This window comes from Clostridium sp. LS3, assembly GCF_055330225.1.
Genome location: NZ_CM143921.1, coordinates 1,790,314 through 1,905,656, shown reverse-complemented (window position 1 = coordinate 1,905,656; position 115,343 = coordinate 1,790,314). Strand labels below are relative to the sequence as shown.

At 28.3% G+C, this 115,343-nt stretch carries 111 protein-coding genes, 1 pseudogene and 1 riboswitch (2 of these 113 only partly in view); of the genes and pseudogenes, 23 read left to right on the top strand and 89 right to left on the bottom strand.

Annotated features, from left to right (window positions below; genetic code table 11):
• The 3 genes from ACZJV1_RS08830 to ACZJV1_RS08820 all read right to left on the bottom strand — a co-directional run.
• On the bottom strand, positions 1-1,214 hold the 5' portion of the coding sequence (locus tag ACZJV1_RS08830) for a PTS transporter subunit EIIC (RefSeq protein ID WP_463652084.1). Its footprint begins 343 nt before the window's first position; only the first 1,214 of its 1,557 coding nucleotides appear in the window; the start codon lies at positions 1,212-1,214; its stop codon lies beyond the left edge, outside the window.
• A gap of 194 nt (positions 1,215-1,408) precedes the next feature.
• A complete protein-coding gene (locus ACZJV1_RS08825; protein ID WP_463652083.1) occupies positions 1,409-2,149 on the bottom strand; it encodes a MurR/RpiR family transcriptional regulator in 741 nt (246 codons plus the stop codon).
• A 9-nt stretch (positions 2,150-2,158) separates the two neighbouring features.
• The gene (locus ACZJV1_RS08820; protein ID WP_463652082.1) at positions 2,159-3,295 is read right to left on the bottom strand and encodes an NAD(P)-dependent malic enzyme; all 1,137 of its coding nucleotides are present in this window, start codon (positions 3,293-3,295) and stop codon (positions 2,159-2,161) included.
• A gap of 229 nt (positions 3,296-3,524) precedes the next feature.
• On the opposite strand from ACZJV1_RS08820, the gene ACZJV1_RS08815 reads away from it, so the two are divergent.
• Positions 3,525-3,923 carry a PTS sugar transporter subunit IIB gene (locus ACZJV1_RS08815; RefSeq protein WP_463652081.1) on the top strand — a complete coding sequence of 133 codons (399 nt, stop codon included), beginning with the start codon at positions 3,525-3,527 and terminating at the stop codon, positions 3,921-3,923.
• Between the two features lie 6 nt (positions 3,924-3,929).
• On the opposite strand, the gene ACZJV1_RS08810 is transcribed toward ACZJV1_RS08815, so the two are convergent.
• Positions 3,930-4,571 (bottom strand): hypothetical protein, encoded by a 642-nt coding sequence (locus ACZJV1_RS08810; RefSeq protein WP_463652080.1) that lies wholly within the window; start codon positions 4,569-4,571, stop codon positions 3,930-3,932.
• Positions 4,572-4,806: 235 nt separating this feature from the next.
• Between ACZJV1_RS08810 and ACZJV1_RS08805 the strand changes: the two genes are divergently transcribed.
• Complete coding sequence (locus ACZJV1_RS08805; RefSeq protein WP_463652079.1) at positions 4,807-5,106, top strand: hypothetical protein; 300 nt, start codon at positions 4,807-4,809, stop codon at positions 5,104-5,106.
• A gap of 278 nt (positions 5,107-5,384) precedes the next feature.
• On the opposite strand, the gene ACZJV1_RS08800 is transcribed toward ACZJV1_RS08805, so the two are convergent.
• The 7 genes from ACZJV1_RS08800 to ACZJV1_RS08770 all read right to left on the bottom strand — a co-directional run bounded on the left by ACZJV1_RS08800 (position 5,385) and on the right by ACZJV1_RS08770 (position 14,803).
• Positions 5,385-5,759, bottom strand: a complete 375-nt coding sequence (locus ACZJV1_RS08800) for a uridine kinase family protein (protein ID WP_463652153.1) — start codon at positions 5,757-5,759, stop codon at positions 5,385-5,387.
• Between the two features lie 9 nt (positions 5,760-5,768).
• Entirely contained in the window at positions 5,769-5,999 is a 231-nt protein-coding gene (locus ACZJV1_RS08795; protein ID WP_463652078.1) for a hypothetical protein, read from the bottom strand.
• A gap of 161 nt (positions 6,000-6,160) precedes the next feature.
• Complete coding sequence (locus ACZJV1_RS08790; RefSeq protein WP_460288744.1) at positions 6,161-6,508, bottom strand: hypothetical protein; 348 nt, start codon at positions 6,506-6,508, stop codon at positions 6,161-6,163.
• A gap of 173 nt (positions 6,509-6,681) precedes the next feature.
• On the bottom strand, positions 6,682-11,028 hold the full coding sequence (locus ACZJV1_RS08785) for a collagen binding domain-containing protein (protein ID WP_463652077.1): 4,347 nt from the start codon (positions 11,026-11,028) through the stop codon (positions 6,682-6,684).
• 231 nt (positions 11,029-11,259) lie between these two features.
• Positions 11,260-12,216, bottom strand: a complete 957-nt coding sequence (locus tag ACZJV1_RS08780; protein ID WP_463652076.1) for an AraC family transcriptional regulator — start codon at positions 12,214-12,216, stop codon at positions 11,260-11,262.
• A 272-nt stretch (positions 12,217-12,488) separates the two neighbouring features.
• Positions 12,489-13,994, bottom strand: a complete 1,506-nt coding sequence (locus ACZJV1_RS08775) for a carboxypeptidase M32 (protein ID WP_463652075.1) — start codon at positions 13,992-13,994, stop codon at positions 12,489-12,491.
• A gap of 197 nt (positions 13,995-14,191) precedes the next feature.
• The gene (locus ACZJV1_RS08770; RefSeq protein WP_463652074.1) at positions 14,192-14,803 is read right to left on the bottom strand and encodes a hypothetical protein; all 612 of its coding nucleotides are present in this window, start codon (positions 14,801-14,803) and stop codon (positions 14,192-14,194) included.
• A gap of 507 nt (positions 14,804-15,310) precedes the next feature.
• Here ACZJV1_RS08770 and hisS point away from each other — a divergent pair.
• Entirely contained in the window at positions 15,311-16,609 is a 1,299-nt protein-coding gene (hisS, locus tag ACZJV1_RS08765) for a histidine--tRNA ligase (protein ID WP_463652073.1), read from the top strand.
• Between the two features lie 44 nt (positions 16,610-16,653).
• On the opposite strand, the gene ACZJV1_RS08760 is transcribed toward hisS, so the two are convergent.
• Both ACZJV1_RS08760 and ACZJV1_RS08755 read right to left on the bottom strand, forming a co-directional pair.
• A complete protein-coding gene (locus tag ACZJV1_RS08760) occupies positions 16,654-17,535 on the bottom strand; it encodes a Cof-type HAD-IIB family hydrolase (RefSeq protein WP_463652072.1) in 882 nt (293 codons plus the stop codon).
• Positions 17,536-17,790: 255 nt separating this feature from the next.
• Positions 17,791-17,997 carry a DUF1657 domain-containing protein gene (locus tag ACZJV1_RS08755; protein WP_322388505.1) on the bottom strand — a complete coding sequence of 69 codons (207 nt, stop codon included), beginning with the start codon at positions 17,995-17,997 and terminating at the stop codon, positions 17,791-17,793.
• 237 nt (positions 17,998-18,234) lie between these two features.
• Here ACZJV1_RS08755 and ACZJV1_RS08750 point away from each other — a divergent pair, with 237 nt between their 5' ends.
• The 5 genes from ACZJV1_RS08750 to spoVAE are packed head-to-tail and all read left to right on the top strand — an operon-like array spanning position 18,235 to position 21,184.
• Positions 18,235-18,441: a DUF1657 domain-containing protein gene (locus ACZJV1_RS08750; RefSeq protein WP_411167557.1), complete on the top strand. Its 207-nt coding sequence runs from the start codon at positions 18,235-18,237 to the stop codon at positions 18,439-18,441.
• Positions 18,442-18,453: 12 nt separating this feature from the next.
• On the top strand, positions 18,454-19,314 hold the full coding sequence (locus tag ACZJV1_RS08745; protein ID WP_463652071.1) for a DUF421 domain-containing protein: 861 nt from the start codon (positions 18,454-18,456) through the stop codon (positions 19,312-19,314).
• 12 nt (positions 19,315-19,326) lie between these two features.
• Positions 19,327-19,806, top strand: a complete 480-nt coding sequence (spoVAC, locus tag ACZJV1_RS08740) for a stage V sporulation protein AC (RefSeq protein WP_411167555.1) — start codon at positions 19,327-19,329, stop codon at positions 19,804-19,806.
• Complete coding sequence (gene spoVAD, locus ACZJV1_RS08735) at positions 19,807-20,808, top strand: stage V sporulation protein AD (protein WP_460288756.1); 1,002 nt, start codon at positions 19,807-19,809, stop codon at positions 20,806-20,808.
• A 22-nt stretch (positions 20,809-20,830) separates the two neighbouring features.
• On the top strand, positions 20,831-21,184 hold the full coding sequence (spoVAE, locus tag ACZJV1_RS08730) for a stage V sporulation protein AE (RefSeq protein WP_463652070.1): 354 nt from the start codon (positions 20,831-20,833) through the stop codon (positions 21,182-21,184).
• A 267-nt stretch (positions 21,185-21,451) separates the two neighbouring features.
• Here the strand turns inward: spoVAE and ACZJV1_RS08725 are convergent, their stop codons facing one another.
• The 7 genes from ACZJV1_RS08725 to ACZJV1_RS08695 form a co-directional block, all read right to left on the bottom strand.
• On the bottom strand, positions 21,452-21,907 hold the full coding sequence (locus ACZJV1_RS08725; RefSeq protein ID WP_463652069.1) for a nucleoside deaminase: 456 nt from the start codon (positions 21,905-21,907) through the stop codon (positions 21,452-21,454).
• Positions 21,908-21,928: 21 nt separating this feature from the next.
• A complete protein-coding gene (locus tag ACZJV1_RS08720; protein ID WP_463652152.1) occupies positions 21,929-22,744 on the bottom strand; it encodes a purine-nucleoside phosphorylase in 816 nt (271 codons plus the stop codon).
• Positions 22,745-22,825: 81 nt separating this feature from the next.
• Positions 22,826-23,830 (bottom strand): LacI family DNA-binding transcriptional regulator, encoded by a 1,005-nt coding sequence (locus ACZJV1_RS08715; RefSeq protein ID WP_463652068.1) that lies wholly within the window; start codon positions 23,828-23,830, stop codon positions 22,826-22,828.
• 102 nt (positions 23,831-23,932) lie between these two features.
• Positions 23,933-25,066, bottom strand: a complete 1,134-nt coding sequence (locus tag ACZJV1_RS08710) for a deaminase domain-containing protein (protein WP_463652067.1) — start codon at positions 25,064-25,066, stop codon at positions 23,933-23,935.
• Positions 25,067-25,503: 437 nt separating this feature from the next.
• The gene (locus ACZJV1_RS08705; RefSeq protein WP_463652066.1) at positions 25,504-26,571 is read right to left on the bottom strand and encodes a PTS sugar transporter subunit IIC; all 1,068 of its coding nucleotides are present in this window, start codon (positions 26,569-26,571) and stop codon (positions 25,504-25,506) included.
• 20 nt (positions 26,572-26,591) lie between these two features.
• A complete protein-coding gene (locus ACZJV1_RS08700; RefSeq protein ID WP_463652064.1) occupies positions 26,592-27,533 on the bottom strand; it encodes a 2-dehydropantoate 2-reductase in 942 nt (313 codons plus the stop codon).
• 617 nt (positions 27,534-28,150) lie between these two features.
• Positions 28,151-28,525, bottom strand: a complete 375-nt coding sequence (locus tag ACZJV1_RS08695) for a hypothetical protein (RefSeq protein WP_463652063.1) — start codon at positions 28,523-28,525, stop codon at positions 28,151-28,153.
• Between the two features lie 46 nt (positions 28,526-28,571).
• Between ACZJV1_RS08695 and ACZJV1_RS08690 the strand changes: the two genes are divergently transcribed.
• Complete coding sequence (locus ACZJV1_RS08690; protein WP_463652062.1) at positions 28,572-28,814, top strand: DUF4386 family protein; 243 nt, start codon at positions 28,572-28,574, stop codon at positions 28,812-28,814.
• Between the two features lie 41 nt (positions 28,815-28,855).
• Here the strand turns inward: ACZJV1_RS08690 and ACZJV1_RS08685 are convergent, their stop codons facing one another.
• The 4 genes from ACZJV1_RS08685 to ACZJV1_RS08670 all read right to left on the bottom strand — a co-directional run bounded on the left by ACZJV1_RS08685 (position 28,856) and on the right by ACZJV1_RS08670 (position 33,865).
• The gene (locus ACZJV1_RS08685; RefSeq protein ID WP_463652061.1) at positions 28,856-30,007 is read right to left on the bottom strand and encodes a hypothetical protein; all 1,152 of its coding nucleotides are present in this window, start codon (positions 30,005-30,007) and stop codon (positions 28,856-28,858) included.
• Positions 30,008-30,086: 79 nt separating this feature from the next.
• A complete protein-coding gene (locus ACZJV1_RS08680) occupies positions 30,087-30,674 on the bottom strand; it encodes a TetR/AcrR family transcriptional regulator (RefSeq protein WP_463652060.1) in 588 nt (195 codons plus the stop codon).
• Positions 30,675-31,105: 431 nt separating this feature from the next.
• The gene (locus ACZJV1_RS08675; RefSeq protein ID WP_463652059.1) at positions 31,106-32,062 is read right to left on the bottom strand and encodes a serine hydrolase; all 957 of its coding nucleotides are present in this window, start codon (positions 32,060-32,062) and stop codon (positions 31,106-31,108) included.
• Positions 32,063-32,398: 336 nt separating this feature from the next.
• Positions 32,399-33,865, bottom strand: coding sequence for a methyl-accepting chemotaxis protein (locus tag ACZJV1_RS08670; protein ID WP_463652058.1), 1,467 nt, complete (start codon positions 33,863-33,865; stop codon positions 32,399-32,401).
• Positions 33,866-34,146: 281 nt separating this feature from the next.
• Here ACZJV1_RS08670 and ACZJV1_RS08665 point away from each other — a divergent pair, with 281 nt between their 5' ends.
• Positions 34,147-35,145, top strand: coding sequence for a 3-oxoacyl-[acyl-carrier-protein] synthase III C-terminal domain-containing protein (locus ACZJV1_RS08665; RefSeq protein ID WP_463652057.1), 999 nt, complete (start codon positions 34,147-34,149; stop codon positions 35,143-35,145).
• 155 nt (positions 35,146-35,300) lie between these two features.
• Here ACZJV1_RS08665 and ACZJV1_RS08660 read toward each other — a convergent pair whose 3' ends face one another.
• Positions 35,301-36,938: a peptide ABC transporter substrate-binding protein gene (locus tag ACZJV1_RS08660; protein ID WP_463652056.1), complete on the bottom strand. Its 1,638-nt coding sequence runs from the start codon at positions 36,936-36,938 to the stop codon at positions 35,301-35,303.
• A gap of 521 nt (positions 36,939-37,459) precedes the next feature.
• Here ACZJV1_RS08660 and ACZJV1_RS08655 point away from each other — a divergent pair.
• Positions 37,460-37,621 (top strand): annotated as a pseudogene (locus ACZJV1_RS08655) (3-oxoacyl-[acyl-carrier-protein] synthase III C-terminal domain-containing protein); the annotation flags it as partial.
• A gap of 153 nt (positions 37,622-37,774) precedes the next feature.
• Here ACZJV1_RS08655 and ACZJV1_RS08650 read toward each other — a convergent pair.
• The 4 genes from ACZJV1_RS08650 to ACZJV1_RS08635 all read right to left on the bottom strand — a co-directional run bounded on the left by ACZJV1_RS08650 (position 37,775) and on the right by ACZJV1_RS08635 (position 42,948).
• Entirely contained in the window at positions 37,775-39,424 is a 1,650-nt protein-coding gene (locus ACZJV1_RS08650) for a peptide ABC transporter substrate-binding protein (RefSeq protein WP_463652055.1), read from the bottom strand.
• 433 nt (positions 39,425-39,857) lie between these two features.
• Positions 39,858-40,193: a DUF3267 domain-containing protein gene (locus tag ACZJV1_RS08645; protein ID WP_463652151.1), complete on the bottom strand. Its 336-nt coding sequence runs from the start codon at positions 40,191-40,193 to the stop codon at positions 39,858-39,860.
• A 171-nt stretch (positions 40,194-40,364) separates the two neighbouring features.
• Positions 40,365-42,014 carry a peptide ABC transporter substrate-binding protein gene (locus ACZJV1_RS08640; protein WP_463652054.1) on the bottom strand — a complete coding sequence of 550 codons (1,650 nt, stop codon included), beginning with the start codon at positions 42,012-42,014 and terminating at the stop codon, positions 40,365-40,367.
• Positions 42,015-42,519: 505 nt separating this feature from the next.
• Positions 42,520-42,948, bottom strand: a complete 429-nt coding sequence (locus tag ACZJV1_RS08635) for a GNAT family N-acetyltransferase (RefSeq protein WP_463652053.1) — start codon at positions 42,946-42,948, stop codon at positions 42,520-42,522.
• A gap of 496 nt (positions 42,949-43,444) precedes the next feature.
• Here ACZJV1_RS08635 and ACZJV1_RS08630 point away from each other — a divergent pair, with 496 nt between their 5' ends.
• Both ACZJV1_RS08630 and ACZJV1_RS08625 read left to right on the top strand, forming a co-directional pair.
• The gene (locus tag ACZJV1_RS08630; RefSeq protein WP_460288770.1) at positions 43,445-43,738 is read left to right on the top strand and encodes a zinc-ribbon domain-containing protein; all 294 of its coding nucleotides are present in this window, start codon (positions 43,445-43,447) and stop codon (positions 43,736-43,738) included.
• Between the two features lie 3 nt (positions 43,739-43,741).
• Entirely contained in the window at positions 43,742-44,104 is a 363-nt protein-coding gene (locus ACZJV1_RS08625; protein WP_463652052.1) for a DUF2085 domain-containing protein, read from the top strand.
• A 98-nt stretch (positions 44,105-44,202) separates the two neighbouring features.
• Here the strand turns inward: ACZJV1_RS08625 and ACZJV1_RS08620 are convergent, their stop codons facing one another.
• The 6 genes from ACZJV1_RS08620 to ACZJV1_RS08595 all read right to left on the bottom strand — a co-directional run bounded on the left by ACZJV1_RS08620 (position 44,203) and on the right by ACZJV1_RS08595 (position 54,041).
• Positions 44,203-44,871: a DUF4272 domain-containing protein gene (locus ACZJV1_RS08620; RefSeq protein WP_463652051.1), complete on the bottom strand. Its 669-nt coding sequence runs from the start codon at positions 44,869-44,871 to the stop codon at positions 44,203-44,205.
• Positions 44,822-45,088, bottom strand: coding sequence for a hypothetical protein (locus ACZJV1_RS08615; protein ID WP_463652050.1), 267 nt, complete (start codon positions 45,086-45,088; stop codon positions 44,822-44,824). The genes ACZJV1_RS08620 and ACZJV1_RS08615 overlap by 50 nt, the downstream gene beginning before the upstream one ends.
• 79 nt (positions 45,089-45,167) lie before the next feature.
• Entirely contained in the window at positions 45,168-46,085 is a 918-nt protein-coding gene (locus tag ACZJV1_RS08610) for a cell division protein ZipA C-terminal FtsZ-binding domain-containing protein (RefSeq protein WP_463652049.1), read from the bottom strand.
• 50 nt (positions 46,086-46,135) lie between these two features.
• On the bottom strand, positions 46,136-47,368 hold the full coding sequence (locus ACZJV1_RS08605) for a cytoplasmic protein (RefSeq protein WP_463652048.1): 1,233 nt from the start codon (positions 47,366-47,368) through the stop codon (positions 46,136-46,138).
• Between the two features lie 1,151 nt (positions 47,369-48,519).
• Positions 48,520-48,732, bottom strand: a complete 213-nt coding sequence (locus tag ACZJV1_RS08600) for a lysozyme inhibitor LprI family protein (RefSeq protein ID WP_463652150.1) — start codon at positions 48,730-48,732, stop codon at positions 48,520-48,522.
• A 350-nt stretch (positions 48,733-49,082) separates the two neighbouring features.
• Positions 49,083-54,041: a polysaccharide lyase family 8 super-sandwich domain-containing protein gene (locus tag ACZJV1_RS08595; RefSeq protein ID WP_463652047.1), complete on the bottom strand. Its 4,959-nt coding sequence runs from the start codon at positions 54,039-54,041 to the stop codon at positions 49,083-49,085.
• 787 nt (positions 54,042-54,828) lie between these two features.
• Between ACZJV1_RS08595 and asrA the strand changes: the two genes are divergently transcribed.
• The 4 genes from asrA (at position 54,829) to ACZJV1_RS08575 (ending at position 58,610) form a co-directional block, all read left to right on the top strand.
• On the top strand, positions 54,829-55,860 hold the full coding sequence (gene asrA / locus ACZJV1_RS08590) for an anaerobic sulfite reductase subunit AsrA (RefSeq protein ID WP_463652046.1): 1,032 nt from the start codon (positions 54,829-54,831) through the stop codon (positions 55,858-55,860).
• Between the two features lies 1 nt (position 55,861).
• Complete coding sequence (asrB, locus tag ACZJV1_RS08585; RefSeq protein ID WP_463652045.1) at positions 55,862-56,656, top strand: anaerobic sulfite reductase subunit AsrB; 795 nt, start codon at positions 55,862-55,864, stop codon at positions 56,654-56,656.
• A gap of 12 nt (positions 56,657-56,668) precedes the next feature.
• Positions 56,669-57,718 carry a sulfite reductase subunit C gene (asrC, locus tag ACZJV1_RS08580; protein ID WP_463652044.1) on the top strand — a complete coding sequence of 350 codons (1,050 nt, stop codon included), beginning with the start codon at positions 56,669-56,671 and terminating at the stop codon, positions 57,716-57,718.
• Between the two features lie 79 nt (positions 57,719-57,797).
• Positions 57,798-58,610 carry an alpha/beta fold hydrolase gene (locus ACZJV1_RS08575; RefSeq protein WP_463652043.1) on the top strand — a complete coding sequence of 271 codons (813 nt, stop codon included), beginning with the start codon at positions 57,798-57,800 and terminating at the stop codon, positions 58,608-58,610.
• Between the two features lie 294 nt (positions 58,611-58,904).
• Here the strand turns inward: ACZJV1_RS08575 and ACZJV1_RS08570 are convergent, their stop codons facing one another.
• The 3 genes from ACZJV1_RS08570 to ACZJV1_RS08560 are packed head-to-tail and all read right to left on the bottom strand — an operon-like array spanning position 58,905 to position 60,834.
• Positions 58,905-59,921: a DUF4097 family beta strand repeat-containing protein gene (locus tag ACZJV1_RS08570; protein WP_463652042.1), complete on the bottom strand. Its 1,017-nt coding sequence runs from the start codon at positions 59,919-59,921 to the stop codon at positions 58,905-58,907.
• Positions 59,922-59,933: 12 nt separating this feature from the next.
• Positions 59,934-60,518: a DUF1700 domain-containing protein gene (locus ACZJV1_RS08565; RefSeq protein ID WP_463652041.1), complete on the bottom strand. Its 585-nt coding sequence runs from the start codon at positions 60,516-60,518 to the stop codon at positions 59,934-59,936.
• Positions 60,511-60,834 carry a PadR family transcriptional regulator gene (locus tag ACZJV1_RS08560; RefSeq protein WP_322413089.1) on the bottom strand — a complete coding sequence of 108 codons (324 nt, stop codon included), beginning with the start codon at positions 60,832-60,834 and terminating at the stop codon, positions 60,511-60,513. The genes ACZJV1_RS08565 and ACZJV1_RS08560 overlap by 8 nt, the downstream gene beginning before the upstream one ends.
• 204 nt (positions 60,835-61,038) lie before the next feature.
• Between ACZJV1_RS08560 and ACZJV1_RS08555 the strand changes: the two genes are divergently transcribed.
• Entirely contained in the window at positions 61,039-61,356 is a 318-nt protein-coding gene (locus ACZJV1_RS08555) for a hypothetical protein (RefSeq protein ID WP_463652040.1), read from the top strand.
• 171 nt (positions 61,357-61,527) lie between these two features.
• Here the strand turns inward: ACZJV1_RS08555 and ACZJV1_RS08550 are convergent, their stop codons facing one another.
• The 4 genes from ACZJV1_RS08550 to ACZJV1_RS08535 all read right to left on the bottom strand — a co-directional run bounded on the left by ACZJV1_RS08550 (position 61,528) and on the right by ACZJV1_RS08535 (position 65,200).
• On the bottom strand, positions 61,528-62,748 hold the full coding sequence (locus ACZJV1_RS08550) for a radical SAM/SPASM domain-containing protein (RefSeq protein ID WP_463652039.1): 1,221 nt from the start codon (positions 62,746-62,748) through the stop codon (positions 61,528-61,530).
• Positions 62,738-63,610 (bottom strand): class I SAM-dependent methyltransferase, encoded by an 873-nt coding sequence (locus ACZJV1_RS08545; RefSeq protein WP_463652038.1) that lies wholly within the window; start codon positions 63,608-63,610, stop codon positions 62,738-62,740. Before ACZJV1_RS08545 ends, ACZJV1_RS08550 begins: the two co-directional genes overlap by 11 nt.
• A 12-nt stretch (positions 63,611-63,622) precedes the next feature.
• On the bottom strand, positions 63,623-64,201 hold the full coding sequence (locus ACZJV1_RS08540) for a class I SAM-dependent methyltransferase (RefSeq protein ID WP_463652037.1): 579 nt from the start codon (positions 64,199-64,201) through the stop codon (positions 63,623-63,625).
• Positions 64,202-64,375: 174 nt separating this feature from the next.
• On the bottom strand, positions 64,376-65,200 hold the full coding sequence (locus tag ACZJV1_RS08535; protein WP_463652036.1) for a Cof-type HAD-IIB family hydrolase: 825 nt from the start codon (positions 65,198-65,200) through the stop codon (positions 64,376-64,378).
• Positions 65,201-65,504: 304 nt separating this feature from the next.
• On the opposite strand from ACZJV1_RS08535, the gene ACZJV1_RS08530 reads away from it, so the two are divergent.
• A complete protein-coding gene (locus ACZJV1_RS08530) occupies positions 65,505-65,819 on the top strand; it encodes a hypothetical protein (protein WP_463652035.1) in 315 nt (104 codons plus the stop codon).
• Positions 65,820-66,222: 403 nt separating this feature from the next.
• On the opposite strand, the gene ACZJV1_RS08525 is transcribed toward ACZJV1_RS08530, so the two are convergent.
• The 9 genes from ACZJV1_RS08525 to ACZJV1_RS08485 all read right to left on the bottom strand — a co-directional run bounded on the left by ACZJV1_RS08525 (position 66,223) and on the right by ACZJV1_RS08485 (position 76,020).
• Positions 66,223-66,405, bottom strand: coding sequence for a hypothetical protein (locus tag ACZJV1_RS08525; RefSeq protein ID WP_463652034.1), 183 nt, complete (start codon positions 66,403-66,405; stop codon positions 66,223-66,225).
• Between the two features lie 64 nt (positions 66,406-66,469).
• Positions 66,470-67,540, bottom strand: a complete 1,071-nt coding sequence (locus ACZJV1_RS08520; protein ID WP_463652033.1) for an ABC transporter permease — start codon at positions 67,538-67,540, stop codon at positions 66,470-66,472.
• On the bottom strand, positions 67,531-68,625 hold the full coding sequence (locus ACZJV1_RS08515; protein ID WP_463652032.1) for an ABC transporter permease: 1,095 nt from the start codon (positions 68,623-68,625) through the stop codon (positions 67,531-67,533). Before ACZJV1_RS08515 ends, ACZJV1_RS08520 begins: the two co-directional genes overlap by 10 nt.
• Positions 68,626-68,636: 11 nt before the next feature.
• Positions 68,637-69,572, bottom strand: coding sequence for an ABC transporter ATP-binding protein (locus tag ACZJV1_RS08510; protein WP_463652031.1), 936 nt, complete (start codon positions 69,570-69,572; stop codon positions 68,637-68,639).
• A gap of 86 nt (positions 69,573-69,658) precedes the next feature.
• Positions 69,659-70,303, bottom strand: coding sequence for a response regulator transcription factor (locus ACZJV1_RS08505; protein WP_463652030.1), 645 nt, complete (start codon positions 70,301-70,303; stop codon positions 69,659-69,661).
• A gap of 1 nt (position 70,304) precedes the next feature.
• Positions 70,305-71,456, bottom strand: coding sequence for a sensor histidine kinase (locus ACZJV1_RS08500; RefSeq protein ID WP_463652029.1), 1,152 nt, complete (start codon positions 71,454-71,456; stop codon positions 70,305-70,307).
• A gap of 212 nt (positions 71,457-71,668) precedes the next feature.
• Positions 71,669-71,863 (bottom strand): hypothetical protein, encoded by a 195-nt coding sequence (locus tag ACZJV1_RS08495; RefSeq protein ID WP_460288938.1) that lies wholly within the window; start codon positions 71,861-71,863, stop codon positions 71,669-71,671.
• Between the two features lie 160 nt (positions 71,864-72,023).
• On the bottom strand, positions 72,024-74,777 hold the full coding sequence (locus ACZJV1_RS08490; RefSeq protein WP_463652028.1) for a glycoside hydrolase family 3 N-terminal domain-containing protein: 2,754 nt from the start codon (positions 74,775-74,777) through the stop codon (positions 72,024-72,026).
• A gap of 310 nt (positions 74,778-75,087) precedes the next feature.
• Complete coding sequence (locus tag ACZJV1_RS08485; protein ID WP_463652027.1) at positions 75,088-76,020, bottom strand: DMT family transporter; 933 nt, start codon at positions 76,018-76,020, stop codon at positions 75,088-75,090.
• Between the two features lie 289 nt (positions 76,021-76,309).
• Between ACZJV1_RS08485 and ACZJV1_RS08480 the strand changes: the two genes are divergently transcribed.
• Positions 76,310-76,924: a nitroreductase family protein gene (locus ACZJV1_RS08480; protein WP_463652026.1), complete on the top strand. Its 615-nt coding sequence runs from the start codon at positions 76,310-76,312 to the stop codon at positions 76,922-76,924.
• A gap of 39 nt (positions 76,925-76,963) precedes the next feature.
• On the opposite strand, the gene ACZJV1_RS08475 is transcribed toward ACZJV1_RS08480, so the two are convergent.
• Together ACZJV1_RS08475 and ACZJV1_RS08470 are read right to left on the bottom strand one after the other, a co-directional pair.
• A complete protein-coding gene (locus ACZJV1_RS08475; RefSeq protein WP_463652025.1) occupies positions 76,964-78,595 on the bottom strand; it encodes a SulP family inorganic anion transporter in 1,632 nt (543 codons plus the stop codon).
• Positions 78,596-78,742: 147 nt separating this feature from the next.
• Positions 78,743-80,509, bottom strand: a complete 1,767-nt coding sequence (locus ACZJV1_RS08470) for a methyl-accepting chemotaxis protein (protein WP_463652024.1) — start codon at positions 80,507-80,509, stop codon at positions 78,743-78,745.
• Positions 80,510-81,082: 573 nt separating this feature from the next.
• On the opposite strand from ACZJV1_RS08470, the gene ACZJV1_RS08465 reads away from it, so the two are divergent.
• Positions 81,083-81,343 (top strand): hypothetical protein, encoded by a 261-nt coding sequence (locus ACZJV1_RS08465; protein WP_463652023.1) that lies wholly within the window; start codon positions 81,083-81,085, stop codon positions 81,341-81,343.
• A gap of 35 nt (positions 81,344-81,378) precedes the next feature.
• Here the strand turns inward: ACZJV1_RS08465 and uvsE are convergent, their stop codons facing one another.
• The 8 genes from uvsE to ACZJV1_RS08425 form a co-directional block, all read right to left on the bottom strand.
• On the bottom strand, positions 81,379-82,356 hold the full coding sequence (gene uvsE, locus ACZJV1_RS08460) for a UV DNA damage repair endonuclease UvsE (RefSeq protein WP_463652022.1): 978 nt from the start codon (positions 82,354-82,356) through the stop codon (positions 81,379-81,381).
• A gap of 297 nt (positions 82,357-82,653) precedes the next feature.
• Positions 82,654-83,196 (bottom strand): DUF6512 family protein, encoded by a 543-nt coding sequence (locus tag ACZJV1_RS08455; RefSeq protein ID WP_463652021.1) that lies wholly within the window; start codon positions 83,194-83,196, stop codon positions 82,654-82,656.
• Between the two features lie 159 nt (positions 83,197-83,355).
• Positions 83,356-84,351, bottom strand: coding sequence for an adenosine deaminase (add, locus tag ACZJV1_RS08450; protein ID WP_463652020.1), 996 nt, complete (start codon positions 84,349-84,351; stop codon positions 83,356-83,358).
• A 134-nt stretch (positions 84,352-84,485) separates the two neighbouring features.
• Positions 84,486-84,585: riboswitch (purine riboswitch) on the bottom strand.
• Positions 84,586-84,696: 111 nt separating this feature from the next.
• Positions 84,697-85,593, bottom strand: a complete 897-nt coding sequence (locus tag ACZJV1_RS08445) for an N-acetylmuramoyl-L-alanine amidase (RefSeq protein WP_463652019.1) — start codon at positions 85,591-85,593, stop codon at positions 84,697-84,699.
• 246 nt (positions 85,594-85,839) lie between these two features.
• Positions 85,840-86,973, bottom strand: coding sequence for a DEAD/DEAH box helicase (locus ACZJV1_RS08440; RefSeq protein ID WP_463652018.1), 1,134 nt, complete (start codon positions 86,971-86,973; stop codon positions 85,840-85,842).
• Between the two features lie 78 nt (positions 86,974-87,051).
• Positions 87,052-87,753, bottom strand: a complete 702-nt coding sequence (locus ACZJV1_RS08435) for a transglutaminase-like domain-containing protein (protein WP_463652017.1) — start codon at positions 87,751-87,753, stop codon at positions 87,052-87,054.
• Positions 87,754-87,788: 35 nt separating this feature from the next.
• The gene (locus ACZJV1_RS08430; protein ID WP_463652016.1) at positions 87,789-88,559 is read right to left on the bottom strand and encodes a helix-turn-helix transcriptional regulator; all 771 of its coding nucleotides are present in this window, start codon (positions 88,557-88,559) and stop codon (positions 87,789-87,791) included.
• Positions 88,560-88,686: 127 nt separating this feature from the next.
• The gene (locus ACZJV1_RS08425) at positions 88,687-89,352 is read right to left on the bottom strand and encodes a DUF2691 family protein (protein WP_463652015.1); all 666 of its coding nucleotides are present in this window, start codon (positions 89,350-89,352) and stop codon (positions 88,687-88,689) included.
• 253 nt (positions 89,353-89,605) lie between these two features.
• Between ACZJV1_RS08425 and ACZJV1_RS08420 the strand changes: the two genes are divergently transcribed.
• Positions 89,606-90,145, top strand: a complete 540-nt coding sequence (locus ACZJV1_RS08420; RefSeq protein WP_463652014.1) for an RNA polymerase sigma factor — start codon at positions 89,606-89,608, stop codon at positions 90,143-90,145.
• Positions 90,120-91,118, top strand: coding sequence for a hypothetical protein (locus ACZJV1_RS08415; RefSeq protein WP_463652013.1), 999 nt, complete (start codon positions 90,120-90,122; stop codon positions 91,116-91,118). Before ACZJV1_RS08420 ends, ACZJV1_RS08415 begins: the two co-directional genes overlap by 26 nt.
• An 86-nt stretch (positions 91,119-91,204) precedes the next feature.
• Here ACZJV1_RS08415 and eutM read toward each other — a convergent pair whose 3' ends face one another.
• From eutM to ACZJV1_RS08275, 28 genes are all read right to left on the bottom strand, one after another.
• Positions 91,205-91,495, bottom strand: coding sequence for an ethanolamine utilization microcompartment protein EutM (gene eutM, locus ACZJV1_RS08410; RefSeq protein ID WP_460288921.1), 291 nt, complete (start codon positions 91,493-91,495; stop codon positions 91,205-91,207).
• 125 nt (positions 91,496-91,620) lie between these two features.
• Positions 91,621-92,271 carry a phosphate propanoyltransferase gene (locus ACZJV1_RS08405; protein ID WP_411167495.1) on the bottom strand — a complete coding sequence of 217 codons (651 nt, stop codon included), beginning with the start codon at positions 92,269-92,271 and terminating at the stop codon, positions 91,621-91,623.
• Positions 92,272-93,831, bottom strand: coding sequence for an acetaldehyde dehydrogenase (acetylating) (locus ACZJV1_RS08400; protein WP_463652012.1), 1,560 nt, complete (start codon positions 93,829-93,831; stop codon positions 92,272-92,274).
• A gap of 38 nt (positions 93,832-93,869) precedes the next feature.
• Positions 93,870-94,643, bottom strand: coding sequence for a BMC domain-containing protein (locus ACZJV1_RS08395; RefSeq protein ID WP_463652011.1), 774 nt, complete (start codon positions 94,641-94,643; stop codon positions 93,870-93,872).
• Between the two features lie 22 nt (positions 94,644-94,665).
• On the bottom strand, positions 94,666-95,340 hold the full coding sequence (locus ACZJV1_RS08390; RefSeq protein ID WP_411167492.1) for a cupin domain-containing protein: 675 nt from the start codon (positions 95,338-95,340) through the stop codon (positions 94,666-94,668).
• Between the two features lie 54 nt (positions 95,341-95,394).
• On the bottom strand, positions 95,395-95,943 hold the full coding sequence (locus ACZJV1_RS08385) for a BMC domain-containing protein (protein ID WP_460288916.1): 549 nt from the start codon (positions 95,941-95,943) through the stop codon (positions 95,395-95,397).
• Between the two features lies 1 nt (position 95,944).
• Entirely contained in the window at positions 95,945-97,273 is a 1,329-nt protein-coding gene (locus ACZJV1_RS08380) for a 4Fe-4S dicluster domain-containing protein (RefSeq protein WP_463652010.1), read from the bottom strand.
• A 17-nt stretch (positions 97,274-97,290) separates the two neighbouring features.
• Complete coding sequence (locus ACZJV1_RS08375) at positions 97,291-97,554, bottom strand: EutN/CcmL family microcompartment protein (RefSeq protein ID WP_460288914.1); 264 nt, start codon at positions 97,552-97,554, stop codon at positions 97,291-97,293.
• Positions 97,551-97,853: a BMC domain-containing protein gene (locus ACZJV1_RS08370; RefSeq protein WP_460288913.1), complete on the bottom strand. Its 303-nt coding sequence runs from the start codon at positions 97,851-97,853 to the stop codon at positions 97,551-97,553. The genes ACZJV1_RS08375 and ACZJV1_RS08370 overlap by 4 nt, the downstream gene beginning before the upstream one ends.
• Positions 97,854-97,868: 15 nt before the next feature.
• Complete coding sequence (gene eutJ, locus ACZJV1_RS08365; RefSeq protein ID WP_463652009.1) at positions 97,869-98,714, bottom strand: ethanolamine utilization protein EutJ; 846 nt, start codon at positions 98,712-98,714, stop codon at positions 97,869-97,871.
• A complete protein-coding gene (locus ACZJV1_RS08360; RefSeq protein ID WP_463652008.1) occupies positions 98,696-99,364 on the bottom strand; it encodes a cobalamin adenosyltransferase in 669 nt (222 codons plus the stop codon). Before ACZJV1_RS08360 ends, eutJ begins: the two co-directional genes overlap by 19 nt.
• 13 nt (positions 99,365-99,377) lie before the next feature.
• Complete coding sequence (locus ACZJV1_RS08355; RefSeq protein ID WP_460288910.1) at positions 99,378-99,818, bottom strand: EutP/PduV family microcompartment system protein; 441 nt, start codon at positions 99,816-99,818, stop codon at positions 99,378-99,380.
• Positions 99,815-100,168, bottom strand: coding sequence for a BMC domain-containing protein (locus ACZJV1_RS08350; RefSeq protein WP_460288909.1), 354 nt, complete (start codon positions 100,166-100,168; stop codon positions 99,815-99,817). The genes ACZJV1_RS08355 and ACZJV1_RS08350 overlap by 4 nt, the downstream gene beginning before the upstream one ends.
• Positions 100,169-100,195: 27 nt before the next feature.
• Entirely contained in the window at positions 100,196-101,149 is a 954-nt protein-coding gene (gene cutD / locus ACZJV1_RS08345) for a choline TMA-lyase-activating enzyme (RefSeq protein ID WP_463652007.1), read from the bottom strand.
• A 164-nt stretch (positions 101,150-101,313) separates the two neighbouring features.
• Entirely contained in the window at positions 101,314-103,854 is a 2,541-nt protein-coding gene (gene cutC, locus ACZJV1_RS08340) for a choline trimethylamine-lyase (protein WP_460288907.1), read from the bottom strand.
• Positions 103,855-103,904: 50 nt separating this feature from the next.
• Positions 103,905-105,395: an aldehyde dehydrogenase family protein gene (locus ACZJV1_RS08335; protein ID WP_463652006.1), complete on the bottom strand. Its 1,491-nt coding sequence runs from the start codon at positions 105,393-105,395 to the stop codon at positions 103,905-103,907.
• A 47-nt stretch (positions 105,396-105,442) separates the two neighbouring features.
• Positions 105,443-105,748: a BMC domain-containing protein gene (locus ACZJV1_RS08330; RefSeq protein WP_411167481.1), complete on the bottom strand. Its 306-nt coding sequence runs from the start codon at positions 105,746-105,748 to the stop codon at positions 105,443-105,445.
• Positions 105,749-105,773: 25 nt separating this feature from the next.
• On the bottom strand, positions 105,774-106,070 hold the full coding sequence (locus ACZJV1_RS08325; RefSeq protein ID WP_411167480.1) for a BMC domain-containing protein: 297 nt from the start codon (positions 106,068-106,070) through the stop codon (positions 105,774-105,776).
• Positions 106,071-106,104: 34 nt separating this feature from the next.
• On the bottom strand, positions 106,105-106,371 hold the full coding sequence (locus ACZJV1_RS08320; RefSeq protein WP_411167479.1) for a hypothetical protein: 267 nt from the start codon (positions 106,369-106,371) through the stop codon (positions 106,105-106,107).
• Positions 106,358-107,485: a hypothetical protein gene (locus tag ACZJV1_RS08315; protein ID WP_460288905.1), complete on the bottom strand. Its 1,128-nt coding sequence runs from the start codon at positions 107,483-107,485 to the stop codon at positions 106,358-106,360. The genes ACZJV1_RS08320 and ACZJV1_RS08315 overlap by 14 nt, the downstream gene beginning before the upstream one ends.
• Before the next feature lie 553 nt (positions 107,486-108,038).
• The gene (locus ACZJV1_RS08310) at positions 108,039-108,875 is read right to left on the bottom strand and encodes a MerR family transcriptional regulator (protein ID WP_460288904.1); all 837 of its coding nucleotides are present in this window, start codon (positions 108,873-108,875) and stop codon (positions 108,039-108,041) included.
• A 362-nt stretch (positions 108,876-109,237) separates the two neighbouring features.
• Positions 109,238-110,386 (bottom strand): 1-propanol dehydrogenase PduQ, encoded by a 1,149-nt coding sequence (locus ACZJV1_RS08305; RefSeq protein ID WP_463652005.1) that lies wholly within the window; start codon positions 110,384-110,386, stop codon positions 109,238-109,240.
• 237 nt (positions 110,387-110,623) lie between these two features.
• Entirely contained in the window at positions 110,624-111,118 is a 495-nt protein-coding gene (locus tag ACZJV1_RS08300) for an NAD(+) diphosphatase (protein ID WP_463652004.1), read from the bottom strand.
• Between the two features lie 243 nt (positions 111,119-111,361).
• Positions 111,362-111,907: a cyclase family protein gene (locus tag ACZJV1_RS08295; protein ID WP_463652003.1), complete on the bottom strand. Its 546-nt coding sequence runs from the start codon at positions 111,905-111,907 to the stop codon at positions 111,362-111,364.
• Between the two features lies 1 nt (position 111,908).
• Positions 111,909-112,349 carry a MarR family transcriptional regulator gene (locus ACZJV1_RS08290; protein ID WP_460288959.1) on the bottom strand — a complete coding sequence of 147 codons (441 nt, stop codon included), beginning with the start codon at positions 112,347-112,349 and terminating at the stop codon, positions 111,909-111,911.
• A 264-nt stretch (positions 112,350-112,613) separates the two neighbouring features.
• A complete protein-coding gene (locus ACZJV1_RS08285) occupies positions 112,614-113,681 on the bottom strand; it encodes a DUF4179 domain-containing protein (protein ID WP_463652002.1) in 1,068 nt (355 codons plus the stop codon).
• 1 nt (position 113,682) lies between these two features.
• Positions 113,683-114,243 (bottom strand): sigma-70 family RNA polymerase sigma factor, encoded by a 561-nt coding sequence (locus tag ACZJV1_RS08280; RefSeq protein WP_463652001.1) that lies wholly within the window; start codon positions 114,241-114,243, stop codon positions 113,683-113,685.
• Between the two features lie 310 nt (positions 114,244-114,553).
• Positions 114,554-115,343, bottom strand: the 3' portion of a protein-coding gene (locus ACZJV1_RS08275) for a hypothetical protein (protein ID WP_463652000.1). The gene runs 326 nt beyond the window's last position; the window shows 790 of its 1,116 coding nt (coding positions 327-1,116); the start codon falls outside the window, past its right edge; the stop codon is at positions 114,554-114,556.

The window sequence follows — 115,343 nt, the reverse complement described above, 5'->3', positions numbered from 1 at the left end:
TAAGTTACAACTGCTAGTATCAAACCTATTATCACAAAGCTAACCCAATGAGTATTTTCATAAAGTAATCCAAATATTGCAAAGTCGAAAATAGTACCTCTTATATATCCTATTGCTACACCAGAAAAAGATAATGCTACTGCTCCTATTCCTATTATGCATGCATAAGCTACATACAATAATGGTGCAATAAATACAAATGAAAATTCTAATGGTTCTGTAACATTACCTAAAAGAGCTGTTACAATACAAGTTATCATTAAAGACTTAACTAACTTTTTATTTTCTTTATAAGCTGTTTTATACATTGCTAGTCCTATAGCTGGGAAAGCAAATAATGTACATAGCATTTGTTGTTGTGCCATAAATCTTGTTAATGAAGGCATCATGCTCCAATATTCACTAGTAGGTCCTTGTTTGAATAATACTTCATTTAAAGTAGGAACAACACCAACAAAGGTTTCTCCATTTATAACATAAGAACCTCCCGCCTCTGTAAATCTAAATAAAGCATTCCATAGATGGTGAAGTCCAAAAGGAATAAATAATCTTTCACCTGCTGCTGTAAAGAATGGTCCTACTGGGCTTAAGAAAACTACAGATAACTTAGTTAATAAAGCTACAAATATTTCCCATATAAATGGTATTGTTAAACCAATTGCAACCATTATTCCCATTGTTATTATAGGAACTGATTTTTTACCTGAAAAGAATGCAAATGCAATTGGTAATTCAAGTTTATAGAATTTATCTGTTGCCCATGCTGCAACTAAACCTGTTATAATTCCTCCTAAAGCGTTTACATTCATGGTTTGTATTCCTAATACTTTTATTTGACCAAATTGACTCATAACTTCTGGTGCTGCTAACTTTCCAGTTACATTTAACCATACATTCATTGATACAATTAAAATTATATACCCTATTGTTGCTGCAAATACTGAGATTCCCTTATCTTTTTTTGACATTCCATATGCAACACCCATTGCAAACATTAATGGAATATTGTCAAAAACAGCACCTGCTATAGTTCTTATGTTAACTAATATAGTATTAAGAACTTGATTACCTAGGAATGGGAATCTTGCAATCATATAAGATTGAACAAGGGCTCCCGTTATACCTAGAATCATTCCTACTGGCGCCATAACTGCAATTGGTAGTAATAATGTTCTACCAAATTGTTGAATCTTTTGACTAAACTCTTTTGACATTTCGCCTTCCTCCATTTATTAAATTAAATATATTTTATGAATACCTTTACTTAAAAGAGCGCTCTTCTCAATAAACATTTTACTTTCTGTTAGAAAATGTTGCAATAACTATGAGTGATACTCTTTTCCTTTATAAAGTCTCAGATCACAAGAAGTGAACTAGGTCACAAAAAAATAGCCCGCATACATACGAGCTATTTTTTATTAAACTCTTTAATTGAATTTACTAGCATTTCAATTACAATAAACATTCCTATTCTAGATATACTATCGTTAAATTTAGTTTCTGTCTCACTAGCTACACAATGTAAGGTATAATCACTAATTCTTGATAGTTCGTTATTTCCAAATGATGTTATAGCTATAGTTCTACACCCTTTAACTTTAGCTATGTTAGCTACCTCTAATATCTTTTGAGTACTACCTGATAAGGATATTAAAATAACTAATTCATCACTTTCTAATGTACTTCCAACTAAGGTTAATAAATTATAATCCTTAACAAAAATACACTTAATTCCCAAAGTTAATAGTATATGATTTAAATAGTAACCAGCAGCTTTGCTTGTCCCCCTTGCAAAAACATATACAGTTTTAGCTTCTATAACTTCTCTAGAAATTTTTTTATATAAATCTGCTTCTATGATTACAAAGGTTTTCTCGATATTTTGTCTTAGTCCATATTGTAAGTCTTCTAAAACCTTTATATCATCTTCGGCATTATTATTTGACTTTAAATAATATTTCAAATCAGAGAAGCCCTCAAAGCCTAGTTTTTGTGATAAATTAATAATTACAGTTTTGGAAGTAAATGTCTCCTTAGCTAAATCACTTATTTTCATTTTTATTACTTTTTGTTGATTAGTATAAATATATGTAAATACCTTCTGCTCACTATTAGTTAATTTATTAAATAATTTAGCTAACTTCTCCATAAAAACTCCTTACTTTTTAAAACTACAAATTACATCACAAACCAAATCTACAATCTTCTTATCAAACACACTTGGAATTATATTATCAGCATTTAGTTCATTTTCATTTATACAGTTAGAAATTTCTTTAGCAACTTCTAATTGCATTTTTGTAGTAATTCTATTAACACGTGCTTTTAAAGCTCCTTTAATTATTCCTGGGAACACTAATAAGTTATTTATTTGATTAGGATAATCACTTCTTCCAGTCGCTATAACCTTTACATTAGCTTCCTTAGCTACTTCAGGCATTATCTCTGGAGTTGGATTTGCTAAAGCAAATATTATAGCATCTTTATTCATTGATTCTGCTATTTCTTTTGTTAGTATATTTCCAGCACTAACCCCTATAAATACATCTGCTCCAACTAATACTTCTTTAAGTGTACCAGTTTCATTTTTGTTAAATTTAATAGCACATTCTTTTTGATATTTATTACTTGAATTATCACTTGTGATTATACCATATCTGTCACAAATTACAACATTATGAAATCCAGCTTCAAATATTAAATTAGCTATAGCTATTCCTGCAGCTCCAGCTCCATTAACTACAATTTTAATATCAAAGCCTTTTTTTACAACTTTAATAGCATTTAAAAGTGCTGCTAAAACTGCAATGGCTGTACCATGTTGATCATCATGAAAAACTGGAATATCACAAATTTCATTTAATCTTTCTTCAATTTCAAAACAACGTGGTGCACTTATATCCTCTAAATTTATTGCACCAAAACTACCTTCTATAAGCTTTATTGTATTTACTAACACATCTACATCATTATCATTTATACATATAGGAAATGCATCAACTCCTGCAAATTCTTTAAATAAAAGACATTTACCCTCCATAACAGGCATTGCAGCTAAAGGCCCAATATTCCCAAGTCCTAACACAGCACTTCCATCAGTAATTACACCAACTAAGTTTCCTCGTCTAGTGTATTTATATGAAGCTTCACTATCCTTTTCGATTTCTAAGCAAGGATAAGATACACCAGGAGTATATGCAACTGCTAAATCTTCATTGCTATTTACAGGGCACCTACTTACAACTTCTATTTTTCCTTTCCAATTTTCATGAGCTTTCAAACTTTTTTCTTTCATAAAATCACCTTCCTTCCTATGTATAATAGGATTTTTTTTGTTATCATTCAATAAAATTTGCAGATTTAAGACCTAGGTAATTTTTATAAGTGCTACATATTTTATTAAGATTAAAGATATTTTTAATAAAAAGTTATTATATTTGATTTTATAACTTTGCATCTTTATATATAATAGAATTATATATTAGTAAATATTTATATAATTAAAATATAGGGGGTATTTCAAATTGTTAGTTTATATATGTTGTGCTGGAGGGCTTACTTCTAGTTTGTTTTGTTCAAAAATAAAAAATGCTTCCACTGAAGACAATATTCTTATTGAAGATATTATGAATGTTATATTAAATTATAAAGAATATAACGAGAAGTATAATCTTATCCTTGCTTATGGTCCTGCTGAATTTATAAAAGAATCCTCAGTAAATGATTATAGTTTAAATAATCTTATTGATTTAATTTTAATATGCCCTCAAGTTAGATTTTTGTTACCTTCAATAAAGAAAATCATGGAACCTTATTCAATTAAATATGATGTTTTAGATATGAAAACCTTTGGAACTATGAATGGAGAAAAAGCATTAAAGGATATAATTGAATATGCTAATAATTTAAAAAGTCAAGGATAGCAAATGCTATCCTTGACTAATATTATATAATTCACGCAACTTATCTTTATAATCTATTGGATAAATTATATTAGACCTTATTAAAACAGTATCAATTTTATTTACCTTTAATTTATATATTTTATCTACAGGTTTATATATAAGGTTAAGCTTGTCTTTTTCTAAGTGATATTCTTTAGTTTTAAAAGCAATTGCTTCTAACTTAATTAAATTATTTCTATAATCATAAATAAAATTAGAAGTATGGAATGGAAGTATAGCAGTTACAATAATTGATAAAACTATAACCCAAAATAACGGCTCAAAAATAATATTAGATCTAATCATATTTCCTATAGTGATAGAAATATATATAATCCAGAACCATTTTGGATACACATAATGTACATTTGTTGAAAAAAGTATTTTTTCTTTATTTAATTCTTCTATTAATACATTTAATAAAGTCTTTTCATCATTTTTTATATTAGCTATTTTATAAGTTTTAATTCTTTTTCCATATAATATTCTTAAAATATAATCATCATCTATATAAGCAGCTCTAACTTTATTTAAATTTAAAGTACTTTTATATAAAAATCTATAAAAGATTATTTTATCATTTTTTATTTCAATATATTTTTTATTGTGATAGTCATGTATTATCATGTTTTTCTCCTAATTTATAAATTAAAAATACGTATTATTTTATAATTATTTTAAAATAACATTACAATTTTGTAAAGTTTTTGAATAAACACTTTATTATTCCATATTCCTCAAATGACATATCATAAATTGCTTTTTATACTTTGAGTATATAATAAAAAATGGTATGATACCAATATATAATTTACAGTTCTTTCATTTATTACAATTAAATTGATTTGGGGAGAGAATAAAAATGAAGTTAAAATCAAAAATAATAATTACTATATCTTGTTTTATAGTGTTATTTGTTGGATTGCATATTACGCCTAAAATTGCATTAAGAACTCATGTATTTATTATGGGTCATCCTAAGGTTTCATTAACTTCTAATATAAAAGAGGACATGGTTCATAAAGACTTAGAAAGCGATACAACAAGATTTTATATTTTTGATAAAGCACCAATAGATAGGGCTACCGGAAATAAATTAAGAAGTTACAAAGTGGAAAAACTAGGATTTTTGTATTTCTCAAGATATTATGGAGAAGCATAATATCGATAGATTAGTTTTTGATAACTATATACTAGTTCAAGTGACCACAATGTATTATTGTTGATATTCTTATTCCATTATTTCCCAGAAAATACATTTAATTATCTAGACCTAAACTATAAAAAGCTTTGTTTTAACAATACTTTAGGAAGTTATATATTTGTATGTTATGTAAATAAATATAAAAGTAGAGCCAATAAAAAATATTTATTGGCTCTACTTTTTAAAGTTAGTTTCTCTGTATTAATTATTTTATAAGAATATTAGGACAATATCTTCTAATTATCTCCATAGCCATTTACTACTAAATCTGCTCCTTCAGATGGTCTATGTTCTATCATGTATTTATCTTCTTCTACCATCCATACTTTTTCCCATATATCCTTTACTGATTCTCCATCACGTGCAATTCCTCTTCTCAGTCTCAATTCTCTTGGACAATCAACGAAAATTTTAAAATCATAAAAATCTGCTAATTCTTTTCTCGTTGAATATACACCTTCTATAATTACAATTCCACCAACAGATACTCTATGCCAATCGCTTAATGAATCGGAACACCAATCATATCTTTGATAATTTCCTTCTTCATTATTTGCTAATGGTACCAGCACTTGTTTTCTTAATCTTTGCCAGTCAAAATCTGCACCAATAGGCTTTTCCTATAGGGTATCATTTATTCTTGAATTTGACGGCAAATAAAAATCGTCCATATGTATAATTGTTATTTCATTACTTAATTCTGCAATTTCTTTTGCAAATGTACTTTTTCCAGATCCTCCACATCCATCTACTCCTACTAAAAGGGTTGACTGCTTTCTTTGTAAATTTTCCATAGTAATTAATAATTGTTGAAATGATTTAAATGTTCCTCTAATACTCTTAAAATTCATATCTTATTAATCCCTCCATTAAGATACATCCTTAACCGTGGCTCTGTTAAATATTTTTGTTGATATGATAGTTCCGTAATCACATACAAACAAATTTTTAGAATTTCATTCTTTCTGTAGTAAATATCCTAATATAAAATTTATTATAATTCTAATAATATTTAGTTAAGTGTTTTTACTATTTCTAATTCATATTTATTTAATATCTCTAAATCAGGTTCACTATAAAACTCTAATAGCTGACTTAATATAATATTAGTTTCAGTCTTATAGCTTAACACCCTAGCTTTAGCTTCTCTTCTAAAATCACTCCAAGTCCAAAGGTGTGCCGTTCCTTCAATTGCTTTAACTTCACATATGTAATTATTAGATTTTAAAATATACTGTGCTATTGATAATTTTCTATTATCTTTATCAATTATAAATTCTTGAGAGTAAGATTTTATAACTTCTTTAGTTTCTTTATCTAAATTATAATATTTAATATATAAATCTTTAAACTTTCCCATTGAAATACTCCATCTTTTTAATTTATGTCTCTGTTAGGTATTTTTGTTTATATTATATAAAGTGACTTTCATATCGATACTTTCCTCTAACACAGCCTAATTTATATACATTATATCATTTCAATTAATAAAATAGGCTTAATAATATTTTTTAATACTATTAAGCCTGTATATTATTTATTTTTTCTTAAATATAATCCTAATGATATTGTTGCTAAAGCCAAAACATATAATCCTGCAGTACTTCTGCCTCCAGTTTTAGGCAAACCCTTATTGTTTTTTGGGGTTATTGTAATATCTTTATTAGGTTTACTTGGTTCTTCAGTTTTTATAGAATCTTTTGAGTTTTTAATTTCTAATTTTATCTCTTTATTTTCTTCATTTATGATAATCTTTTCTTCATTATTATCTAAGACATATCCCTTTGGAGCTTCTATTTCTACCAGTTTATATTCTCCATATGGTATATTTATAAATTTAGCCTCACCATTTTCCCCTGTTACTACTGTTGCAATTACCTCTTCCTTTAAATTTCTAAGTTCAAATTTAGCACCTTGTAATAATTTTTCTTTATTATTACTATCTACCTTCTTTATAGAAATTGATCCTAGTAATAATTCAGGTTCCACTGGAATTATTGGTATTTCTTCATTTTCAATACTTAAATTAATATCCTTAGCTTCTTTATCTATTTTAATTTCTCTTTCATTATTGTTTAATAAATATCCCTTTGGAGCTTCTATTTCTACTAGTTTATATTCTCCGTATGGTATATTTGTAAATTTAGCTTCACCATTTTCCCCTGTTACTACTGTTTCAATTGCCTCATTGTCTAAATTTCTAAGTTCAAATTTAGCACCTTGTAATAACTTTTCTTTACTTTTGCTATCTACCTTCTTTATAGAAATCGATCCTAGTAATAATTCAGGTTCCACTGGAATTGATGGTATTTCTTCGTTCTCAAAATTTAAGTTAATATCCTTAACTTCTTTATCTATTTTAATTTCTCTTTCATTATTGTCTAAAACATATCCCTTTGGAGCTTCTATTTCTACTAGTTTATATTCTCCGTATGGTATATTTGTAAATTTAGTTTCACCTTTTTCTCCTGTTACTACTGTTTCAATTACCTCATTATCTAAATTTCTAAGTTCAAACTTAGCACCCTGTAGTAATTTTTCTTTATTTTTGCTATCTGTTTTTATTATTGAAATACTACCTAATTTATAGTTTTTAACTACAAGATCTAATTTTTCCTTTGAGGTTATAGATACTTCTATATTTTTCTCTTCATCCAAGAGCTGATATCCTACTGGAGCCTTTACTTCCTGAAGTGTGTATCTTCCAAATTTTAATTTAGGAACTTCTATAACACCATTTTCATCAGTAACTGCCTTTCCTATAAATCTTTCTTTTGAATCATATAAGTCAAACTCTGCTCCTGCTAGCTTCATTTCTTCATTATCAGCATCAATTTTCACTATTCTTAGACTACCTACTTCTCCACTTCCAGTACCTGATCCATCTGTAATTCTAACTACTATTTCTTTTTCAAATGGTTGGTTTTCAGTTGTAAATCCATCACCTTCGAAATAAACACTATTTGATATTTTAGAATAATCTACATCTGTTATTATCTTAGTTTCATATTCTACGTAATACATAGTATCAATTGGTTTTAAAAATTCAAATTTAAATATTTGTTTACCACTTGTGAAATCTGCTGGGCTAACTGTAACCTTATAGTCAGTATATAAACTATTATCTGAAGCTTTATAAACTTTAAAACTATCTTCTATAACTTGATGCCCTTCACTTAATGTATCAACTAAAGTTGCATTTTCTATTTCTGATAAACTCTTATTTACAGCTATTTTCCATTTGATGTTTTTTCCTATTTGTTGCCCTTCTTTTTCTACAAACTTATCATGATCTGTATAAATTACCTTTCCTGAATAATCAACATCACCTACAGTTGTGGTGTTTAGGTATTCTGATTGAGATTTACCTATTATTTTTGTTTTAAAAATAATCCTATACGCACTAGTTACGCTATTTATTTCTATTTTAAAGCTTTTTTCATTTATTTCTTTTATTGTGTATTTACTATTATCTACCTTTTTCCCAACCTTCATATTACCATTTGCTTCAACCGAATACTCATAAACTTCTATAGAATCCTTATCTATTACTTGATTATCTTTTATAATATCTAAGACTTCTATATTTTCTATATTTTTAGATAAATAATTTAAATTGATTGTCCAAGTAATTTCTTTTTTGTCTCTATCTAAAACCCCTGATTTATTACCATTATCACTTGCTATATTGCTTATTGTTTGAGTTGCTGATTTAGTTATCGGCGTTTTTATATTGCTTCCTGTAAATACAGCTTCATTTACATACTTTGTTTTATTAGCTATATTCAAATGTATTTCAGGATCAAAATTTGTTCTATAAGTTATTGTATATAAAGCATCCTTAACATCTTCTAAAAATATAACCTTAAATCCTTTAGTTAAATTATTAGCTTCTATAAGTTCTAGCTTATAATTAATATCCTTTTTTAAAGTGGTATTACCTTTCTTTACTATAAAAGTATCACTAATTAATGATAATCCTCCATTTGGAAATGTATCTGTTACCACTAAATCTTTAATAGGCTCTTTTAATGGATTTATAGTTATTTTCCATCCCATTGTCTTTTTAGAATAATCTATACTACCATCTGATGATTTTGTAAAACTATTTATAATTGTAGGTCTTTTAATAATGTTTCCTGTTCCAACTCCATTAAGAAAAGCTTCATTGCTAAAACTTACTTCATCAATGTTTGTAATATCAGTTCTATAGACTAATCTATAGGCACTATTTATACTTCCTAAATTAACCTTAAAACTTGTATTTCCATTTTCATTTTTTATATCTTCTGCTATATATCCTGATAAAGCATCTCCATCTATAGTAGCATTTCCATTGTTATCTAACTTTAATTTATAAACCTTAAGTGAGCTTTTATCAAAGCTCAAACCTGGTTTAATAGTATCCTCTACTATAGTTTGATCTATTGATTCTTCCCCAGTATTTACATCAATTGTCCATATAATATACTTTTCATTATAACCTATGGTTTCTTTACCACTTTTACTTATTAAACTTCCTCTTCTTATATTTACTGTGTAGAATACATTTTGACCTGAAAAACTAGCATTATTTGAAAAACTAGTTTTAGTTTTATCTGTAATATTTGTATCATATTCTATTTGATATGAATCAGATATATTTCCTAAATTCACCTTAAATAAAGATGGATTTTCATAAGGATCAAAACTTAAAGTATATTCTGATGGATTTACTATAGTCTTATTTAAAATACTTCCATCATCTTTTAGAGTTAATTTATATACCTTTATGGAACTTTTATCTAAAGATAATCCTGCTTGCATTGTATCTTCAACAATAGCTTCATTTATATTGGACATTGATTTATTTACATCAATAGTCCATTTAATTTTACTACTATTAAATGTCTTATCTGCTTCTCCTTTTTTACTTAAATCGCTTCCTTTATTTATAGTAACTTTCCCAGTAGATTCTTCTCCATTGAAATTTGCTTTATTAGAAAATAAAGTTTTACTTCTATCAATTATTTTTGTGCTATAAGATATTCTATATGCACTATTTATACTTCCTAAATTTAGTTTAAAACCATTTTTTGTCTTATCAAATGTATATTTACTTGAATCTACTATATCCCCTAAAGTTGTACTTCCATCTAAATTTACATTTAATTTATATACCTTTAGAGAGGCTTCCTCAAAACTTAAGGACTCATCAAAAACATCCTCAATTAATGCATTATCTACTTTTGATAGTGTTTTATTTACATCTATTGTCCATGCTATTTTATCTGAATTTACTGGTTTATTAGCTATACCACTCTTTTCTACTGAAGATGCTATATTTTCTGGCTTAAATCTTATTACTATTGTTTTTTCTTCTTTATTAGAAATTGGGAAGGTAATTTTGACTGGATTTTCTCCTTTAATAACTTCTTTATTAAACTCACTATTAAATTGTACTGTTCCTTTTACATTTGAATGAGTATTTGCATAATCATTAAAAACAAGTCTTAGTTTACCATCCATGTTTAGATAAAATTTTCCTACTGATTCTCCATCTCCTATATAAAGATCACCTTCAACAGTATTATATATACTAAATACTTTAGGTACTTGTATTTCTGTATAATCTCCAGCCTTAACCTCTTCTCCATTGCTTATTTCCCAGTTATAAAATAAGGATACTTTAGCTCCTTGGTCCATTGGATATTCAGTATTCTCATCAATTATATTGCTCTTTGAATCTTTCAAGACTACAGATTTGATAGTATCTATTGCCTTATTTTCATCTTTAGTTAAATTATCATTAGCATATGCAGGAAAAGACATTTGAATAAGAAAAAATATGGTAACAATAATCGATATTATCTTAGGTTTAATTTTTTTGTTAGAAATCATTACAAAATCCTTTCATATTTTATCACGCATATGAATTGTAATTTATTCCCACAAATTCATCTATATTGTTTTTGCTATTATATATACACTTTTTTGCTATAGGATAATTATTTTTAAAAGAAACTAATTATTTTTATATAATATATTTAAAGTATTTAAAATTTGGGATTTGTCAGATATTTTTGTTGATATGATAGTTGCGTGATCACATATGAGCAGGTCTTTAGAATTTTATATATCACTATTACATAGACTTAAATATGAAAATATATTTCTTAAGATCTCTGTTTTATATTCATTTTTATATTCTTCTATATTAGAGTTGCTACTTAGATATTTATTATCTTTTCTATATTCTCTAGGAGAGCATTTATAAATATTTTTGAAAAGCTCATTAAAGGTTCTTGTACTTGAAAATCCACTTTCATATGCAATTTCTGTTATAGAATTCTTTGTCCTTAATAGTAAGTTTAATGCTTTGTCTATTCTTGCATTATTTATATATTCTTGAAATGATATTCCTATATTCTTTTTAATAAAATGAGATAAATAATAAATACTTAAATTCTCTCTATTGGCTATTTCAAGTAAAGTTATTTTTCTATCTAAATTATCATTAATATACTTTAAAATATTTTGAATTCTAGCTAAGTCTTTAGTTATACTTTCCTTATCTTCAATATCATAAGTAAAATTATTTATTAAATGTGCTCCAAGTAAATTTATATCACTTCCAACTATAAACTGATAACCCCTTCTTTTTTCAGTTAATTCCCATACTATTTTAGCTAAATAATACCTTATAGCATCAAATTTTTTTTGCTCATCATCACTATAAATAAAAGATTTACAATCGAACTTAGTATTATTAAATAGAGTATATATTAAAGCATAATAATCACTATCTATATTAGCTTCTAATATAATATTATCTTCCTTAGTTTTTATTAAATTATGAACTTCATTACTATTTAATAAGATAAGGTCTCTTTCTTTAAGAAAATATATATTGTTACCAACTCTAATATTAAGGCTCCCTTTTAAAACTAATATAATTTCTATTTCTTTATGACATTGAAGTTTACTTTCGTAAATGCTATATATATAAACTTTAATAGGTAATCCATCTTCTATTTTTATTAGCTCATTGCTATAGCTCATATTTACCTCTCTTTTTTCATTGTTCATACATTATGTATCTTCTTATTTAGCTAAACATAGAGTTTAATTTAAAAAATATATCTTTTATTAATTCATTACCTATGTTACATATTTCATATATATTATTTACTTAAATTTATATGTTAAAATAAGTATTATTTATATCTTTTATTTTCTAGTACTTTAAATTTTCAATATATATTTTTTATTGGATTTTAATATTTATATAATTAAAATATTTTATATAAAAAGGTGCTGTATCAAAAGTTGTTTTGATACAGCACCTTAAAATTCTTGTACTATTTTATATCATATATTTTATAATACTTATTTTTTAAATAATCTATAAAGTATTTAGGATTAAGTTCTTCTCCAGTTATATTTTTTATAATTTCTCCTGGAGTATATAAAGAACCATGAATATGAACTTTTTCTTTTAACCAGTTTGTTATTTCAATAAAGTTACCCTCTTTAACAGCTTCCATTACATTTGGCTTTTCTTCTAATAGTTTATAGAACATTTGAGCTCCATATAAATTACCTAAAGCATAACTTGGGAAGTATCCAAAAGAACCATCTGACCAATGCATGTCTTGAAGTATTCCCTCACTATCAGTTTTAGGCTCAACTCCTAAATATTCTTTGTATTTTTTATTCCATAAATCTTTAAGCTCAGCTACTGTTATTCTGCCATTAATTAATTCTTTTTCTATTTCATATCTTATTATAATATGAAGTCCATATGTTAATTCATCTGCTTCTGTTCTAATTAAAGATGTTTCAACATAATTCATAGCTTCATAAAATTCATCTAAAGTAACATTTTTAAAGTCTTCAAAATACTCTTTAGCTATAGGCAATAGATAAGAACAGAATTCTTTGCTTCTTCCTAATATATTTTCATAAAATCTTGATTGTGATTCATGTATTGCCATAGAAGCTCCAGTTTGAAGTCCTGTATTTTCTAAATCATCACTTATGTTTTGTTCATAAATACCATGTCCACCTTCATGAATTGTACTAAATAAAGCTGAGGTAAATTCATCTTCATGATAATTAGTAGTTAATCTTACATCTTTGTTTCCAAAGTTTGTTGTAAAAGGATGAATACTTTCATCTAATCTACCAGCTTCTAAATCAAAACCTATTTTTTCTAAAATATATAATGATAAATCCTTTTGCTTTTTAGTATCAAAACTTCCAAATAAGAAATCATTATTAATCTTTTTATTGCTAGCTTTAATATTATTTAATACTTCTATTATTCCATCTCTTAACTCTGCAAATACCTTATCTAATTTTTCAATTGTAAGTCCTAACTCATATTTATCTAAAAGGGTATCATATTTATCATTTTTATATCCCCAATAATTAATGAATTCCTTTTGAAATTCAACTACCTTTTCTAGATGAGGCTTGAATATCTCAAAATCATTTGCATCCTTAGCTTTTTCCCAAGCTAATTCTGAATTGCTACAAACACCGACAAAAGCTATATATCTATCTTGTGGTATTTTTTTTGTTTCATTATAGTTTCTTTCAAGCTCTTCTAGCATTCTAAGTTCAGTAAGATTCATTTCATTCTTATATTGTGATAAATCCTTTATAAAATCTCCTACCTTAGAGCTAGTAATCATCTTAAAGCTTTCTCCTGATAGATATTCTAAAACTTTAGATCTTGATTCTCCTGCTTTAGGTGGCATATTTGTTCTCATATCCCAATAAATTAAGTTTATTGCTTCATTTAACTTTTCATATTGTCCTAAATACTCTTTTAGTTCTGTAATTTTATCTTGCAATGTCATTTTCAAAGCCTCCCATTATATAGTTATATTTATTATAAATATACCACAAATTAACTTTTTCCATAAGTAAATTTTAATAACTTGTATGCTATAAATAATTTATTCACATATTTTAAAAATATAATTTCCTATAGATCAAAAAAAGAATATGACCTTAAGCCATATTCCTTTCCTATTTAAATAAGTATTTGTAAAATTTATTCATTTAAATAATTAGATAAACTCTCTTCATTAATATACTTCTCCATATTATCATAATCAATTGAAGACGGATCAAAATTTAAAAGTAACTTACTTAACTCATTTTCATCAGCTAACTTCCATTTTTTATTTTCTTTTATTAAAGTTAACTTTCCTGTCCTATCAGTGAACTCACTGTCTTTAATACACTCTAATATAATATCACTAACCATTTTATTTTGCTCTTCTTCTGTCATCTCAACACCTGAAAAAGATTGTTCAATAGCATTCTTAACTATTTTGGTCATTGCTTTATTAATAATAACTTCAAAGTCAGGTCCATTTATATCAATATAAACAGTTGCCTCATCTTTGTTAACTTCTTCAGAAGTTATTTTATAAGTAATTTTCTGTACTTGTTTAATAAGCTCTTCATTAATCTTTGCTTCTTCCTCATCAGATATAACCATGTTTTTTGCTACTAAAGATACAAGCTTATCATTAGCACCCTTCATTTCATCTAAATTTGTTTTTACAAAATCTGATGGTGAAGTGCTTTTACAACCGTAAAAAACACCAATAGTTAATATTAATGTCATGCATAGTGATATTTTTTTTAGTAATTTCATATATTTACCCCCTTGATAAATTTCATCAATATTTTACTATAAATACTAAATTAAATCAAATTTTCCCATATTTTGTTAAATTTATCTTTTATTGAAGTCTTAGTAACTAATTTATCTTTTAATTATCTATAAAAGCCTATTGATATTTTTCATACTCTATATTGATACTATTTATTATTAAAAAATGTGAATACTTTTTATTTTTAAATACTTATTTCATAATATAAATAAGTATAGCTGTTAAATATCCTTGAAGAAGGTTATTGATTGTTATATAATGTATTTATTAAAATTTAGGAGGAAAAATTATGAAAGCACTAAATAACTTATTTAAATCAATACATCATCATCGCTAGAGTGACTTCATCTTTTTAAAGGATGCAAGTCTATTTCCTTAGGCTTGTATCTCTAGGCTATGATGTGTTTAGTGCAATCATATTTAGTAAGCCATGTGGGATATTTGCCTACATGGCTTTTTGTTATTTTAAAATAAAGGAGAAATGTGATATGAAAAACAATAAAGTTAAACCAAGTATTTTACCAGGATTTATGGAGCTAATGCCTACAGATCAAAGAAAATTTAATGATATAGTAGAGAAAATCACAAAAATATACGAGGAAAATGGATGTCTTCCAATAGATACACCAATTATTGAAAAAGCTGAAGTCTTACTTGCTAAAAGTGCTGGTGAAACAGAAAAGCAAGTTTATGCATTTCAAAAGGGATCTAATAATTTAGCATTAAGATTTGACTTAACAGTTCCTTTTGCTAGATATACTTCTCAATACTATAATGATTTGCTTTTCCCTTTTAAAAGATATCAAATAGGAAAAGTATATAGAGGAGAAAGAAATCAAAAAGGACGATATAGAGAATTTTATCAATGTGATGTTGATATTATAGGAAAAGACACTTTAAGTATTAAAAATGATGCTTTAGTCATAAGTTTAGCATCAAAAGCCTTTAAAGCTATAGGATTAAAAGATTATAAGTTCCAAATAAGTAATAGAAAAATATTATCTGCATTGTTAAGTTCACTAGATATAGAGAATCTAGTTGAAGTTATGATTTTAATAGATAAGTACGATAAAATAGGCAAAGAAACATTTGAATCTGAATTAACTAAATTAGTTAGTGATGAAAAAGCAAAAATAATAAATAAAGTTATAAATATAAATGGGTCTAAAAATGAAGTTTTAAATGAATTAAATTCATTAAATATAAAAAATGAAAAATTTATATTAGGATTAAATGAGCTTAAGGAAGTTACTACTACTCTAGAAATACTTGGAGTAGATGATAGTGAATATATAATAAACTTAAAAATTATAAGAGGGTTAGATTATTACACAGGTACAGTATTTGAAACTTTATTAACTGGCAATGAGGAGTATGGTTCAATTTGTTCTGGTGGTAGATATGATAACTTAGCAGAAAATTATACTAATAATATATTGCCTGGAGTTGGAATATCCATTGGATTAACTAGACTATTCTTTGTTTTAAAAGAAATAGGTTTTATTGAAAACTATACTGTTTCTTCTAAAGTTGAGTATTTAATAATACCAATTGGAGATACTTTAAGTTATTGTGGTGAAGTATATAAAAAACTAAATTCCTTTGGAAGATCTGTAGAAATATATTTTGAAGATGATAAATTAAAGAAAAAAATGAATTATGCTAATAAACTTGCTATACCCAAGGTTATTCTTTTAGGTGAAGAAGAAGAGACAAATAGGACTATTAATATAAAAAATATGAATACTGGAATACAAGAAACAATAAAATTTGAAGATATCATTTAAAATAAAGGGATGTAGTTATATTTAACTACACCCCTTTACTAGTATTACTTTATCATTTTATTCATTTCATCATTAATTACATTATAGATAGCCTTAGCAACTCCTAAATTATCATTACTATCTGTTATGTACTTAGCTATAACCTTAATTTCTGGTATAGCATTCTTCATTGCGACAGTTTCATCAAATATTTCAAACATTGAGTAGTCATTAAAGCTGTCTCCCATAATCATAACATCCTCTATTGCTATTGACATTTTCTTAGCTACTTTTTCTAAAATAATTCCTTTTTGAGCATCTATATCGGTTATTTCTATATTACCTCTAAATGATGAGGATATTTCTAATCCTTTAATTTCTGCCATAGCTTTTTTTATCTTATCTATAAGTTCTATATCTTTATTAAAGGCTACAACCTTTTTAACTGCTATTCCACTTTCAAAGAATTTAGCTATATCATCAATGTACTGTAAGCATGTTAAAAAGCCTTGCTTTTGAACCATTTCTCTTGCCTCATCTTCTGTTAACGCTGGATTTAATATCATAGTTCTAAATACAATTTCTTGAAAAGCCTCTTCTTTTGTAGATGTAGTAAACACTCCCTTATCTGTAAATATACGAGCTGGTAGTTTATTTTTCTTTAATATCTCTACTATCTTCTTTGCATTCTCTTCTCTTATATTGATAGCATCTAATATATTTCCATTCTCATCTCTATACTCTGCTCCATTTAAAAGAACACACTGAGCTTTTATATTATGCTTATCTAATAGTTCCTTAACACTTTCATATTCTCTACCAGTAGATATTGCAAAAATTATACCAGCATCTTCAGCTTTTCTAATTGCTTTAACTGTTTCCTTATCTATATCATGATTATTATTTAATAAAGTTCCATCCATATCTGATGCTATAAGTTTTATCATTAAAATTCCCCCGTTACAAATCTATGTTATTGTCTATTATATAATATCACATACTTATGATTGTGTATAAAATTCCTAATAAATATGTCTAATTTTTCTTTTAATAGATTAAGCAACAAAAATTTTAACAAATAAAAAACCCTATTTATTTAATTTTTTATAGAGCTAAAAATTATAGTATATATAAATATACTCCCATATCTATAAAATATAAATTTACTAGACATGAGAGTATATTAAATAATTAATTATTTATTATTGTTTATTATATTGAGGTTCTTCTTGTTTTACAAAATCAAGTCTTGATTGAAGGCTTTGCTGCACACTCTCCATTGTAGTTGCAAGTTGATTAAACATTTGTTTTGCATCTTGATTATCTGTGTCTAAAGAAAATGTCTTCATATCAGCAGCCAATCCTTTTGCACTAGCTAATGCTGTTTCAAGTTTAGTTCCCGTTGGCATAAAAATTCCTCCTTTATAATTTTTTATTGCAAATATATTTTGTTCATAATCAATTTAAATATTCAGTTTATTTATGATGAAATATATTCCTTTTAAAATCTAATTTATAATTATTGAACTTTATCAATTAGCTTTTAACAATTGAATAAATATTTATATTAAGAAATGAATTAAAATTAGGCTTATTGGTTAAAGTAAGTTAAGAAGTAATTTAATAAATATAAAGGAGACTTTTATATGACTGCTATTTCAAAGGTAAAACAAACATTAGCTACATTAAAGGGAGCTGAATCAACTTTAAGAATTTACTCATTACAAGAGCGTGATAAAGAGTCTAGAGCTATTTATGATGAGACATATAAAGAAATAAGCAAAATTAAAACAGATTTAGAAAAAAGAATAGGATCTATGGAGTTTGAAGAACCCCAATACAAAGGCAACTAAGTGAGGTGGCATATGAGTTCTTGGTTAATAATATTATTTAATTCAATAGTTTTATTTTTTTTAGCAATAGTTATAACAAAATATATGAAAAAGAAAACTTTATCTAGGGCTACTCCCTTTGACTTTATTTCTTATGCCGTAATCGCTATTATAATTACTTTAATTTCTTTAAATATAATTGATAATATTTACTTTGGACTAGTTGCACTAGCTGTTTGGGCACTGATGCCTATTGTCTTAGATTTTGCTTCTATGAGAAGTAAATCAATTTATAACCTAATACATGGTAAAGAAAGAGTATTAGTTAAAAACGGCAAAGTAATGGAAGATAACTTATCTAAAGAGAGAATTACAGGGCAAGAGTTCCTACAAGAAATGCGTTCGAAAAAAGCATTTAGCTTAGCGGATGTTGAATTTGCTGTAATGGAAACAAATGGAGACATAAATGTTAGCTTAAAAGCTGATAAGAAACCTGTTACTCCATATGATTTAGGAAAACAAGTATCGTCTAAAGCTGAGCCACAAACAGTTATTTTAGATGGAAATATATTAAATGAAGGGCTTACTAATGCTGGATTAAATAAAAGCTGGCTTACAACTCAGCTAGAAATGAAAGGTGTTTCCATTGAAAATGTTTTTCTTGGGCAAGTAGACTCTTCTGGAGACTTATATTTAGATATTTTCGATGATATGATACAAATCCCTAAAGCGCAAGTTAAAGAAATGCTATATGCTAGTATTCAAAAAAGTCAAGCAGATCTTATGTCATTTTCTTTAGATTGCGACAATGAAGGTGCAAAAACTATGTACTTACAAAATGCTGAAAAATTAGAAAAAGTAATGCAAAAATTAGAACCATATTTATTACGTTAGAGGGTGAGATAAATGTCAAATATGAAAAAGAAAAAAATGACCACAACTCAGCAGCAATATGATGCATTAGTAAATAATATAGAGCCTAAAAGACCTATTGTAACTAATTGTATTAGAGCTTTTCTAGTAGGTGGTGCAATATGTACAATTGGTCAAGGATTACAGTGGATGTTTATTAATTATTTTAATTTTGATGAAAAGACATCAGTAGGGCCTACTTCTGTAGTTTTAATATTTTTTGCAGCTTTATTTACTGGTCTTGGGATTTATGATCATCTTAGTCAATGGGCCGGATGTGGATCTGCTGTTCCTATTACAGGCTTTGCTAACTCTATAGCATCTGCTTCAATTGAGCATAAAAGTGAAGGATTTGTACTTGGAGTAGCTGGAAATATGTTTAGGCTTGCAGGTGCAATTATAGTTTATGGAGTTTTTTCTGCCTTTGTAGTTGCTACGATAAAAATGACAATAAAATGGTTGGGGGCGATGTAAATGCTTAAAGGACATCAATCTTGGATTTTTAACTCTAAACCTACAATACTATCCTCTTCCGCTGTTGTTGGTCCCTTTGAAGGTAATGGTGCTTTAGCTAATGACTTTGATATAATTTATGAAGACTTGTGGCTTGGGCAAGATAGTTATGAAAAAGCGGAAAGAGCTTTACTTGAACATTCTTGCCAAAGAGCAATACAAAAAGCAAATTTACAAAAAGAAGATATTAACTTTTTTTTAAGCGGAGACTTAATGAATCAAATTATATCTAGTAGCTTTGCTGCAAGAACTTTAGAAATACCTTTTTTAGGGATTTTCGGAGCTTGTTCTAGCTCCATGGAAGGCTTATCATTGGCAGCTCAATTAATAGAAAGTAAAGCAGCTAAATATGTTATAGCAGCTGCAAGTAGTCATAATGCAGCTGCTGAAAAACAATTTAGATATCCTACAGAATACGGAGTACAAAGACCACCTACTGCTCAATGGACAGTAACTGGAGCTGGAGCTGTTGTTCTTGGCCAAAAAGGTAATGGCCCAAAGATAACCTCTGCTACCATAGGAAGAGTGGTAGATATGGGAATTTCAGATCCTTATAACGTTGGTGCAGCTATGGCGCCAGCAGCCGTAGATACCATTGAAGCTCATTTTAGAGATTTAAATATTGATGCTTATCATTATGATCTTATTGCTACTGGTGATTTGGGGAAAGTTGGTCATGAGCTTGCTAATGCTTTATTAGAGAAACATGGTATAAATATGCCAAAACATATATTTACAGATTGCGGACTTTTAATATATACCAAAGAACAACCAAGTTTCTCTGGTGGCAGTGGCTGTGGTTGTTCTGCTGTTGTAACTTATGGACATTTACTTAATCGTATGCGTAAAGGAGAATTAAAGAAAATACTAATTGTTGCAACAGGTGCCTTAATGTCTCCTGTCTCCTTTCAACAAAAGGAAAGCATACCTAGTGTTGCCCATGCTGTTTCTATAGAAATGTAAAAAAGAAGGTGTGATTTAAACTATGGAAAAATTTATTTTTGCATTTATAATAGGTGGCTTAATTTGTGTTATTGGGCAACTTATAATGGATATTTTAGAAGTTACTCCTGCACATACAACTTGTACGCTGGTTGTAGTTGGTGCAATATTAGGTGGTTTTGGTTTATATGATCCTTTAGTTAAATTTGCAGGTGCAGGAGCATTTGTACCTATAAGTAGTTTTGGAAATACCCTTGTAACAGCGGCTATAACTGAAGCTGAGCAAACCGGCTTTATAGGAATATTTACTGGTGTTTTAAAGACAGTAAGTGCAGGAGTTTCTGCAGCAATAATATTTGGATTTATTTCTGCTATGGTATTTAAGCCAAAAGGTTGAAAACATGAAGAAATACTTTATAATTTACATTTCTTTCATATACTACATATATTGAATTGATATATAAATATCTATATAGTGATTATAAATATAAGGTATTTTTCTAAATTACTACAGACTAACTAACCCACGATAACACAATTCTGTATTTTCGTGGGTTTTATAGTGTATACTAAGTATTATAAAAAATCTTCTCTTTTTAGTATATATACTGAAAGAATAAGATACACAAAGTGTTAGAATCTACATAAATTCATGTTATAAATTCTAAAATTTATATTCATCGAATACTTTTAATCCTTCTTCATTTAGTACATTTTCAACAACTATAGGTTTATTTGGGCTTTTTTGAAAAACTTCTTTACAAGATATCATAATATTGCTTCCAGCTATCTGTGCAAGTTGATCATGTGACACACTGTACACTACCTTATGTAGATTCGCCCATACCAGAGCACCAGAGCACATTACGCAAGGTTCACAACTAGTGTATAAAGTATATTCTTTTAAATCAAATATATTATTTTCCATGCAAAACCTTCTTATAAGTCCAATTTCTGCATGATGAGTCGGATCACATAAAGTATTAATTTGATTTTCTCCACTCATTACTATTTCATCATCTTTTACTAAAATTGCTCCGAAAGGCTCATTGCCTTCATTTCTTGACTTAATAGCAAGATCTATAGCTTTTTTCATAAAATATTCATCGTTTTTTATCATAATAGAATCCTCTTTTTTTATTTAACCCATATTCTCTATTATTTTAGCTATCCATTTACAAAAATCTGTAGATGCCTTTTGAGCTATGGCTACAACATTCTCATGTGAATGTTTTTGCTTTTGTATTCCTGTAGCCATGTTTGTAATACAAGATATTCCAAGTACATCTATACCTAAATAATTAGCAGCTATAGTTTCAGGAACTGTTGACATTCCAACAGCATCTGCCCCTTGATTTCTAATTGATCTTATCTCTGCTGCTGTTTCATAATAAGGTCCCATAAATCCCGCATAAACTCCCTCTTTATATTCAATTCCAATTTCATCTGCCACTTTCTTTGCTTTATCTATTAACTCAAGCTTAAAAGGTTCAGACATATCAGGGAATCTTGTCCCAAATCTCTCATCATTTATACCAATCAATGGATTATCTGAAACCAAGTTAATAAAGTCATTAATAATCATTAAAGTTCCAGGCTTAAAGCTTGTATTTATACCGCCACAAGCATTAGTTATTATAACTTTTTCAATTCCTAATTGTTTCATAACAAATATTGGATATGCAACTTCTTTCATTGTATATCCCTCAAAATAATGAAATCTTCCTTGCATTGCTAAAACATCTATACCTTTTATTTTTCCAAATACTAATCTACCGTTATGTCCCTTAACTGTTGATGTTGGAAAATTAGGTATATCTTTATAATCAATATATTTTTTATCTTCTATTGCCTCAACTAAATCCCCTAATCCTGAACCTAAAACAACACCAACCTTAGGCATTAACTCAATTCTATTTTTTATATATTCTGCTGATTCTAAAACTTTTTCATACATATTATCCATCTTTTTTACCTCCAGAAATTTTATATTGGAAACCGGTTTCTAATTATGTAAAAAAATAAAATCCCATTAATTCTATTTTATTTTTTTCGTACTATTTCTAGTTATAAGTTCGTATCCCATAACTATAGTTCTATTTTCCATATCATCATTATTAATTTTTTCTAGTATCAATATTGCTGCATTTTTACCTGAGTCATAATAATCATAATTTATTGTAGTTAATGTTGGCTCAAACATAGATGACATATCCATATCATCTATACCAGCTATTGATATATCCTCTGGAACCTTATAAGAAAATTCTCTTAAACACTTAAGTGCTCCAAATGCTAAACGATCTATTGCGGTAAATACAGCTGTAGGCATTTCTTTAGAATTATTTATTATATGTTTCATGGAATCATATCCTGAATTTATATTAAAATTTCCTACTGCCATATATTCTTCTTTAGTATTAATTTTACTTTCTTTTAATGCACATAAATATCCATTTTTTCTTAAACTAGCAAATACAGCTCTAGATTCATCCAATCCAATGTAGGCAATTTTTTTATGACCTTCGCTAATTAAATACGAAACCATATCTTTAGCTGCATTAAAATCATCATATATTACACAAGATGCAGCTATTTTGCTATTTTCTTGCCCCATCATTACTATAGGTGTATTAATATCATCTAATACTTTTATATGTTCCTCTGTAATGTTAGTTGGGAAAAAAACAATCCCATCTACATGCTTCTTTTTAAAAATATCAAAATATTTCAATTCTTCCTCTATTTTTCCTCTTGAATTAGCCAATATTACGTTATATCCATTTTCATTTAATTTATCAATAATGCCCTCTGTTATATTTGAAAATGTATCAATTCCAATTCTAGGAATCATTATTCCTATTACTTTTGTTTTCTTAGTAACTAACTCTTGAGCTAACAAATTAGGGGTGTATCCTGTTTCATTTAATACTTTTTCTACTCTTTCTCTTAGTTCTAAACTTACATTCTGTGAATTATTAATTACTCTTGATACTGTAGATTTAGAAACTCCTGCTAAATTGGCAATATATTTTATGTTCATATTTTTTCTCCAAAATCCTTGCGGTGTTAGAAACCGGTTTCAACTTAATTATATAAATTTTATTTTTAAAAGTCAAGTTTTTTGAATAAATATATGGCTCTGTTATTCACCATATTTTTTAATATATTTTACCTGTACTTTTATATTGGGATGCTCTTTACAAAACTCACTAATTACAAAACAGCAGCTTGGGCAAGGTTCCCATTTACTATATAAAATAAGATTCCCTTCATTCCTCAACACTTTTGCTTCTATTTGTTTATGTATTTCTTCAAATATCTTTTTTTCACTATCATTAACCCTGTTATATCCTACACCTAATTTACCTAATTTATTAACTTTAATACTTTTAAAAATTGCTGTTTCTAGTGGTGGTGCGGTGCAATAATTTGTTATATTGTTACTACCACTTATTGCTTTAAACTCCTTATTGTCATATATTGCTAATGCTATATTTATAGAGTCCTGTAATGCCTTGCTTTGATCTATTTTAAATATTGTTTTTTCTTTTTCATCAACTTTCATATACTTATCCATATTTCTTATTAAACGTTGCATTCTTGGTATATTATTGCTTAAATGTTGATGATACTCTACAGTCCCCTTCTTGGGTTTAATATATTGATAATTTATTTCCTTCGGTATTTCTATGGATATTGTTTTAGTTTTAGTTTTGGCATTATATTTTTCTTTTACGCCTTCTTTTCTAATAAGAACCATTTTTTTCAATAGTTCAATATCCTTTGCATAAAGATAATCATTATCTAATTCTTTTTCTAAGTCTTCTAATTTTATTTTCTCTTCTTCACTTTTTATTCTATATATATGGCTTTTTATCTCTTCTATGGCTTTTATGATATGTTCAACACTATCTTTAGAACTTGTTTCTCGTTCATATTCAATTCTATCTATATTTAGTTTTTTTATTTCACTTATTTTTTTACATAGTTTGTTATGTTCATTTTCAAATAACATCATTTTTTCTATATAGTCTATAAAATCCCTAATATCATTTGCTTTATAGGTAGTCTCAGTATCCTTAATAGATATGTGCAATCTTTCTGTTACACTTTTATCTACTTCAAAAGTTTTTGTAATTTCTTCTTTAAATTTTTCTTCATCAAATTCATTTACTTTATATCCTTCTCTTTTTAATTCATCCTTAAACTCTTTTAGATTATTAATTTTTATTCGGTCTTTTTTCTTTCTCTTTAAGGTCAGATTTTCTTGCGCCATATTCACCTCTTATCTTTGGATTTCATATAAAAAAATAATACTATAATTATTATTAAAGTGACTCATTAATATAACCGTTTTTTTGCTGTCCACTGATACTTCTATTATATCCAAAAGGTTAAATAAGTTAAATATTTTTAATCTTTTTCACATCCAGGATCCTAATTCTAGGAACTTTGTTTTCAGAATTTACTGCATAAAAAAGTGGACATATGTAAGTTTACTTATTCCGTCGCTTCGCTCCAAGTCAACGCAAACTTACATATGTCCACATACAAACTGAAGGTAAGTAAAGTATAAAATAAATCTACTTTTCCACATTTAATTACTAAAAGTCTTATATAATCACATTTTCAAAACTTTAAACTTTTATACTTTCCTATAAAGTAAAAAAATAACCAGATCAAATAACTTTGATCTGGTTATTTTTGATTATTTTATCCAAGATAAGCAAAAGCTTCTTCTTTTTTATATAATTTAAGTACTTGTTCAAATATTACTAATGATATTATTGCTAATGCTGTAGGAATAACAAACCACACGCATATTGCTACAAATATATTTAATCCTGCATCAATAGATGCTAATGGTCCAACTAATCCAACTAATCCAAAACCTGCTGATGAAGCTGTTCCCATAACGTTAAATAATGCAACAGGTATTGCTGATAACGCTGAAGTAAATAAAATAGGTATTAAAATAATAGGATAGCGGAATAAGTTTGGCATCATCATCTTCATTGCACCTAATCCAATAGCTGCAGTAACACCTGATTTATTAACCTTCCAAGAGTGAACAACTAATACTATTGTTGTTGCTGCAACTCCCATAGCTGCCGCACCTGCTGATAAACCATTTAATTGAATAGCCATACCAATAGCAACTGTTGATATTGGTGAAATAATCAACACTGCAAATGAACATGCTATTAAAATACTCATTACTACAGGTTGTAAATTAGTAAATGAATTAATCCCATTACCAATTAGAGCTGTGAAACTCTTAACATATGGAAGAGTTATCAACCCTATTAATCCTGCTCCAGAACCTATTAAAATAGGTGATAGTATTATATTTACTGAACCAAATTTTTCTCCAATTAATAATATTAAAATAACCGCTACTGATGCAGTAATCATAGTGTTAATAATGTCACCTGTTCCTGCACTTACATATGCTCCCATAGCTTGAGTTGCCATATTTTGCATTTGAGGATTAAATACAGTAACACCTGAACCAACATAAGCTGCTCCTGCAACAACAGCCATTTTCATTGGATTAAATCCAAATTGTAAGGCAATAAGTGCTCCAATTAATAACGGTGTAGTTAATTGGAACATAACAACTGTCTGAGTCAATAAAACTATAAAGTGTGTTTGATCAAATAATTTTAATACAGCTGCTAATACAGCATTTGGAATAAGACCTACAATAATTGCTAATGCTGTACCTGCTAGAACTTTATTAAGAAAGTCCTTAGGGGTAATTCTTTTACTCTCTGACATATTTAAAGTCTCCTCTGTTATTATTTTGCGCCTAAAATTTCTTCCTTAGCATGAACTAATTCTGTTAAGAACTGACAATAAGGTGTTGAAACATTATATTTTGCACCTTTTTTACATACTGCTCCATTAATATAATCAATTTCTGTTAAACGATTATTTTGAATTAAGTCTTGATGCATTGATGGATAGTGTTTACCTACTCCATTTGGATCAAAAGTAGATTTAACGTGACCTACTATTTCTTCACGATCAAGGATAACACCTTCTTTTTCAGCTACATCTGCAAACTCATTAATGATTGTACGAATCATTTTATCAGTTACACTTGCTGCTCCAAAGCTTGCAATATTAGCATCTAAAACAGTACATGTACCATTTAATGTACCATTAACACAAGCTTTTCTCCATATAGAATACATTACATTTTCACTATATTTTCCATTTAACCCAGCTTCCTTAAGTGTTTCTACAACTTCTAAAGCAGCTTCTTTACCATTTGGGTGTACATTTTGAAGTTCTACTTCTCCATTACCAAAAAGTTTTGCTTCACCAGGTCCTGTTAACCCAGCTGTCCACATAGTATTTCCAAGTAAAATATTTTCTTTAGCCACATACTTTTCAACAGTATCTTCATGACCTAATCCATTTAATAAACATAATACTTTAGTATCTTTTGATAATATTGATTTTATTGATTGTAACATATCATCTAATTGCATAGCTTTTGTAAATAATATTACAGTATCAATAGTATCTTTATATCCTTCCATTTCACTTGGGAAAAATGCTGGTATTTTTTCAACAACATTCTCACCATTATAATTTGCTTTTAAACCGAATTCCTTAATTGCATTAACATGGTCAGCCCATTTATCAATTAATACAACCTCATTACCAGCTTTATGTAACATAAGTCCAAATCTACTTCCCATAGCTCCAGCTCCAGCGATTGCTATTTTCATTTGTAACACTTCCTTCTTGTTATTTAATTATCATTCCATAAAGATATTATCATAAAAATATTTAGAAATCTCTATGAATAATGACAGTTTAGATGTAATTATCTCAATTTTCACTTGTTTTTCTATATTTTTCTTTGTATTTCTACAAATATCGATTTTTATTTTTGTTAAAAAACTAACCTTTACATTGAATTATAATAACCATTCTTGGAATGGCCCATAACTTACTTAGAATTAGAATAATTTATGATATTCACTTATTCTCTTAATGCTTTTTCGGCACATTTCACATATAAAAAATCCTTCTTGTAATAATTTGTTGTTTAAATTATTCCCAAAAAGAAGTACATTTTATTCATTCTACAAAAAGTTTTTTATTTAGACAAAATCTATGCTTATGAAATTAGAAACTTATAGTCAATTTTCTCGATTTTCTACTATTGCAAATCTACCATTTATCATGATCCTGTTTTATAATTTGTACTATCATAAAATTATATAATAAATATGTTATACACATGCTCCTTTTATTATAAAGTTATCCAAAAAGATAATTCTATAATAAAAGGAAGCATTATATTTTCTTATAATGTTAATTTATAAGTATTTTAATATCCTTAGAAAAGCAATATAAGATCTATAAGTCCATTTGTATATATAATCAATTCATCATATTTAAAAGGATTGCTTGACTCTATAATCCCAACTAAATTATTATTAACATCTTTTAAATATTTCAATAAATAATTTTTACTATTAGTATAACCTACAACAAATGAATCATTTTCCAAACCATCAATTATTTCACTAACAATACTTTTTGACTTTGAAGCTTTTATATTAACTTTATTTATAAGCTCATCTGTAAAAGCTAAGTTATTCTGAATATTTTGTCTCATAATATTTGTAATTTCTCTTAATATATATATTTCATCATTTAGATTAACGTAATTCTTTTTACCTATTATCTTTTCTATTAGCTTCCTATCCAAAACTTCCTCCTTAAAACAATTTTAAATTAACTCTAATATAATTCTAATGTTATTGAGGATAATTTTCAATAAGATTTTTAATAGACAATCCCAAATAATAACTATAATTAAATTAAGTATTAATAAAAGTCTTTCACTACTTAGTGCATGGTTTCGACTTACTTATGCCACTATATTTGGAATTGCTATACTGAATTTAATCTTTGTATTGCTTCTTTCTAAAGATACAGATTATTTATCATTAATTAAAATAAATAAAACACTAATCTATTTGCTTAATTTAAAGTAGATATTAGGACTTCCTTAAGCCTAAGCCTTTCCTTTTTGTATTTACATATTTATACGACTCCACTTTGATTTTACTTGTAATGTATCATTTACAATTTTTATATCACAGTTCCATAAGTACGATTTCATCCATAGTTTACCTGGCATTGGTTGCCAACCTTTTTGTGGGTTAATTTGAAGTTTAATTGAATCATTATTTTTCTTTACTAAATAAGTTCCTCCCATAACCCCTTTAACCTCGTCAACAGATAGTGAAAAATGTCCTAGTATTTCTGTATTATCCTTTATTAAAACAATGTCTGGTATAGGTGGAGAAAAAGTTATTTTCATTTCACTATTGCTGCCGACCCTTCTTACACACTTTATTTCAGGATGTGTATTGTTTGTATTAATTGAATAAATGCAATTGTCTATTTTTATTTCATCTTCATCTTTATTAAATTCTATTGGTTCTATAATACCTGTATAATTATTATTTAATTCTTTAATATTATTAAAATAAGAATACCTAGCTAAATAAACTCTCTTAAAATTACACAATGGAAAAAGTTTAATAGGCTTTAGTTCTTTTCCATCTATCTTTACAAATATATCTGTGTGTTTTTGCTCCACCATATTAAATTTTTTTAAATATATAATAGGAAATTTATCTGGGCTATCACTCATAATACCTACAGGTGCTATAAGACCAAAACTATCTAGTTTATTCTTATTTTCTTTTATTTTAAACTCTATAATTCTATTTTCCTTATCTCTTAAAGATAGATATACATCTATACCTTTTTCAGTTACATCAAACTGTACCTTAATAAAATCAACTTTATATAAAGTTACTTTATTCAGCAATGATTTGTACTTATCTTCATCAATTGTTAGTCCCTTTGTATAGTAAATATCTGATTCGCCATCATGTCTTCCCATAAGTATGATGTAATAGATGAAATTTTCTTGTTTCACTTGTTGTAATTCTATAGCTTTATAAGTGGTGTCTCCCTGAAAATCAATTAAGCAAAGCTTCTCAATTATCACTTGTTCATCTTTAAATTTAATTATTGGATAAATGTATTTCTTCTTTCCTGCCTCATAAATTGAAAGATTATTCTTTTTATTACCTAAGTACTTTTCTTCATTAACTGGATTATTTTCAGGAACCATAAAGATTGGACAAATTTTTGAAATTAACCTTCCTATCACTTCTATACATCTCCTTTAAATTTTTAAAATGTATTAGGATTATTTTTATTATTTGATTTTTTAAATCTAATATTTTATATTATTGAGTTAGTAATTTATATAGATATTTTAGGTTTGATAAAATTATTGCTTTGGTTTCCTCTCTTGTGTTTATAAAACTTCGATTATTAATCCATTTACATAATTCACCATGCAAATAACTATGCAGTATATTTCCAATATAATTTGCTTTTTCATTTGAAATGTTTTTATTACTTATTTTTATAAGTTCTGAAAATCCCTCTCCTGGTTTATTCAATATTTTAGTAACTTCAGGAGAGGGTTTTCCACCTATAGACTCAAACCATATAAATCTATACCATCCGGGATGCTCCATAGAAAAATCAATTAAATTAGATAAAATTAAGAAGAACTTTTCTTCATCATCTTTTTCATTACTCAAAGAATCACTTGAATAATCCATCATTATAAGAAGTACCTTGCCAAGCGCTTCCCAAAATATTTCATCTAAACTACTAAAATAGTTATATAAGTTTGTATGTGCACATCCAACTTTTTTAGCAATATCTCTTAAAGTTACATCCTTTACTCCTTCATTTTTATCAATTAAACTTAATGTAGTTTCTAAAATAACTTCCTTACTTACATGTTTTTTATCACTTTTCAATTTAGTCTCTCCTTTCATTACCTAAGGTAATTACCATTGGTAATATTATACTATTATTCTCCTTATTTGTTAATAAATTTAAATACAATTTTATTTATATGTTTTCTAAAGTTTTACTTGAAAGTAGTTAATCTCATATTAAATTTACTTTATTATTTAAAGTAATATATTGTTTCAAAAAATAATGAGACTATCTCATTATAAAAATCACTTTTTATTTTGAGATAATCTCATTACATATCTATATACATAGTATTTATTAACTTTATTGTTTATTATTAATAACAAGTTTTTATTAAAATTTAAAAAAGTTATAGTTTTCAGCATATTTAAACAGTAGATAGAATTTTTTGACTAATGTCCTCTTAGACCTAGTAAATTCAAGAGGGTACAAAGGAGGTAACGAAACGCGACACCCTTTTTTAGTTTTACTAATTCTCAATTAAATTGTAGATTTCTCTAGATATACTTGCCATTATTTCTGATGCTAATTCTCCACCATCTAGTATTAATCTTTCGTCTTCATCTATATAATTCCCCTCATCTAGTTCTCCAATATCTTTTGTCATTATAACCAGAACATACTCTTCTTTAGCATATATTATCCCTATATCGTGATAGTATCTATAATAATTTCCTATTTTATGAGCTACATTATAGTATGGAAGATATTTATCTATTCTATCATGGAATACAGTTTCAGTCATATACTCTAAAATATTATCATAATAAGGATTTTTTTCTTCATTAAGATATAATTTTTTTAAAACCTCTCCTAATTGATTTGCTGTATATTTATTTTCACCATTAATTAATGATACATTGCCTGTAATATTTGAAATATAATCATATATACTTATTGTAGATATTCTTCTAAGCATATTTTTTGCTATATTATCTGAATAAACTATTGATAAGTAAATAGCATCATCTACTGTTATTGGTGCTATATAATCTTCTTGCCAAAGAACCCCTGCCCCTTCTTCGTAATCAGCATAACTATATTCTATTTCTGTATCCATTGAGTATTCTCCATTATAAACATCATCTGCAACAGACATAGCTAAAGGAATTTTAGTGGTACTTGCTGCTACGTAATATTCATCCCCATTATAAGAATACTCATCTTTTGTTTCAAAGTTATAGTAGTATAAAGATAAATTATCCTCGTAACCTTCAGCATATCTTTTTATAATTGACTCAATTTCTCTATCATAACTTGTTGTTTCAACTACTTCTATATAATCTTCATCCTTATAATTAATCTCTGAATAAACCTCATTTTCAATTAAAGACTCACTACTTTCTTTATTAAAAAAATTCATTCCAATTACACCAAGTAAGAATATTCCAATTAAAGATACAATTAAAATATAATTTTTCTTCATACTTATCCCCTTCATTAATAATATTTTCTTCATAAGTAATGTTTAATAAATTTAATATCTATCTTAACTAATATTATTACGAATAAAGCTTAAAATAATCTTAAAACAACATACTTTAAACTATCATTTTATCTCTATAATCTTGATTTAAATTTAGAGTTAACTGAAATTTAAGTTCTTTATTTCCATTAATAAAGTCACCTCTTAATAAATATACTCTATTATAATTTAAAATAATTATCAATTATCTTTTTAATATTATTCTTTATAACTATTGCTATGAAAAAAAGATGGTCACTGCTAATTTGCAATAACCATTCTTTTATATTATCTATTCTACTCATTTATAGAGTTTAATTCATCACATATATTATCTATTTCGTCATAACTACTTGTTATACCCATTATGCTATTATTAAGCTCATCAATAGCCGCAAAAATTTCTTCCATAGCAGTTGCAGTGGCTTCTACATTTTCGCTAATATTATTTACTGAACTTAATGTATTTTTCATTGTATTTTCAAGCACTGTAGATTGTGATCCAACACTTCTTGAATAACTTAATACATTAGAAGTATTCTTATTAACATCTTTAAACAACTCTTTAACATCATTTGTATGCTCATTACATAATTCGATTGACTTTTCTTCTTTTAATATTTCTTCTGCAACTACCTTGGTCTTATTAGATATATTATTCAATATTGATTCTACTTGATCTGTAGATATTTTTGAATCCTCAGCAAGTTTTCTTACTTCTTCTGCAACCACAGCAAAACCTCTTCCATGCTCTCCAGCTCTAGCTGCTTCTATTGATGCATTAAGAGCTAATAGATTCGTTTGCTCTGATATTTTTGTAATACTGTTAATAATATGAACTATTTTTGTATTTTCATCACTTAATTCATTTATCATAGACACTACATTCAAAATATTTGTATTTACCTTATTCATTTCAGAAGATAATATATCTACCTTATTATTACCTTCTAACACAACATTTTCAGTTGACTTAGATAATTCCTCCATAGTTTTAATGGCATTCGTAACTTCTTCTACTTTTTCTACTCCATCACCTATTGAAGCTTTCATTTCAATCATTACATCTACTTCTTTGGCTGCACTATTAGCAACATCGCTTGTAGAGCTAGTTATTTCTTCTGCTATTTGTCCTGTTGCAGAAATTCCACTTTTTATTTTCTCATTAGTTACTGTTAAAATTTTTATAGTACTATATATTTTTTCAAGTAGTAACTCTGCTCTATATTTAGCTTCTTCAGTAGCCTTATGAGTTTCTTCTAAATCTTTATAAATACGTTTGCTAGTAATAGCATTAATTGATAATATAACTGATCCTGCTATTATATATAATATATAAAATGCTAATTCATAGTATTCTACAGAAGCAAACAGAGTTGTTTTATAGCCTAAGAAGAAATACACTACAAGTAATACAGCCAAAACTGCTTCAATAATTAATATCCTTAAATCTTGATATACACTCATTACCAAAACACCATAATATACCAAAATAAAATTAGCCCAATTTGGGTCTGATATAAACATTATACATATAACAACAGTGTACATCATTACCGTATAATACATTGTTTGAATAATACATTTCTTTTTTATTAATATAAAATCAATTATAGCTAAAGGTATGGAAAGTCCAGCTAATATTAATATGGCGTTTCTATCTACCTTTAAAATTATATCAAAAATTATCCTTAATCCTACCGATAGTATAAATCCTGCCAACATTATTTTATTCTTCAATTCCGCATTTTTTTTATAATCCATTACTGCTCCCCCTTACTTCATTCCACATTATTATTATTCGTAGTATTATTATATAACTTTACCATATCCTATATTTTTTTCTTTTTAATCCTTATATTCTATTAATATACATTTTATTACATCAAAAATATACAAATAACGCCTTATTATGGTATAGTTATGTATAAATGTATTTTTCCATATAATTATGTTAATTTATTGAAATATTTTTCGATAATTATAAATATGGATATATTTAATATTAATAATATATTTAATAATAAAGATAAGGCGGAGATGAAATGAGCATAAAAATTAAAAACATCGAGTATTATACTCCTAAAACAAATTATTCTAATGAATATTTTTTGAAGCATTTTTCAGAGCAAGGATTAGATATTTCCGGGTTATTGAATGTTACTGGAAGAGACCAGAGATATATTTCTGAAGATTTTCATGAAAATTCTTTAACTATGGCTATAGAAGCTTGTGAAAAAGTAATAAGAACTGCAAATATAGATATACAAGATATAAATTTAGTCGTATTTGTATCCAGTACCCCAGAATATCTATCTCCTACAAATGCTGTTAAAATTCATAATGCTTTAGGTTTAGCTAAAAATGCAAATGCATATGATATGAATGGTAACTGTGCAGGAATGATAATTGCAATGGATCAAGTTTGTAGAACAATGAAAAGCAATAAAAGAATTAAATATAGTTTACTTGTAGGTTCAGATTTAGTAGTTAGATATTCAAGAAAATCAGAAGCTATTACTTATGCTAATTTTGGAGAATCTGCATGTGCTGTTTTATTAGAAAACACTGATGATAATATATCAGATTTCATAGATAGTTCATCTTACGTAGATAGTTCATTAAGCTGCTATATAAAATTTCCTCCTGAAGGATTTTCTAAGGTATTACCAATAGATGAAGATACACCGAAAGATAATAGAATAATAGAGTGGATAGATTTTAATACAGATGAGGCATTCGCAAGTTCTGTTGATTCAATAAATGAAATACTAGGTAGAAATAATCTAACTAAAGATGATGTTAAATTATATTGTTTATCTCAATTTGCAAAGAAAAATATTGATATGATAAGAGAAGCTTTAGAAGAACCAGATCATAAATTTCCATTTGTAGGTGACAGATTTGGATATACAGGTGTTACAAGCCCATTTATGGCCTTAGCCGATTCTGTTTCAAATGGCACCATTAAGCATGGAGATTATGTTATTTTATGGACAGTTGGAGCTGGTGTGGTTGCTTCATGTATACTACTTAGATATTAATATCAAATCACAAAGTCAAATATGACCTTTTTGATACAAATTGTGTACTAGCCTTCTATAGACTAGAATAAATATAAAAGTTGTATAAGATTAATTTTAATATTTAATCTTATACAACTTTCTTAACTAATTATCATTTATTTTAATATTATTTTTTATTTTGATTCTTCTATGTATGCTTTATCAAAGTACACATGTCCAAGCATTGAAACTCTAACACCTTTAACTTCTGGCTTAGCAGCAGTAGCTTTATTATAGAAGTAAAGTGGAATTATTGGCATATCTTCCATTAAAACATCTTCTGCTTGCTTCATAATATCCCATCTCTTATCTGCATCAGCTTCAGCCTTAGCAGCATTAACTAGCTCATCATATTTTGGATTTGAATAACCAGCATCATTGTTTCCTCCACCTGTTACCCATAAATCTAAGAATGTCATTGGATCAACATAATCTCCAAGCCAACCATGTCTTGCTATTTGATATCCACCTTCTTGTCTAGTGTTTAAGAATACCTTCCATTCTTGGTTAGTTAGTTCTACCTTTACTCCAATTTGAGCCCAGTTTTGTTGTATTACTTGTGCAACTAATTTGTGACATCCTTCTGAATTATACATAAATTCTAAAGTTGGAATCCCTTCTCCATTTGGATATCCAGCTTCTGCTAGTAATTTTTTTGCTTCTTCTATATTAGGGTTTGCTGCATCATAGTATTTTCTATCAGCAAAATCTTCCCCTTTAGCATTTAAAATTCCTTCTGGAACAAAAGCATATGCTGGAGTTTGCTTTGATTTTGTAACTTCATTAACTATACCCTCTCTATCAACTGCAAGAGATAAAGCTTTTCTTACTTTTGCATTACTTAAAACTTTTTTAACATCCTCAGATAAACTTGATTGCTTACCAACATTAAATGCTAGCATGTATATCCCAAGGTTTGGATGTATTGTAACTAATCCTTCAGCTTGGCCACCTTCTATTTCTGCTGGTGGAACTGTATCTACCATATCAAGTTCTCCAGATTTTAATGAAGCATAAGCAGTATTTATATCTGTAACTAATTTATAAACTACTCCTGGAAGCTTTATTTTATCTTTATTCCAGTAGTTTTCATTTTTTTCAAATATTAATTGATCTTTCATATCCCATTGAACTAACTTAAAAGGTCCATTTGAAACATAAGTTTCTGGATTTAATGACCATCCTTCTGGATCCTTACTAACTATATCTTCTCTTAATGGCATATAAGTTGTAAATGAAGTCAGTTCTAAGAAATAAGCTGTTGGAGATTCTAAAGTTACTTTCAAAGTATTATCATCTACAACTTCAATTCCAACGTCTTCTCTAGTTGCTGTACCTTCATTAAATTTTTGTGCATTTTTTATATAAAATAATTGATAGTTATATTCTGCTGCTGTATCCTTAGATATGGCCCTTATCCAAGAATATTCAAAATCCTTTGCGGTTACAGGTTTCCCATCTGACCACTTAGCATCTTTTCTTAATTTAAAAGTATAAACTAAATTATCATTTGAAACTTCATAACTTTCAGCAACCCCCGGAATTGCTTTTTCGTTTTCATCAAGTCTCATTAAGCCTTCAAAAGCATTATCTATTATTGATCCTGATCCTGATGAAGTATTTAAAGTTGGATCGATTGTTTCTGGATCCTCTCCTAAATTATAGATTAATTTTCTTTCTTCTGCTTGATTTTTACATCCTGCAAAAACAGACATTCCAAGAGCAAGTGTTAGTGCTATCGCACAAATTTTTCTTAATTTTTTACCATTCATAAGTTTATTTCCCCCTTAATATTTATAATTTTAAATTTAATAATGAAATTAAACCCCAATAAAAATCTTTTTATAAAACAAAAAGATTTTATATACAATTTTCATGTATATTTATTCTTATAATTTAAATAAATAATACACTTCAACACATTGAATGTCAATATATATTTTTTAATAATTTTAATATTTCATATAAAACTTTTTAATTTAAAAGAGCTTTTATAATTAATCTATTAAATAAATGTGTATTTTACTATTCATTTTATCAATTCATCTTAATGTAAATTCAGTTGAATTCCTAAAAATAATTTATGCACATAAAAATTCAATAATCTTTTATAATTTTATAGATAATATTAAAATAACCCAGAAAGACAATTTAAAATTTGTCTTTCCGGGTTATTAATTCCTATAACAACTATTTGGAATAAATAAAGCATGAATGAATTCATGTATAAACAAGAAAATAATAATAGAAATTAAATATATTACTTAGAGTTAATTCAAATTTAAATTCCTTATTTCCATTTGTAGGTGACAGATTTGAATATACAGGTGTTACAAGCCCATTTATGGCCTTAGCCAATTCTGTTTCAAATGGTACCATTAAGCATGGAGATTATGTTATTTTATGGACAGTTGTAGCTGGTATGTTTGCTTTATGTATACTACTTAGATATTAATATCAAATCACACAGTCAGATATGACCTTTTACCCAAATTATGTACTAGCTCTCTGTAGACTAGAATAAATATAAAAGTTGTATAAGATTAATTTTAATAGTTAATCTTATACAACTTTCTTAATTAATTATCATTCATTTTAATATTATTTTTTATTTTGATTCTTCTATATATGCTTTATCAAAGAATACATGTCCTAAAGTTGAAACTCTAACACCTTTAACTTCTGGCTTAGCTCCCTTAACTTTAGTGTAGTAGTATAATGGTATGATTGGAGTTTCATCCATAAGGATATCTTCAGCTTTTCTCATAAGTTCCCATCTCTTATCTGTATCTGTTTCTTTTCTAGCATCTGCAAGTAACTTATCGTATTCTGCATTTGAGAATCCAGCATCATTATTTCCTCCGCCAGTTTCCCACATATCTAGGAATGTCATTGGATCAACATAGTCTCCATTCCAACCATGTCTAGCAATTTGATATCCACCTTGTTGTCTTGTATTTAAAAATACCTTCCATTCTTGGTTAGTTAATTCAGCTTTTACACCAATTTTAGCCCAATCTTGTTGAATAACTTGAGCTATATCCTTGTGAGATCCTTCTGAATTATACATAAACTCAAATGTTGGAAGTCCTTCACCATTTGGATATCCAGCTTCAGCTAATAACTTCTTAGCTTCTTCTGTATTAGCTTGATTTGGATTAAAGTATTCTTTGCTTGCAAACTCTTCACCTTTACTATTTAAAATTCCCTTTGGAACATAGCTATATGCTGGAACTTGTCCTGCTTTAGTAACTTTTTCAACTATACCTTTTCTATCAATTGCAAGTGATAAAGCTTGTCTTACTTTTTTATTGCTTAAAGCTTTTTTAACTTCTGGTGATGATATAGTATCTTGCTTACCAACATTAAATGCTAACATGTATGTTGCAAGATTTGGATAAATTGTAACTAAACCTTCATTTTTACCAGATTCAATTTCTGCTGGAGGAACTGTATCAACCATGTCAAATTCACCTGATTTTAGTGAAGCATATGCAGTATTTTGATCAGTAACTAGTTTGTAAACTATTCCTGGAAGTTTGATTTCCTTCTTATTCCAATAGTTATCATTCTTTTCAAAAATTAATTGATCTTTCATATCCCATTGAACTAATTTGAAAGGTCCATTTGAAACATAAGTTTCTGGATTAGTTGCCCATGTATCTGGATTAGCTGAAACCATATCTTCTCTTAATGGCATATAAGTTGGGAAAGCTGTTAATTCTGGGAAATATGCTGTTGGTGACTCTAAAGTTACCTTTAAAGTATGATCATCAACAACTTCTATTCCTAAGTCCTCTCTCTTAGCTTCTCCCTTATTGAATTTTAAACCATTCTTAATATAGAAAAATTGGTAATTATATTCTGCTGCTGTTTCTTTAGTTAAAGCTCTAACCCATGAATATTCAAAGTCTTTAGCTGTAACATTTTTTCCATCTGACCATTTAGCATCCTTTCTTAATTTGAAAGTGTATACTAATTTATCGTCAGATACATCCATCTTTTCAGCTACACCTAGCTTAGCCTTTTCATTTTCATCTAGTCTCATTAGCCCTTCAAAAGCATTATCAATAATAGTTCCTGATTCTGCTGCAGTATTTAAAGTTGGGTCTATTGTTTCTGGATCTGAACCTAAATTATAAATTAGTTTCCTTCCGCTATCTACTGAATTATCTTTTCCACAACCTGCGAAAACAGACATTCCAAGAGCAAGTGTTAGTGCTATTGCACAAATTTTTCTTAGCTTATTGCTTTTCATAAATTTATTTCCCCCTTGATATTTATAATTTTTAATTTATTATTTAATAATAAAATTAAACCCCAATGATTTTCTTTTTATAAAGTAGAAAGAACTTATATACAATTTTTATATATTTATTCTTACAATTTAAACAAATAATACACTTTAATACACAAAATGTCAATATGTATTTATCAGTAAATTTAATGTTTTTTATAAAAATTAAAAATCAAAAAGAGTTTTTATAATTAATTTATTAAACAAATGCATATTTTGTTACACATTTTATTAATTTACCTTTATTTTACTTTAACTATATTTTATTGTATTACTAAAAATAATTATATGCACAAAAATTTAATCATCTTTTATAATTTTATAGATAATATTAAAATATCCCAGAAAGACAATTTATAATTTGTCTTTCTGGGATTATTAATTCCTATAACAACTATTTGAAATATATATTATGACCATTGCTAAGAATATACGAATTTTTAGTAACTTGTATATTAATCAAAATAACCCCCAATAAATTAACAGAAGATCCATCATCATTTATTAGGCACAGTAAACAAACAAATCCATTTAACAGCCCAAAAAAGCTTAAAATTATTGGGAAAACAAAAGATAATATTATATATGGCATTAAATAAATAATTAGAAATCTATGCTTTTTTATCTTTTCTTCAGTATAAACAAAGGCAAATATACCATTAAATCCACAATATGTTTTATTTGATCTTAAACTATTTGTAATAAATAAATCATGAATGAATTCATGTATACTACTTAGATATTAATATCAAATCACAAAATAATATATGACCTTTCTGGCTCAAATTGTGTACTAGCCTTCTATATGCTAGAGTAAATATAAAAGTTGTATAAGATTAATTTTAATAGTTAATCTTATACAACTTTCTTAATTAATTATCATTGATTTTAATATTATTTTTTATTTTGATTCTTCTATATACGCTTTATCAAAGTATACATGTCCAAGCATTGAAACTCTAACACCTTTAACTTCTGGCTTAGCTCCCTTAACTTTAGTGTAGTAGTATAATGGGATGATTGGAGCTTCATCCATAAGGATATCTTCAGCTTTTCTCATAATTTCCCATCTCTTATCTGGATCTGTTTCTTTTCTAGCATCTGCAAGTAACTTATCGTATTCTGCATTTGAGAATCCAGTATCATTATTTCCTCCGCCAGTTTCCCACATGTCTAAGAATGTCATTGGATCAACATAGTCTCCATTCCAACCATGTCTAGCAATTTGATATCCACCTTGTTGTCTTGTATTTAAGAATACCTTCCATTCTTGGTTAGTTAATTCAGCTTTTACACCAATTTTAGCCCAATCTTGTTGAATAACTTGAGCTATGTCCTTGTGAGACCCTTCAGTATTATACATAAACTCAAATGTTGGAAGTCCTTCTCCATTTGGGTATCCAGCTTCAGCTAATAACTTCTTAGCTTCTTCTGTATTAGCTTGATTTGGATTAAAGTATTCTTTGCTTGCAAACTCTTCACCTTTATCATTTAAGATTCCCTTTGCAACATAGCTATATGCTGGAACTTGTCCTGCTTTAGTAACTTTTTCAACTATACCTTTTCTATCAATTGCAAGTGATAAAGCTTGTCTTACTTTTTTATTGTTTAAAGCTTTTTTAACTTCTGGTGATGATATAGTATCTTGCTTACCAACATTAAATGCTAACATATATGTCCCAAGGTTTGGATAAATTATAACTAAACCTTCATTCTTGCCAGCTTCAATTTCTGCTGGTGGAACTGTATCAACCATGTCAAATTCGCCTGATTTCAATGAAGCGTATGCAGTGTTTTGGTCAGTAACTAATTTATAAACTATTCCTGGAAGCTTAATTTCTTTCTTCCTCCAATAATTATCATTCTTTTCAAAAATTAATTGATCTTTAATATCCCATTGAACTAATTTGAAAGGTCCATTTGAAACATAAGTTTCTGGATTAGTTGCCCATGTATCTGGATTAGCAGAAACTATATCTTCTCTTAATGGTACATAATTTGCAAATGCTGTTAATTCTGGGAAATACTCTGTTGTTGACTCTAAAGTTACCTTTAAAGTATGATCATCAACAACTTCTATTCCTAAATCTTCTCTTTTAGCTTTTCCATCATAGAAATTTTTTGCATTCTTAATATAGAAAAATTGGTATGCATACTCTGCTGCTGTTTCTTTAGTTAAAGCTCTAACCCATGAATATTCAAAGTCTTTAGCTGTAACGTCTTTTCCATCTGACCATTTAGCATCCTTTCTTAACTTGAAAGTGTATACTAATTTATCGTCAGAAACATCCATTTTTTCAGCAACTCCTGGAATTGCCTTTTCATTCTCATCCAACTTCATTAGCCCTTCAAAAGCATTATCAATAACAGTTCCTGCTTCTGCTGCAGTATTTAGAGTTGGGTCTATTGTTTCTGGATCTGAACCTAAATTGTAAATTAATTTCCTTCCATTATCTACTGAATTATCTTTTCCGCAACCTGCGAAAACAGACATTCCAAGCGCAAGTGTTAGTGCTATTGCACAAATTTTTCTAAACTTTTTACCTTTCATAAATTTATTTCCCCCTTGATATTTATAATTTTCAATTTATTATTTAATAATAAAATTAAACCCCAATGATTTTCTTTTTATAAAGTAAAAAGAACTTATATACAATTTTTATATATATTTATTCTTATAATTTAAACAAATAATACACCTAATTCCATAAAATGTAAATATATATTTATCAATAAATTTAATATTTTTTATAAAAATTAAAAATCAAAAAGAGTTTTCATAATTAATTTATTAAATAAATGCATATTTTGTTACACACTTTATCAATTTATCTCCATTTTACTTTAACTATATTTTATTGTATTACTAAAAATAAATATACGCACAAAAATTTAATCATCTTTTATAATTTTATAGATAATATTAAAATATCCCAGAAAGACAATTTATAATTTGTCTTTCTGGGATTATTAATTTCTATTTCTAAATAAAAAGTTATATTAAACTAAGATTGTTTAATATTGTAGCATTTAGAAACTATACTGTAATTTTTAAATTACTTATTTCCAAAATACATAGCATATTCACTTTCTTTTATATCTTCATTAATAAGCTCCTCTAAAATTACGAAATCATTTTTATGATAGAAGTTTATTGCATTTTTATTCTTTGTAAAAACATGTAATGTAAGATAAGGATATTTATCCTTACAAAAATCTATTAATTTTTGCCCTATACCCTCTCTTTGATATTCTTTTTTCACAAAAATTCCACCTATATAATTATCTTCAACAATACCTACGAAGCCCTTTATAATATCCTTTTCTTCAAATGTATAAACATCAACTTCTTTAAGCATTTCCTTAACTAAATCGTAATTTTTAATCCAATATTCTTTAGATATGAAGTCATGGGCATCTATATTTGTATCTAACCAGACTTTCATTACCTCATCTAATTTATTTAAATTCAATTTTTTTATCATACTCTTCTCCTCAATTTCTATAAATTTTAAAAGTAAGAGTTGAATACACTCATCAAGTTCACCCTTTCTAAAAATATATTTATGAAATGCCATTATAATTTTTATCTTACGTTCTCTTAACCTAGTAAATTTAATTGATTATCAAATATAATTTTTTTCTCAGCTTCTGTTAATTCTTCTTCTATCCCACACTTGTCTAAAAATTCCTTAAAAAACAATTTCCTTTTTATATTTTCATAATTATACCAGAAATCTATCTACTATTATAAATTATTTAGAAATAAATAATATAAAATTATTAAATATTTTCTTAAATAATTGAATTTTATTGCCATCTGCATAATAAAATATACTACATATATTATTTACTATTTTTTAATTTTCAACAAGATATAATATAATATATTCAAAAATCATATAATTTTACAATAACCCTATTATATTGACAATCAACCAATATTTACATATAATTTTTAATGAAAGGGGTGGAATTATAATGTTTTGTAAAAATTGTGGAAAAGAAATCGATGATAAAGCATCTATATGTGTACATTGCGGAGTTTCAACAAACTCAAACCCAGCAGTTGTAGATAATGGTGGATTTGGATGGGGATTATTAGGATGTTGTATTCCGATTGTTGGTCTAGTTTTATTTTTAGTTTGGAAAGATACTAAACCAAAATCAGCAAAAGCAGCTGGTATTGGAGCTTTAGTTTCAGTTCTCCTTATAGTGCTATTATACGTATTTATTTTTGTTATTGGAGCTGCTGGAGCCTTGGCTGGTTATTAAAAAATGGTAAAAAGTTTTTTTTATAAGTGGCTACCAATTATTTTCGGATGCCATTGTAGAGCAGATAGATCTTTCTATTTTAAAAATAAGAAATTTCCTATATGTGCTAGATGTACTGGCGAACTAATCGGAATGATTTGTTCGCCATTTCTATTCTCTTCATATAATCCTAATATAATATACAATTTACTTTTAATGATTCCGATGATTTTAGATGGTTTTATACAATTGTCAACTAATTATGAAAGTAATAATTCTAAAAGATTTTTTACAGGTCTTCTTTTTGGCTATGCTTTATGTAATATCTTTATAATATCAATTATTTTTATATGGCAATGTGGATATAACTTTGGTAGAAATCTTTAAATCTTCTACTTAATAAGTAAAAAAGCTATATGAGACTGAAATTAAGTCAGTCTCATATAGCTTTTTGTACTTTAATTTCTAATAGATCCTCTAATTTATTAAGTATCCGTTGAAACACTGTCCCAGTTATAATTATATGTACCTTTTCCAATAAGCCAGTTTAACCCCCAATGACGTTCGAAGACTACACCTGAATCTAAATCTGCTGGTGGATTTTTCCCATGTATTCTGGCATCTACACAAGCCCAATTATAACGATAAATTAAATCCGCCTCATCTAATATCTCGTCTATACTTTTTAATCTAACTGTTTTCATAAAATCATTAAAATCTTCACAGTCTGCTACTGCATGAATTGCAAAGTTACAATCACATATTTGCGAAGGATATTCTAGTTTATCTACAATTCCTAGTGCCCAAATAAGTGTCCAATAAGCTTCATATTTCCATGCCATATTAATTACATCTTGCTTTTCTGGATTACCAAATATAATTTTCATCTCAGCTTCTGTTAATTCTTCTTTTACTTCATACTTATCTAAAAAGCCTTTAAAAAACTCTCTAGATTCTTCGATATTATCTCCACTATTAATATCACAGGCTACTTGAATAGAAATTAAACTTGTAATAGCACGCTTGGCTATTTCTTCTGCACTTCGCATCTCTATTCCATTTGCCTCCTCAATAACTGGAAGTTCCTCCATATATGGAACTTTATTAGCTTTTAATATTTCTATAGATTTTTGTTTTCTTTCTAATTGGTTCACGCTCTTTCCTCCTCCATTCATATTCATCACCAAAATCACTTGGGGCAAATTCTTGAGATGGTGTCTGAATACTTAATTGCAGTTCATAACCATTACTTGTCCCAAGTCTAATGTATTTTATTTTCTTTAAGTCTTCTTCTCTTAATATGTTATCTTTCTTATTTAAAAATTTACATAAGCATTCTTGTAGCCATCTTGATTTCAATTTTATTTCCATATCATAATCTCCATTATTTTAACATTCTTTATAATTGCAAGATATCGTCTTATATTTTACAAGTAGAAAATTAAATAATTTAAAATAAAAATAAAGCAGCATCCTCTCCAGGCTCTTGTCCATATTTATTAAATCTCTTTACTGTTTCCTTAATTTCTTTAATATAAAATTCCTTACTTATCTCTTCATTTTTCTCATTCACGATTGTTCCACCTATTTTCTCTTGTATGTAAAGAATCCCATTCCACATAATTTCAAAAACTTCTATCGGTTTATATGTTCTTGAAATATTCATTACAAACACTAAATCTTTATACTTAAATTCATTCATTTGATTTGGCATAAAATATCCTGGATTTGTATTTGTAGCTACTGAGAATAATACATCATCTCCATTTGTACAAGTATTGGGTAAATGGTACAAGTCCATATCTCTCCATTCTAAATTTAATTCTTTCATTAGAGTTTCTATTTCTTTTCCTAAAACTCCTTGGCTTTCTCTTGACTTCCAAGTTACAACTATATCATGCTCATACCCTTCTTCTAATTCATAAAATTCTTCCAATTTTTGTGCTTTCAAAATAACATTTTCAATACTTTCTCTTGGCTCAATGCTTATTTTATATTTCCCTTTAAATTCATTTGTAATATAATTCAACTCTTCCTTTAAATTTTCTTTAGTTGCAGTTGCTACACAATCACAATTATCAAATATATCTACCATAATTGTTACAATATCGTAATCTAATTCCTCTCTATATCCTGTTCCAACTGCTAAAAACTTATCATATTTTACTGAATGACCATACTTTATATAGCCTTTTAACATAGCCACACATTCAGAATTACTAATAGTACCAGATATTAATTTTACATCTACTAACCAAGATGTTTTATCATCAGGAATGCGAAATATAATATTATTTATTGTATCAAAACTAACTGTATGTTTATTAAAATACATTGCTCTAGCTTGCCTATATTTAATTATTTCCATGAATAATACCACCTCTTAATAAGTATAATCTATTATAATTCTACAATTTATTATAATTTAAAATAATCATCAATTATCTTTTTAATTTCACCATAAGCAATACAATTATATTCATCATATTCAACTAGAATATTAATAAATAAATCTTCTACTTCCGTATCCCTATACTTAGATAAGAAATCAACACAAATATCCCATATCCCTTGAAATTCATTTAAAGAAAGAATCTTAAAAGATAATTCCTTAGCTTTAGTTTTATTATTAACCTTAAAATTGTAAAATATATACTCCAATTCTTCTAGAGGATCCTCTCCAATATAATTTAGTAATTCTACAATCTTTTCATCTGAGGTATCTTCTGCTAAAGATGATATAGCTATATCTCTATAATCTGGAAAATCTTCATTAGGTTTACTTATATTAATTGGTTTAGTTTGTTTTTCTTCTAAAATTATTTGTTTATATTTGTTCCTATTCCTTGTACTCTTATTTTTATTATTATAATAATTCTTTATCGCTTTTGCATTACTCAACTTATTAAAAGGAACATTATTACCTAAATAATTAATACCTTTTTCACCAGTATTGTAATTTTTATATAAATAAGGTTTTATTATTGTAATACAGCTAAGGGGTTTCCCTTCTAAATAAGAAGCTGTTGCTTTATGATGACCATCTATTAATAAAGCCATAAACCCTCTTAATTCAGTAGCAATACCAAATAATTTTTCACCATGCCTAATTTTTTCTCTATAATATTCTACTCTTTCATTGTTATAGCAATTAGTTCCTTGAGATGGCAGCATAAATTTAGGTGATCCACAAATTGTTCCATAATTAGGACAATAATAGTATCCACTTGCATTATAATTTTTGCTTTGCATGTCTAAATTCCAAAAATAATTTCCTTCACCATCTGTAGGAATTAAATCTATTTCTTTTAATACATAATAATCACTCTCAAGCAAGGCTAGTATAGACTTAATTTTATCAAATCCATCTTCTATCTCTTTTATTGTATTAATATTATTTAAAATATTAATTACTTTGCTATCCACTTCCTCCCTACCTTCTGCTAACTGAATCATAGCAGAACAAGTTGGACAGTATTCTGTATTGCCCATAATCAAAGGTGTATCTCCCAAAAAATAAGTCATTTTTATTTCACCATTTTTATCCTTAGCAAAGCTACTATTTAATTTCCCACGTCCATTTTTTACTCTAAATAGAATATCTGAGTTATTTAACATTTGAATTCGTTCTACTTTCGTTTTTATTAACATGAAATCCCCCTTAGTGTTGTTATGGAAATGCCTTCATATTTTTTATTAATAGTGTATATCCTAAGGCTATCATAACTATTGCAGTTAATTATTTCTAATTAAATTATATCATTTCCATAAAAGTGTACAAATTTATTATTTAGCTGTGTTCTAGATGTTTATATAAAAGTTATTTCACTACTAATAACACATTTTTAGTAAAATCTTTAAAAGTTATAGTTTTCTGCATATTTAAACAGTATATAGATATTTTTTTATCTAATAAAAGAACTAATAAAGCTAGGAAAATCAAAGGTTTACAAAGGGGGTCACGAAACGCGACCCCCTTTGAATATATAAAAAATAATTTATAAAGAGAGGTTTATATTATGAATAAACTAGAAATTTTTAAAAATGATACCTTTGGAGAAATTAGCTTCCCCTTTCATTACCTAATGTGATTACCATTGGTAATATCATACTAACATTTCCCTATTTTGTAAATAAATCAAATATAATTTTGTTTATATGTTTTCTAAAGTTTTACTTGAAAGTACTTAATCTCATATTAAATTTACTTTATTATTTACACTAATATATTGTTTTAAAAATAATGAGATAGTCTCATTATATATCTATATCCATAATGTTTATTAATTTTATTGTATTTATTATTAATAACAAGTTTTTATTAGAAATTTTAAAAAGTTATAGCTTTCTGCATATTTAAATAGTGTATAGAAATTTTTTATCAACTTAAATTCTTGATAAACCTAGTAAAATCAATGGTTAACAAGGGGCTAACGTTTCGTGAGGTCCTTTAAAAATAAAAAAATCAATTTAAAAAGTGGAGTTTATATTATGGAATGTCATGTATGCAAATGAATAAAATTCTTAACTAATTAAAAGTACAATACAAATTTTCTGATAAATGGACTTTGTATCAAGATTATGCATCTGAATGATATACACACTCTAAAACAATTAATACACCTATAGGAAATATACTGTCAACATATTGGACTGAAAGAGGACGATCTTTTATCTATAGACTATTGAAAGAGAAACTAGGGATACTCCCTTGATGGAGAATAATTAAATGAGCTATATCAGATTGAGTATTAATTCAGCCTGATATAGCTTCTTTATTATTAAATGATTATTTTTCTATTTTATTTCATATATTTATTAACTAGTTCATAACATCTTTCTTTTGTAGTTTCACCTAAACTATCAGTATAAACTAATGGTTGCATGGTACCATCTTCAAACTTTTTCCCATTTTTCTCAGCAATAGAATCTCTAATATTTATCCATTGTATTTGCTTTTCCCTAACTTTATCCATTTTTTCTTGAGGTAATTGCTCTATTAAAACATTATATATTTAATTAAGCATATCATCCCATTTGTTATATTTAATACCTGCAGATTCTCTCATATGAATAGTAGTTCCATCCTTATATTTATCATTAGACAAAATAACTTTTATTTCTAATTCTAAGTTATCTAATTTGTTTAAATATATTTGTTTTTTACTATCAGTATATTGAAGAATATTACTGCTTGTATTTTTTTATTAATATCTTCATTTAATTAGTCTTTTTATACGTCGTTTAAAAATTAAGATTAAGTATCTTGGTCTTGACATAGAAGTTAAAAGTAAAGAATTTTGTTTAATTATGCAAAATAAACTTTAATAGGACTGTAACATCTCGTTACAGTCCCTCACATACTTTATTGTTCTCTTTTTCTTGGTCTAACCATTAAAGCAACTCCCAATGCTAAAATAATTAAACTTGTTGTAGTTAAAACATCTGTGCTTACTCTTGAACCTGTTTTAGGAAGATCTTTGCTTGCTTTAACATCATTTAATTCTTTATCACTTGTTTCTTTGATAATATCATTGTTGTTATTTACATCGTCAGTGTTTGTATTATTATTTCCATTAGTACTTGTATTGGAGTCATTTTTAGCAATAATACTTTCAACATCAACTTGAGTAATAAAATAATCACTACAATGTGTCAACTCAACATCAATATAGTATTTTCCATCTTTTTCGTAAGGTAATATCTTGGATTGTATTTCTTCAGCCTTCTTAGTTGTTGGATTATACCAGAAAAAGTTAACAGGCTTAGTTGCATCAATTTTACTAATATCCACTGGTATTGTTACAGTCATTGGTGCCGGTAAATTACCATGATACTTAAATGATATAACTTGTGAACTACTATCATATTTTAATATTTCATTTTTATATGGTGCAACTTCATTTAAATTAAAATCCATATCTTTTTCTATGACTTTAATATTTTTAGGGTTGAATTTCCATACTAATTCCATACCTTGAGAATTCACTATAAATCCCATATTTTTATCTATTGTTTTGATCATCTCAAAAGCCTTTAGTGGTATTTCCTTATTATCATTTAATTCAATTTTAACTTCCCCTGTAAGCTTTTGTAGTATTTCTTTTAAAGTTTGTCCAATATCCTTACTTCCCTCTAATGATCCTTTAATTTCGAAAACCAATTTCACATTAGATTCATTGCCAGCCTTATCCACTGCAGTTATTTCTAAATAATGTTTTCCTATAGCATCAATTTCACCAAGTAGTTCTACTACTTTACCATCAAGTTCATAGGTAATTTTTGCACTCTCATTAACTACTACTTCTGGCTTAATTGTAGTATTTTTATATACTTCTCCATCCTTTACACCTGCTATGATAATTTGTGGAGCTATAGTATCTACTGTAAAAGTTAATGTTGTTTTGTTTCCTGCTTCATCTGTTACTACTAAAGTATGTTGTCCTTCTGCACTTACTTCACTTTCATTAGTGAATTCTGCTTCATCTAATGTTGCTGTTCCTTCGTCAAAGCTTACTTTTACAGCCTTATCATATACTTTTCCATCTTCTACTCCTACTACTTTTGGCGCTGTAGTATCTATTTTCTTAAATTTTACTTTAAAAGTATCACCATTAGAATTATTTACATTTACACTTAATTTTATTGTAGGTCCAAGTTGTGTAACTGTAACTTCTGAATCCGCTGAAACTACAGATTCTATCTGCTTATTTAATTCCACTTCTATTGTTCCATTATTTTTCATAGTAGGATCAGAAATAGAAATTTCTAAATAATCAGCTGATTCTTTAGTCATAATAGAAGATTTCTTATTTGCTGTTATAAAATCTATATTTTGTACTGTATCAGTAAAGAAGTTAGCACCAATCATATTAAGTTTATTTTCTTTAACAGCTTGTACACTTGATGTATTACTCAAAACAGTAATACTAGGATTCTTAGCATACTCTTCAACTTGCTGTTTTGTTTGGTTTGGTAGCATAACATATTCATATGATGCATCTGTAGGATTTACACCATGATCAAACCACATTTCAAGATAGTTATTTGTTATATTTAATGGTTGATCATTTGAGTCTACAGGGCCACTAGATCCAATTGCTTGCCATGTTCCTGTATTTTCAACATTTCTAACTTTAAGGTTTGTTTTATTAGGGAAGTAGTAACCTACATCTGCTCCACTAACATTTCCACTTATATAAGCCCAATTTGCACTCATAATATCTTGAGAATCACTATTTGGTTTTGGATCATTAGTTATATTTTGCTGAGTTAATGTTAAATTTTGATTTATGCCATTAACTGAGAATTCATTTGAATTATCTGACTTTAGCTTTCTATTATCAACTATAGTTTCTATATTTCTGCCATCAGTACTATTTATTCCAGCACCAAGAGCAACTATTTCATCCTCAAACATAAACCATGATTTTTTAGCTTCTAAAGATAATCTGTCCATCTCTTTTGTTTGAGTGTTAATTAATCCCTTTGGACCAATAGCATGATAATCCATTCCATTAATTCCATAATTACCTAGAACAGTTCCACCAACCCAGTCCCTATCAGAATTACATTTATTACCTTTACCATCAGTCATAGTTACTGTATCTACAGTAGTACCTGGAATTCTATATGGATTAATTGTTGGCCAATAATTCTTATAATAATTTAAATCATCATTATATAAATAAGTCATTCCAGCATTAGTGTACCAACCTCTTTTATTTTCATTATTCATGCTTTCAAAATTTGTAATTCTTGTTGAAAACATTGCTACACCAAATAGATAGTTATCTCCAACATGAACAGCTCTATCTGACATTGGTAGGTTTTTTTGATACTCTTGTTTTGCTGATGGAACAATATTTGGATCATTTAATATTCTGTCTAAATCATTCATAAGAGAAATTGGATATTGATTTAAATTAACTCCTCTCATATTATACATATGATCATATGATGTATCACTTTGTATCATTTGTTTTACAAATGAATACATTTCTGACTTTTGAACAGGATCTGTGATAATTCTAGCTATAAGCATCATTGCATTTAATGATGTATGTCCAACTGCATCCTCGGCACTTCTTGATATTCCTCTACCTCTCATCATATCAAGCATAATGCCATTGTATATGAAAGGTTTTAATGCATTGTCTACAAATTCTTTTAATATCTGTAGCTTTGAGCTAGAAATCTCCCATGGAGAACCTTGTAATAAACTTGCTATAGTTGGAACACCTGCAAAAAATACATTACCATAGCCTCCAACATATGATGTGGCACCTAAACCATATTGATCCTTATGTTGAATGAATGAACCATCAGTATAGAACCCATCTCCTTCAGTAGAATAAACAAGAACACTTTCAGTTGCATCTTTAGCCATTAATAACTGTTCATAATCCTTCGTTAATACACCCATTAGAGCTGAAATTCTAGCGCAATCTACTCTATTAGCACCCGTAGTTAACTTATAGGTTGGATTTGTTGGATTTAATTCAGTATAACAATTATTAAATGGATCTGGCATATAGAAATAAATTGCTTTCATATACCTTGTTAAATTATCTTTTGGAATGTCATTATATAATAGAACGCAAGCATTTTCTAATACCTGTGGAATCCCAATCTCCCAATTCCACCAGTTACCATATTCAACATTTAAATTTTCATTGTATCTATTTTGATACATCCACTCAAGAGCATCTAATAAATCTGCTAGTAGATTAGCATCTCCCTTTAATGGGCTGTTATTCATTTGATAAGCCCTTGCCATTGCCTCAATTCTTTTATATGCAGTTGTTATGTACTCTGATTTTTTAAGATCTTTATTAGCTTGTGTTAGAGTAGGATCTATACTACTATCATCTAAATCAGCCCATAAATGAGTTCTTGACGAAGATTTATCCATTGAAGTCCAATAATTTTGAGCATCAGTAACTACCTTATCTACAAGTGCTTTTACATTAGGGTCGTTGTAATTATAATTACCTCCTGTAAGGTCATTAAACCATTTTAATCTTAAATTATCATAAACTGCATCATCTACAACTGGTGCGTTTACGATATGTTTAATATCTAATGTTGTTGATGCTGTTTTTCCGCCATCTTGAGTTTCTGCAGTTATTGTCACTACACCCTTATTTATACCTGTAACTACACCATTACTGTCTACCGTAGCTTTTCTTGGATCAGAACTTTTCCATATAAGTGTCTTATTAGTTGCATCAATAGGATTAAACTCTACTTGTCCACTTAATTCAAGAGTTTCCCCCTTTTGAACCTCCGTTCTTGTAGGTAATTTTATATCCACTACCTTGTTAAAACTTGATAGCACATTTAGTTCACATTTAGTACTTATGGATCCATCTAATGAACTTATGCTTATTTCAGCTGTACCAATGCTGTTAGCACTTACCTTTCCATTGTAGTCTACTGAAGCCACTGAAGGATTATTACTTGTATATCTTAACCCCTGATTTGATGCCTCTACTGGCCCTATTATAGGATTAAGTTTTATTTGAGTTCCAACACCAAGTGTTAATGATTTATCAATTGATATATCTTTAACATCATAATACTTATAAATATTTAGATTATCTATAAGCATTTCTCCACCAACAGCATTACCAAATTGAACTATCCTAGCTTCATTAAATACATCCCATGTATCAGTTACGCTTACACCCGCTGTATTGTTATAAGTTGCTGATGGTAGTGGATGATTACTTTTCTTTAATTCATTATTTATGTATATATCTGCAGTATGTGTTGTTGTATCTACAACCAACTTAACATTGTACCATTCATTTATATCATAGTTTGATAATAATTGAGCTCCGCCTACCCCTAATGTAACGGTGCCGTTAGTGTTAAATACAACTAATTCAGAAAATGTATTTGATGGAGCCTTTGCTGCATCACTAAGTTTTTGTCTTATCATTACTCTACGTTGAAGCTTTTTATCCTTTAAGAATACGTCTACATCAACGACAGACTTACTAGAAATATTAAGACCTGATTTTGAAATTTGTAAATGTGGAGAAGCAGCTGTAGTTTTAAATAAAATACTATTATTATGATCATTATCAACTGATTCATTGGTAAAATAGTTATTATTATTTACATTGCCCAAACTTAAAGATACTCCATTTTGAACTATATTTGCAGCAGCATAACTTGGTCCTATATAGTTTTCAAAATCTGCTTGTAAATACATAGGTATAGTAGCAGCAAATGCGTTGATGTTTTTTCCAATACCAGGCATTAAATTTACTGCTAATACAACTGAAAGTATTGATGCTATTCTTTTTTTATTCATCGTTTTCCCCCTAAATAATTTTAAATTTAACTATGTACATTTTTACTTATATTAAGAAATAAAAATTTTAATATTACTTAAGTACCTATAAGACTTTAACCTAAAAATTTAATTTATAAATAACAAAAAATCTATATATGCAAAATCTCAATAAAATATATAGATTAAAATCTTGTTAAACCGTTTTACTAAACTCGCTCATGTTCTATACTTTTCTACACAATTGTATACCTTTACTCAAACTTAGTCAATATTTATTTTCACAATAACTATATCGTTTACATGATTATCTATTAAATAAATTTAAAGTTAATATATTAGCTATAATAGTGCAAAACACTTGAATAATTTTTCAACTGAATAAAATAAAAAACATTTATGATAAATCCTTGCTCTAATAGAGTTCTCACACAAAATGGCAGCAAGGAGCTATACATAAATGTTTTAGAACGCAATTATATCAGATGAACTATCAATAAACAAATTTTTTACACAATTAAATTTTGATTTATATCTAACGATTTAAGATTTCAATTTATTTAATAGTTATTTATGATGTTAGTATCAATCTTCTTTATTTATTTCAGATTTAGACATATCTTCAGCCATCAGAGTGTCTGCAAAGGCTCCCCCCTCATAAACTCCTATAAAAACCTCATTTTTTATTTCTATATAGGCTTTTACTTATCATTAACACATATTTTAAGTATTTCATTTATCTATAAAACTAAAGTATAATAAAATTACATATATTGTTAAAAATAAAACAAAATTCGGAGGTATTCATATGGGATATAACCTTTCATTAAAGGAAGTAAATACTTTATTTGAAGAATTAAAAAAGGAATACAAAATTTATGCACCTAAAAGATTTAAAAAACAAGGAAGATACTCAGATACTGATATAATCAGGTATGATGAGGTTTATACTGTTGAAGAAATCGAATTCAAAGAAAAATCTGATTATCCAGCAAAAGAAGTTATTACTCCTATTTCTCAAACACTTTACTTCTTTACAGAAGATGAATTTAGAGAAAGCTCTGTAGGTCATAATAAAAAGATATTAATCTTTGCTAGACCTTGTGATATTAATGCTCAAAGAAGACAGGATATGATCTATCTTCATAATGGTAACTTTGAAGATACCTTCTACAAAAGAATAAGAGATAGAGTTAAATTTGTATGTATTGAATGTGTTGAAGGATTTGATACTTGCTTCTGCACATCCATGAACAGTAATAAAACAGATGACTACTCATTAGCTGTAAGATTTAACGGTTCTTCTCTACTTTTCAATGTAAAAGATGAAGAATTTAGTAATTATTTTAACAACAAACCAGAGGAAGAATTTGAACTAAAGTTTATTGAAAACAATGAAGCTAATGTAACAATTCCAGAAATAAAGGATAAAGAAACTTTGATAGAACTTAAAAACCATCCAATGTGGGAAGAATATAATAAGAGATGTATCGAATGTGGAAGTTGTTCAATAGCTTGTAGTACTTGCTCATGCTACACTACTCGTGATATTGTATATGATCCTGCTGGAAAAATTGGTGAAAGAAAAAGAGTACAAGCTTCTTGCCATGTAAATGGATTTGATGAAATGGCTGGAGGACATAAATTTAGAACTACTAAAGCTAATAAGATTAGATATAAAGTTCTTCATAAGATACATGATTATAAAGCACAATTTGGAACTGAACATATGTGTGTTGGATGTGGTAGATGTACTGATAGATGTCCAGAACATATTTCAATTACAGCTACCTTTAATAAGGTAAACAATGCAGTAAATGAAATAATGGAGGGAAAATAATATGCAAAATAATATATTAACACCTAAAGCATATGAAATAATTAGTATTACTCATGAAACTGATTTAGAGTACACCTTTAGAGTTGCTACAGATATAGTTCCTGAACACGGACAATTCCTACAATTATCAATACCTAAAATCGGAGAAGCTCCTATTTCTGTTAGTGGCTTTGGTCTTGGATATATGGACTTTACTATAAGAGCTGTTGGGAAAGTAACAGATGAACTTTTTAAGCTTAAATCTGGAGATAAAATCTTCTTAAGAGGTGCTTATGGTAAAGGATGGCCAGTTGAAAAGTTTAAAGATAAAAATTTAATTATAATAGCTGGGGGTACAGGAGTTGCACCAGTAAGAAGTATCATTAATAAATGCTACTTTCAAGAGAATTACGTAAAATCATTAAATTTAGTATTTGGTTTCAAAAATGAAAATGGAATATTGTTTAAAAATGATTTAGAAAAATGGAGAGATAAGTTCACCACTATCTACACTTTAGATAATGGTGAAAAAGAAGGTTGGGAACAAGGACTTGTTACTAAACACTTATCAAAATTACCTCTAGAGTCATTTAAGGATAACTATGAAGTTGTTATAGTTGGTCCACCAATAATGATGCACTTTACTGCTCTTGAAATGCTAAAACTTGGTGTTCCTGAAGAAAAGATTTGGGTATCCTTTGAAAGAAAGATGTCTTGTGCAGTTGGCAAATGCGGCCACTGTAGAATTGATGAAACTTATGTATGTTTAGAAGGTCCAGTATTTAACTATACTAAGGCTAAAACATTATTAGATTAGGAGGATTTCATTATGAATCATGATATAAATGTTAAAAAGACTAGATTAAACTGTTTCCGTCAATCAAAGGTTCCTGGAGAATTTATGCTTCAAATGCGTGTTCCAGGAGGTACTGTTAATGCTAAATATCTAGGTGATGTTCAATATATTGCTGAAACCTATGGTAATGGTACTTTCCATATTGGAATGAGACAAACATTTAGTATACCTGGTATTAAATATGAAAATATTCCTTCTGTTAATGAATATATAGCTAACTACCTAAAAGAAGTTGAAATTGACGAATGTAACTGTGACATGACAATTGACGAGAATGGTTACCCAACAATTGGTGCTAGAAATATTATGGCTTGTATAGGTAATACTCATTGTATTAAAGCTAATGTTAACACTAAAGAATTAGCTAATAAAATAGAAAATTTAGTCTTCCCTTCTCACTACCACATTAAAGTTTCAGTAGCTGGATGTCCAAATGACTGTGCTAAAGCTCACTTCCAAGACTTTGGTGTTATTGGTCAAGCTAGAATGGAATATAATCCAGAAAGATGTATAGGCTGTGGAGCTTGTGAAAGAGCATGTCAGCATCATGCAACTAGAGTTTTAAGTTTAAATGATAAAGGACTTATAGATAAAGATCCTTGCTGCTGTGTTGGTTGTGGTGAATGTGTAATCGCCTGCCCTACAAGTGCATGGACAAGAAGTCCTAAGAAGTTTTATAGAGTTGTCCTAGGAGGAAGAACAGGAAAACAAACTCCTAGAATGGGTAAAACTTTCCTAAACTTCGTTACTGAAGATGTTGTACTAGCTATGTTTGGAAATTGGCAAAAGTTCTCTGCTTGGGCATTAGATTATAAGCCAGAATACTTACATGGTGGACATCTAATAGATAGAGCTGGATACCATAAATTTAAGGAAATAATATTAGATGGTGTAGAATTAAACCCTGAAGCATTAGTTGCTGATAATATCTTCTGGGCAGAAACAGAATATAGATCAAACTTTAATGTTAAGCCAATAGGACAACATAAAACAATAGAATCAAATAGAGAAATTAGAAATTAAAAATATGCTATATCATTCACAAATTATTGCTCAAGTAAGTAATATATTTATATAATTACTTATTTAGTGGAGGTAATAATTGGGTTACTATATTGGTGTAGAACCAAATGTAAAACTCTATGTAGAGGATCTTAATCCAGAAGGATATAAAACAATATTATTTTTACATGGTTGGCCTGGTAGTCATAATTTATTTGAATATCAGTTTGATGAACTTCCAAAGATGGGATATAGATGCATCGGGATAGATATGAGAGGGTTTGGAAACTCAGATAGACCTTACTCCGGTTATGATTACGATCGATTATCAGATGATGTTAGATGTGTTGTTAATGCGCTAAAATTAAATAATTTCACACTAGCAGGACACTCAACTGGTGGAGCTATAGCTATTCGATACATGGCTCGCCATAAAGGACATGGAATATCTAAGCTTGCTCTTTTTTCAGCAGCAGCCCCTAGTCTTATAAAACGTCCTAATTTTAATTATGGATTAGATAAAGAAACAGTTCTGCAACTAATTGAAGGGACATATACAGACCGACCTAAAATGCTTAGAGATTTCGGAGACATATTTTTCTTTCAGCATATAACTCAGGCATTCTCGGATTGGTTCTTTCAATTAGGATTACAGGCATCCGGATGGGCAACTGCATCTATTGCAAATACTTGGATAAATGAAGTGCTATTTTCTGATCTAGAAACTATAGATGTTCCAACATTAATTATTCATGGTATTCATGATAAGGTTGTTCCATTTGAACTTGGTGAAATACAACACAAAATGATTAAAAATTCAAAGTTCCTGCCATTTAATTTTAGCGGTCATGGAGTGTTTTATGATCAGAAAGACAAATTTAACGAAGAGTTAGTGAGATTTATTGAGGAGTAAAGTTTTTCAATTTAGAATATCAAAATAAAAATACCGTATTATTCATTTTACGGTATTTTTTCTTTCATTTTATACCTCTTTTATATCATAATTTCGAAATCCAAATTTCAGCATCTTCAATACTTTTAAATGTTCTGAATTGATTTCCTTTATTAGCTTCAATAATCATTTCTTTAAATCTTTACCTATTAAATTGAAAACTCCACTGTGGAGTGTACTTCATTACTAATGCCTTTTCAAGTTCTTTTACATGCTCCACATTTTTATACTTTCTCCTAAACAGCTTACAATTTCTTATTTTACAAAATCAATTTTCAAATCTCCACTTTTACAATTAATATTAAAGTTATTTGAAGCTCCAGTATTTATTTCCTCTACATCCCCTTCAACTTCTTTGTCATCTATTTTATTAGTACCAAAATCCATATCTACTTTATATGAATATTCATTTTTGGGTAAACTAGTTTTTATGGTTATATCTCCAAAGTCACAATCTAAAGTATTATCACCCTTTAACTCACCATCTATATTAATTTCTCCTGATTTTGCTCTTACTAACAATCCATTAGTAACTAATTGAATTCCTTTAACATCACCAAAATCACTATTAATTTTAGCATTATTAGCAGTAAGTGTTTTTATATCTAACGTTCCTGATTTTAAATTGCTTTCAAAAGTAGTTGTATTAATATTTTCTGATATGACATCTCCAAAATCAACATATAAAACTAACTCTTCTAACTTAAGATTTTTAGTATAAACCTTCCCACTTTTTCCCGTTAAATTAATTTTATCTCCAGTAATATTATTAATTGTTGCATTTCCAAAATCACAATTAATATTTGAATTTTTAACCTCAATGTTATCAACTATTAAATTTCCGCTTTTATTTTGTATATCTAAATTATTTAAAGCTACATTTTCGGGAATGTACACTTTTACTAAAGTATTATTATCGATGAAACCCATACTGAAGGACATTTTTCCCCATCTTTTGTTACTTACAGTTAGTTTTTCATTTTCAACCTTGTAAGTTAGCTCTTCAACTTCTTCATTGTATTCAACTTCAATAGCATATTTATCTGATTTAATCACTTCAATATCTCCAAAATCAACATCTATATTAACATCATTAAATTTTTCTAATTCCTTATTTTCTTTTATTATATTTGCCCTGTCATATATTTCAAATCCATCTTTTCCCCATACAATACTACCGCGACCTCCATTTAATAATCCTATAATTGCCATTATTACGCCAAGTACTATTAAGCATATTGATAATAGCATTATTTTCTTTGTTTTTCTCATTATTACGCCCCCTTATTTTTTCTTTGATCTATTAACTTTACTTAAAAAGCTTTTAGTAATATTTCTAAATAATATAGCTACCTTTGGTACTATAGTTTTAACGCCAAGTGCCACTAAAATTCCAACTCCAATTACTATTAGTCCTGTTCCTATATATAAACTCCCTGTTGCTGGTCCCTGAAAGATCACTAGAAATCCTACAATAAACGCTACTACACCAGCTAATAAAAGTGATAGTGCTACTGTAGCAAAAGTAAAAATAAGTGCTCCTACAACTATTATCATTGCAAATACAATTGCTATTAATGCAATAGCTAATGGTAATGCTATTGGTGCAGCAAATATTGAAAGAATAATTAATAGTACCCTATTTATGCCACTCTTACTCTTTTCTTTTGTATTTGTATTAAATGCATAATCAGATAATATTTGTGATGCAATTGTTGAAGGTGACCCTAATTCTTTAATTACCTCTGCTTCATCTTTTTCAGCATCATCGAAATATTCTAAGTAATATGCCACTACATTATCAACTTCTTCTTTTGATAATCTCTTTAACTTTATTCTCAATTCATCAATGAAATTTTCCTTACTCATTATTTGTACCCCTTTCCAATAAAACTTTATCAACATTTTTTTTATACTCTTCCCATTGTCCTAAATATTCACTCAGCACTTGCTTACCTTTTTCCGTAATTTTATAGTATCTTCTATTTCTTCCTTGATAAGCTTGATCATATGTTGTTAAGCATTCATCCTTTTGCAACCTTCTAAGCACAGGATATAGTGTTGATTCTGAAATAGACATAATCTGTCTAACATTTTGTGTAAGTATATATCCATAAGTATCTTCTCTAGAAAGTACCGCTAAAACGCACGCATCTAATAAAGCTGCTCCCAATTGAAAAGCCATAACTTCACCTCATTTTTTATTTATATAATATGTATCTATATATAATACTATATATCATATAATATTATTCATCAAACATTTTTGCAACTAAATTTTCAAATTTTGTTTTAAATAACCATTAAAGGCCTCCATTAAAACTAATAATTTATAAAATAAAACCAATACTATAAACTAGGGATACATTTAAAATGGAGGTGTATGGTTTTGAGTTTAGACAATATCTGTTGTAAGACCTGGCAAGATGTCCTTATAGAAAAAGGCTTCGACTCTTCTACTGCCAAAGCTCTTATTGGTTTTATTTCTTGGAATAAAGGAGAAGAGTTCTTTAAATTAGGAACAGAAATAACCCAGCTTCTTTCTGGATATGAAGGAAAAGTTTTTGCTAAAGATGTTACTGCTATTAATTATAATGATAAAGGGCTATTATTTTTTAGCACAGACATTTCTCAAGAAATTGCTAATAAAATCTTTGAAACAATTATGAGTTATGAGCAAAATAATGTTTATTCCTCGCTCCACTAAAAAGGTAGCTAGAAAGCGGTGTTTGATATAAGTAGATGTTACATTAAATACTTTATTGGAAAATGATTATAAAATGATAAACTTATAAACTTGCTGAAAAAAACCTGTTTTTTAACAGGTTTTTTTCAGCAAACTAGATAGATACTTATTATTATTTATTAAAAATTTATTCTACTTCTCCCCTCTAAGCAACCTATAATACTTAGGCAACTCCTCTTCATTACATTTATCACATTTCTTTGCATAGCAATAGTTCCTAGCTCTTTCTAATTTGCTGTGCATTTTATCCCATATATCTTTAATATCTTCATCTAATACATTTCCAAAGGGTTCAGGAACAAAATCACAAGGTAGGAAGTTTCCTTCATTATCTATATATGAATGTTGCACCCCTGCTCCACATCCAAATTGATCTTTTGATTCAACATATGAAAATACTGAGGTTTTAGGATAATTTTTATCTCTATTAAATTTTACATGAAGATTGATAAGTTCTTTTTTCTCTTCTACTGTAAATATAGCATCAGATTTTACTAGTAATGATCCACATGGGATAGGTTCTAGTATTCTAACTTCATCTACCCCTAAGGCTTTTAAAAATTTCCCAAGTTCATATATTTCTCCACTTTTTAGCATTTCTTTTGTACATACAGTTTGAGCCATAGCATAAATACCTGCTTCTTTACAACTTTTTATTGCTGAAATTGAACTGTCATATGCTCCATTGTAACCTCTTTTTTTATCATGATTTTCCTTATATAAGCTATCAATACTTATTCCTACACCAAAAAGACCAGCTTCTTTTAATGCTTTTGCTTTATTAAGACTTAAAGAATAGCCATTTGTAAATAAATAAGAAATGCTTCTTTTATCTATACTATATATTATTTCTTCTAAATCAGTTCTAAGAAGAGGCTCTCCTCCTGTAAAACCAATTATTCCAACACCTAAATCTTGAAGGGATTTTATTATATTCTTCACTTCATCAGTAGTCATTTCTTTTGATCTATCATCTTTATCTTTAATAAATCTTTTTGCACTACAATGCCAACAATTATACATACATCTACCTGTAACAGCTATATATGTAGAAATTGGAGCTAACCTCTTCCCAGTAGTATGATTATAAAAGAATTCAGCATTTTCTCCTGGAACTGCATCTGCTATACTTTTATAAGCTATACTATTTAATGGTGGTAAAAAGGAGTTAACTACAAAATTACCATTGTGAATAGCTAATCTATCATTCTTTATAACATTCATTCCACATCTTATAACATTTATAGGCTTATAATCTTTACTTTTCTTAAACCTCTTATGTATATATAGAAAGTTTTTTCTTACATCTTTGTTGAATACTGCTTTTATAATTGGCGCCGTATTACTTATCATTTTTAAAAACCCCCCAAACATATTTATGAGTAATTGTATTAATTTCTTTTTCATTAAATAAATTAATCATTGTATCTTTAACCTTATTATCTTCCATATCTACCATAGCATCAAAGCCAGCTAATGCTCCTGTCGATGTTACAAAGGTCACTAAAGATTTGGTATCATCAAAAGTAAATATATGTGAACCACTTTTCACTTCTATTTTGGAGAACTTTTCTTTTTTGAACCATCTTGTGAATGTCTTATGATGAATTGGGTTAGGAAGTTCTTTCATTATTTTATTTATATTTTTATAGTTTTTTAAAATAAGTTTTGGATATATTTTTCTAACCTCTGGTAATGTATTTTTTAAATTAACTATTACTGTAAAATATCCGTCCTTTTTTAACACTCTAGAAACTTCCTTTATAATTTCATGAGGATTTTGATATTTAATCGCCCAAGCACATATAACAATATCAAAGCTATTGTCTTTAGAACTTTTTAGAAGAGATAACATATCACTTTTTATAAATTCAGCATCTAATTTGCAATTATTTCTAGCTTGATTTAGCATCCCTTCTGATATGTCTACTAAAGTGAACTTAGAAGATGGTATTCTAGAATTTATAAAACCACTATTAAAGCCTGTCCCACATGCAAGATCAAGAACTTTAGGAGATGATTTTGACTTAGTATCTATATATTTTATAATAACTTTATCTAACATTTCTTTATTATATTTATGCATTTCTTTTAAGAAAGAATCATTATAAACTTCACTTACTCTTGTGTAAGAATTTGCTATATCCCTTAAATCTGTATATTTTTTAGTTAAAAATAATTTTATAATTCTAAATAGCCCTTTTAAAGTATTCATAAAATAACTCCTTTAGTTTGAATTTTCTCCTAAATATATATACTCATAGCTTGATATTTTAACTATTTTCCCATTATTAAAATAATCAGAAGCTAATGATTTCATTTCATTTTTAGATAGCATTTTAACTTTTTCAAAGCAACTTCTTTCAAAGATATATATAAGCTTAGTTATTATATGAGTTCTATCAAATTCGTAAATAAGTATTTTACCCTTATATTTAAGTAATCTTTTACATTCCTTTAATGTTTCTTCTTTATCACTTATATGGTGAAAGGAATCTCTCATTATAATTAAATCTATTGAAGAGTCCTTTAAATTAATATTATTTGAACATCCATTTATAATATTAACTTTATTATTTTTTTCTTTAGCTATATTAGTCATTTTCACTTCTGGATCTAATATAGTTACATTAGCTCCTAAATTTATAAGTTCATTAGCTAATGTTCCAGTTCCCCCACCAATATCTAAAATTTCTATATTAGAAATATCTCCTATTATTTTTATGATTACTTTATTTTTATCTAAATTAAATATTTTCATAAATTTATCATATTGTTTGTAGTAATACTTAAATAAATAGCTCATATTTGATATTTATCTCCTTAAAAACTCATATAAATTATATTAATTAAATAATACCATGTAATTCCTATAAATTGGAATATATTTCTTAATTTGATTTTTATTAGTAAAATTTTATGTATTAAAAAATTAGCAGTAAATACCTATCAATATGATTAGTTATTTACCGCTTACATATTATATTTCATAAATTTCTTTTAATGCCTTAGCTACCCCAGCATCATCATTACTTGCTGTAACCATACTAGCAATTTCTTTTAAACAATCTTCACCATTCTCTAAAGTAACTGGGAATCCTACTTCTAACAACATGGATAAGTCATTCTCTCCATCTCCCATAGCAATTATTTCACTTCTATCAATTCCCAAGTCACTAGCGTACTCTATTAACGCTTTACCTTTAGAAATATTTGCTGCCACCACATCTAAACTATTTTTAGCAGCTCTAAATACTTCAATCCCTTGAATTTCCTTTATCTTTTCATGCAAAGGAATTATTGTTTCAACATCATTTGAAGCATACATTATTTTAGTGATTTTAACATCATCATGTAAAAGCTCCTCAATATCATTAAAAATATTTATATCCATGTATTTAGCTAATCTTTTAGTAAATATAGCAAATGGATTTTTTTCTTCATTTAGTTCATTTGGGTTAAATGAATAAATAGCATCTAATGAATAAAATCTTGGATACATTCCATTACTTTTAAAAAGATTATAAAGCTCCACTAATTGTTCTTTTCCAATATGTTTTAAATAATAAACTTCATTAGTTAAAACGTCTCTCATAGTAGCTCCATTACAGCCTAATATAGGAGCTTTTATTCCTAAAGTTTTTACATATTCTTTCGCCATCACATCTGGTCTACCAGTCACAACTACAAATTTAACTCCCATACCTTGTAATTTTCTGATTGTTTGAACATTTTCTTCTGGTATTTCATTTTTGCTATTTAATAAAGTTCCATCAATATCAATAGCTACTAATTTGTACTTCATATATCTTTCCCCTTTTATTTCTCTAGCATTTTACATAATATACAATATATAATATAACATTATCTCATGAAAATATCGATATTATTAAATTTAATTTCCAGAATTAATCAAAAATAAAATGTCATAAGAAAAAACCTTTTCCCTTCTTCGAAAACTCTGGATTTTTAATTATTATAAACTTAGGAGTATTATCTTCATAACTAGATGTTAATACGAAAACTCATATTATCCATCATTAATCTGTACCTTTTTGTATATTTAAATATCTATACAGCCAAAATAACCTTGAAAGGTGGTTATTTTAATGAAAAAATTTATTGCTATGCTTTTAATTTCTTTATCTTTATCATTTGGTGTCTTTACTCAATCTGCATATGCTGTAAATGTTTTTAAAGAAGGCGTTTATAAAGCAGCTGACTTTAATTTTTCACCTGAAAGTAAATATGTTGCTCAAAATATATCTGAAGAAGGTGGTGTTTTCATCCAAGTTTTTGATGAAAATCAAAATTTATTGCAATCAATTCATCTATCTCCTAAATCTGATAAATATAATTTACTTCCTTTAAAGCCAGACTATAGAATTGTAATAGTTGGTAAAGGTAATGTATTTATTCAGTAAAATGTTTAATCTTCTTTTATATTTCTTAACTACACATCTACTATATAGAGTGGACTACATATGTAATCCACTCATTTATTTAAATTTCAACATAAAAAATACCGTATATTCTTTTTTTTGAATAATACGGCATTTTAATTAATATTTTATATAATTAAATCTAGTATTTATCTTTCCCAAAAAATGTAGTTATCTTTACTTTCCAACAAACGTAGCCGATCCATTATCTCCATTATAAGGTGGAGCTCCTTTAACAGTTACATAACAAATTATTAGCTTATATTCTTTTCCTTTAGGAATATCCTGACTAAAGGTTACCACAAATGTTTTTGCTGAACCATCTTTTGAATTAATTTTAACTAAATTATCTTCTACCTAAATTAAACTATTTTTCAAATAAGCATTATTCTCTTTTGTTACTATTTAAACATCCTCCAAATATACCACCAATTCCTGATCCGATACATATTCCAAGAATAATATTATTAAATATTAAAATCCCTAGTATTAATCCAATAATTAATCCTATCCCAATTGAAATAGGTAAATATTTTAAATTTTTTCTATTTAAATTTTTATTATTCATAAAAATACCTCTCAACTTTTATATTATATAGACTTAATAATGTTATACATCAGTGTATTATAAGCTATTCTTTTACATACTCTCTTAATCTAAAGCTTCCTGCTGTAAATAGTACTCCTGACATTAATACTATTACTATAATAGGAATAAATATTTTGCCTTCATTTATAATTTGCGCCATCCATGAAAATGGTGAAATTATACTTAAATTACTTATTATTTGTGGTACGTTATCAAATTCTTGAAGTCCGCTTCCAAGTATTCCCACACCAAAGGATAACAAGCCAAAAACTACAACTGATAAACTTGCTATAGCTTGATGTTTAAGCCACCTTGTAGCAGCTACAATTAAAGAAGTTGTCATTAAACTGCATAGTGTAATAACTAGTATTCCCTCACCTAAATTGTAATTTGGTACTTTAAATATCTTCAGAGCTATAATTAAAGTTAGTGAACTTATTATGCTTTGTAAAATAAATGCAGATAAATATAAAGAACCTAAAATCACTTTATCAGAGTTACCAGTTGCTATTGTTCTCTTTAAAACCTTTTGAGCCTTAAGTTTAATTATATCATCAGTTAATATTGATCCACCTATCATCATAAAATAGCATATCATAAGAACAGTCATAACATAATCAGTTTTATTTACTTCAAATTTATCTACTATTAAAGTTTCTACTGCATTAGTGCTAAGGCCAGTATTTACTCCTTCTTCAAGTAATTTATTTACATAATTAGTTATAATGTTATCTGCAATAACCGATCCCATGGCAGCTTCATTACTGTAGCTTTTAATATTAGGCACATCTCCATTATTTATATTTTCCTGGAAATTTTCATCTATTACATATATTGCACCAATTTTTTTATCCCTTAATTCATTATAATTATCTTCAGCCTCCCCCTTTAGTTCTTCTATATCATATTTTTCTGATAAATTATTTATTAACTCCTTAGAATATTCACTTGAAGATTTATCTAATATTCCTATTTTTCCTATAGAGGTATCATTTGAACTTGGTCCAACTACACCAAATAAAACAATCATAGGAAGAAGAAATGTCATTAGTAAAATTGAAGGATTCTTTAGATTTCTTTTTAAATTAATTATAGTTAATCTTATTAAGCGCATTTCCTTCCCCCCTCACATGAATTTACTTTTATTAATGCAATTAAAAATAGTATTGCTGAAGCAGCAAGTATTAATATTAAGTCTTTATCATCTCCACTAAAGCTTCCATTTAAATTATATAAAGTAAAAAGCTTTGAAATATAGTGTGTTGGTGCTAAAACTTTTAAGGCATTTCCTTCACCAGTAAACATCTCCATTCCTATAATAGGAAGTGCAAAAAGTAACCCGCCAATAACCTTGCCATAAGTTGCTCCAAAAAAAGTATAAACACATTTACTTATTGATACTACTAATATAGCTGAAGTTAAAATTAATATAATTAAAGGGATTAGATTTCCTGTAAAGCTTATTCCTGTAATTCTAAAGAAAAATACATATCCTGAAATAATTAAAGCTGAATACACCAATAAAGCAAATGAATCATAATAAAAATACTGCTTTTTACTTATAGGAGTTGAAGATATTCTTCTATCAAGATTTACACTTGCATCTGCATAATTACCTTGAATAAGACCAAAAATAAGCATACTAATTACAAAAGCAATCATTGATGCAGACATTTTTTCATAACTACTAGAAGATTTTTTTGTATCTATATCTATCTTTTCTATAATTGATTTTCCTGAAATTTTTTCTAAAGCCTCATTTGATCCACCCGATATATTAACATAAAGGCTTTGATGATACTTATCTAAAATTGTTTTTAATGTATTTGTAGAGTTAGTAAACCCTTCTTCTAACTTATTTATATTTATCTCACCATTTTTTAGAGATACTACATTATCTCCATATCCCTTTGGAATAGCAATTTCTATATTGGCTTTTTTATCAGTTATTTCAACAATCTCCTTCATTTCATCACTTTCTAAAAAGGATACTAAATTCTTAGACATATCGCTATTATCCATGTCATTTATTTGTACTTTTAAAGTCTTAAGCTTTAATGGACTCTCCATAAGTGTTTTTTGGAAAAACCCCATAAAGGCTGCTAGTAAAACTGGGAAAAGTATAAAATATATAATTGTTATAGCTCCATTAGATACCATTCCCTTTAAGGTTGTTTTTGTATAATATAGTAACCTCATTTAATTCACCCCTAATCCCTTAATGTTTTTCCTGTTAATGCTAAGAATACATCTTCAAGCCTTGCATCTTCATAACTTATCTTTTTTACATTAATTCCATATTGCTCTATAATACTTAGCACGTTATGAAGTTTAAAATTTGAATCTATAGTTAAAGAAATAGTATCATCCTGCTCTTTCACCTTTATTACACCTTCTAATTTTTCAATAGTTAAAAGAACTTCACCTGTGATATCTTTAGCCTCTATTATCACCTTATTATTAGGAAAAACAGATGTTTTAATTTCTTCTTCAGTTCCATAAGCAACTTCCTTACCTAAGTCTATAATAAATACTCGTCTGCAAAGCTCCTCAATTTCTTCCATATAATGAGAAGTATAGATAACTGTTGTTCCCCATTCCTTACAAATGTTTTTAGTAAAAGTAAATATATGATTTCTTGATTGTGGGTCAACACCAACAGTAGGCTCATCCATAATTAATACCTTTGGATGATGCATAATAGCTGCTGCAATATTTAATCTTCTTTTCATTCCACCTGAAAACTTTTTAACTTTCTCCTTTTTCTTTTCTTGAAGACCTGTAACTTCTAAGGCTTCTTTAATTCTTTCTTTAAGTTCCTTTCCTTTTAACCCATATAAGGCACCAAAAAATTCAAGATTATCATAAGCAGTAAGCTCTTCAGATAAAGAAATGTCCTGTGGTACATATCCTATACACTCCTTAGCTTTTATTGGTTCTTTTAAAATATCATAGCCACAAATTTTAATTGTTCCACTATCTGGAGCTAAAAGACTAGTCATTATATTAATTAATGTGGATTTTCCCGCTCCATTTGGTCCTATAAATCCAAATATTTCTCCTTTATTAACTTCATAGCTTACATTATCTAAAACTAACTTATCATTAAATCTTTTTGTAACATTTTTTACTTCTATAATACTCATTAAAAATACCCCCTAGATTTATCTTAATTCTATAATAAGATAAATCTAGGTGGCTTGCTATCACTTAAGGTCACTATATAAATGACTTAAGTCACTATTCTATTTTTAAAGGCAAAAATTGCAATTTGAGTTCTATCTCTAAGATTTAACTTAGATAATACATTTGTAATATTATTTTTTATAGTTCCTTCAGATAAATAAAGCTTTTCTGAAATTTCCTTATTAGTTAATCCTTCTGCGATATATTTAATGATTTGAAATTCCTTGTCTGAAAAATCATATTTCTCTATCTCTTTGCTATTAATATTTTGTACATTTACGCTAAGCATCTCATTTGCAACTTCTGGATGAACAACCATATTCCCCATATAAGCTGTCTTTATTCCTTCGTGAATAACTTCATGAGAGCTATCTTTTAACATATATCCAAAGGCTCCATATTTTAATGCATCTTGAATATATTCTTTGTCTTTAAAGGTAGTTAGTATAATAACTTTAATTTTAGTAAACTGCTCTTTAATTAGTCTTGTGCCCATAACTCCATCACAATCTTTCATTCTTATATCCATAAGCACAACATCAATATCTTTGTTTTTACATACTTCTAAAGCTTTATACCCATTTTCTGCTGTATCAGCTACTTCAATATCATCAAAAGTTGAAAGCATAATTTTTAAACCTTCTCTAATTAGCTTTTCATCATCTACAATTAATATTTTGATTTTCTCCATCCTAATTCTCCTTTTCCCTTTGAATTACGAGTTTCACAAAGAACCCTTTTCCTTCTTCTGAATTAAGATCAACTGTTCCACCTATTTCTTCTGCTCTTTCTCTTATATTTTTAAGTCCAAATCCGTTTTCTTTTATGATGTTAGTTCCTATACCATTATCTTTAAAGGATATTACAAAATCATTTTCTGTAAAATTCATAATTACTTTAACCTTTGATGCCCTTCCATGTCTTAAAGCATTAGATAGGATTTCTTGAGTTATTCTATATAAATGAGTACTTTGCTTTGTAGATAAGGTCCAATTACCCTTTGATAAAATAATGCTTACTTCTATTCCAGACATCTTTTCAAAGTTTTTACATAGTTCTTGAATTCTAATTATACCTCTGTAATTATCATAATCATCGGATTTAAGCTCACTTACAGCTTTCTTTACATCTTGAAAACTATCATTTATAAAATCTCTTAAGTTTCCTGCCATATCTTTCAAATTGCTTTCTTCTTTACTAGCTATACTTTCCATAGCAGATAATTGAATCATTGCTGTAGATAAAGCATGTCCAACACTATCATGTATTTCTCTTGATATTCTATTTCTCTCTTTAAGTACTGTTAATTCTTCTATTGAAGTAAGACATTCTTCAAGGTCATTATTAGCTTCAATTAGCTTTTCCTCTGATATCCTAAGCCTGTCATATAGCCTTTGAGCTTCTCTTTTTGTACTATATAGATTAGATATATAGTTTAAAAGAATCACAAAAATAACCATAATAACTAAATTAATAATACCATTTTCTATGTTTTCATTAAATTTTGTAGATACAGCTAAAATAGATATTATAACTGCAAATAAATATTTTATATTATTGGACCTTAAAGTAAATGAATCTATGGTTATCCCTATTAAATAAAATAGAATACTTCCTCCAAAGTTTAAATAAGCTATTAGCGACACTATTAACTCTATAATCATTGAAAATATAGTTAATTTATCATCTTTAAAGAAAAATACTCTAAGATTATTATTTATTACAAATAACAAAACAAATATTATACTTTGAATACTTGTATTTTTTTCTTCAATAAATATTTGAGCTATTAAAATAATAAATGATATATATCGTGCTAATAATAACTCCTTACTTTTTCTCATAGTTCTCTCCAATTCTCTTTATAGTATAAGATAATAATACAACATATTTTAAAGTTGGTGAATAGTAGTAAATTTATAAGTAAAAATAACCAAAAATAAAAGATGACTCCTGTTTGATACAGAAATCATCCTTTAAATAACATATTATTTTTAAAATTTACTTTCTCAAAGATACATTTTAAAATAATGTTTTTATTTTAAACTTATATCTCTTACTTATATAAGTTATCTTCTATAATTTTATTAGCAAGAATACCTATATTAACTTCTTTAGTATCCATATATACATCAATAATTCTATCTACAAGAGTAACCTCAACGTACTCTATTTCTTTTCCGTCTTCATCTTCATACTTAATTATGTCATAAGTTATAATATCTTCTTTAAGTGCCTTCTTAGAAATCATAAGTTTTCCTCCTTAAGTTATATTCACTATATTCTAGCAAAGATTTAAAGCTATGTCCATTTAAATGAATTTCTAACTTTTATGAATTAAACTTTTCTAAAAACTTCTTATACTTTTAGTAAGGATATTATATTTTTCATTTTACTTTTGGAGAATGTTTTTATTTTTTGTGCTTTCTTAAAACAACACCAGCTATAGCCATAATACTTCCTAAGGCAACTGTACTTATTGGTGAAGTTCCTCCTGTATTTGGAAGATTAGAATTTGGTTTATTATTGTTTGTACCTTCATTATTATTTTTGTCGTCATCATTGTCTGTACCTGCATTGTTATCTTTTTCTTTTACAGTTACTTTAATAGTTGTTTCAGTCTTATTGTTATTACTATCTTCAACTTCATATATAACCTTATACTCTCCAGCCTTTGAAGTATCTACAGTGTTTTCTTTAACTTTAATTTTATTAGATATATCTCCATCTTCTTCATCTAAGGCTGTTACACCTTCTAAAGGAACAAATTCATCTCCTATAGTTAAGACTTTATCTGAAGAAGTTATTACTGGAAAACTATCTGCTAATATATTAACTTTTGTTTCTGATGGTAAAGCTGTAAATACTCTATCATTACTATCTATTACTTCCATAGAATCTATCTTTATAGTTGATAAACCTACATTAGATTTAGATTTAAAAATTATATTAAAGCTTTCATTAGTTATAATTTTTTCTCCTAAAGCTTCTAAATTTACTACTAATTTATCATTTTCTATTTTACTATCTACTATTTTGATACCTTCACTATTAGACTCTGCTTTTACAAACTCTAAAAAATTGTTATCAAAATTAACTATTGCTGAGTATTTCTTACTATTTAAGCCTTCATTAATATCCTTTAATAATATTTTAGTTTCAAACTCTTTTCCAACTTTAACATTTGAAGGTGCTTCAATATTTGTAGTACCCATTGAAGTTAAGTTAGTTATACCATATCCAAAGTTATATTTATTGCTAGTTAAGTCATAACTACCATCTTGTGTTAAATTTGGTATATCAACTGGAAGAGTTCCAACAACTTCATGTGCTCCAAAAACTGCATCGATAATAGCTGGAATATTTGGCCCAAAGGCTTTTGTAGGTGATAATCCTCCATCAGCTTCTGTCGGATCCATTCCTTTATATCCATATGCTATTACCTTAGCTTGAGCTTCATCACGAGCTGTCACATCATAAGGATGACCAAGGCTACCTAAAACCACAGCCTTCCCTTTAGATTTTGCATATTCAAAAACTTCTGTTGGATATTTAGTTAGCCAACTGTCTAGTGATAAATGAGAAGATCTTGATATTTCAGATAACATAATAATTTTATCTGCTGAATCAATTTTAATCTTTATATCATCATCTAATGCGATTTTCTTGTTATATGAAACTAAATTTAAATTAACATTATTTATTTTACCTTCTTTTATTAATCTAGTTACACCAAATTTCATACCTGGCAACTCATTATCATATGGTGCTAATAAAAGTATATTTTCACCTTCCTTAGGCTTTAAAGGCAAAATATTATTTTCATTTTTAACTACAGTAATAGCATTAGCTGATACTTTTCTCTCAATATCTCTATTTTCCTTTGATCCAACAATAGACTTAGCATTGGTAACCTTTTCTTCTAAAGTTCTATTGTCTTTTTCTAAATCCATTATACCTCTATCTATTTTTAACTTAACAATTCTCTCTGCAGACTCGTTTATTCTATCTAATGGTATTTCTCCTGTATTTACAGCTTCTTTGACTGCATTTATAATATTCTCTAACTTAGAAACATCATCTGTGCTCCTTAATACAGTTGGCATTAAAGCAATATCCACACCGGCTTTAATAGTTAATTTAACAGCTTCTACTTCACCAAAGTGATCACTAATAGCTTTCATATTTAAGGCATCAGTTACTACAACCCCATCAAAGGAAAGTTCATTTCTTAAAACTCCCGTAATTACATCGTCTGACAATGTTGCAGGATATCCAATTTGACTTCCATCTTTTTTTGAGGTGTAAGTATCCTTTTCTATTTGTGGGAATTGTATATGAGCAGTCATTATCATATCAACTCCCTTATCTATGGCTGTTTTAAAAGGTTTTAATTCCATTTCTCTTAAAGCTTCTATAGGTTTATCTACTACTGGTAATCCATAATGTGAATCTGTAGCAGTGTCACCATGACCTGGAAAGTGTTTAGCTGCTGCTGCAACTCCTTGGCTTTGAATTCCCTCCATAATCTTGCTGCCTAATTTTCCAACTAATTCTGGATTGCTTGATATTGATCTTAAGTTAATAACAGGGTTATTGGGATTATTATTAATATCCATAGCTGGAGCAAAGTTAACATTAAGTCCTAAGGATTTTAATTCCCTTCCAATTACATATCCTGAATCATAAGCATCTATTTCACTTTTTGTAGCTCCTATAGCCATATTTCCAGGTAAGTTTGTACCTGTACCTAATCTAGTAACTATTCCACCTTCTTGGTCTATAGTTACTAGTAAAGGTAAGTTTCCATCTTTATCTTCAATTGCTACCTTTTGAAGATCATGAACTAACTTTACAGTTTGTTCTGTTTCTTTTACATTATTAGCAAATAAAATAACTCCTCCTAAATCATATTTGTCTACTACGTCTGCTATTTCATCATTTAACACTGTCATATCACTTACTGCTTGAGCATCTTTAGCTTTCCATTGTCTAAAATCTGGCATTATCATTTGTCCAACTTTTTCGTCTAAAGTCATACTTTTAACTATTTCCTTGGCTTTGGTTTTTGAATCTGTAGCATAGACTTTATTATATGGTAATGTAAATAATGAAGTGGTAATCATAGTTGCGGCTAGAAGTAAAGCAATTTTCTTTTTATTCATAAAAATCCCCCTATAAAATAATAACTTTTTAATTTGTTAAAGATTGTTTATATTATTTTTTAATAATATTTAATTTTAACTTTTTTCTTATATTCTAGACTTGGCATAAAGTTTTTAACCTTACATATTTTCTTAATATTTCTCTAAATTTTCTTTATAGTATAAGATAATAATACAACATATTTTTCTTTTGGTAAATATTGTAAATTATATAATTTCCTTAACTCAATAAAAAAATAACTGTAATAAAGCTTAAAACTCTATTACAGTTACTATAAAAGTTATATATATATATTCTATTTATATGCCTCTAATTATTATTTTCTTTTCTTCTATAAACTAAATAAATTCCTGTACAAACTAATATTAAAGCTATTAATATCTTAATATCAAAAATATTTTCTTTTAAGAATATAGCAGATAATATAGTTCCAAATATAGGTACTAAAAAGTTAAAAACCGTTATTATTCCTACCTTATTATATTTAAGAAGCTGAGACCATAATGCAAAAGCTACTGAGGATAATAAAGCCATATATAATAGTAACATACTTGATTTAACTGTGAAGTTTGAAAGATGTCCTCCTAAAACATATCCTAAAATAGTTAAAATAAGACCTCCTATTGCAAGTTGATATCCAGTTACAGTAGATGCATCTTTATTTTGAGTTATCTTCTTACCATAAATTGATGATATTGAAAGTAAAAATGCTGCAATCATTATGAAGCCTTCACCTTTAAATGAAAAACTACCTTCTAAAACTGATGTACCACCAAGATTAACTATAATAACTCCTGAAAATCCAACAATACAGCCTAAAACCTTGTTATAATTTAGCTTGTCATTTTTATAAATAAAGTGAGCTAATAGAATGCTAAAAAATGTTCCTGTTCCATTTATAATTGCTCCTCTTACTCCTGTTGTATAAGACAGTCCTATATAAAAGAAAATATATTGAAGGGTTGTCTGTCCTAGTCCCAATATAGTAACTTGTCCTAATTCTTTAGTATTTAAGTTAAAAACTTTAGCTCCTCTTATTATTTGTAATAAGAAAACAAAAACTCCTGCTAAGAAAAACCTATATCCAGCGAAAATAAGCTTTGATCCTATATCATTTCCTACAATATTAAAAAGTTCATATCCAATCTTTATAGAAGGATAAGCACTTCCCCATAATAATGTGCAAATAACAGCAAGCACAATTATATTTTTTCTGTTAGTATAAAATTTTGATTTGTCCAAATTTGTCTTTCCTTTCTAGTAATAAATTATTTATATACATATTACCATATATTCTAATTTAATGGATTATTTTCTAATTTTATTCTTTAATTTTAAATTTTACTTATCTTTATAAATTATAATATTTTATAAAGATTTAGTTTTTCTTAATTTTATAGTTACTTTTAAGTGCCTATGTCACTTAAAAGTAAGTACTTGATATTTATATACATATACTTGATAATATCATTATCAATTATAAGAAAGTAACTATTAAATTAAATTTTGATACATTTTGGAGGATAATGACATGATTAATAAAGAGTTTATGAAGGTTTTAGAAGAAAGATCTTCAATTCGTGAATTTGATAAATCTATAGAAATTTCAGAAAGTGAGCTATCAGAAATTTTAGCTTTAGCTACTAAAGCACCTTCTGCTTGGAATCTACAACATTGGAAATTCCTTGTGGTTAAAAGTGAGGAAGCTAAACAAAAACTTCTTCCCATTGCTTTTAATCAAAAACAAGTTTTAGATGCTGCAGCTACAGTAGTTGTATTAGGTAACTTAAAAGCAAATGATAATGCTCCAAAGATTTATAATCCTATTGTAGATGCTGGATTTATGACTAAGGAATATAAAGAAAAATTAATATCAGACATAAATAATGTCTATACTGCAGAAGAAAGAGCTAAAAGTAGTGCAATACTAAATTCTTCTTTAGCTGCAATGCAATTTATGTTAGCTGCTAAGGCTTCAGGTTGGGATACATGTCCTATGACTGGATTTAACCATGAATTATTAGTTAAAGAATTTAATATAGATAATGGGTTTATACCTGTAATTATTATTCCTATAGGAAAAGCTGCTGCACCTAGCTACCCAACAACTAGATTACCTATAAGTGATGTAACTGAATGGGTGTAAAAACAAAAGAGATGTGATTTATGTCACATCTCTTTCTAATTAACAATATAAAGTGCTTTTAATAGCTTCGTCAGCACTCCAAAAAATCATATTTGAACCTATTTTTTCTTCAAATCCTGATTTATCAATAAAATCTTTTACTTGTTGCTGTAAACCACATAGCATTAATTTGCAACCTCTATTTTCAAATTCAGCTATTACTTCATCTAAAGCTTGCAATGCTGATATATCCATTAAAGGAACTCCCCTCATTGATAGTATTATAACCTTAGCTTCTTCTATCGATAAAACTTCATTTTTAAACTTTTCTGCTGTTGCAAAAAATAAAGGTCCTGTAAAATATGCAACTTTTATATTAGATAAATTGCTACCCTCAAGGATTTTTTCATCTAATTTATTTTCATCTACCTCACTTATTGATATATCCATATTGGCAATTTTCACAATAAATAAAAGACTTGAAAAAATTACACCTATTATTATAGCTTGAGTTAAATCAAATACTATTGTTGCAAACATTGTTATTAAAAACTTTAATATTGCACCTTTAAATTTTTTAGAAAAGATGTATTTTATACTTTCCCATTCATTCATTCTCCAAGTAGTTACCATTAAAACCCCTGCTAAGGCTGATAAAGGAATACTAGCCATAATAGGTGCTAATAAAAACATTGATAACATTAAAAATATTGCATGAAAAATACTTACTATTCTAGTTTTAGCTCCTGATTTTATAGCTACACTTGTTCTTGCAATAGCAGCTGTTGCAGGTACACCGCCAAAGAAAGGAATTATGAAATTCCCAATTCCTTGTGCTATTAGCTCTCTATTGGCATCAAATGAATCTCCTTTCATTTTTTTACCAACTTCACCACAAAGTAAGCTTTCAATCATAGCTAATGCAGCAATACTTATTGCTGGTGCTAACACACTTTTTATAACATTAATATCAATTGCACTAACATTAAGTCTTTCATCTAAAATTAATTTTTTTGGTATATCACCAATTACATCTATAGGTAATTTAAATACTAAGTTTATTAATAATGCAACAATTAATCCAATTAATGAAGATGGTATGATATTATTAAGTTTTTTTGGCCAAATAATCATAATACCAACTACTAAAGCTCCAATTAATAATGCATACCAATTTATATTTAGTGGTGAAGTTAAAAAGTTTATTAACTTTATTGCAGAAGATTCTGATGCTTTAGTTGTTACACCAAAAAAATTATCTAATTGTCCTATTGCAATTGTTAAAGCTATACCTGATGTAAAGCCTGTAATTACCGGTGCTGGTATATAAGAAACAATTTTTCCAAGCTTAAATATTCCTGCCAATATAAGTATTAGTCCTGCCAATGCTCCAGCTATCCAAACTCCTTGTAGTCCATATTTTTGAAATAATACAACTAAAATTGCACTCATCGCTCCTGTTGGTCCAGATATTTGAAATGAACCTCCTGAAAGAGCTCCTATTACTAAACCTGATATTATTGAAGTTATTAGTCCAGCTGCTGCTGAAGCTCCACAACTAACTCCAAAAGCTAATGCTAGTGGAAGTGCTACTGCAGTAACTGTTATTCCTGCCATCAGATCTCGTTTAAAATTTAACAAATTATACCCCTTAAATTCCTCTTTAAGGTCATTAATATAACTTTTTAGCATTGAGATTACATCCCCTCGTGTTTTATTTAATTTTATCCACGAATAATTTTAACTCTAATATCAAATCAATACAAGCTAAGTTAAAACAAGATATCGTTTACTTATAAAAATAAAAAAAGATTGTAAAAAATTACAATCTTTTTTATATTATATTTTAAATTTTTGTACCATTTCATTTAGCTTTTGTGCAAGATCTGCTTGACTTTGGGCAGTTTTAGCTACTTCCTCTATTGCCTTTGTTGTTTCATTCATACTCTCTCTAATATCTTCAGCTTTCTCACTAGACTTTTGAGAAGATTCAGCCATATTTTGAACTGCATCACTTACTTGACCAACTGTAGCTGTAATTTCTTCCGACATAGCAGCAATTTCATCAGACATTTTACTTACAAAATCTGAATCATCATAATATTTAATACCTGTATCACCATAGGCATCTAACTGGTCATTTACTTTTGTATTTACAAAATCTAATATATCGCTACCTGCTTCAATACTACTTTTAAATGCACCCTGTACTTTTGCAATTGTTTCTTGAATATTCTTTACTGCTTCTCCTGATTGTTCAGCAAGTTTCCTTACTTCTTCTGCTACAACAGCAAATCCTTTTCCTTGCTCTCCTGCTCTTGCTGCTTCTATAGCTGCATTTAAAGCAAGTAAATTAGTTTGCTCTGCTATTCCACCAATAGTATCAGCCATAACTTTTATACTTTCTACTATTTTTCCATCTTCTATGGCTTTTTCCATCTTTTCTTTCTTTTCATTATATATTTTTCTAGTTTCATTAATTGCATTTTCACTACTATGTTTAACTTCGATAGCTCTATCTTTAGCATTATTAGAAATATTACTTCCATCCATAGCCCTTGATGATAATATATTTATACTCGAATCTACTTCTTCAATAGATGCACTTATTTCCTCTGTAACAGCACCAGATTCTTGCATTCCAGAAGCAATTGATTCTACAGCTTCATCTATTATAACAACTTTAGAGAATAGTTCTTCAACAGTTGCTGAAAGTTCTTCTGATGATGCACTTATATCTTGAGAATTTTCCATAATTGTTTTTACTAAGTCTTTTACATTTTCTTGTGCTTGGTTTAAAGCATTGCCAGTTTGTCCAAACTCATCTTTTCTTGTAATGGTTATTTGATTGCTAAAATCATAGGAAGATAATCTTAATGCAAAATCTTTTATTTTAATTAGAGGATCTGTTATTTGTTTGCTTAAAATCATTGATAAAACTGCAGCTATAACTAAAGAAACAATAAGTAAAATCATATTAATAGTTATACTAAACATTAACTCCTTTTGTGCAATAGCTTCTCTATCTGCTATTATCTTATCTATATCATCTATATAATTCCCTGTTCCTATTACCCAATTAAAAGGAGCATATAATTTACTATAGCTTCTTTTAGGTGATGATTCTGTTTCTCCGCTCTTAGGGAACCAATAATCAGTATATCCACCACCTTCTTTTTTACCATTTTCAATTATATCTTTTATCATATAGTTTCCTTTACTGTCTTGAGAATTAAGTCTATTTGTACCTTCTGTTTCAGATCCTAAAAGAACAACATTTAATCCATCAACTGTATCAGCCCAAAAGTACCCTCCATTACCAAACTTTAAATTTCTTAATAAATCTGCACTTTGCTTTTTAGCTTCATCAAGGGTAATCTCACCTCTTTTAGCCTTTCCGTTTATTTTATCTATCATAGAAATTGCAATTTCTACTTGCTCTTTAATTCTTGAATCATAGTCATCCTTTAAACTCTTTCTTTGCATAGATAACGAATTAGAATTATTCTTGATAAATCCATATGTCATACTTCCAGCTATAATTATAGCTGTCAGTAAAGATATTATCATTGTTACAAGAATTACTTTGTGTTTGACTTTCCTCATAAAACTATCTCCTCTTTTTGAAAATTTAGAATTCATTAACATAATTTATAAGATTATTCCTTGTAAAATAATTAATATAGCAATTGTTTTAATGATTTATATTAATATCGCTAGACTAAGTATTATTCTTATTTTTAATAATTTAAAATTTTATAAATTAATGAATTTTTATATGATTATACTTAATACGTAAGTAATACTAATAGATATTATTTTTCTACAAATTTCCACATATTTGTACATATTAATTATAATCTATATATCGGTAATATTTTTTATTAATTAATACTTATTCCACAATATTAAAATTAATATTTCTAAGTACTTCTGAAATTAGTTATTTTCTACAAATAAATTTGTAATTCAATATCTGATAAAAAGCATTTCATCAGGTATCATTTTTTATACTTTGTCAATATGGTACCTTTGCGAGCTAGAAATATTAAGTTTAGTTGACAAATTTACATTTTATTCTCATAATTACTGGAATTATAATCCATAAATTATGTATAATAAGAATATAAATAATTTATGGATTGTATTAAATTATTCATATTTGAGTGGGAGGATATTATGAGAAAATGTTTAAGATGTGATGAAGTTATGATTGAAGATTATATGTTAAAAACAGAAAATATAACTTCTACTGCGCTAGTTGTATTGGGAAAAGGGAGTGGAGTTTTTTCATTAAATTTTGAAATGTTTATACCAGAGGATGATTCAGCTAGATTGTTAAACCACATATTGGAGGGATTAGATTACAGTACACTGTATAAGGCGTACTCTTCCTTAGTAGGAATTTTGCAATTTAACCTAAATTTCTATTTAAAGTAAAAAAATTCATACTTAAAATTGATTTTCTATTTATATTAGTTAATAATTAATGTAGTTTTATCCTTCCATTTATATTCAGGCTTAATTTCTTTTATATCTTTAACTAGCTTAAATAAAGCTACATCTTTTTCTTTACATTCTAGCATTATATCAAAGTCTTTATTAATTTTTCTTGTTAATTCTATAAAATTTATAAAGTCTAAAGCATTTATAAAATCTGAATGTTTTCTATCTATTTTACCATCTAACTTTTCATCTCTTGGTGAAGAAAAGTGCATTTTAGGAGGTAAATTTTCATTACTCCATGTATCAAATATACCTTGTAGCATATCAGAAATATTTTCACCATTATTATTGCAATTGTGGTGATGAATATCTAAAACCATTGGTATATTTAAAGTTTTGCATAATTCTAAAGTTTCACTAGCTGTATAAGTTTTATCATCATTTTCTATAATTAATCTTTCTTTTATTTTTCTAGGAAAATCTTTAAAATTTTCAATAAATCTTTCTATAGCCAATTCTTTTCCTCCCGTTGCTCCACCTATATGAATTACCATTTTTCCTTCTTTATAATTCATGTCTTCAAACCATTCAACTTGTCTAGTTAAATTTATAATTGTATTTTTAACAACCTTTAGATTATTACTGTTTATCACATTAAATTCATCTGGATGAGTATCTACTCTCATATTAGATTCTTTAATGAGATTACCTATATATTCAAAATCCTTTTTAAAAATTTCTCTATGTCCCCAATACCCGACTTCAGGGTGGGTAACTAACGGTACTAAGGCAGAAGTTATTCTATAAAAATGTATATCATTTTTTATATTGTATCTTAGTATTTCTTCTAATGCATTTAAGTTTGAAGCAGTAACGCTTTTTAATTTTTCTAATCTTTTTTCTTCTGATATAATTTTACTATAGTTTGTAAAGGTTACATTACTAGAACTTGTTATCTTCTTTCCTAATACATTTGAAATGGCAACATATCCAAGCCTTACTTTCATAAATTTTCTCCTATTTAATGATTAATTAAAAGTAGTTTTTCCTAATGAATTATTTTATAAACATAAAAAGTCCTTAGATTTTATTTAAATACTTTTAAAAACATATATTCATACTATCAAAGATGGTTTGTACTATTGAAATCAATGTGAATTATTAGCTAGAGATACAGCTTAAAATAGTTTGACTTTTTGTGTTCAATATATTGACATAAGACAAAAATAAGGTTGCCTAATCAAGACAACCTTATTTTAATATTTATATAACTAAATTTATAAGTTTTATTAATTGATTATATTCTAAAGCCCGTATTGCCCTGTAATACTATCTTTAAAATATTCTATCATAGGAGGATTAAACGTAAAAAGAATAAAAAAAATTATATGAATAGCTATACCTACTACAGCTATATAAAATAATGTTTTATTTTCTTTTGTTTTACAGGATATAAAGTATCCAGCTAATTGTCCTATTAAAATTCCTATAAAATAGGCAGCTATATCAACTATCATATTAGTTGTAAAACTTGCTTCTTTAAATAAAACATGCCATAACCCAACCAAAGAGAAGCATACAATTTCAAAAACTACTATAACTATAAATCTACTAAATAAAAAGTTTTTTACATGCTCTTTTACAAAAATATATTCTATAATAGAATATATTAATATTGGATATAATCCTATTTTCCAATGCTCCCACATACTTTCATTTACAGGTGCTATTAATCCTATCAAAACATTATTACCTAAAATATCATATAGATTATGCCATAAACATCCTATAAAAAATATTATAAATATACCTATAATCTCATACTTAAATAGCTTTTTACATTTCATATTATTACTCCCAAACACAATATTCACTACATATTATATGTTGATGTTAAACATATATACATTTTATATATTTCTATTCAGAATTATCTAATTTTTTTTCTAGGATTATATAACTTTTCTAATAATAATCAAAATAATATCTATAACTTATCTATTTTACTAAATTTGAAAAGAAAGTAAACCTACCTTTGTTTCTTCATCACAAAAGGCTGCATTTACACTATTTATATAAATCTTTCTATACTCATCTATATTTACATTAAATATTTCTATCACTTTATTTGTTTCTTCTGTTAAACTTATATTAGAAACAGTTCTGTTATCTGTACTAATATTAACTTTGATACTATCTTTATGGTATTTATATATAGGATGTTCTTCATATGATATTACAGCTTTTGTATCAAGATTACTTTTAGGACACATTTCTAATGTTACCCCATTTTCTTTAACTAAATTATATGCCTCATCATCATTATATATATACACTCCATGACCTATTCTTTCAGCTCCTAAAAGGTTTATTGCATCTCTTACATTTTTGCCAAAGCCAGTTTCTCCTGCATGTATTGTAATTCTAAATCCCTTTTCCTTAGCAACCTTCATTGCTTCTATATACTCATAAGCAAAATCTTCTCTTTCAGATGCTGCTAAATCTATTGCTACAACACCTCTACCAATATACTTTTCACCTGCATTTATAGATTGATATACGTGCTCTAAATCTAATCCTCTTATACAAGAAATTATTACATTACCTCTAATGTCGTATTTTTCTTCTGCATCCTTTATTCCACTTATAACACTTTCTATAATTTCTTCTAAATCTAGTCCTTCTTGTGTATGAAATACTGGTGCAAATCTAACTTCAATGTATTTAACACTTTCCTTTGCAGCATCTTCTAAAAGTTCATAAGCTACTCTTTTTAAATTTTCTTTTGTTTGCAAAACTTTATTAGGTAGATCAAATCTCTTTAAGTATTCATCTAGTGAATCACACTCTTCTGAAATAGTCAGTAAACTCTTAACGTAATCATAATCATAACTGTCTAATTTTATATTTTCTTTTTTAGCTAATTCTATAACTGTCTCAACTCTTAAGCTACCATCTAAATGACAGTGTAGTTCTATTTTAGGTAAGTTCTTAGTATCCATAATAATTTTTCCTCCTTAAAAACATTTTCTTTATGTAAAATATAAATTAAAATTCTTTAAAATATAAATAGCCTTATATATTTTTAATTTAAGTAATTTTATATAAAAAAAAATTCTTGATTACGAAGAAATCACAAATAAAATGATTTCTTCGTAATCAAGAATTATTGGTTCTTGGTAGAAACCCCTAATCCATATTATTAGGGTTATACGAAGCTATTTAATATATCTTTTTAAATTACTATTAATTTTAGCATATATGTTAAAATAGTCAATATGTAATTATAAATTTTATCATTATATATTACCTTTAATCTTTGGCTCTTTTAGACATTTTTCTCTAATTTAGAATCCAATTCTAGTCCAATCAAATAGAGAACCTGGGTCAGTTTTTACACCTGGATTGTATTCATCATGCCCTATAATATGTCTTCTATCCTTTATTATACTAGGATTTCTCTTTATGATGTCCTCTAACAATACATTTAGTGATTCATATTGAGCATCTGTATATCCTAATAAAGAATGATTTATTAAGTCAAACTTCTCAGCTGTTATCACTGGAATCATCTCTTCTCTAGTACCAATAGCAAGTAACTCTATTCCTATTGAATAATGATTTAACCTATTTTCATATTCAGGGTAATCTATAAGCTTTCCAGGTCCTGCATGGTAAGCAACTCTATTTTCAGGTACAAAAAGATAAATCTTCCCTTCTCTATCGATTACATAATTAGAAGATACTCCATATTGCTCTAAAATAGAGTATATATCATTAATTTCATATGGATTATTTGGGTTGTTAGAAGCATTACTTATAAAATGAATAACAACATGAGTAGTTGTTTCTATTCTTGGTTCTGAGTTTATATCAGGAAGAAGCATATTAATAGTATCTAAGCTTGTTTCCCATTGAATAGATAAGTCTTGTCCAATTTTTCTTTGGCCTGATACTTCTTGTCTTATTTCTAATTGATTAAATACTTCTTTAGACTCTGAAATAGATATATTCTCTATATTTCCTTCTTCATAAGTAGATACTTTTTCTATTTCAGTTTCTTGTTCTATTTCTACTTTATTAGACTCCTCTTTTTCTTCTAAAGATTCTATATTTTTTTTATTATCCACTTTTCCTTGAGAGGCTAACCTTATTATTCCAATTTTCTTAGAGCAACCTGCTAAAATTAAAACTAATCCTCCCAAAAGCATAATTAGAATAATTAACCATTTATTTTTTTTCATCTATTTCTCCTTTGTAATTATTTTTATATATCCATTTTTACTAAATTATACCTCAATGTGAAATTATAATACAAATATACATTTTTTTCTATACATTAAGACAAAAAATTTCATTTTTGAATATAAAAATAAGTCACAGAATATCTATGATAATCATTTAAATGATCTTCATAGATATTCTGTGACTTTTCTTCATTTATATCACGTTTATTAAGTCTAATAACTAATTTAAAACTAACAACTACTCTACTCTTCTACATTTCCTTTATAGAGATTCTTTTGTAAAATATTAATTTTAAAGTTCTTTTCATGCATTTCTATTATCTTTTCTTCTCTTTCATCAACTAAAGAAAATACATCTCCAGTTTCCCCTGCTCTTCCGACTCTTCCTGCTCTATGTAGATAATCATTAGAGTCTTCAGGAATGTCTAAATTAATAACATGAGTTACACCTTTTATATCTAAACCTCTAGCAGCTACATCCGAAGCAATTAAAACTTGAATTTTACCCGTTCTAAAACTTTCTAAAGCTCTTTTTCTATCTTCCATCTTTCCATTACCACCAATAGCATCTACTTTTACATTATTAAATTTTAAATATTCAACAGCTGTGTTAGTAGTATAACTATCATTATTAAATACTAAAACTTTTTCAGCTTTTAGTGCATTTATAAGCTTTCTTAAAGTTTCAATCTTTTTTCTGCCATCAGTTTTTATGTAGCTATGATTTATATTTTCATTAACTTTATTATGTTTAACTGCTACAACATTTATATCATTAGCTAAAGTCTTAGCAATATCTAAAGTTTTTCCATTTAATGTAGCAGAGAACATCATAACTTGAGTTTGTTTTTGAGTAGATTTTATTATATCTTTTATAACAGGAAGATTATTTTTATCTAAAAGTTTATCTACTTCATCAATTACAATAGTTTTTATAGTATGAGCAGATACTTTCTTTTTACGAATTAACTCTAATATTCTTCCAGCAGAGCCAACTATAATATGAGGTTTTGCTTTTAAACTATCTATTTGCCTTTGGATATTAGCACTACCGATTAAAGATGTAGAAGTAATATCTAGTCCTGATGATTTTTTAACTTCATTTATTGTATTATTAATTTGAATAGCTAATTCATGAGTTGGAGCTAGTATTATACATTGCATTTCTTTTTTGCTTGTATCAATATTTTCTATTATAGGTAAAAGATAAGCTAAAGTCTTTCCTGTTCCTGTTTCAGACTGTCCAATTAAATTTACTTTATCAATAGCTAAAGGGATAATTTTCTTTTGTATTTCTGTAGGTTCTTTTATTCCCATAGCATTTAATCCATTAATAATTTTTTCATTTATTTTAAGATTTTCAAAGTTAATTTCCATAATCATACCTCTTTCATTAAATTATGTGCTTCTTAACTTTATCAGTAGTTTTAAATATTGTCAAAATATTATAAGATATTATTTAGAATTTCTAATTTTACTAATGTTTCTGTTCATCAAATGTCTAATAAATTTTCTATAAATAAATTTTTTCATAGGACTAATTGCTTGACTATGATTTTTAAAAAATTCATCTGGATTATCAAATACACCAAAATCTCTTAAAATACCTTCTTTTTGTATATATGTGTCATTTTCATTCCAATCAATTATTGGATTTTGAAAATCTTTTGTTGCTACTCCATATCCACAAAAAGAGCCTGTAAAATCTGAAAATCTACTTTGTAATTTATTTAGATAACTTACATCTAAAATAAATCCTTCAAGGTTATACCATTTAGAATTATAATAAACTTCTACCCAACTATGAACTATTTCCTTAGGTGAAAGCTTATAGTATAAGCCTTTCATAGCACCTTTTTGTAGTATTTTATCTATTGTAAAGCCATGCATCCTGCACTGAACTCCAACTGCACGCAATAATGCCATAAATAAAATCCCTTTTGTATTACACTGTCCATATCCGTCTTCTAAAACCTTTGAGGCAGGGATTCCATCATCCTCATTATACCCAAAGGCAATATCATTTTTTACATAATTATATATCTCAAGAATTTTATTATAATCACTAAGATTTCTCCATTGCTTTTCTTCAACTAGCTTTCTAATGCAATCTGATGAAAAATCTAAAAGCTTTGTTTCTTCTAAATATTTTTCCATAAAATATAACCTCCATTTTCTTTATTGGCTATATTTTACTCTATTTTAAAATTAGGAACTTTCAAAAATACGCTATCTTTACGAATATTTTTCGCTGACATACCCGTTAACTTCTTACTTGTATAAGCAAAATGTGATGGACTATCAAAGCCGGCTTTCATTGCTGCATCTGTTATACTACCATTTTCTAATAAATACATATATGCTTTTTTCAAATTACATAATACAATATAGCTTTTAAGAGGTATCCCTATCTGCTCCTTAAATAAATGAGATATCCTACTTTCAGATAATGAAACCATTTTAGAAAATTCTTTTAAAAAATTAGCATCATAATCATATTCATCTAACATTTTAAGTGATTTAAGAATTCGTTCATCATATTTATTTTTTTTGTTTACTTCTATTTCTAAAATATTAAACATTGAAGAAGTAAAATCACTATATTTTTCTATGTCCAAATCTTTAACTAGTTGCTCAAACTCTTTTTGAAGTAATCTAATTTCACAACAATCAAGTACACAATACTCTTTTCCTAATAGATATTTTTTCTTAAATTGTTGAGCAATATCAGATGTTGCATCTATAAGCATTGTAAAATGAATATTATTATCTGAAGAAAAACAATGCTCTACATTCGTGTTCACAATAATACATTTGCAAGATATATCTTCACCCTTTACTTCTATATTTAAATTATCCTTATAGCTCATAAATAATTGAAGCATATAATGCTTATGAAGTTCAGCATCAATAATATCTGTAAATGCTGATATATAACTTTCACTCATAAAAATATACTTCATACTCAACCTCCAATACATTATAAAAATAGTTTTTACCTCTTCATATTATATAGATGTTTATTATCTATACTATGCTTTATTATATAAACCATATCTTATAATAAAACCAAGTTTATTTACAGCATTATTATAAATCCATATCATCTAACACTTTATTTATGTACATTATAATATCTTCATCATTAACTTCAATTTTCCTCTCTAAATATAGTTTATTCCATATAAAATACTTCTTTAATAATATTGATTCACTGATTTGAATATTTCTTTCAAATAATTTCTCTATTAATAGCTTCTCTATATAAGCAATCTCAGAATTATCTCTTGTATTTTGTTCTGATAAACCTTTAGACAATGGAAAAAAACATCTAAACTTATCTACTAAGTGATCTTCTTTACTAATAAATATAGTACTAACGCCATCCCATGCTACAACTTCAATACTGGCAAGAGTGTGCTGAATTTCTACTTCATCTACCCAAAATCCTCTGTTTCCATCTGCAAAAGGCAAATCATATTCTAATACTTTTTCAAGAGTTATATCTTTTTCAAAAGCAGAAAATACTCCCCATATAAAATAAATGTCCTCTTCGTTAATAATTTTCGTCAATTCTTCTCCCTCAACCCAAACAAATTCCTTAGAAAATAGTTCTTCGAATTTTGGATTTACAGAATAACACTCACAATTAGTAATTAGCCAATTATATTTTATTTGCTCATTATCTATGGCAGTAAAAATCTTACCAAGCTTAGTATAAACTTCTTCACCTTTTTCTAATATTGCACTTTTCATACTTACACCTCATAAATTTTCGTTAAAACTTAATAAACTACTTTTTTAATTTCATAATTTTCTTTCTTTCTACTTACAGTATATTATTTACATATATAATTATATATGTAAGTGATATTAAAATATAGTCGTTCTTCATACAGAACTGCTGAATTTCTATTTGAAGAACACTTAGATATTATTAATAAAAAATTTCCTAAACATGGAACAAATCAGCTATTTATAAAGTCTAGTTGGTATAAGGAGGGAACATATGGACGAAAAATTATTAATCAAAAAAGCTAAAAAAGGAAATAAAGAGGCTTTCATTGAGCTACTTAAAACTTATGAAAAAGATGTATATTTATTTGCAAAATATATGTTAAATAATGATGAGCTTGTCAAGGATGCAGTGCAAGAAACTATAACAGTTGTCTATGAGAAAATAAGCACTTTAAAAAATGATAACTCATTTAAGTCTTGGTTATTAAAGATATTAGGAAACAAGTGTAGGGATCTTTTAAAAAGAGAAAAAAATGTAATATATCTAGATTCACAAATAGAAGAGCAATATATTGACAATGGCTTTGCAGAAATTGAAATAAGGCAATGTATGGATGGTTTATCTGATGAACATAAGAAGATTATTATTTTATATTATTTTAATGACCTAAGCTATAAAGAAATAAGTGATTTAATGGAAATTCCTAAAGGTACAGTAAAATCAAAATTATCAAGAGCAAAAGAAAGTTTAAAGAAGATAATAAGTAAAGAGGAGATGATAATAAATGAAACTAGAAGAAATGTTAAATGAAGAGAAAAATAAAGAAATTAATAAAGAATTTAAAGACTTCTATAAAGATACATTAAAAAATCTCCCAGATAAAAATAGAAATAAAAATAAAAAAAGTAGCTTTGTAAAAGCAATAGCAGTAGTTATGCTATGTTTAGTTTTAACTCCCGTTATAAAAACATATGGAACTGACATATTGAAAAATATTTTGGGAGTAAAGGAAATTATAAATGATGCCGTTACAGCAGATTTATATTTAAAATATACAAATGATGAAGTTGTTAACCTAGATTTGGGAGAATATGAAGTAACAGTAAATAATATTGGATATGATGATAACTTTTTAGTTTATGCATATAGCTTAGAAAGAAAAGATGGTAAAGATTTATCTCCTAATGAGCATATGCAAATAGGAGTAAGATTAGATTTTGAGAAGAATGGATACTCTTATGGTTCTAATGTAGATACAAAAATAGAAAGTAATAAGTTTTCTATGGTAGTGTGGGAATATATTGGAGATCTAAATTTAGATGAAAATATTAAAGCGGAAGTAGTTGCAACAGATTATGTAAGTAAATTAAAAAATGAAAAGAAAGCTAAACTAGAACTACAAAAATCAAAGGAATCTACTTCAAAAACAGTTGTACTTAATAAAGAGATAAAGATTCAAGAAGGAAGTATTTATTTAGATAAAATATCTTTCTCACCCTTTGCAGCAATTTTCAAATCTGAAAACAGAGGAGAACTTGGAAATATAAATAGAAAAGAAAGAGACCCTTATTACTATGCTATATTTGATGAAAATGGGGATCAAATAAATATGGGAAATACAAGTATTTATGGAGGATCAGAAGAACTTGCTAAAATAGGTAAAACTATATTACCATCTGAATATGTAGGAAAGAAAAAGTACACAATAAAAATATATGATAGTAGAACATCTGAAGAAGTAGAAAATTCAGCTATAACTATAGATGTTCCAGAGATAAAATAGTTATTGGGAATTTTTAGACTCGTTAGGAGTGTTAAGTAAAAAGGAGATATTGCAAAATAGTTTTGCAATATCTCCTTTTATGTTAATTATTTTGTAGCGTCTTTAGCTGCTGGAAGTATTACTTCTACTTCTGAGTGTGGACGAGGAATTACGTGAACTGAAACTAACTCCCCAACACGTTGTGCAGCAGCAGCACCAGCATCAGTAGCAGCTTTAACAGCTCCTACATCTCCTCTTACCATAACTGTTACAAGACCACCACCAACATATTCTTTACCAATTAGATAAACATTTGCAGCCTTAACCATAGCATCTGCAGCCTCTATTGAACCAACTAATCCCTTTGTTTCGATCATTCCTAAAGCATCATATTTCATTTTAAAATCCTCCATTTTATTTAATAATTTTTTGTTTAATAATTTTATATTATAATTTTTATTTTATAAGCTAATCTTTAATTTATGTTTTTTGATTTATATTTTAAAAATTTTTAATTTATATTTTACTTTATAATTTTGATTTTTGAACTAGAGCTAATATTCATAGCATTTGCTTCTTCAGTGTCAATATGGCATTCAAGTTTAGAGGCATCATTTGCTCTAATAGCTACATTACTGTAAATACCACCTCTTAAGTCATCAAACTTTATAGAGACTACTTGACCATCTGAAACACCAAAGCTTTTAGCATCTTCTGGTGTCATGTGTATATGTCTTTGTGCAACTATTACTCCTTCTTCAAGCTGAACTGAACCTTTTGGTCCAATTAAAGTGACTCCAGGTGTTTTGCACAAATCACCAGATAATCTTGGATGTTTAGTAACACCAAGTTTAAAACAATCTCCAGCTAATACTTCAACCTGAGTTTTACTTCTTGTAGGCCCAAGGATTCTAATTTTTTCAATAGCTCCCTTTGGTCCACAAATTGTTAAAGTCTCTTTGCATGCATACTGTCCAGGCTGTGACAAATCTTTCATTTTTGCCAGATGATAATCTTCACCAAATAAAATATTTAGATCCCTCTGTGAAAGATGTACATGCCTATTTGAAACACCTACTGGAATTTCAGATGAATCATTTTTCACTTCTGTATTAGCTCCGTTAGCTTGTACAGCTTCCAGTAAAAGCTTCAATATAGCTTCACATCCATCCATCTATTGTTCCCCCTTCATCGCCTTTACTATCTGATTAACTAATTTCATAAGTTCTTCATTATTAGTAAATGTGCTATTCTCAGTGTTATCACACTTTGATGCTGCTACATATTCAGCAGGACTTAAAGTTCCACATTGATTTTGTGTAGCATGACAGTTCTCAGCAGTTTTTATACGATTGAAAGTTGGATCATCTGATGCTAATGTTGCACAATCTTTTAAGCCATAAGCAACTCTCTTTATATTAACTAGATGCATTGGGGTAACATTTTCAGATACTGAACTACCTCCCCAAGTACCACAGCCAAGTGTAAATGATGGCATAAGACCTGTGCTTGCACCTGTTCCACCTTGTGCACCTCCAGTATTAACTAAAATACGTGAAGCTGGTTTTCTAGCAAATTTCATTACTATATCTCTATCTTCAGTGTGAATACTCATTGTATGTCCAATTCCATTTTGAAGTAATTGAATACTTAATTCACACGCTTCTTTCCAGTCTTTTACTGTATAGAATCCAAGTACTGTTGTAAGCTTTTCAAAAGATAAAGGATAACCTTCTCCTACACCTTTTTGCTCTCCGATAAGTACTTTAGTTCCTTCTGGAATAGAAATTCCTGCAGCTTTTGCAATAACTTGCGGAGATCTACCTACAAACTTAGCATTCATATTGTGTCCATTCTTAAACAACAAAGCACAAACTTTATTAGTTTCTTCTGTTGTCATAAAATATCCACCTTGCTTTTTGAATTCTTCAACAACTAAGTTATGATTGCATTCTTCACATATAATTGATTGCTCTGATGCACATATTGTACCATTATCAAATGTCTTACTTGCAATTATATTTCTAACAGCTTTTTCAACATTAGCACTTCTCTCTATATATGCCGGAGAATTTCCTGCCCCTACTCCAAGTGCAGGCTTACCAGAACTATAAGCAGCTTTTACCATACCTGGGCCACCAGTTGCTATAATGATAGCAACCTCTTTACTTTTCATTACTTCATTTGTTGCTCCAATGGTTGGTATAGAAATACATCCAATAATATCTTCAGGTGCTCCTGCTTCAATAGCTGCATCTTTCATTAATTTAGCTGCTTTAATTGTACATTCTGCTGCTGATGGATGTGGTGAAAATACTATAGCGTTTCTAGATTTAATTGCAATCATAGACTTAAAAATAGTAGTTGATGTTGGATTTGTAGATGGTACTATTCCCATTACTAAGCCAACCGGCTCTGCAATTTCAATCAGCTTATTTACCTCATCTTCTCTAATTACACCAATAGTCTTCATATCTTTTATTGCGTCATATAATATTGTAGATGCCATATGGTTTTTATAGGTCTTATCATTAACCTTACCAAACCCAGTTTCTTCTACAGCCATTTGCGCTAAACATACTGAATTTTCTTCAGCAACTTTAACCATATTACGTAAAATTCTATCAATTTGTTCTTCTGTATAATCTGCAATTTTTTCTGTTGCAACTTTTCCTAATCTTGCAAGATCTCTTGCTTCTTGTATAGAGCGCAAATCTTTATCAAAATTTCCCATTTTGTCATTCCTCCTTTTAGAATATTTGTGTATTAAAGTTATTTGTAATATGCTTTTATTTTACTAATTATTATCTTCTTACTTGCTTTTGAGATTGCTTTATTTGTAATCTCTAAATCATCATATTGACGAGCTAAATTTCTAAGGTTCATTAAATTAAGAGTATTTAAAACTTTTATAGCTTCTTCCATTCCACTATCTTTTACTAGATTATCTACAGTATCTTTCTGTAAATTCTCTATATCAATTTCTAAAGATTTAGTTTTATTTTCATCTTTTAAATTTTCATCAGCTATGTTTTCTATATTCTCAATTACAATGTTAGCTTCATCATTGTGATTGTAAGCTTCATTTATATTTTCAATGCTAATATCAGTATCTTTATTAAGATTAATATCTTTGTTATCATCGCTACCCTTATTAACATTGATATCAGTATCGTTATCAATCTTATCAATAACATTAATATCATCAATATTATCAGTATCATCATTAGCAGTATCATTTATATTAGAATCTTCTATGCTAACTGTTGTATTTTTAATTCCAATAATACTATCTAACTCTTCATGTGGGCGTGGTATTACATGTTCTGAAACAAGCAATGAACTATCAAGCTTTTTAACAGCTGCAACACCAGCTTCTACTGCTGCTTTTACTGCACCTACATCTCCAGTTACTGCTACTGAAACAAGTCCACCACCAACATAAGTTTTATCAAAAATGCTAACATCTGCTGCTTTAAGCATTGTATCTGCACTTTCAATTGCTGCTAATAGTCCTCTTGTTTCTATTAATCCAAGTGCCTTCATAGCTTAATCCCCCCAAAGTTTACTATAAAAGATCCGCCCAGTTTGCAGGATAAGTAGTATAGAATACCCTTGCCTTATCTGGTGAACCCCAAACTACCTTAGAGCCTGATGGTACAAATAGTACATCTCCAGGATATGCAGTATAGGTCTTTCCATTAATCTCCACTGTTAAAGTTCCTTCAATAACATAATCGATTTCTTCATAAGTTAATTCCCAATCAAAGCGTGAATTTTCTATTGTTAAAAATCCAGCACTCATTTTAGATTCATCTTTGCTAACTAATTCCTGATAATAAGCCTTTACATTTGGATTACCTGTATCAAATACATCCATTTTAACTGTATTACCTCTAACAACCTTTAAACCACCTTTATCACTTTCAAAAGAGTAAGGTGTATTTGGTTTGTTTAAGCAATTAAGCATTTCTTGCACAAGACCTTTATCCATCATAGTTTTGAAAAATGTTAAAAGCATTTCACTATCTAGTCCATCTACACAAATTTTTTGTGCTTCATTTTGTTTTACTTCACAGGACTTTGTCTCACATTTAGGAGCTTCTGTAGTGAACTCTATTCCATTATTCTTTGCTAAATCTTTAGCTGATGGTGTAATAATTACATTACTATCAATATAAAATTTTGTTTCACCTTGTTTTATTAAGGCTTCAACATCTTTTGCACTAATTAACCTCTTCATTTACTCACATCCTTTCATTATAAAATTAATTTTATATAATGTTTTTACTCATTTTTAGAGTAAAGACTGTAGTAATCTGTCAGACGGAGATGGTATAATTTCTGCATTAACTAACAACCCTTTTTCCTCCATAATGGACTTTCCTGCATCAATACCTGCTTCAACTGCAGCTACATCACCAGTGAAGGTAAAGAAAGACTTTCCTCCAAGGCCTGTTCCTAGTCTAAGTTCTATTGGCTCCAAATTAGCAGCCTTTAAAACAGCATCTGCAGCTATAACCATATTTGCTATAGAGAAGGATTCTAAAATTCCTAGTGCCTGTATTCTCTCAGGCATTGTTGCTCCTGTAATTGCTGGAAAAACCAATGGACTTACATTTGGAATAATTATTGAGTCAATCCAAAACTCTCCTGCCATTTTTTCTCCTACACTTACTGATTCCTTTACAGCTGCAACGTCGCCACTAACTATTGCAATGTATTTTCCTGGACAAACAGAACTAGCAGTAACTATTTCAACTTCTGAAGTCTTAAGCATTTGATCCGCTGAATAAATTCCACGCGCAATGCTTGTAAATTCAACCATTCCTATTGCATTAGCCACATTAATCCCTCCTTATAGTTATAAAATCATTTTCAATCTCTATAATAGTTCCTGAAATACTTGTATGAATTGGAGCACCTAAACTTCCTTCTGGAACTTTACCTATTAAATCGCCAGCCTGAACATGGTCACCTATATTCACACTGCAAATAGATGGCGCACCTACATGCTGTTGCTTTGCAATATAAACTCTTTCAGGTTCTAATGTAATATCTGTTAAAGGAGCTGGTTTATCAAACTCTCTTAATCCTAGCCTAGCAATAAGTCTTTTACTTGGAACTAATCTATATTCACGAGCTTGTCTTCCTTCAAATTTATCTTGCACTGGCTTATACCTAATATTCTTTTCAGCAAGCTTTTGTTTAAAGTATAAATTAGCTGCTTTAGGATAAAGTCCAGCTGGACAAGAAAATAATTCACATAAGTTACATTGACAACATAGTTGAGATATTTTTTGTCCTTCCATATCATCAAGATTATATGCCATAGCTCTCATCATTTTATGAGGTTGAGTGTTATGACCTAGTAGATATCGTGGGCACATATCAGTACACATTCTACATTGTTCACAAGATGCTCTATTTACTCTTTTAGCTTGATCCATGCTAACAGACTTCTTACGAATCAGTGAATGACTTTTTTTAAGTATTACAAATCCCTTGTTTTTCTTTGTAACATATCCATCTAAACTTTTCATTACAGGTCCCATCATTGGGCCCCCATCAATAACTGCATAATCCTCAAAGTTATTGATTCCACTAAGCTTTAATACATCTATAATAGGAGTACCAACTGGTACTTTTACAGTTACAGGATTTGGAACATCTCCTGACACAGTAATATACTTTTCTGTAACTGATTTTCCAATAGATGCATTATAGATATTTAAAGCTGTTTCACTATTAACAACTACACAACCAACTTGAATTGGAATGCCAGCTTCTGGAACAACTCTTCCTGTAAGCTCATAAACAAGTACTTGTTCATCCCCTGCTGGATAAATATCTTGAAGTTCTTTTACTTCAATGAAATTTTCTAATTGTAATTTGCTAATTCTATCTCTTAAAATATTAATTACTTCTTTATGCTTTCCTTTAATTCCTATAATTCCTGTCTTTGCATCAACTAGTTCTCTAGCTGCTTCAAATCCATTTATTATCTCGTCTGGAAATATCTCCATTAACTGTTGATCAACTCTCAAAAGAGGTTCACATTCAGCTCCGTTGAGAAGTATGTATTCTGCCTTTGATGCTAACTTAGCATGGGTAGGAAAACCTGCTCCACCTGCACCAATAACTCCTGCCTCTTTTACTTTATCTAAAAGACTCATTGTTATACCTCCTGAATTTATCTAAAATCACAATCTTCATCAATGATTCCTACAACAACTGCATCAACTGGAATATCATCATTACCTAACATTCTACGGGCAGAGGATCCAGTACATATAATTACTCTATCACCTATACCTGCACTAATAATATCTACTACTATTAGTCTTCTTCCTTCATTGATTCCACCAATTTCCTCAGCTAACATAAGCTTAAAACCACTAAGTGACTCAGCTTTTCTAGTTGCCCATACATTGCCAATAAGTTTTGCTGTTATCATAATGCTTTTCCTTCTTCCATCTTGATTTTAATTTCCTTGACTGCTGACTCCACAGAAGCTGTATCTCCAAAAATAGCAATTAAAATCATATTTTGAGGACAACTTCCTTTAATATCCTCAACTGTAACTCCAACAGCTTTTTCTGCAATATCTGCAGCGCAAATCATTTCTATCATTCTTCCTTGAACAAGGCCAACTGCATCTATAGTATTTAAATCTGTTTTGCAATTTACTCCCATACGTCGTTTTAGAATATCTATAGTCCCTTCAGAGGGCGATTTTATAATCCTAAACTCCATATCTTTTCACTCTCCTTATTCAATAATTTCTTTTGTACAGCTAAGGGCTATTCCGAGTGGTGTAACAAACATTGGATTTTGGGGCTTATGTGTATATATTCCTGTTTGTTTTTGGATGATTTCTTCTATTCCAGTTAAACAACAAGTTCCACCTACTAAAGAAATCTCTTTAACATCATGGCCTTCTATATGTTCATTGATAATAGATGAAACTTTTTCAACTACAGGTTTTAATACTGGAAGTAATTCTTTATGCCTTTTATTGTCTCTTTTAAATTTATCTGCTTCTGCAAAAGACATGCCATAAGCTCCTGAAATAACTAATGAAAAGTGAGTTCCACCTGTTGGCTCATCGACTACATAAACGACTTCCCCATTCTTTAATATAGAAATACCTGTTGTTCCACCACCTATATCTACGACTGCTCCATTTTCAATTTTAAGAACTTTATTTGCAGCTGTAGGTTCATCTAATATACTTGTAAGTTCAAACCCTGCTGCTTGCACTACATTTTTAATAGCTCCTGAATCTAAAGCGTCTGTTCCTGGTGGAATTGCTGCTGCTGCATAAAGTAGCTCTGCGCCTAATTTTTCTTCAAGATCTTCTTTTAATTCTCTTACAATCTTAACAGCACCAATATAGTCAACAACCATACCATCACGAACTACATCTGCATATCTATAGGCTCCTGCAACTGGTTTATAGTTTTCATCTAAAACAGCTAGTACCACACATGCAGTACCTAAATCAACGCCTGTATAGTAAGTTGATGATTTTTCTATAATGGGCTTGTTTATAACTTCTTCAAAGTCATGAACAAGCTTATCACAATATTCAAAAGTTAATTCTCTCTCTGACATCTCTTTCCTCCAATAATTGAACAAATCATTTGGGATATGGTATTAATAATTGAATTTATATTTTTAATAACATCTTTCCCTAAATTGTCATCATCTTCATAAACTTCAAAAACATAAGGTTCTAATTCATGAAGAGCACAACGAAGTGTATGCAATTTTAGAATTTCCTTGCTTTTTTCAAGTTGCATATAAAACTCTGTAATTTCAAAGCAGTCACCAATGTCATCATAAAAATTATTTGAATTTATTCCAGTACATTCTTGACAACTAAGAATCTCTAATTCACTTTTTCCATCTATAAATTTTCTAATATTTGTAATCTTCTTACCTAAGGCAATAATATTTTGTGATATGATAATATCTTCTTTTAAAATATCACTACTTGTAACAAGGAATATTGCTTCAATAGATTTTAATTTATAATAAAGCTTCTTCTTATTGTTATTTCCCCTTGGCAATATTTCTGATTGCTTTACTTCAGGATTTTCCTTATTCTTGCAAGAAACCTCATCTAACATTTTTATACCTCTATCAGAAATATATTGTCTTGCTCCAGGTGTAAGGCGCTCTCCCTGAACTAATTGATAAGTACTAAAGGGTTCTTTCTTATACAAATCTCTTAAATACTCTTCAGTAATAAATTTCATCATTGCCCCCTTTGTTTTACCCTTCTTTTAATAAATATTCTTTTAAATCATCAATACCTATCCTTTTAGAAAAACTAATGTGAAAATATGGCTCTGAAACTCCTATGATTTTTAATTGTCTTAAGCAATTTTCTTTATTTTCTGGCATTAAATCACATTTAGTTATTACTCCTATTACAGGGCATCTAAAGGACTTTGCAAATCCATGAGGATACACATCTGCGCATCTTGATTGGTCAATTAAAATTAATACATGTGATGCATCTTGTGCTGCTGCAATTATATGCTTATACATCCAAGAATTTTCTATATATGATCCTGGGACATCAATGGTATTTTTACCATAAATCATATCCTGTGTTCTTTTTAATTCACCTTGGTAATTATTTAATTCATTTACTAATGTGGTTTTTCCACATCTTGAAGGGCCAATTACCATTATTCTTTTCTTTCTCATGTTCTTGTAATGGGAGCAGGTGTAAACCCAAGTAAATTTTTCAACGTATCATTTACAGCAGTAAGTGCAGTTTCAACGCTCTGTACATCTCCATTTATAACTACAGATCCTGTAAAACGATCTAAGAATCCAATTTCAACATCTGCGACCTTTGTAGCAATGTCTGCTGCAATAATAGCAGTTTCATAAGGAGTTAAAGTTAAAATTCCTATAGCTCCTTTTTCATCTATTCCTAAACGTTCATAGATATCTGGCATAGGTGAAGCAATAACATGAGCTATTGTAATTTGCTTACCCGGCACTGACTCTTGTATAACACGTTGTATATTTCTTTCAAGAAATTCTCCCATAAACCTTACCTTCCATTTTTTATTTATTTAGTGACGAATCACTTTAACAGGTAAATCATATTTTTTAATCCAACTTTCAATTCTATCTAAGTCTTCATTACTTAAGCTTGGATCTCCTTCAATTGGATATTCCATTCCTAATTGTTTGTATTTATTTACTCCCATCTTGTGATATGGAAGTAAGTCAATTCCTTTAAAATTCTTGTAATCTTTAAAAGGAATTAAAAATTTCATAGCATTTTCAATGTCATCTTGACAATCATTTACACCCTTTAATAAAGGCATTCTGATTTTAACATTATATTTGCGACGAAGAAGTTCTTTTAAGTTCTCTAATATTTGTTCATTTCTCACTCCAGTTAGTTGAAAGTGTTTGTCTGAATCAATATGCTTCATATCAAATAGAAATAAATCTGTAAACTCCGCAGCCTTTAATACTGATTCTAATTTTGCATATCCACAGGTTTCAATTGCAGTGTTTATACCTTCTTGTTTGCATGCCATAAGTAAATTACTAGCTGCTTCTGGTTGCATTAAAACTTCACCACCACCTAAGGTAACACCCCCACCTGAAATTTCATAAAATTCTCTATCTTCTTCAACAATTTCTACAAGTTCAGAAATTGTTTTTACTTCTCCTACTATGGATAATGCTGAGTTTAAGCAAGCATTAGCACACTTTCCACACCCAATACAATCAATATTACGATTTACCTCATGCTTTAAAGTTTCGTTGGAAATAGTATGTATTCCAACCGGACAAACAGAAACGCAAGCACCACAATCAACACATGAATTACTTTTAAACATAACTCTATATTTCTTTAAAATTCCCTCAGGATTAGCACACCATTTACAACGTAATGGACATCCTTGAAAAAATATTAGAGTTCTTACTCCTGGTCCATCGTACATATTGTATTTTTGTACATTGAAAATTGTTGCTTTTCGTTCGATTATACCTAAGTTTTTATTCCCCATACTATTCAGTCTCCAGTCTCATTTATCATAACTTTAAATATATAATTTAATTGTTACCTTGCCACCAAAATCTTTAATTTCAGTGGCAAGATTTATAAAAATTAATTTATAGTCAAAAGATATTTATTTACTTGTCTGTAATTTACAAAACAATTTAAAGTGTTTTAAAAATGTGTTAGCATAGTTCTGCTGATAATTTCATCTTGAACATCTTTACATAACTCAACGAAGTATGCACTATATCCTGCAACACGAACAATTAAATCACGATATTGTTCAGGATGTTTTTGTGCTTCAATTAAGGTATTGTTATCTAAATAGTTGAATTGAATTTCACCAAGTCCAAGAGCACAAGCACTACGTAATAAAGTTATAATACCTTCTTCTCCTTCTTTTGTATCAAGAAGTCCAGCTATAAGCTTAAAGTTATGAACCATACCAATGTTCATATTGTCACAAGCCATTTTTGATACAGATTTAATTATTGCTGTTGGTCCCTTATAGTCTGCACCTTGAGTTGGACTTATACCATCAGATAATGGCATCCATGCTCTACGTCCATTAGCTGTTGCACCAGTTAATTGACCAAATGGAGTGTTATTAGAGATTGATAAAGTACCATGACTTAGTACTGAATATAAAGTTTTAAATTTACGGTGCTCCATTTCAGTAAAATTGATTAAGTCAGCAGCAATGTAATCTGCGTAATCATCATCATTACCATACTTAGGTGCTTCTAAACAATCTTTTCTAAGCTTTTCATATCCAACAAAATCAGCCTTTAATGCTTCATTTAATTCTCTTAATGTGTATTTCTTTTCTTCAAATACTAACCTTTTAATAGCAGCCATAGAGTCTGCATAAGTAGCTAGTCCACTCCATACTACTCCTGGTCCAAAGTTATACATTGCTCCACCAGCTTCAACGCCTCTACCTTTTTCCATACAACCTTCATACATTATAGACATTAAAGGTTTTGGAGCAAGATCTTTGTGAACACGTTGTGAAATTACAGTAGCAACACTACTCCACTTAGTTATATATTTAATTTGTTCCTTAACTGCAATTTCAAATTCTTCATAAGTTCTAAAGTTATCTATATTACCCATATCTGGACAAACTTGTTTTTTATACCAAAGAGGTACACCATTATTAAGTACAAGTTCTATACATATTGGCCATTGAGTGTAAGCAGTAGATGTCCATTGATAAAGTCTTCCTGATTTTTGAGGTTCAACACAACCCATTAAACAGTAATCTCTTGCATCTTCAATAGAAACTCCCTTTGCTAACATCATCTTTATGTGTACATCATCAAAGTGACAAGCTGGGAATCCCATTCCTGCACGAACTACATCAACTATCTTTTTAAGGTATTTATGTGGTGATTTCTTATGAATACGGCATGCTAATGATGGTTGATAAATCTTAACATGACGAACTGCATCCATAAGTAAGTAAGTTAAATCATTTGTAGCATCACGTCCATCTCTTGTAACACCACCAACACACATATTAACAAATGGTTGATATCCAGCGAAGAACTTAGAACCACCTTCACTTGTAATCCACATCATTTCAGACATTTTAATAAGCATACAGCCTGATAATTCAAATGCTTCAAAATCATTCATTCTGCCTGATTCAATATCAGCTTTATAATATGGATACATATATTGATCCACACGTCCTATAGACATACCTGTTTGGTTTTCTTCAACTACTAGTAAAGATTCTATAGTCCAAACTGCTTGAATTGCTTCCCAGAATGTGCTTGGCTTATGAGCTGGTACCCTTGCATTAACTTCAGATATCTTTTGAAGTTCTGCTTTACGCTTAGGATTTGTTTCTTTAGCAGCTAATTCTGCAGCATATTCTGATAAACGCTTAGCATAAATCATTACGCCTTCTGTAGTATCAATTACTGCTTTATAGAAATATATTTTTTCTATATCATCAGGATTTTCATACTGAAGCTTTTCAAGATTCTCTTTAGCTTCACGTTGAATATCTAACATACCCTTTTCCATTAAAATTACATCATATCCTGGGTTTGAGTCTCCTCCACCATTAATAGCATGGTATGAACAGTCTGAAACAAAGGACTCACCTGAAAGTTCCCAAACACCGGCTTCACGATACTGATCTTCGCAGTATTCATCAACTGATTTACCTGCCCAGTATGGGAATAATTCTTCTTTCATAATCTTCTTATCTTCTTCAGAAATATAGAATGGATCTTGAGCACGATTACCTATAGTATCAATTTCATCAACCATCCATCTCCATGCTATATCCGGAGAAAATGCTCCTGCACGAGGTGCACCACATGGAGCTCCTACAATAAGTTCATTATCTTGAATTACTAATGGTGCAGTTTCACAACAATATTTAAAACACTTAGCACGTAATAAAATCTTAGGCATACCAGGATTTTCTTTAGCTATCTTTGTAATAGCTCTTGCACGATGTGTTGTTATTGTTGGAACTTGTTTTAAATAGTTTTCCTTTAATTTTACTAAACGATTTGTTATTCCATCTGGAATTTTATCGCCTTCATTATTTAATACTGTTTTTGAAACAGGTTCTTCTTTTGAAATTTCTTTTGATATACTTTCAAACATCTTCATTAAAGATTCACGTTCTTCAGAAGACATATGTTGAGTAGCTTCCATAAACTTATTTGAAAATTCACGAATATCCAAATCCTTACCTCTCATTCTTTAAATATTTTTCATATTTATAATCTTATCTTCTATTTTAAATTTTGTATTACCTTCTTTAATAGGCTTTCTAGAAATTCTACATTATCTAAAGTACAACCTTCTTTTACTTCAACCTCTTTAGATAAAGATGTACTTTCTTCTAATTTATCATTAACGATTTCATTAGCTTTACGCACTCCATATCCAACTTTTCTAATATATATTAGATTTCTTGGTGAAACATTATCAGATGTCATACCATGTCCTGCAGAACCACTACCTAATGTCATTGAAGGAAATAAATTAGTAGTTGCTCCCATACTTCCTAAAGCTCCAGGTGTATTTACTAGCACTCTACCTACTGGTTTTTTTAGTGCAAATTGACGGATAACTTCCTCATCTCTTGAATGTATAATTAGAGTATGTCCTTGTCTTTCACTTAGTAATAATTCAATACATTTTTCACAAGCATGCATCCAGTCATCTTCAATGTAATATGCTAAAACTGGACAAAGTTTTTCCCTAGAGTAAGGATTATTCTGTGAAACATACTTTTGCTTTGAAATAAGAACTTTTACATCATTAGAGACACTAAAGCCTGCTTTTTTTGCTAATTCTTGTGCTGATTTACCAACAACATCTGATTCAGCACTTCCACCATTATAGGAGAAAATTAAAGCAAGTTTCTTCGACTCTTCTTCATTCATAAAGTAAGCACCATTTTTTTCTAGCTCTTTCTTCACTTCAGATTCGATACAACTATCTACCACAATAGACTGTTCAGCTGCTGAAACAACTCCATTATCAAAAGTCTTACTAGCAATTATATCTTTAACAGCTTGTTTTATATCTGCTGTACGTTCTATAAAAGCTGGTCCATTACCATTTCCACCATATATTACTGGCTTTCCAGATTTATAGGCTTCTTTTAGTAAACTTGGTACACCTGTATTTATTATTAATGAAGCATCTTTATGATTCATTAGCTCTAATGTTCCACTTTTTGTAACATTATGAAGGTATGTAAGTGCTCCTTCTGGTAGCCCATATCCTTCAGCTGCACGAATCAAAATATCTAAAGTTCTTGAAATTGTATTTTTAGCTCTTGGATGAGGTGAAAATATAATTGCATTTCCTGATTTTATTGCAATTAAGGCCTTATATATTGTGGTAGAAACTGGACTTGTTGATGGACAAAAGGCGATTATTACTCCCATAGGTACACCTACATCCATTGTTTTATTTTCTTTATCTTCACTAATTATTCCAACACAATTCATACCTTTTAATCTGTGACTTAGATACTTACAGATAAAATGATTCTTTATATACTTATCTTCCCATTTTCCGTAATCTGTTTCATCACTAGACATCATTGCAAGTTCTGAAAGATGCTTTTCTATTTCTTCAGTCATCCTTTCAACAATTTCATCAAGCTTTTTTTGTGAAAAAGTTGCTAATTTTCTTTGAGCTTCACGAGCATTTTCAACAAGAATTCTCGATTCTTGCATGGAGAGTAAATCGTTATCTATTATATTCATTTTTTTCTCTCCTTTTTATAAGAAATAACTATAATATTCTTTTACTTTTAAGGCATCAAATTAGTAATTTTGTAACGCTCAATAATCTTTTCAAGATCTGGGTGAGGTCTTGCAATAACAACTGAACTATAAAGGTTTCCACCTTCCATACTTTCAACTGCTTTTACTCCAGCTTCAACTGCTGTTTTACAAGCTCCTACATCTCCACGAACAAGAACCGATATATATCCTGATGCAACGTTTTCATAACCTATAAGTTCAACATCTGCTGCTTTGCACATGGCATCTGCTGCTTCTAAAACGAAAACTAAGCCAAAAGTTTCAATTAATCCTAAAGCTTCATAACGTGCCATTTAAACACCTTTCCTTTCATTAAATTTAAGAATCTATATCATGTACTGAAACAATATCTCCAACTTCTCTAATAGGACGTGGCATAACATTTTTTGCTGTTAGCTTACCTATTGCAGCTGCTGCTTCAGCACCTGCTTCTACAGCTGATCTAACTGCTGCTACATCACCTTTAACCATAATTGTAACTAGGGTTGATCCAACGTTTTCATATGATATTAATTCAACGTTTGCAGCCTTTAACATTTTGTCAGCTGCCTCAAGTGCCGGAACTAATCCGATTGTTTCTACAAGACCTAATGCTTCATCACCATAATATCTCATTCACAATTCCCCCCTCTCCTTTTAAGAAATTATCTTAGTCTTTAATATATCTATTTATTGTTGCTGCTCCTTCTTCATGAGCATGATAGTAAACTCTTAGCTCACCATTGTTATCCATATCAAATCTTGTTTCCTCAAGAAGGCCATTTGCTTCTGCTGTCATTAAAGCTGTAATTATATCTTTCTTATTAAGAGCTTTAAATTTACCATATTCACCTTTTAATGCATTAATTACATCATTAGCGCAGGCTTCTTCAACAGTAGTAAAATGCTTTAATATAGCATAATTAAGTGGCTTCATAATGGTCTACCTCCTTATCAGTATCTTTATTCTTCTTTCTAAATAAATCAAGTGGATTCATAGCAATAACTAGAATACCAAAAATCATTAGAACAGCTCCAATCCAAACTACTGGAGGTAATGCCCATCCATCCATTCCTGCGAATACTCCAAGTACAATCCAACAACAGAATGGTCCCCAGAATGAATAAGTACCATTACATGCCATACCAAGAGCTGCACCACACATACTATTACCGTTATACCAGCACATGTATGAAACGAATGCACAAAGTCCACTTAACGCAAACCAAATCATAGAAGAACTACTTGTAAATGCTTCAACAACTAAATTAGCTGAAAAACCAACTCCATCACCAAATATCATTCCAAAAATAGGAACTAGAATTATTAGATTTGATAAACCTGATGTTGCTTGACGGATTGTAATTCCAATCTCTGAATCAATCATTGATGTACCATATCCAGCAACACATCCTTCAAATCCCCATCCAAGAGCTGCTATAAATGCAATGCATAATCCAAGGAACATTCCTTCTGGGGCATCTCCTGAAAGGCTTGTACTACCAATAAGAAAACTTGAAGCAACACAAATTGCAATACCAGCCATCATACGTTTATTTAATTCTTGCTTAAATAATATTCTTCCTAAGATAGCACCGATAGCTGGACAAAGAGCTGTAATAGGAATAACTATTGATCCAGCCATTTGAAGTCCAACAACATAAGCTGTACTTGAAATTGGGCCTCCAATAAGAGCAGCTAGAATCATTACTCCACCTGGAGTTGTTCTAATACATCTAAAGAAATCACCAATTTTTCCTTTTATAGTTGCATAAATCATTGCCCAAACAGCACTACATGTATCATTTACTGCACTACCAAGAGCTCCCAGTAAATATGTAATTACAAGTACTGATAAGCCTGCATTGTTATCGCCATACCAATCGGCCCAAACACCTTTCTTCATTCCAAGTGTCATAAATGCGGAATAAAATCCATACATAAGACCTGAGAATAATGCGATAGAAATACCTTTTTTAAGGAAATTAGATGATAATTTCTTTTTAGCAGCAATTGCTGACGAATTAGCCGCTCCTGACATTTCACTCATAAATAAAACTCCCTCCATTTAAACGTTATCACGTTTGATTGTATATTATCATTAAATAAAGATTTATAATGACCATACTAAACTTTTAATAAGTATAAAATTACTTATTAAAAGCACTACAAGAACTCCTTTGAGTTTAATTACACTTGTTATAATTTTATCTCTAGGATATTTTATTTGTTTTGAAATTATGGAATAACTTTTCATCTTATGTATGTTTGTAGGTATTTTTTACTCTTGATTAAATTATAGTCCTTTCCCTATAGGGGAAAGTCAATATGTATTTTAATTGCACTGTTTAGTTTTATCTCTATAAATTTTTAATATAGATTTTCTTTTCATTAATTTTTTACTTAACTAGACCTAAACCTATTGTATTAAAGGTTTTAAAAGTACCATCCAATATTTGTAATTATGTAGAATTATACTGATTTTTTTAATTTAAAAAATATAAAAAGCATCTTAACTGATAAATCTATAATAATTTATCCCTTAAAATGCTTTTATTTATAATTTATACGTTACCCTAAGGGTAACGTTTTCACCCAAGTCATTATTTTTTACCCCTACTAATCTTAACCATCACTTCTGTTACAAACTTATCAGTATTTTTAGTTGTCCAATAATCAGTAACATATCTTTCGTATGAATTATTTTCATATTTGTATTTATTTTTTTCTGCCCAATCTCTTATCTTTTTATATGTTTCATTAATTGTTTCATGTGAGCCTACATGATAGCAAGATGCTACCATACATCCACCAAATTCAACTGTTTTACACTCTTTACATTTTAATATTGTTTCCTGCATTATTTTCATTTTATTACACTTTCCATTCATCTTATCTTCAAAAGACGGAAACTGTATTATTACAGGACCAGTTATTGCATTATTTATATCTTCTATATAATTAGTAAATTCTATATTTATTATAGAATCCATATAATCATAATTAAATTTTTGATCTAAGTACACCATTCTACAGCTGTCCACATATTTTACTGAAACTTCTTTAATATCATTTTCTATAACTGTCTGGGCTTCAATTATAAGATCATACCAATCTTTTATAGATTTAAGTTTTAAATTTATTTCACTTTCTTCCTCCTTAAGTTCATCTATTTTATTTCTAAAGCTCTTTTCAAAAACTGAATAAGATGTTCCTTCAAGAAATTCCTTCATTTCTTCAAGTTTAAAGCCACTTTGTTTATAGTATTTTATCATTGGTACAGATAATAAAGTTTTTTTACTATAATATCTATACCCGCTTTCATCAGACACTTTATCAGGCGATAATATCCCCATTTTATCATAATACCTAAGTGCTTTTTTTGATAAATTACATATCTCTCCAACCTTCCCGATGCAATACAATTCACTTTGTCTCATAAAACAACCTCCCCTATTTTCTCCCCAGAATTTAGCTGTAATGAAATTCAGTTACATATCTTCCACCTTTATAGTTTACTTAAAATTTAAGTTATTTTCAATATTTAATATTTATATATATGGTTATTTTAAATGCATATAATTTTGCGTTATCTTTCTCTATCTATTTTAAATAAAAGGCTGTCTTATATAAAAATGCTTATATGACAATCACCTCATCACTAATTCACTAGGTTCATACAGAATCCATAGCGGCTTATAGACTGTTTACTTACTTTTAAAATAACTAATGCACTATGTTAAAACAGAACCACAAAAAAATCGAACAAAAAACCACTCATTTCTGAGTGGTTTTAATTAAACTATTTACTTCCTGAAACTTTATCTAAAATCTTTAATAAATCTTCTCTTGTTACTTCTCTAGGATTTGTAGCCGTACAAATATCCTTCATAGCAGCAGTTATTATTTCTTCTTTTACTTCATTTAGTAAGTTTAAGTCTGATCCTTGCTCCTTTAATGTAGTGGGAATCATTAGTTTCTTTTGAAGGTCAACAATACATTTAATTAAATTGTTAACTCCAATAGGTACTGTAGAAGCATGTAAATTCAACACCTTTGCTAATCTTTGATACTTTCTAGCAGCTAAATCATATTCTTTATTATAATTATCTATATTTAAATTAGCGTTATATTCTATAACGTGAGGAAGTATTATTGCATTACTTCTTCCATGAGATATATGCAATTTTCCTCCTACAGCATGTGCTAAGCTATGTGTAATACCAAGTCCAGCTGAATTGAAAGCCATACCTGCTAAACAAGATGCATTATGAATTTTTTCTCTTGCTAATAAGTTATTTCCATCAGCAAAAGCCTCTGGTAAAAATTTAACAGCTAAAGAAAGTGCTTTTTCTGCTAAAGCATCTGAAAAATCATTAGCATCCTTTGAAACATAAGCTTCTATTGCATGTGTAATTACATCCATACCTGTGTCTGCTGTAATAGCTGGAGGTACAGAAGTTACAAGCTCAGGATCAAGTATTGCTACCATAGGAAGAAGTGATTTATCTGATAAAGCATATTTTAATCCTTCCTTTTTATCAGTTATTACTGCATATTGAGTAGCTTCAGAACCTGTCCCACTTGTAGTAGGAATAGCAAAACATTCTTCTACTTCAAAATCTGAACCTAGAAGTTTTTTTGAATACTCTCTTATAGCCTTAGCTGCATCAATTGAAGATCCACCACCAAGAGCTATAATAGTCCTTGCACCACAACCTTTTAATTTTTGAATACCAGCAGCAATAATTTCCACTGAAGGATCTGGTACTATATCACTAAATATAGTTACCTCACAATTAACTAACCTTTCTTGAATCTTTGCAGCCATACCTGAAGACTCTATAAACTTGTCACATACAATCAACACTTTTTTATTTTTTATTTCACTTAATCGACTTAAAGAACCTTCTCCAAAATAAATATTGGTACTAACACTAAATTCTTTCATATAAATTTCTCCTAATTTTAAGTTTATAAAATATGAATAATTTAGTCATTCCTTAAATTTCAAAACAATAATTAACCTACAAATTAATTATAATCAATCAAAAATAAATCTTTATTTGTTAATTATACTACAATCATATTGAGATAGCAAATGTTTACATTAGATTAATCATATTTATAAATAAATTCATTACTGAAATTTCTATTATTATCTATTCCAGTTCATTATTTAGCTTTATTATATATAATTCATTTTTTTAAGAGCATATATTAAAAATTCCTCTGCTAAACTTTCACTTTTAATATGTTTTAGTGCATCTTTGAAAGTAAACCATTGTGCTTTATCAATTTCATCATTAATTTGTCCTAAATCTTCACTATCCGCTGTGCAAATAAAATTACACATTAGAGTGTTAGTTCTTTCAAAATATCTACTCTTCATATATTCATAATCTTTAATATTAAGACCGATCTCTTCTTTTACTTCTCTTACTAAAGTTTGTTCTGCATCTTCGCCTTTATTAATATATCCTGCTACAAGTATATTATCTAATCGTCCATACTGTTGTATAAGTAATACTTTATTTTTATCAGGGTTCAAAATAACTGCACTTATAGCTGAACTAAAAGTAGGAAAATGAAATACTTCACATTTATTACAATATGGAATTTCTCCCTCATTATTACACTGCTTGTTTATTAACTTAGTTCCACACTTAAAACAATAATTCATACTATTACTCCTTGTACCTCTATATAATTCATAATCATTTGTTTGCACCAATTCTCAATTTACATATCTTAGAATCAAGAACATTATAAATTCTTTAATAAATCATTTTTCTTTTTCTGTAATAATATATTATAATTCCGTTATAAAGTAAATAAAAAAACTCATAGTTCATATTATATATATTTTACACTTATTTTGGGTATTATTCTTAGCATTATTACTAAGTGAGGTTTTATAAGTAATTTATAAAGTCTCAATTTCAACTTTTATCGCTGTAGCTCCATCTAACTGAATCCAATTTAGATTCGCCTTGAATTCTGAAGTAACTTTATCTAAATTGCATATATTTTCTACAACATAAGCTCCTTTATTTTCAACATATTTATCTATTTCTACATGAGCTCTACCATGTTGAATTCCACTTAAATCAATACCTATTAATTTTACATTACAATCTAATAATTTATCTATAAGTTCATTAGTTAAATATGGACTTGATTTAGTATTAAAATACTCTTCACTTCCATATCCATAGCTTTCTAAGTATCCTGTTCTAAATATTACAAAAGAGCCTGCCTTAATTGATAAATTATCTAATATATTAACGTCTATAATATCTAAATTTCTAACATCTACTACCCTAACATCTATTTTTGATGCTAACTCTATACTTGATAGATTATAGCAATCTATATGAGTTCCTATATGTTGCCTTTGATGTGCTGGCTGTGAGTCTCCCCACTTCAATATTTTTTCTGGAATATTAAATTCTATTAAATGTAAATTCATATTATATTTCCCCCGATGATTCTATTATTTTATCTAAATAGTTATTAAATTTTATTAGGAATCTAGCTACAATCTCTTGATCTTCCTCAGTTATATCTTTAAAGAAATTATTATTTCTTTCTTCCCATTGCTTATGTTTTATTTCATGATATTTATATAATTCTTCACCTGATTCTGTTAACTTAAAATATATTTCTTTGTCATTCTCTGGCTTTTTATATTTAACAATAAGATTATTACTCAAAAGCTTTTTGCACAGTTTACTTATTGCACCTCTTGTCATATTCATACTTTGAGATATTTTAGTAACATTAGGCTCCTTTATTTTCCCTATAAAATCTAAGCAATGTATTTCTGAAATCCCATAATCTTCATATTCACCTTTAAATGCTAATTTTCCTATAGTTTCTTCCTTTTCATATATACTTTTTAAACTCTCCATAATAGTATTGATATTATCCACTTTAAAAACCTCCCTTAGAAACCTAATAAAATAATATTTACAACTTTGTTTCCTTGGAAACAATATTATTACATTTTTGTTTCCTTGTCAACATTTTATATAAATTAATCTAATATCTAATCCTTAATTTTATGTAATACAAAAAAGCTATCAGAATAATAATTCCAATAGCTTCTTATTAAAAAATTAAATAAAAATATTATTTTGTTATTCTCTATAAAACCTCTAGGTTTCCCAAATAAATTATTTTTCTAGCTCAATCACAATATCGTCCAATGTAAGTTCACCATCTCCATTACCTGATACTTGGTGTACATCATTTGATAAATGTACCTTAGGAGTTATTATTAGCTTAGTTGCATTTGGATCTAGTCTGCCAAAGTTTGACATAGAATCTCCTGAATATCTTCCTTCACTACCTGCATTTGTTGTACAACTTGTTGCAGTATAAACATTTCCTAAGTCATCTTTTACTTCTAGTATTGGAATATCTACAGAAAAATATTTTTCCTGTAATTCTTTAGAGACTTCTTGAAAATAGTCTAAGGTAAATGATACTTCAGTCTTAAAAATGCTCTTTATATTTAATTTAACTCCATTTTTTTCAGTCTCCTTATTTACAGATTGTTTAACATTATCCAATGCCTTTAGATTAATTTTAAAATTCCAATTTCCCTTTATTTCTTTAGAACTCTCAGAACTCATATCTCCTATATCTGCAAAGTTTAGTTCAAAACTTATAGCTTTTCTTTCTTCATCTATAGTAATATTTTCTCGACCTACATAAGTATTCTCATCAACTTTTTTTACTCCAGAATTTCCTCCTGTGCTTCCATTATAATCATTTATAGTAAGTCTAGGTCCATGCATATTAAAAAGTGGATTCTCCCCTAAATCTTTATCACTTTTTATTTCATAAGTATATGTTAATGTTCTTCCATTAAATATTGCTTCTTTTATAGTAACCTTAATACCATTACTTTCTTGCGTAAAACCTACTACATCTGCATAATCCTTATAGTTATCATATGCACCTGTTCTGCCATTATCTAAAAATCTAAATATATCTCCGACTATAGGGATTTCTGCTGCATATGCTGGATTTGTTATTCCAACTGCTCCAACACCTCCAATCAATGAACAACATAAAACTGCTGCAACTATACTCTTCTTCTTCCATCCTCTATTTTTATTTGTACATTTCTTCAAATAATTTTTCACTTTTGCTTTTTCAAATTCTGATACTTCCATTGTTTCAATTTCACTTTCATCTATATCTACATCATTTATTAATTCATAAATATCCTTCATATTACATTACCTCCAAATTTAATCTAGTTGCTTGTTTACTAAGTAGCTTCTTACCTCTGTAAATTCTGTTATCTATAGCCGTTCTGCTCATTTTAAATTTTTTAGCTATATCCTCTGACTTTACACCTAAGAAAAATTTCATAGTAAATATTTCTCTATCTAAAGGTTGAAGAGTGTTTATTAGCTTTATTAATTCATTCCTATTTTCCATAGTAATAATTTCATCTTCCACTAATCTATTAGTAGTTATTTCTTTGTCTTCTAAGCTTACATCAGAATTTTTAACTTCTTTTCTGTAATAATCAATAGCTTTAAACTTAGCTACTTTATATATCCATTTTTTAAAATCTACTTCTTCACCAGTGAATTTGTCTGAATTATTCCACACTGAAAGAAAAATATCATTTATACATTCCTCAATAATCCCATCTCTTTCAAGTGGTGAAAGTACTTTATATACAGCTGATTTAACTAATCCTAAATATTTATCTACTATGAATTCTAAAGCATCTTCTTTTCCTTTTTTCAGTCTATCAATATAATTTTTTTCCGTACAACTCATTGAAATTTCTCCAATCTAATAGTTTTGTAAAAGCCTTTACACCTTATATAACGTAAATAAAATTATCTTCTCTCATTTTTTTATTTACTGTTTATATTTCTATTTTAAAAAACTCATCTAATTTCATTATACTTAACTCCACGATCACTTAGTTAATTTAAAATAATTTTTCCCATGTAAAATTTCAGCATATTAAAAAGAAGAAGGAGAACCTCCTCCATCTGGACTTGGCTCTCCTTAATTACTTAGACACATTATTAAGTTATTATTAAATTAGCTCTACAACATACTCTTTTTATTTCTATGTTAATTATATTTCTTCTCTACAAATTGCATGACTGAGTAGCATACCGAATACAATAAACACCACAACCATACTCACCATAACTGCGTATGGTCTCCAAATCCACATGTCGAAACGGAACCCAGACACCTCATTTATCACCTGTGATGATGCCAGTGGAAAGGCATTTAAGATATATTGAAAGAATCTCCCTGGTACCTTGATAAATGAAGCCATGATGATATAGAAAATATTTATTGAAATTCCTATTGCTGTAGTGAAATTTGTATTTGCTGTTTTGTAGGATATCCACCCCATAATAGTTGTTAAAGCCAGTACTCCCAAAAGTTCACTTACAAACATCAAGAGAATTCCACCGCCTAATGTGAAATTTCCTATAGAAAATAGTGAAAATACTTTCAAACTGCTCTTCAAAGCCTGAAGTCCCGTAGCCGAACCTATAACTGACACCATGCCAAGTGTTGCCACTAAAGTTAACAGTAGACCATATATCATAACCGGCAGAAGGCGAACAGCCATCATTCTCTTTCCCAGTTTTGTTGCATAAATAATTTCCATACTACCATCTTCCATGCTATCAGAATAAGTGGCCGCTGCAAAAAATGTCACCATAAAGATAATTATTAGATAAATAACCTTAAGATTATCAATTCCTAAATTCCAATAATAATATCCTGGATACTTAACAAAAGGTGTTTTTACCTTGTTTAGTTCTTCTAATGCTTTTGCTTGATCCTTTTTAGGAATTTTTTCTATAAGTGCAATAGATTTTTTTCTCCAACACTTATAAAAATTT

Coding starts and splice junctions, on each gene's coding strand:
- ACZJV1_RS08825 (WP_463652083.1), bottom strand. CDS start 2,149: ATGGAGAAGTTAGCTAAATTATTTAATAAATTAACTAATAGTGAGCAG.
- ACZJV1_RS08820 (WP_463652082.1), bottom strand. CDS start 3,295: ATGAAAGAAAAAAGTTTGAAAGCTCATGAAAATTGGAAAGGAAAAATA.
- ACZJV1_RS08810 (WP_463652080.1), bottom strand. CDS start 4,571: ATGATAATACATGACTATCACAATAAAAAATATATTGAAATAAAAAAT.
- ACZJV1_RS08805 (WP_463652079.1), top strand. CDS start 4,807: ATGAAGTTAAAATCAAAAATAATAATTACTATATCTTGTTTTATAGTG.
- ACZJV1_RS08795 (WP_463652078.1), bottom strand. CDS start 5,999: ATGAATTTTAAGAGTATTAGAGGAACATTTAAATCATTTCAACAATTA.
- ACZJV1_RS08790 (WP_460288744.1), bottom strand. CDS start 6,508: ATGGGAAAGTTTAAAGATTTATATATTAAATATTATAATTTAGATAAA.
- ACZJV1_RS08785 (WP_463652077.1), bottom strand. CDS start 11,028: ATGATTTCTAACAAAAAAATTAAACCTAAGATAATATCGATTATTGTT.
- ACZJV1_RS08780 (WP_463652076.1), bottom strand. CDS start 12,216: ATGAACAATGAAAAAAGAGAGGTAAATATGAGCTATAGCAATGAGCTA.
- ACZJV1_RS08775 (WP_463652075.1), bottom strand. CDS start 13,994: ATGACATTGCAAGATAAAATTACAGAACTAAAAGAGTATTTAGGACAA.
- ACZJV1_RS08770 (WP_463652074.1), bottom strand. CDS start 14,803: ATGAAATTACTAAAAAAAATATCACTATGCATGACATTAATATTAACT.
- hisS (WP_463652073.1), top strand. CDS start 15,311: ATGAAAAACAATAAAGTTAAACCAAGTATTTTACCAGGATTTATGGAG.
- ACZJV1_RS08760 (WP_463652072.1), bottom strand. CDS start 17,535: ATGATAAAACTTATAGCATCAGATATGGATGGAACTTTATTAAATAAT.
- ACZJV1_RS08755 (WP_322388505.1), bottom strand. CDS start 17,997: ATGCCAACGGGAACTAAACTTGAAACAGCATTAGCTAGTGCAAAAGGA.
- ACZJV1_RS08750 (WP_411167557.1), top strand. CDS start 18,235: ATGACTGCTATTTCAAAGGTAAAACAAACATTAGCTACATTAAAGGGA.
- ACZJV1_RS08745 (WP_463652071.1), top strand. CDS start 18,454: ATGAGTTCTTGGTTAATAATATTATTTAATTCAATAGTTTTATTTTTT.
- spoVAC (WP_411167555.1), top strand. CDS start 19,327: ATGTCAAATATGAAAAAGAAAAAAATGACCACAACTCAGCAGCAATAT.
- spoVAD (WP_460288756.1), top strand. CDS start 19,807: ATGCTTAAAGGACATCAATCTTGGATTTTTAACTCTAAACCTACAATA.
- spoVAE (WP_463652070.1), top strand. CDS start 20,831: ATGGAAAAATTTATTTTTGCATTTATAATAGGTGGCTTAATTTGTGTT.
- ACZJV1_RS08725 (WP_463652069.1), bottom strand. CDS start 21,907: ATGATAAAAAACGATGAATATTTTATGAAAAAAGCTATAGATCTTGCT.
- ACZJV1_RS08720 (WP_463652152.1), bottom strand. CDS start 22,744: ATGTATGAAAAAGTTTTAGAATCAGCAGAATATATAAAAAATAGAATT.
- ACZJV1_RS08715 (WP_463652068.1), bottom strand. CDS start 23,830: ATGAACATAAAATATATTGCCAATTTAGCAGGAGTTTCTAAATCTACA.
- ACZJV1_RS08710 (WP_463652067.1), bottom strand. CDS start 25,066: ATGGCGCAAGAAAATCTGACCTTAAAGAGAAAGAAAAAAGACCGAATA.
- ACZJV1_RS08705 (WP_463652066.1), bottom strand. CDS start 26,571: ATGTCAGAGAGTAAAAGAATTACCCCTAAGGACTTTCTTAATAAAGTT.
- ACZJV1_RS08700 (WP_463652064.1), bottom strand. CDS start 27,533: ATGAAAATAGCAATCGCTGGAGCTGGAGCTATGGGAAGTAGATTTGGA.
- ACZJV1_RS08690 (WP_463652062.1), top strand. CDS start 28,572: ATGTTATTGAGGATAATTTTCAATAAGATTTTTAATAGACAATCCCAA.
- ACZJV1_RS08675 (WP_463652059.1), bottom strand. CDS start 32,062: ATGAAGAAAAATTATATTTTAATTGTATCTTTAATTGGAATATTCTTA.
- ACZJV1_RS08670 (WP_463652058.1), bottom strand. CDS start 33,865: ATGGATTATAAAAAAAATGCGGAATTGAAGAATAAAATAATGTTGGCA.
- ACZJV1_RS08665 (WP_463652057.1), top strand. CDS start 34,147: ATGAGCATAAAAATTAAAAACATCGAGTATTATACTCCTAAAACAAAT.
- ACZJV1_RS08660 (WP_463652056.1), bottom strand. CDS start 36,938: ATGAATGGTAAAAAATTAAGAAAAATTTGTGCGATAGCACTAACACTT.
- ACZJV1_RS08650 (WP_463652055.1), bottom strand. CDS start 39,424: ATGAAAAGCAATAAGCTAAGAAAAATTTGTGCAATAGCACTAACACTT.
- ACZJV1_RS08640 (WP_463652054.1), bottom strand. CDS start 42,014: ATGAAAGGTAAAAAGTTTAGAAAAATTTGTGCAATAGCACTAACACTT.
- ACZJV1_RS08635 (WP_463652053.1), bottom strand. CDS start 42,948: ATGATAAAAAAATTGAATTTAAATAAATTAGATGAGGTAATGAAAGTC.
- ACZJV1_RS08630 (WP_460288770.1), top strand. CDS start 43,445: ATGTTTTGTAAAAATTGTGGAAAAGAAATCGATGATAAAGCATCTATA.
- ACZJV1_RS08625 (WP_463652052.1), top strand. CDS start 43,742: ATGGTAAAAAGTTTTTTTTATAAGTGGCTACCAATTATTTTCGGATGC.
- ACZJV1_RS08615 (WP_463652050.1), bottom strand. CDS start 45,088: ATGGAAATAAAATTGAAATCAAGATGGCTACAAGAATGCTTATGTAAA.
- ACZJV1_RS08610 (WP_463652049.1), bottom strand. CDS start 46,085: ATGGAAATAATTAAATATAGGCAAGCTAGAGCAATGTATTTTAATAAA.
- ACZJV1_RS08605 (WP_463652048.1), bottom strand. CDS start 47,368: ATGTTAATAAAAACGAAAGTAGAACGAATTCAAATGTTAAATAACTCA.
- ACZJV1_RS08595 (WP_463652047.1), bottom strand. CDS start 54,041: ATGAATAAAAAAAGAATAGCATCAATACTTTCAGTTGTATTAGCAGTA.
- asrA (WP_463652046.1), top strand. CDS start 54,829: ATGGGATATAACCTTTCATTAAAGGAAGTAAATACTTTATTTGAAGAA.
- asrB (WP_463652045.1), top strand. CDS start 55,862: ATGCAAAATAATATATTAACACCTAAAGCATATGAAATAATTAGTATT.
- asrC (WP_463652044.1), top strand. CDS start 56,669: ATGAATCATGATATAAATGTTAAAAAGACTAGATTAAACTGTTTCCGT.
- ACZJV1_RS08570 (WP_463652042.1), bottom strand. CDS start 59,921: ATGAGAAAAACAAAGAAAATAATGCTATTATCAATATGCTTAATAGTA.
- ACZJV1_RS08565 (WP_463652041.1), bottom strand. CDS start 60,518: ATGAGTAAGGAAAATTTCATTGATGAATTGAGAATAAAGTTAAAGAGA.
- ACZJV1_RS08560 (WP_322413089.1), bottom strand. CDS start 60,834: ATGGCTTTTCAATTGGGAGCAGCTTTATTAGATGCGTGCGTTTTAGCG.
- ACZJV1_RS08550 (WP_463652039.1), bottom strand. CDS start 62,748: ATGATAAGTAATACGGCGCCAATTATAAAAGCAGTATTCAACAAAGAT.
- ACZJV1_RS08545 (WP_463652038.1), bottom strand. CDS start 63,610: ATGAATACTTTAAAAGGGCTATTTAGAATTATAAAATTATTTTTAACT.
- ACZJV1_RS08540 (WP_463652037.1), bottom strand. CDS start 64,201: ATGAGCTATTTATTTAAGTATTACTACAAACAATATGATAAATTTATG.
- ACZJV1_RS08535 (WP_463652036.1), bottom strand. CDS start 65,200: ATGAAGTACAAATTAGTAGCTATTGATATTGATGGAACTTTATTAAAT.
- ACZJV1_RS08530 (WP_463652035.1), top strand. CDS start 65,505: ATGAAAAAATTTATTGCTATGCTTTTAATTTCTTTATCTTTATCATTT.
- ACZJV1_RS08525 (WP_463652034.1), bottom strand. CDS start 66,405: ATGAATAATAAAAATTTAAATAGAAAAAATTTAAAATATTTACCTATT.
- ACZJV1_RS08520 (WP_463652033.1), bottom strand. CDS start 67,540: ATGCGCTTAATAAGATTAACTATAATTAATTTAAAAAGAAATCTAAAG.
- ACZJV1_RS08515 (WP_463652032.1), bottom strand. CDS start 68,625: ATGAGGTTACTATATTATACAAAAACAACCTTAAAGGGAATGGTATCT.
- ACZJV1_RS08510 (WP_463652031.1), bottom strand. CDS start 69,572: ATGAGTATTATAGAAGTAAAAAATGTTACAAAAAGATTTAATGATAAG.
- ACZJV1_RS08505 (WP_463652030.1), bottom strand. CDS start 70,303: ATGGAGAAAATCAAAATATTAATTGTAGATGATGAAAAGCTAATTAGA.
- ACZJV1_RS08500 (WP_463652029.1), bottom strand. CDS start 71,456: ATGAGAAAAAGTAAGGAGTTATTATTAGCACGATATATATCATTTATT.
- ACZJV1_RS08495 (WP_460288938.1), bottom strand. CDS start 71,863: ATGATTTCTAAGAAGGCACTTAAAGAAGATATTATAACTTATGACATA.
- ACZJV1_RS08490 (WP_463652028.1), bottom strand. CDS start 74,777: ATGAATAAAAAGAAAATTGCTTTACTTCTAGCCGCAACTATGATTACC.
- ACZJV1_RS08480 (WP_463652026.1), top strand. CDS start 76,310: ATGATTAATAAAGAGTTTATGAAGGTTTTAGAAGAAAGATCTTCAATT.
- ACZJV1_RS08475 (WP_463652025.1), bottom strand. CDS start 78,595: ATGCTAAAAAGTTATATTAATGACCTTAAAGAGGAATTTAAGGGGTAT.
- ACZJV1_RS08470 (WP_463652024.1), bottom strand. CDS start 80,509: ATGAGGAAAGTCAAACACAAAGTAATTCTTGTAACAATGATAATATCT.
- ACZJV1_RS08465 (WP_463652023.1), top strand. CDS start 81,083: ATGAGAAAATGTTTAAGATGTGATGAAGTTATGATTGAAGATTATATG.
- uvsE (WP_463652022.1), bottom strand. CDS start 82,356: ATGAAAGTAAGGCTTGGATATGTTGCCATTTCAAATGTATTAGGAAAG.
- ACZJV1_RS08455 (WP_463652021.1), bottom strand. CDS start 83,196: ATGAAATGTAAAAAGCTATTTAAGTATGAGATTATAGGTATATTTATA.
- add (WP_463652020.1), bottom strand. CDS start 84,351: ATGGATACTAAGAACTTACCTAAAATAGAACTACACTGTCATTTAGAT.
- ACZJV1_RS08445 (WP_463652019.1), bottom strand. CDS start 85,593: ATGAAAAAAAATAAATGGTTAATTATTCTAATTATGCTTTTGGGAGGA.
- ACZJV1_RS08440 (WP_463652018.1), bottom strand. CDS start 86,973: ATGGAAATTAACTTTGAAAATCTTAAAATAAATGAAAAAATTATTAAT.
- ACZJV1_RS08435 (WP_463652017.1), bottom strand. CDS start 87,753: ATGGAAAAATATTTAGAAGAAACAAAGCTTTTAGATTTTTCATCAGAT.
- ACZJV1_RS08430 (WP_463652016.1), bottom strand. CDS start 88,559: ATGAAGTATATTTTTATGAGTGAAAGTTATATATCAGCATTTACAGAT.
- ACZJV1_RS08425 (WP_463652015.1), bottom strand. CDS start 89,352: ATGAAAAGTGCAATATTAGAAAAAGGTGAAGAAGTTTATACTAAGCTT.
- ACZJV1_RS08420 (WP_463652014.1), top strand. CDS start 89,606: ATGGACGAAAAATTATTAATCAAAAAAGCTAAAAAAGGAAATAAAGAG.
- ACZJV1_RS08415 (WP_463652013.1), top strand. CDS start 90,120: ATGAAACTAGAAGAAATGTTAAATGAAGAGAAAAATAAAGAAATTAAT.
- eutM (WP_460288921.1), bottom strand. CDS start 91,495: ATGAAATATGATGCTTTAGGAATGATCGAAACAAAGGGATTAGTTGGT.
- ACZJV1_RS08405 (WP_411167495.1), bottom strand. CDS start 92,271: ATGGATGGATGTGAAGCTATATTGAAGCTTTTACTGGAAGCTGTACAA.
- ACZJV1_RS08400 (WP_463652012.1), bottom strand. CDS start 93,831: ATGGGAAATTTTGATAAAGATTTGCGCTCTATACAAGAAGCAAGAGAT.
- ACZJV1_RS08395 (WP_463652011.1), bottom strand. CDS start 94,643: ATGAAGGCACTTGGATTAATAGAAACAAGAGGACTATTAGCAGCAATT.
- ACZJV1_RS08390 (WP_411167492.1), bottom strand. CDS start 95,340: ATGAAGAGGTTAATTAGTGCAAAAGATGTTGAAGCCTTAATAAAACAA.
- ACZJV1_RS08380 (WP_463652010.1), bottom strand. CDS start 97,273: ATGAGTCTTTTAGATAAAGTAAAAGAGGCAGGAGTTATTGGTGCAGGT.
- ACZJV1_RS08375 (WP_460288914.1), bottom strand. CDS start 97,554: ATGATAACAGCAAAACTTATTGGCAATGTATGGGCAACTAGAAAAGCT.
- ACZJV1_RS08370 (WP_460288913.1), bottom strand. CDS start 97,853: ATGGAGTTTAGGATTATAAAATCGCCCTCTGAAGGGACTATAGATATT.
- eutJ (WP_463652009.1), bottom strand. CDS start 98,714: ATGTCAGAGAGAGAATTAACTTTTGAATATTGTGATAAGCTTGTTCAT.
- ACZJV1_RS08360 (WP_463652008.1), bottom strand. CDS start 99,364: ATGATGAAATTTATTACTGAAGAGTATTTAAGAGATTTGTATAAGAAA.
- ACZJV1_RS08355 (WP_460288910.1), bottom strand. CDS start 99,818: ATGAGAAAGAAAAGAATAATGGTAATTGGCCCTTCAAGATGTGGAAAA.
- ACZJV1_RS08350 (WP_460288909.1), bottom strand. CDS start 100,168: ATGGGAGAATTTCTTGAAAGAAATATACAACGTGTTATACAAGAGTCA.
- cutD (WP_463652007.1), bottom strand. CDS start 101,149: ATGGGGAATAAAAACTTAGGTATAATCGAACGAAAAGCAACAATTTTC.
- ACZJV1_RS08335 (WP_463652006.1), bottom strand. CDS start 105,395: ATGAATATAATAGATAACGATTTACTCTCCATGCAAGAATCGAGAATT.
- ACZJV1_RS08330 (WP_411167481.1), bottom strand. CDS start 105,748: ATGGCACGTTATGAAGCTTTAGGATTAATTGAAACTTTTGGCTTAGTT.
- ACZJV1_RS08325 (WP_411167480.1), bottom strand. CDS start 106,070: ATGAGATATTATGGTGATGAAGCATTAGGTCTTGTAGAAACAATCGGA.
- ACZJV1_RS08320 (WP_411167479.1), bottom strand. CDS start 106,371: ATGAAGCCACTTAATTATGCTATATTAAAGCATTTTACTACTGTTGAA.
- ACZJV1_RS08315 (WP_460288905.1), bottom strand. CDS start 107,485: ATGAGTGAAATGTCAGGAGCGGCTAATTCGTCAGCAATTGCTGCTAAA.
- ACZJV1_RS08310 (WP_460288904.1), bottom strand. CDS start 108,875: ATGAGACAAAGTGAATTGTATTGCATCGGGAAGGTTGGAGAGATATGT.
- ACZJV1_RS08305 (WP_463652005.1), bottom strand. CDS start 110,386: ATGAAAGAATTTAGTGTTAGTACCAATATTTATTTTGGAGAAGGTTCT.
- ACZJV1_RS08300 (WP_463652004.1), bottom strand. CDS start 111,118: ATGAATTATTGTTTTAAGTGTGGAACTAAGTTAATAAACAAGCAGTGT.
- ACZJV1_RS08295 (WP_463652003.1), bottom strand. CDS start 111,907: ATGAATTTACATTTAATAGAATTTAATATTCCAGAAAAAATATTGAAG.
- ACZJV1_RS08290 (WP_460288959.1), bottom strand. CDS start 112,349: ATGGAGAGTTTAAAAAGTATATATGAAAAGGAAGAAACTATAGGAAAA.
- ACZJV1_RS08285 (WP_463652002.1), bottom strand. CDS start 113,681: ATGAAGGATATTTATGAATTAATAAATGATGTAGATATAGATGAAAGT.
- ACZJV1_RS08280 (WP_463652001.1), bottom strand. CDS start 114,243: ATGAGTTGTACGGAAAAAAATTATATTGATAGACTGAAAAAAGGAAAA.